This is a genomic window from Pusillimonas caeni (assembly GCF_003545815.1).
In the GTDB taxonomy this organism is placed as follows: Bacteria; Pseudomonadota; Gammaproteobacteria; order Burkholderiales; family Burkholderiaceae_B; genus Pusillimonas; species Pusillimonas caeni.
Genome location: NZ_PDUW01000004.1, coordinates 335,064 through 422,339 on the forward strand (window position 1 = coordinate 335,064; position 87,276 = coordinate 422,339).

Here is an 87,276-nt window from a genome sequence, read left to right on the forward strand (position 1 = left end):
AAAAACCTTGCCCACGCTCGGACGCGGGCGTATGGGACAGGCCCGGGCACGTTACCTGCTGCTTGTCTGCTGCTGCCTTGAATCGCCACCCGGCGCTACGTCGGCACAGCATCTCAGGAGAGCACCATGAAACATTTCATCGCCCTTTCGCTGTGTACGCTGGCACTGGCCTGGGCGTTGCCGGGCCATGCACAGACCAGCCCCGCTCCCGAGGCCGGCAAGGCTGGACAGGGCAGCGCCGCCGACACCGGGGTCACGGGCAATGACGGCACAGCGCCCCAATCCACAGGTGCGGACAGCCGCTCGGACCGGACCAAGACCTCTGAAAGCGAAGAGACCAAGCCCAAGAGCGGAGAAGTCGGAGACAAGACCGACTACAGCGGAAACGAAGGCACGGACATCGAAAGCACCGGCACGGGAACCGGCCACGGCACGGCCACCAAGGACGCCGACTCCGCCAAGCAGACGCAGGACTCCAGCAACTCGGGCTCCTCGGGCGGCTGATACGGCAAACAGCCTTTGATAGGCGCATGAAAAAAGCGCCCGCGAATTCAATTCGCGGGCGCTTTGAATGCGATCCGTAAAACGCGGAATCGCAGGCGCGGCGGCCATGGAGGCCGGCGCGCCGGGCAGCGAAGCTTACTCGGCTGCGGTCTCGGACGCAGCGACAGGCCCCTGGGGTCCGCCTTGCGCCTCGATGCCGCCGATGGCTTTCATGGACAGGCGCAGACGGCCCTTGTCGTCGGCTTCGATGACCTTGATGCGCACGACCTGCCCCACCTTCAACACATCGTTGATGTTGTTGATGCGATAGTTGGCGATCTCGGAAATGTGCAGCAGGCCGTCGCGTCCGGGCAGTACCTGGACGATGGCGCCGAAATCCAGCAGGCGCAGCACGGGACCTTCGTACTCTTGGCCGACTTCGACGTCCGCCGTGAGTTCCTTGATGCGGCGCTCGGCTTCGCGGGCCTTGTCCAGGTCGGCGCTGGCGATGGTGATAACGCCGTCGTCGCCGATGTCGATCTGGGTGCCGGTCTCTTCGGTGAGGGCACGGATGGTGGCGCCGCCCTTGCCGATGACGTCGCGGATCTTCTCGGGGTTGATCTTGACGGTGAGCATGCGCGGAGCGAACTCGGACAGTTCGGTGCGCGAGCTTTCAAGGGCTTCGCGCATCTTGCCCAGGATATGCATGCGGCCTTCGCGGGCCTGGGCCAGCGCAACCTGCATGATTTCCTTGGTGATGCCCTGGATCTTGATGTCCATCTGCAGCGCGGTGACGCCCTGCTCGGTGCCGGCCACCTTGAAGTCCATGTCGCCCAGGTGGTCTTCGTCACCCAGGATGTCGGTGAGAACGGCGAATTTGCCGCCGTCTTTGATGAGGCCCATGGCCACGCCGGCGACGTGATTCTTGATGGGCACGCCGGCGTCCATCATGGCCAGCGAACCGCCGCACACGGAAGCCATCGACGAGGAGCCGTTGGACTCGGTGATTTCGGACACTACGCGGATGGTGTACTGGAAGTCTTGCGGCTCGGGCAGCAAGGCGATCAGTGCGCGCTTGGCCAGGCGGCCATGGCCGATCTCGCGGCGTTTGGGCACGCCGAAGCGCCCTGTCTCGCCGGTGGAGAACGGAGGAAAGTTATAGTGCAGCATGAAGCGGTCGCGCGACTCGCCCATGATGGAGTCGATGATCTGCTCGTCTTGCTTGGTGCCCAGGGTGGCGACCACCAGAGCCTGGGTTTCGCCACGGGTGAACAGCACGCTGCCGTGCGCGCGCGGCAGCACGCCCAGGCGGATGCTGATGGGACGCACCGTGCGGGTGTCGCGGCCGTCGATGCGGGGCTCGCCGCTGAGGATCTGGTTGCGCACCAGTTGCGACTCGAGATCAAACAGGATGTTTTCGACCTCGACGTTGTCAGGGGCCTCTTCGCCGCGCGCCGCGGCATGTTCGAGCATCTTGGCCTTGACGTCGGCATAGACCTGGCGCAGTTGAGCCGTGCGCTGCTGTTTCTGGCGCACGCTGTAGGCGGCCTGCAGGCCTTCCAGCGCGGCGGCTTTTACAGCGGTGATCAGGGCTTCGTTCTTGGGCGCGGGCTGCCAATCCCATTCCGGCTTGCCGGCTTCGGCAACCAGCTCGTGGATGGCGTTGATGGCGGCCTGCATTTGCTCGTGGCCGAACACCACGGCGCCCAGCATCACGTCTTCGGAAAGCTCATGCGCTTCGGATTCGACCATCAGCACGGCGGCTTCGGTACCGGCCACCACCAGGTTGAGCTGGGACTCGGCAAGCTGGCCGGCGGTGGGGTTCAGTACATAGCCACCGTTCAGGTAGCCGACCCGGGCGGCGCCGATGGGGCCGTTGAAAGGAATGCCCGAAATAGCCAGCGCGGCCGATGCGCCGATCATGGCGGCGATGTCGGGATCGATTTCCGGGTCGACCGATACAGTATGGACGATGACCTGCACGTCGTTGTAGAAGCCCTCGGGAAACAAGGGGCGCAGCGGACGGTCGATCAGGCGGGAGGTGAGGATTTCTTTCTCGGACGGCCTGCCTTCACGCTTGAAGAAGCCGCCGGGGATGCGGCCGGCCGCATAGGTTTTTTCAACGTAGTCGACGGTGAGGGGGAAGAAATCCTGGCCCTGCTTGGCCTGCTTTGCCGCAACCACAGTCGCCAGAACTACAGTGTCTCCGATCGAAGCCAGCACGGCGCCGGACGCCTGGCGCGCGATTTCGCCGGTTTCGAGAACCACCGTATGCTGACCATACTGAAACGTTTTGGTCACTTTATTAAACATTACGGAATATCCTTACAATAAAAAAACCGTGCACACGGCGACGAAGGTCGCAATGTGCACGGTCGTACATAGTGGGGAGCTCGCCCCGGGTATCACTTACGCAGACCGAGCTTTTCGATCAGAGCGCGATATGCGTCGGGGTTGCGGCCCTTGAGGTAATCGAGCAGTTTGCGGCGACGGCTGACCATGCGCAGCAGCCCGCGGCGCGAATGGTGATCTTTCATGTGGGCTTTGAAGTGATCGGTCAGTTCGTTGATGCGTGCCGTAAGCAGAGCCACTTGCACTTCGGGGGAACCGGTATCGCCTTGCGCGCGTTGAAATTGCGCGACGATGTCGGATTTTTTGATGTCAGCAACAGACATTTTTAGCCTCGTTAACATGCGTCAGGGCCGAGGTGCCCGGACGTGATGGATTGACAATATACATTTGCATCGAAAGAGTCACACCATGCTCTTTGGGCATGAGGTAATCTTAAGACTCTGGCATTATAACGGATTTGGTGCACGTCATGATTTCCTTCCGCTTGCGCCGCGCCTGCCTGGCCGCACTCCTTCCTCTTGTCCTGCTCGGCGGCTGCGCCACCTTCAAAAGCGTGCCGCCCGGTACGCCTCTTGCGCAGGTCGAAAGCGAGTTCGGGAGTCCCAACTATTCCTGCCCCTTGCCCGACGGCGGCCAACGCGTCATCTGGAGCGGCCAGCCCTTCGGCCAGTTCGCCTGGGGAACCAATGTGGATCCCACAGGGCGGGTCGGCGAAATCGCCCAGCTTCTCACCGACCAGCATTTCCAGGTGTTGCGCGAAGGCACATGGACGCCGGAACAAGTGCTTTGCGAGTTCGGCCCCCCGGCCGAAAAAAGCGGGGTCGGCCTGCCCTCTTCCATCCAGATCGTCTGGAGCTACCGCTACCAGCAAAGCGGCGTGTGGAATTCGCTGATGCACGTGTATTTCGGTACGGACGGCGAGCGGGTCACCCGCTTCCACCCCGGCCCCGATCCCATGTACGACCGCGACCGCTTCATGCCCTTCTTCTAGTTCGTTTTGCTTCGCGCGCTCGATTTTCAAAGCGGGGGTGGTTGCGGTCCGCACACCGCCCCCGCTAAAAACTCAAAGAGCGCTTTGCTTCAAAACGTTCTAGGTTCCGGGCCGCCGCGGTTCGTCCTCGTCGCGGGGCGTGGCGATGGTGTGCGGAGCCGGCGGCTCGGGAAACGGCGTCGCCTCGGGAGCGCCCTCCTGGCGCATGCGGCTAAGCTGCCGGGCACGGCGCCAGCGCCACAGCATGATGCCCCAGCCCGACAGCCCATAGATGACGAACAGGCCGAACAGCATCAAGGGCGGATCGCTGGAAACGAATACGAACACCGCCACCAGCACCAGCATCACCCAGAACGGCACGCTGTGCCCCAGCGCGAACGACTTGCCGCTGTAAAAAGGCGTGTTGGACACCATGGCGATGCCCGCGTACACCGTGATGATGAAGGCGCACCACGCGATCGTGGCCGAGCCCAGCTGCAGGCGGTTGTCGATGGCGACCCAGATGAAGCCCGCCAGCAGCGCCGCCGCGGCCGGACTGGGCAGCCCCTGGAAAAAGCGCTTGTCGACCACGGCGATGTTGGTGTTGAAGCGGGCCAGCCGCAGCGCGGCGCCCACCACGTAGATGAAAGCGGCCAGCCAGCCCCAGCGCCCCAGGCCCTGCAAGCTCCACTGATACATGACCAGGGCCGGCGCAATGCCGAAAGACGTCATGTCGGACAGCGAATCGTACTGTTCGCCGAATGCCGACTGGGTGTTGGTAAGGCGGGCCACCCGGCCGTCCATGCCGTCGAAGATCATGGCCACGAAGATGGCGATGGCCGCGATCTCGAACCGGCCGTTGATGGCCTGGACGACCGCGTAGAAGCCCGCGAAGAGATTGGCTGTGGTAAAGACATTGGGCAGCAGGTAGATGCTGCGCCGCCGCCTGTTTTCATCCGAAAAATTGGGCATATTGTCTTTCCTTCGGGCTGGATGACGAAGGACCCGCATCCTTCGTACATGGCCATTTAGAGGGCAACGCGGCTCAAGCGTCCGTGGCGCTCACAGCCGCCGCTGCCGGCAACTCAGCAAGAACCGTGCTGGTGGCGCTGACCTTGTCGCCGATCGCCACGCGCGGCCGCGAGCCGATGGGCAGATACACGTCCACGCGCGAGCCGAAACGGATGAAGCCGTAGCGCTGGCCATGGTGAAGCGAGTCTCCCGCCTTGGCATAGCAAAGAATGCGCTTGGCCACCAGGCCGGCCACCTGCACGGCGGTCACGATGTGGCCCTGTGTGGTGCGCAGCACCATGGCATTGCGCTCGTTCTCGAGCGACGCCTTGTCCAGGGCGGCGTTGAAGAACTTGCCCGCGAAATAATCGGTGGACAGCACTTCGCCATCGACCGGCGAGCGGTTCGAATGCACGTTGAAGACGTTCATGAACACACTGATCTTGAGCGCGTCGCGGTTGCCGTGGTAAGGGTCCTGGGTTTCTTGCACGACCACGATGCGGCCGTCGGCCGGGCTGAGCACATTGAGTTCGCCGTCGGGCGCCACGCGCGGCGGATCGCGGAAGAACTGCAGCACGAACACCGACAGCAGCCAGAACGGCACGCTGGCCCAGCCGGACCAGATCGTGACGGCGATCGATATGACGACGATGCCGGCCAGAAACGGCCAGCCTTCGCGGGCAATGATGGGATGAGGATAGGAAGGTTTATTCATCGTATTAAAGGATAACTGAAAACGCCCGGCAGATGGTTGTCCGCCGCCATACTGCAACCGCGGCCCGGCGGCTCGGCGCCCCCGGCAAAAAATGCCCCCACGCCGCGCAGGCTACGCCTGCTTGCTGCCCCCCATGGGGGCTTTTTTGCCTTGGGGCGGCCCGGCGGCAAAAAAACACCCCGCTGGGGCCGGAGCGCTGCTCCGGCGTGCGGGGTGTTTATAGAACGACCGGCAAGAGCCAATCAGTTCTTGGTCTGGTCAACCAGCTTGTTGGCGGCGATCCAGGGCATCATGGCGCGCAGCTTGCCGCCGACCTGCTCGATCTGCGATTCGGCATTGAGACGGCGACGCGAGGTGATGCTGGGCGCGCCGGCGGCGTTTTCCAGAATGAAGCTCTTGGCGTACTCGCCGGTCTGGATGTCGGTGAGCACCTGGCGCATGGCCTTCTTGGTTTCGTCCGTGACGATGCGCGGGCCCGTGACGTACTCGCCATACTCGGCATTGTTCGAGATGGAGTAGTTCATGTTGGCGATGCCGCCCTCGTAGATGAGGTCGACGATCAGCTTGAGCTCGTGCAGGCACTCGAAGTAGGCCATCTCGGGGGCGTAGCCCGCCTCGACCAGCGTTTCGAAGCCGGCCTTGATCAGCTCGACCGTGCCGCCGCACAGAACGGCCTGCTCGCCGAACAGGTCGGTTTCGGTTTCTTCGCGGAAGTTGGTTTCGATAATGCCGGCGCGGCCGCCGCCGTTGGCCATGGCGTACGACAGGGCCAGGTCGCGCGCCTTGCCGCTGACGTCCTGGTGAACGGCGACCAGGTGCGGCACGCCGCCGCCCTGGCGGTAAGTGCCGCGCACCGTGTGGCCGGGGGCCTTGGGAGCGATCATGATGACATCGACGTCGTTGCGCGGCTGAACCTGGCCATAGTGCACATTGAAGCCATGGGCGAAGGCGAGCGCAGCATCGGCCTTGAGGTTGGCATGGACGTGGTTGCGATAGACCTCGGCGATGTTCTCGTCGGGCAGCAGCATCATGACCAGGTCGGCGGCCTTGACGGCCTCTGCCACTTCCAGCACTTTCAGGCCGGCATTTTCGGCCTTGCTCCACGAAGCGCCGCCCTTGCGCAGGCCGACGACGACGTTCACGCCCGACTCATGCAGGTTGAGCGCATGCGCATGACCCTGCGAACCGTAGCCGATGATGGCAACCGTCTTGCCCTTGATCAGGGACAGGTCGCAGTCTTTGTCATAGAAAACTTTCATTGATAATGCTCCAAACTAAGCGTATTTTTAGCGGGCCGTGCAAGACGGCCCGGATTGATAGTGTTCGGGCTGTATACCGCTGCCAGACCCGTGATTTTAATTACAATTTCAAAACGCGTTCGCCGCGGCCGATGCCGGAGACCCCCGTGCGGACGGTTTCCAGGATGGCGCTGCGGTCCAGGGCGCCGATAAATGCTTCGATCTTGTCCTGGTCGCCGGTCAGCTCGATGGTGTAGGCCTTGTCGCTCACGTCGATGATGCGGCCGCGAAAAATATCGGCCATGCGCTTCATTTCGTCGCGCTCTTTGCCCACCGCCCTTACCTTGATCATCATCAGTTCACGCTCGATGTGCGGGCCTTCCGACAGATCGACCACCTTGACCACGTCGATCAGGCGGTTCAGGTGCTTGGTGATCTGTTCGATCACGTCCTCGGACCCTTCGGTGACGATGGTCATGCGGGACAAGGTCGCGTCTTCGGTCGGCGCGACGGTAAGGGTTTCGATATTGTAGGCGCGCGCCGAGAACAGCCCCACCACGCGCGACAGGGCGCCCGGCTCGTTCTCCAGAAGAATGGAAATCACGTGTTTCATTGTTCTGTCCTTATAGATCTTCGGCGCCAAGCAGCATTTCGGTCAGGCCGCGGCCGGCCTTGACCATGGGCCACACGTTCTCGGTCTGGTCGGTGATGAAATCGAGGAAGACCAGGCGATCCTTGTGCTTGCCGAAGGCCTCGCGCAGGGCGGGCTCGACGTCGCCGGGGCTTTCGATGCGAACCCCCACGTGGCCGTAGCTTTCGGCCAGCTTGACGAAGTCGGGCAATGCGTCCACGTACGATTCGGAATAGCGCGAACCATAGTCGATCTGCTGCCACTGGCGCACCATGCCCAGATAGCGGTTGTTGAGGCACAGAACCTTGGGCGACAGATGATACTGCTTGCAGGTGGACAATTCCTGGATGTTCATCTGTATGGAGCCCTCGCCGGTGATGACGGCGACGTCGGCATCGGGATTGGCCATCTGCACGCCCATGGCGTAGGGCAGGCCCACGCCCATGGTGCCCAGGCCGCCGGAATTGATCCAGCGGCGCGGCTGGTTGAAGCGGTAGTACTGGGCCGCCCACATCTGGTGCTGCCCCACGTCGGAGGTGACGAAGGCATTGCCTCCGGTCACTTCGCACAGCGTCTCGATGACGTATTGAGGCTTGATCAGGGTATCGGAGCCCGCATAATCCAGGCACCGCTTGCCGCGCCAGGTCTCGACCTGCTGCCACCATTTTTCGAGCGCGGCCCTGTTGGGTTCGGTTTCGACGGCGGTCTGCATGTACAGAGCGTTGAGGTCCTGCAGCACGTCCTTGACGTTGCCCACGATGGGCACGTCCACGCGCACGCGCTTGGATATCGACGAAGGGTCGATGTCGATATGGATGATCTTGCGCTGGTTCTGCGCGAAGTGGCGCGGGTTGCCGATGACGCGGTCGTCGAAGCGCGCGCCCACGGCCACCAGCACGTCGCAGTTCTGCATGGCCATATTGGCTTCGTAGGTGCCGTGCATGCCGGGCATGCCGACGAAGCGCTTGTCATCGGCGGGAAAGGCGCCCAGGCCCATCAGGGTGTTGGTGCAGGGCGCGCCGACCAGCTCCACGAGCTGGCGCAGCTCTTCGGCCGCATCCGACAGCACCACGCCGCCGCCCGAATAGATCATGGGGCGTTCGGCCGCCAGCAGCATCTGCACGGCTTTCTTGATCTGGCCGTGGTGCCCTTTGACGACAGGCGTGTACGAGCGCATGGACACCTCGCCCTTCTTGGCGGTGAACTTGCACTTGGCGACGGTGATGTCCTTGGGGATGTCGACCAGCACGGGGCCGGGCCGGCCGGTCTGCGCGATATAGAAGGCCCGGCGCATGGTTTCGGCCAGGTCCTTGACGTCGCGCACGAGGAAGTTGTGCTTGACGCAGGGGCGGGTGATGCCGACCGTGTCGCATTCCTGGAATGCATCGGAGCCGATGGCGGTCGTAGGCACCTGGCCGCTGAGTATGACCATCGGGATGGAGTCCATGTAGGCCGTCGCAATGCCCGTGACGGCATTGGTCAGCCCGGGTCCGCTGGTGACGAGCGCCACCCCGACCTTGTTCGACGAGCGCGAATACGCGTCGGCCGCATGCACGGCCGCCTGCTCGTGGCGAACCAGAATATGCTTGAAAGAGTCTTGCTGATAGATGGCATCGTAGATGTACAGCACTGCGCCGCCAGGGTAGCCAAAAACGTGCTCCACGCCCTGCTCGGCCAGGCATCGTACGACGATGTCGGCGCCATTGAGTTCCATGTTGTAGTCCTTTCGTAACCGGTACGGACATCTCGATTGGCCAATGAAGGCCGAAGCTGCACCAAACGCGGCATGATGTGCTGAGGCTTGATGGCTCACGGAGCCACTCCACCCAGACACCGTGCCGTACCGATGCCCACTCGTCGAAACACCGTACGAGCGCTCTTGTGAACGCGGGAGGTAGAAACGGATGCCATGGCAACACACGCTTGTGACGCGGCCCTTGGCTAAGTGATACAGGCGCAAAAAACGGGCGGATGGCCCGAACGATAGTGCCCACAAGGCCGGGTTGGGGATGTTGCACCCGGCCAAGTACACTACTTTACTGCATTGCACAAGACAAGGCAATCAAGCACGGGAATAGCGGGGGAAAGTGTCGCGGGCAGCCGACGGTCGCGGGTTGGTATATTTCGCGGCGCCTCGGCTCTCGTCGGGCCGGGAAAAAGCAATGTGCTGCGGGGCCGGAACGTATAATGCTGGTGCTTCACCGAATCGGCGCAGCTTCCAAACGCGTCTTCCGCCCTCTTGGCCGATCGGCCACAACCGCCTTCCGCAACCCAGCCATGGCTTCGCGATGAAACTCACCTCGATGTCTATCCGCCCGCTGCGCCGCCTGGGATACTCGTGGCTTCTCAGCGCTTTGCTGCTCCTTGTGCAGGCGGGTGCGGGCCACACGCAAACCATTGCTCTTACTTTCGACGACGGCTTCGATGTGGCCAGCAGCGGCCCTCGAGCGGTGGCTGACAATACAGCAATGCTTGCCGCCCTGAAGCGGCATCGGGCGCGCGCCATGCTCTTTCCGTCGGGGATGGCATTGGCCAATCCGGAAAACCTGGCTTTGGTGCGGGCCTGGGGCGAAGCCGGCCATGCTGTCGGCAACCACACATACAGCCACGGCTATCTGAGCAAGTCGGATACGGCGCACTATTTTGCCGACGTGGAGCGTGCGCAGGCCCTATTGCAAGCCTTGCCGGGCTGGTGCCCGCGGCTTCGTTTTCCCTATCTGGATGAAGGGGGCAGTCCGGCACAGCACGATCAGGCCATGCGATGGCTTGCGCAGCACGGCTACGGCGTGGCTTCCGCCACCATTTCAATGCCCGACTGGGAATTTGCGCAGCGCTATCTCGACATACTGCGAACAGGCTCACAAGCCGAAGCGGCCGCCTTCCGGCAGGACTATGTCGAGCGGATATTGGCCGAGGCCCAGGCGCAAGAGACACACTGGGTTCAAGAACTGAAACGGAGTCCGGCGCACGTGCTGCTTCTGCACGCCAATCACTTGAACGCGGCCATACTGCCCGAACTGCTGCACGGCCTCGAGAGCCGGGGCTGGACCATCATCGATCCGGCAAGCGCATTTCAGGATCCGATCTATCAACGCGGCTATACCGGCGAAAGCAAGGACGAGAAAAAACTCCTTGCCTTGCCGGTTCCGTCCTGTCACTGAGCCTTGGCTTTTCTCAGCTGCTCGATCATGGGCATTTGCGTGACCTCGCCCACGATGGCTTTGCTCCATGCGGCATAGCCGTCCGCTGCAAAGTGCTGCCCGTCGAAGGTACGCCATTGCCCCGGCTTGGCGAACTTGAGCGAATTGATATAAACGCAGGGGCTGACATTAGCCGCCAGGAAGCGGTCGGCGCGTTCGACACGATCGTCTTTCTTGTTGTACTTTCCGCCGGCCTTGCCGTAAGGCGGCCCGACCCAGACGCAGCGCGTGCCCGTAGCGGCGATCTCTTTGGTCAGGGCCGAGACGCCTTGCCACGCCCAAGCCTTGGGAAAGGTTTCATTGTCGTAGGACCCCATCGTATCGCCGATGACCAAAAGCACGACATCGGGTTTGTCCGACGCAATCAGTTGCTTGATGGCCTGGGTCTCTGAACCCGCGGTATTGAGTTTGGCGGGCGCGTCGTTCTTCTTTTCGGCGCCGCAATCCACTTTTCTGGGCTTGACCCAGTCGATGGCGCTCGCCCCGCAGGCGCCCACCGAATGCACATAAGCCGCGCCCTGGGCATCCAGATCCGCATGGAGGGCATCGCGCAGTTCATACATCATGTGACTTTCGCCGATGACGAGAAAACTCAGTCCCGCCAATGCCGCCGCTGCCATAGCCATATCAATCACTCCTGTCTTTCTTATGGTTCAAGTATTTCGTTCGCGCGCCCTGGTGCGTCAGGGAGCCGCCTTCTTTTCCACCGCCGCCTCCAGGCTATCCATCCATGCCCGCTCTTCCGCAACAATGGGCATCTGCAGCACGCGTTCGGGTATTTCCCAGATCACCACCCGCGGAGGCGTATCGCGGAATTCGGCCGACGCCAGATAGGTTTTTGCCGCTCCCCAGAAGTCGCCGCCGTCCTGAGCAAAGCTGGGTACGGGAGTATGCAGCGCGGTCTCGAGGAAAGGCACAAAGGACGAGGTCCGTGAATACGAGGTGCCAATGAGCGCCGCCGAAGGCAGGCTGGCGTCTCCGAACAGGTCGTCGGCCGTATCGCCGCTGCCCGGGGCCGCGTCCTTGGCAGCCGGCGCTTCTATGCTGAAGCGCGTGGGCGCCACCATATCGGGAGCGGGTTGAAGCGCCATGGGAAGCCAATCTATTCCCGCCAGGCGCACCAGGTCGCCTTCCCGGACCCCAGGTTCACCGCTTTTCAATCCATAGCGCAGAGGGGGCGTCAATTCCACTCCGGTCCGGTCCATCGCATGCGCAATGGCCTCTGCCGCGGCGCGCGCTCCCGTCTCTGTCCAGTGGGTATCGGTCCTTAGAAACGGCTGATCGCCACCGCCGCGCGTCGCCTCGAGCGCCGGCAGCAAGGCGGCGCGCGCAACACCGCGCTGCGCCAGCCCCTCTTCCCAACCATGCAAGCGATCGGAGAACGATGCGGGACGATATATGCCGCATAGCTGTTCATGCTGCACGCGGCTCTTGTCGGGCACGGTCGCGATCAGCAGCTCGACTCCGCGGCCATGCAGCAGCGTGCGCATGTGCGCAGCCGCATCCAAGCGTGTTTCGAGATTCCGTCGCGCATCCGGATGAACCGTCAACTCGTCGACCAGAAACAGCCATTGGCCGCAGCCTTGGCGCACGCGCGGTCCGAGGGAGCCGGCGAGCAGCCATGAGGCCCCCCTCTCGGCGTCGGCCATGGCGGCGGGCAGTGGCGCCTGCGCCAGCTCGGAGGCCAGGCGCCGGGTCGTCTCCCCCTGCATGAGCCCGGCGCGGGTCCATGCCTCGGGCGCCAGGGCGGCCTGGCCGGAGGCCAGGCTCCAGGCCGCCGACGCGGCTCCGGCGACTATGGCGATAAGAAAGACCGCGCCCGCCGCATACCTGGCCGTACGGGAGGGCAGATTGAACGACTGCACGGGATCAGCCAGCGCCATGTCGTCTCCTAGAATTGGAAATACAGGAACGGCACCGCCTTGCGGCTTGCCACCAGCGACATCGCGAAAACGAAGCCGAGTACCGGCCACAGATCGGCCACCGCCAACAGGCCCGCAGGGGTGCGCCGACGCACAGGCTCGCGCAGCAGCGGCGCCACGATGCATGCCAGCCCCAGCAATATCGCGGCCAGATGCGAGGGTTGCAGCACTACCTTCAGGGCATCGCCCAGCGCCCAGCCCCGCAAGCCCAGCTGTCCCATGTACAACGACCAGGCCGTATCGAAATCGGCCGCGCGGAAAACCACCCACGCCATGCAGACGAACAGCAGGGTCGCCGCCCTGGACGCCAGGACAGGCACCGGCGGCAGCCCGGACCGGCTCCACGCGCGGGCCGCCGCCAGGGCCGCGCCGTGCATCAAGCCCCACAACAGAAAGTTCCAGTTGTCACTGCCATGCCACATGCCGGCGATGGCCATGGTGAGGATGAGATTGACGTAGGTGCGGACGGCCCCCTTGCGATTGCCGCCGAACGGGATGTAAAGATAATCGCGTATCCACGTCGACAGCGAGATGTGCCACCGCCGCCAGAAGTCCTGGATGCTGCGCGCCAGATAGGGATGGTTGAAGTTCTCGGGAAAATGAAAGCCCAGCATTTGCCCCAGGCCGATCGCCATGGCGCTGTATCCGGCAAAGTCGAAGAACAGCTGCAGCGAATACGCCAGGCAAGCCAGCCACGCGTCGAGAAAGCCGGGCTCGGGAACGGCAAAGCCGGCGTCGACCAGCGGCGACAGCGTATCGGCGACCAGAACCTTCATGCACATGCCCACCATGAAGCGCCGTGCGCCGGCGGAAAAATCCACCCAGGTGAAGTGCCGATTGGCCAGTTCGCGTTCGACCCATTCGTAACGCAGGATGGGCCCCGCGATCAACTGGCCGAACATCGCCAGATATGCGGCGAACCATACGAAACGGCGCTGAGGCCGGAATTCGCCGCGGTACACGTCCACCAGATATGAAATCGCCTGCAGAATGATGAACGACAGCCCTATTGGCAAGGCGACACGCTGCCATTGCAGCGGCATGGCGCCCGCGAAGACCATGAGTTCGCTGACGGTTTCGACCAGGATATTGATGTACTTGAACCAGAAAAGCGTGCCCGCGTTGGCGGCGATCAGCAGCGCCAGCAGCCATGCGCGCAGGCGGCCGCCGGGCAAGGCGCCCAGCACCAGCCCGCCTATCCAGGCCAATGCCGTCAGGCCGATAAACAGCAGCAGGAAGGTCGGGCTCCACCAACCATAGAATATCCAGCTTCCCACCAACAGGACGGCGTTGCGCCAGGCCACCGGCGCCGCCGCATACACCAGCAGAAACGCCGGTAGAAACAGCGTCAGGAACTCGATCGAGGTGAAGATCATCGAAGGCTCAGGGCGCGACCGTGTCTTTTATGTGAAAAAAGCCGCTGGCCGGATCGCCGGGCGCCAGAAACAGGCTGTGGCGCTCGCCCGCCTGCAGCGTGCCCAGATCGAGCGGCTGCCCCACCGGCTGTCCGGCGCACATCAGCTGGACGCTCAAAGGCACCGGATTCACCTGGCGGCGCACCCATTTGCCGACCTCTACATGCTCGAACAAAAATACCTGCCGCCCGGCGACCTGCACCCCGGCGTCCTCGCACGCGGGATTCAAGTCATAAAAAGCGATGGAAGCCCTGACCGCGGTGAAATCGTCCGCCTCTTCATGGATGGTGTGGACCTGCAGCCCTTGCTGGGTCTTGACCCCGAGCACCGTGACGAATTCGCTGGGCAGTATCTCGACCGAGACGGTCTGTTCGTCTTTGCCCTGCGTCAGCTCGCCCTTGATCGTGGTTTTCCCGGCAACGGGCATGTAGGCGCTGGCGCGGGACTCGGCATCCAGTTCAAGCGCCGCCGCCGAACCGGCGGCGGTGACGCGCAGCCCGGCCGCGCTGCCGTCGACAAAACGCACGAAGGCGGAGTCTTCGGCCGGCCCCGTGGGATAGAGCTTGATTTCGGCGCCCTGGGCCGGAAGACTGACTAGCCCGGCCATCACACTGCATAAAGCGACAAGGGAGGGTTTCATTTTTTCTTGATTTCCTGGACGATGGGGGACTCCGCCAACTGCTGGGTCAGGGCCTTGCCCCAGGCTTCGTATCCCGACTTGGTGAAGTGCTGGCCGTCGGTCGTGGCCCACTCGCCCGGCTTCGACAGCGTCAGGGAGTCGATGTACTGGCAAGGCGCCACGTTGGATGACAGAAATGCCGACACCTGCTTCGCGCGCGCGAAGGTCTTTTGATACTTGCCGCCCTCGGTGCCCCAGGCCGGGCCGATCCACACACATGCCGTATTGGCCTTGGCCACCGTCTGGGTCAACGCGGTGACCTGCTGCCAGGCCCATGTTTTTGGAAAAGTGGCTTGCTGATAGCCGGCCATGGTGTCGCCCATCACGATCACCACCAGATCGGGCTTGTCCCGCGCCAGCAATTGATCGATGGGCGTCGCCGGCGTGTTTACGTCCAGGACCTGTACGGCGGCGTCGCCGCGGCGCTCCGCCGCGCCGCAGGTGCCCTTGACGGGCTTGAGCCAATCGCCGGGGTTGGCGCCGCAGACGCCGATCGTATGCACCTGGGCGCCCTGGCGCTCCAGACCCATGTGCAAGGAATCGATCAGGTAATACGGAACGGTCAGGTGGCTGTCGCCGATGATAAGAATCGACAGACCGGCCAATACCGAAGTCAACATGCTTGTTTTCTCCTAATGTTGCAGGCCTATCGGCCGTAGGTAATGCCATAAGGCGAACGGTAGGGCTCGACAGGCAGGTCGAGCAGGCCGCGTTGCGGATGAAAGTAGTAGCGCAGATAGAGGCCGCCCATCCATTGCCGGTAGTTGTCGGCGTTGTCCGCGCCAAGCGTCGCGCCAAGCACCAGATTGGGATCGAGGCGATATTCGGCCGATGCCTTCAGGTTGTAGCTGATGCCGGTCTTGCTCTCGCCGCGGTAATACCCATCGCCGAACAGATTGTTCGCGCCGGCCATTTGTTCGGCATAAGCCTGCAGGTCGGGGTTGTTCGGAAACACTGCCGCATCGTCCTGCTTGAAGTGCTGCAGACCCACGGAACCGTCCAGACGATAGCTGAAGCGGCCGGAGCGCTGCGCCCAGGTTACGGGCAAGCCCAGAGCGTAATAATGCTTGGGGCTGAAGTAGCCGCCATGGCCGTACGTGAAGTAGCTCAGGTTCTTGTTGTAGAACGTGGCATTGAGGTTGACGCCCGCCATCAGCTGGGTGTCGAGCTCGTCGATGACGCGGAAATAGGCGCCGGCATTGAGTTCCGTACGGTGGTTGGACGCCACATTGTGCCCGCGCAGGCTGTGCCAGGCGGCCGAGCCGTACAAGCCGGCCGCGCCGAAGTCCTTGGAGAGCGTGAGACGGGCGCCTGTGGCGGTCACCCCGCCCCATTCGAGCCCCTGATCCTCATACCTGCGGCCGGCAAAAGACAGCACACTGTCGGTGACGGGCCGGCGCGAGACGTCGAACCGATAACTGACGGTAGCGGCATCGTCCAGCGTTCCATCGAACAAGGCGCCGCCCGTGAAGTTCGTCTCCTGGAAACCCAGCGGGGTGACGCCGGCATCGAATTCCATGCCTCGAGTCTGATACCCCACCGACAGGCCGACGCCGCGCTGTCGTTCATCGCTCACCAGGTATGGGCTGTATTGCAGGAGATCGGCGGGGCCGGTCGACGCCGGCATGTCTCCAATGGAGCCGGCGCTCAGCACGATGGGCGTGGCCCGCACGCTCATCCGGTCGTTCCCGACCGGGAAATTCACTTCGATCGGTAGCTGGGTTTCCGTGAGCTTGCTGGTGCCGTCCTCGCCGTTGCGGCTGCGCACCTCTGTTCCCACCCGCAACTGAGGGCTGCGCTCTTGGTAGATCTCGTCCAGCTCTCGCGCCAGCTTCGATTGCGGAGCGGTTGCCGCCGCCGTTTCCGCGAAGGGATTGGACTGGGCGCCTGCTGGCGCGGGCCGTGCCGGAACGGACGCGGAGGCCGCAAACACGGGCGCAGAGCCCGGCCCGCTCTGTGGATACGGAGGCACGGAAGAAGCGGGCGGCTGCGTCCGGACCGGAGCCGGCAGCGCGGTCTGCGGCGACGCAACGACGGCTTCCGGGCGCGATGAGGCGGCGGGCGCCGGCGTGGCAAGGGCCGCCTCCGTCCGTGACGGCGAGAATGACGGCGGCGGCGCCACCGCCATGGCTTGCGAAGGGGCGTCAAGAGTCGATGTTGTGCGCTGCCCGGGCAGCCCTACGAAGGGGTTGGCGGACGTCTCCGGCGCGGGTGCAGGCACCGCAGCGGCGGCGGCAAGCTGCGTCGCTGGCTCTGCGGAACGCTTTTCCAACGCCACTGCTCTTTCGAGCAGCTTGGCGGCATCGCCCGTCTTGCCCGAGGCTCGATAGATGCGCGCAGCGGAAGTCAGCACCTGGATGTTTTCCGGCGCCAGCGAAACTGCGATGTCGGCCTCGCGCTGGGCCTGGCGATAGTCTCTGGACTGCTGGGCCACCTGAGCCAGTCCCAGGTGCAGATCGGGGTTGTCGGGATCCGTCCGCAACAGCGTCTCATAAATTCCGAATGCTTTTTCTCCCTGCCCCGACGCGGCATACATGCGGGCCAGGGCGCCCTGCGCCGCCGGATCATTGGGGCGCTCGGCAAGCACCGGGGCCAGCACGTCGTAGGCGGCGACGAGGTCGCCCCGTTCCGTAAGCAGGTCCGCCTGCCTGATCCGATAGGCGCTGGACAACTCAGCCACCAGCTTTCGCTGGGATACCGTCAGACTTTCAGCTTGCAACTGGCGCAGCACGACGGAGGCCTCGACATCCTGCTCGGAAGCCAGCAGCAGGCCGGCATAGGCGATGGAGGCGTCCACGCTGCGCGCCTGGCCTTGTTCCCGCAAAGGCTTGAGAAGCGCCAGGCCGCGGGCCGGCTCGCCGATATCGACGTAGGCGGCGGCCACCGCGCTGAGCACGTCGAAATCATTTGCCGCGCCCGCTTCGATCTGTCCGAGCCAGACCAGCGCATCCGCTTTCCGGCCCGCATGAGCCATGCCGACCGCCTCGGCGATCTGCACCCTGCGATTGGCCGTTGCGTAAAGCTGGTTCATCGGCGCCGTGCGGCGGGCGGCGGGAATCCGTTCAAGCGTATCGCGCGCCTGAGCCCACTGCTGGTTGTTCGAGGCCAGCAAGGCGCTGGTATACAGCACCTCGGGATCATCGGGGTGCGTCATGAGCAGCCCCTCGATCAAGCCGCGCGCTTCGCGTGTCTGTCCCGCCTCTTGATAAAGCTGGGCCAACTCGTAGCGCAGCCAAGGACTGTCAGGATCTTTGGCCAGGGCGTCCTCGAGCATTCTGCGGGCCGCTGCATCATCTCCCGAGAGCTTTGCCGCGCGGCTCAGCCCCAGCAAGGCCTGGGAATCGCCCGGACGGCGCTGAAGCACGGCTCGATAAGCCTGCACGGCTTCGGCCGTTTTGCCCTGGTCCAGCATGATGTCGGCCAGCTGGACATTGGCCGCGACTTCTTTCGGCGCCCGCTTCACGGCCTGGTTCAAGAGGCGGACGGCTTCATCCGTCTTGCCGGCTCGATGCAGCGCCTGCGCCTTCTCGACATCGACCCAGTACTGGGCGGTGGAAAGCGACGGCTGCCAAGCGGCATTGCCCCGCCGTGCTCGAGTCAGGTAATCGAGGGCCTGCTGCCAATTTCCCTCGCGCATGGCCAAGACCCCCATGCCGCCCAAGGCTTCCGAATCATTGGGACGCTGTGCCAGCACCGACTGGAATTCGTTCCGCGCACGGGCCGCATCGCCCGCCTCGATCAGCTTCATGGCTGCGGCGGTGCGTTGGCGCAAGGGATCGGGGCGCGACACCGGCTGTGCGCGGGCCGCCTGGCTCGGCGCCGCCACGCGCTGTTCCGCTTGCTGGCGGATCTCGGCGTCGTCGGGATGCTTGCTCAGATACTCGGCGAACAAAGGCCTGGCTTCCGGCCGGGGCGGCCCTAGCCACACCAGCGCATCGCGCCAGCTTTCGGTCGCCTCGCTGCCGACCTCCGGGTGCTCGGACAAGCGCGCGAGGCGCCGTATGCCTTCCAAGCGGGTCGGTTCATTGCGGGCCAAATGCCGTGCCAACGCGAGCTGAAGCGCGGGATCGCCGGGAGACTGGGCCAGCAGGCGCTGCAGCCCTTCGATGGCTTCGGGCAGCCCGGCCGGCGTATAACCCAGCAAGCTGTAATAATTGCCGCCGACCGTTCCCACCGGAGCGCGCCCATCGAGCGCCTGCCGATATTTTTCCAGCGCCTGGTCGACATCCGCCGAAGCCACGGCCTGGCGAGCTTCTTCGAGAAGAGCCTTGTTCCGGTCGGAGCTGAGTTGGATGTCCTGTTCCAGCTGAAGCACGAGGTGATGGTCCGGCTGCGATTGCTTCAGGCGCTGCAGGAAGGCGCGCGCTCCCTCGATGCGCCCCGCGTCCAGTTCGACCGTGGCCAAGCCGTACAAAGCCTGTGGATTGCCGGGGCTGACCAGCAGGAGCTTGTTCCATGCCTCGGCGGCCCTTTTGGTGTCCTGCCGCGCCTGCCAAAACTTGCCCTGCTCGATCAAGGCCTGATCGGCGTCGCTCTGCGCCCAGCCCGCATGATGCAGCAATGCCACCAGAAGGCCGCAGGCTATTCGGTTGTAGCGAAGCATTCGTTCTCCCACGATAAAGATAAGGTGCCATCAGGCCGGAAGCGGTACATGCCGTCCAGCCAGCCCGTTCCGAATAAACTCAGCACATGGTCGTAATAAGGCGGCTGGCCAAGTGCGACCGCCCCGGGTTCGAGCGAACGAGGCAGAGCATCGCGCACTCTCTGTATTTGCTGTTCGAGCAGCAGCGCCTGCCCCTTGGCCTTGAAATACGGAATCAATGCGGCCGAAAATCCGAAAGGCCCTTGACCCGAGGCCCCGCCTGTCTGGGTGTCGACCGATTCCGGCGGGATGCCCTCGCCATGCTGCCGGGTCGCACTCACCATGCCGTCGAGTGCGCGCAGCATGCGGGAGAACAAAGGATCGTCGGAAGAGGTCAGGCCCGCCCACAAGTAATTGCGTATGGCGTCATAGCTTCCGACCGGTCCTTTGATCGGGTCGACCACAAAGGAAGGCGGCGTTTCTTTGGCCTGATAGGTCGTCCAGTCAGGCGCGAGGCCGTGGGGCGCCGTGGCTTCGACCATGGCCGCGGTATTGTCGGCGATGGCGCGCCACGGGCCTTGCGGCCGCGCCAGGGCCAGGCGCCGCAGAAGGGGAATGGGCAGGTAGCTGGCATTGAGTTGCCATGTCTGCTCTTGGGGCTTGGCGAACCACTCTCTGCCGGGCAGCAGCATGGGGCCCAACCCCGGCAAGTCGGCGACTTCCTGGCTTTCGATCAGGTCGAGCAGAGCGTTGGCCTGACGCGTGTAAGCGGGTTCCTGCCAAAGCCTGCCCGCCTCGAGCAGCGCGTAGGCGAACCAGAGGTTTGCATCGGATGCGGAATTGTCATCGATCACTCGCCACGATCCATCGTCCGCACGGCCCCATATCCAGGCGGGCAGCCGCCGGCCGGCGTCTCCGCCGCTGAGATTGTCGATCGTCCAGCCCCATAGCCGGTCGAACATGCGCTTGTCGCCCGCGACCAGGGCGAAAAACATGCCGTAAGACTGCCCTTCGGACGAGCTGTGCTGCATGGCGGTGCTGGCGTCCAGGACCCGGCCGCTATCCTGGATGAAATGCACGCCGAAATCATGCCACAGAGGCCACTCTGCCGTGCCGCATGACGCGGCCGCCGCCCCTCCTCCGTGCAAGGAAAGGGCGGCAAGGCAGCCGACGAAGAAACGCTTCACGCCTGTTCGCACCGTAGCTCCTTACGTCTTTCGCCGTCCGCGCCGCCAAAGCGCTATTGCCAAAGCCAGCACCAGGACCGCCAGCAACAGCCATCCCAGCCACTGCAACGGCGACACAGTCGGCCAATGGCCGGCGAGCGTCCATTCGATGCTGCGCCAAAGACCCAGCTTGCCGATCGAATAACTGTACTCGGAGGCCAGGGGAGTGATTCCGCCGTCATGGACCACGGCGAGGCTGCCTTTCAGGCCTTCCTCGGGATCGCCGCCGGCCAGCAGCGCCTTGACCGCCAGAGCCTGTCCCTGCGGCTCGCTGCTGGCTATCAGGACCACGCTGCGTCCCTTTGCCGCCGGAGATTCGAAACCCGCGAAGATGGCGCTGTCTCCGGAGCTGGAGTAGCTCAGGTCGGTGCGGACGCGGCTTTGCGATTCGCGCGGATCGGGCGTCTTCCAGCCGACCGGCTTGAAGATGAGGTCGGACGTGCCGAAACGCTTGCTCTGGCCCGCAAGCACGGCCGGCATGTATTCGGCCCAGGACTTCAACCAAGCCTGATCTCCGGACGCAATGACGACGAGGTCCTTGTCGTCCAGCCCAAGGCCCGGCTCGCCCAGCGCCACCGTCACGTGGGTTGCGGGATAACCCGTCGATTCTCCGAACCGCCCCATCAGGGCCAGATAGGTCGACACGTCCTGGGCGGCCGGGCTGCCCGCAAGCACCACCGCGGTTTGCGACAGATCGGCCAGCCGCGTGAAGGGGAAACCGCTTTCGCCGAAGGCGGCCAGGTCGGGAAGCGGCATGAAGTGCGGATAACGGGAGAAATCCAGCGTGGAGTCCGGATCGATGCGGCCGCGCACATTGTCGATGATGATGTCGCGGCACTGCCCTTCCTTGATGTAGTCGTACATAAAGCGCAGCTCCAGCTCGGAGCGAGCCAGCAGCCGGTCCAGCGGGATCTGCATCTGGGCGCGGACCGGAAGCATCTCGTTGTCGTTCAGCATCTTGAGCCACGACTCATTCTTGATCTGGTCGACCGACGGCAAGGGAAAGGACTTCAGGAACTGCTGGTCGACGCTGATCAGCAGCGACGAGTTGGCCTGGCCCGGCTGGGGGGTGTAGCGATAGCGCAGATCGACAGGCACGGGTTTTTCGCGCCATCCGAACAGGTCGGGAGGCAGGCGCAGGTCAAGGCGGACTGGCGCCCCGTTGTAGCCGGTGACGTCGAGCGCCTGCTGGGAAACGATTTCGCCGAACTTGACCGGACGGTCCGTGCGCAGCCAGTTCGGCGCATCATAGGGTCGGCGCGGCGCCAATTGCGCCAGTTGCTGGATGGCGGCCACCTCGCCGGTCAGCGTGACGCCGCCGGTGACCAAAGCCTGGGCTGCCAGCCTGACCTCTTGGGCATCGCGGCCCATCACCCATAAAAGCTTGCCGCGCGGATCATTCGGATTGGTGGTGATGGCCAGCGCAGGCCCGGACACGGCGGGCAAGGACGCCGCGGCGCCCGCATCCCCACCTTGGCTCAGCACCACGGCATTGCCTTTTTCGGGATAAGCGCCGTCCCAGTGCGCCGGGAACTGGGCCCCGCGATACCCGGCCATCGCGCCGAACCACGATGCGACCATGCCGGCCGACTCGAGAACGGCCTCACTCTTGTCGTTCGCGAACACGATCGGCAAAGTCAGGCGGCGGCTGTCCCGATGATCGAAGAAGGGCAGCGGCAGTATGGACAGGTCGTCCGGCAGAGCCATGTGCCGCACGTCCAGCGCCAGCGTGCTCTTGTTGCTGATGTTGGCCCAGAGGCTGGAATGGAGAGGGTCCTCGCATTCGAGCGTGTAATGGCCGATCAGCTGGAAGCGCAGCCGGTTGAATTCGGTGACAAGGTGGGCGGGCAGCTCGATGGTCCGCCGCAGGCTTTTTCCCGCCTCTTCGCGGGGCACCGGTATGGTCGCGGCCACCTCGTCATTGACCAGAACATTGATGTGCGACAGATCGCTGAGCAGGGCCGGCGAGTAGCTGTAGGTCATGTCGACCTCGGCGCGGGTCACCACTTCGTCGGCGCGCACATTGAACAACACACTGTCGCTGCCGTCGATGCCCCGCAGATTGAAGGGATAGCGTGCCCCCAGTTGTTCGAGGGTGTAGCGATACTCGGGCCGGACAGAGGCGATTTCGTGCGCTTCGCTCACTTGGGAAAGCGGCGCATCGACCGAAGACGTGTTGTCGAGCAGCGATGGGCGAGGCAGCAACAGCCCCGCCTTCTCTTCGGCGCTCAGGTCTTGGGCAAGAGCCGGGCAGGCGCAGGCCAGCGACAGCGCGGCGGCTGTGAGCAAGGAGGAAATCGAATGGGCGGACAAGAAGGGATTTTTCATCGGCTATGCTCTTTCACAATTACCGCGGACCGGGAGAGCCGGCACGCAGGCGCCTCTGGGCTCGCGCACGCAGTGATAAATACAGGACGATTGCAATCAGCACCGCACCCAATAGATAAACCACGAACAACAATAGGGGATGTCTGGACATGAACCAGGCAATGGTCTGGTAGAAGCTCAGATTTCCCACGTAATAACTTTTCGATGACGATAGAGATTCGATTCGGCCCTCGCGCACCAGGGCCAGGCTTCCCTGCAGCCGCTTGCTCTGCACATCGTCGGCGATCATCGATTCAACCGCGGCCTGAAGGCCCGCGCCATCGGCGCCGGCCACCACGACGACGCTGCGGCCGCGGCGCATCGGCGACTGGAATCCCGCTACATAAGCGCCGTCGGCGGGAGCCGCGATGGGACGCGCGAACGACGACCGCAAGGGGCTGCGGGCGAGGCGCTCGGACAGGGCGCCGAGCCACCCGCCTATGCCCGTGTCTGCCGACGGCCGCGACGTCGCGGCGCGCTCGGGCAGAGGAAGGTGCCGGGCCCAGCCGGATAATGTGTCGGAGCGCGTTCCGGCTTCGATCAGCAGCAGGTCCTTGTCCGCCACGCCGGCGGCATCGCGCTGTACGGTCACTCCTGTCGCCGGATGGCCGGTGGCCTGGCCCATCCTGCCGAGCAAAGTCAGAAAGGCGGCGAATTCGGATTCGTGCGCATCGGTCCGCATCACAACCGCTGTTTCGGACAGATCGGCCATGCGCGAGAACGGAAAGCCCGACGTGCTGAAGGCCGCCAGGTCGGGCATGGCCTTGTGATGGGGCAGGCCCGACAGATCGATGGTGGAGCGAGGGTCGATGGCGCTGCGCCGCGCGTCGATCAGGCTTCCGCGGCATTCGCTATGGAAGGGTGGACGGTAATGGAAGCGAAACTGCAGCTCCGCCTGCGATTCGAGCATCGACAGCGGCAGGAACACCTTCTGCTTCAAGGCCGACCCGTCCCTCGCCAGCAAACGGCGGGCATTCTCTTCGTTGTCCGCCAGTTCGATATGCTGTACACGCTGCTGATTGACCAGCACGTCGAGCGTCGCCCCATCGTCGGCGTCTATGGCCGAATGCCGGTACAGCAGATTCATGGGCACCGCTTTGGTACGCCAGTCGGACAGGTCGGGCGGAAGCCGCAGACCGACGCTGATGGGGCCCGGCTCGTATCCGGAAACAGTGAACTCGCGCAGCGGCAATAGCTCGCCCAAGGCGACGGGCCGGTCGGCGGGCAGCCAATTGGGCGCATCATAGGGTTTGCGCGGAACGCCCTGCACTTCGGCGACCGTCGCGGTGAGCCCAGACAATGCCTGGGCCCCCAATGCCAGAGACACCGCGGCGCTGCGGATTTCGTCGTCATTGCGGCCCGTGATGACAAGCAGCTTTCCGGCGGGGTCGTGAGGATTTGCCCGCATGGCCAGGGTCGGCCCCTCGGCCTTCGGCAGCGTGAGTCCGGGCAATGATTCATTTGCGCCCAGCACGATGACCGCGTGTCCTTGCTGCGGGATCTCGTCGGACAAGGCCGTGAATCGCGCCCCGCGATATCCGGACAAAGCTCCAAGCCACGACGCCACAATGCCCGCCGCCTCGAGCCGCTTGTCCGAAGGCCGTCCCAATACGAACGGCACGTCCAGGCCCCGCACGTCGCGCGGATCGAAGAAGGGCGATGGCAAAAGGCCGAGGTCGTCAGGCAAGACCAGCCGCTCCACGTCGAATAGCAAGCGGCTCGATGCGTCGATATTCGCCCACAGGTCGGGATGCAGCGGATCCTCACAGCCCATGGTGTAGTGGCCGATCAACTGAAGCTCGAGGAAGTTGTATGGCTGCAAATGCGCCAGCGGCAGAACGACCTGCGCGCGATTGGCCTCGTCCGACGGCTGGCCGGGCAAAGGCAGCGAGGCGATGACCTCGCCGTTGAGCACCACGTTCAGATGGGACAGTTCCTGCAGCAGGGCCGGCGAGTAACGGTAGGCCAGGTCCAGCTGCAGGTCGTCGATCCGCTCATCGTCCCTGAGGCCGAATACGACTCCCCTGCTGCCATCGACGCCACGAAGATTCCATTGAGCATAACGATTGTATTGCTCGAGGCTGACAGCATAGTTTCTGTGCAAGGCATCGGCGGCAGCCCCGGTTTGAGCCGATTGCGCCCATGCCATGCAGGCCGCTCCCGCCAGTAAACCGGCGAGGCAGGCTCTGACCGCTACGAAAAAGCGCCCCGCCCCGCTCATGTCTCCTGGGCCCTCCGTCCCATCGCCCGCCCGGCGCGTCGTCCGATCGCTTTGCCGGCCTCGCGGAACAACACGAGAAAGCCGCGCGCGCCGATCCGCCCGATCTGCTTTACCGCCGTCAACGGCGCATCGGGAACCGAAGCATTCCATATCGTCGCCCAGATGTCGGCTCTGCCGAAGGTGACCTGAGCCAGTTCGATCTGCTGCTCGATGGAGAGGCCGAGGAAGTGCAGGCCGACGCGCTTGTCTTGGACGAAGCGCACTTCGGCGGGAAAGACGCGTTCGTCGTCGCCCCGAAACAGGGACACCTGCACCGCGTCGCCAACCTTGAGGGCGGCGGGCGCATTCAGCTCCAAGCCCAAGCCTTCGGCCGAGAAGTCGCTGGTCTGGCAGGCGATGCGGTGCCCGGAGGCCAGCCCCAGGCTGGCGGGCAGCACGGCCTCGACCCGCGGCGAGGAGCGGACCTGGCGCTGCTCGCCGGCCACGGCCACGCTGGCGCTGCAGATGACGATGTTGTGCACCGTCCAGGCCATGTTGAACGCCACCGTATACATCAGGCTGCGGTCGCCGCCGCTGTGCGCCAGCATCCAGATGCCCACGATCAGGCCGGCCAGGTTCAGGCCCAGCAGCACGATGTAGGGCCGGGCCAGCGTCCAGTCGAAATAGGATTCGGTCGTGGTGCCGCCCTTGGCCGTGACGTTGAACGTGGCGCTGTTGGGATTGATCAGCGTGGCCAGCGTGGGCCGCATCAGATACCAGGCCAGCACCGATTCGTACACCTCGTTCCAGAAAGAATGCCGGAACTTGCCCTGCACCCGGAAGTTCGTCAGTTGGGCGTGCAGAATGTGGGGCAGCACGTAGGCCAGAATCATCAGCGCCGATGCCTGGAACACGCGCGCGTCGAAGAACAGATAGGCCAGCGGCGCGGTCAGGAACACCAGGCGCGGCAGCCCGTAGAAAAAGTGCAGCGAGGCGCTGATGTAGCAAATGCGCTGGCCCAGGTTCAGGCCCTTGCCCAGCAAGGGATTGTGGCTGCGCATGATCTGGGCCATGCCGCGCGCCCAGCGGATGCGCTGGCCGATGTGGCGCGACAGGCTTTCGGTGGCCAGCCCGGCCGCCTGCGGCAGGGCCAGGTACGCGGTATTGAGCCCTACGCGGTTCATCTTCAGGGCGGTGAGCGCGTCTTCGGTAACGCTTTCGGTGGCCACTCCGCCTATCTGCATCAGGTGTTCGCGGCGCAGCACGGCGCACGATCCGCAGAAGAACGTGGCGTTCCAGAGATCGTTGCCGTCCTGAGTCAGGCCGTAGAAAAGCTGCCCCTCGTTGGGTACGCGGTGAAAGACGCCCAGGTTCTGCTCCATGGGGTCGGGCGAGAAAAAGACGTGCGGCGTCTGCAGCATGGCCAGCTTGGGGTCTTTCATGAACCAGCCCATGCATATCTGCAGAAACGACCTGGTGGGTATGTGGTCGCAGTCGAAGATGGCGATGAATTCGCCATGGGTGCGCGCGAGCGCGGCGTTGATGTTGCCTGCCTTGGCATGCTTGTTGTCGGGCCGGGTCAGGTAGCCGACGCCGGCCTGCTCGCAGAAAGCGCGGAACTCTTCGCGGCGGCCGTCGTCGAGCACGTAGATATTCAGGCGGTCGGCGGGCCAGTCCTGGGCCATGGCCGTGAGTACGGTCTGGCGCACGACGTTTAGCGGCTCGTTATAGGTGGGTATGTAGATGTCGACGCTGGGCCAGGAGGAAATGTCCTCGGGCATCAGGACGGGCTTGCGGCGCAGCGGCCATGCCGACTGGAAATAGCTCAGGAACAAGGTCAGCAGCGCATAGAGCTCGGCCATCAGGAGGCCATAGCCGAACACGGCATCGAGCAGGTGCTCGAAACCCAGGGTCTCGGTCAGCCGCCAGTACATGTAGCGCAGCGTGGCCACCGACGAGATGGCCATCAGCACCAGCACCGTCAGGCGCGCCCGTGAAACGCGATTGAGCACATAGGCGGTGGCAAAGGTGATCAGGCCGAAAAGCGCCTGATGGCCCAGGGTCAGCGGAGTGACGATCACGCTGGCGAAAAACGCCAGCGCCACGATCAGCGCCAGCACTCGGAAGGCTCGGCTGTCCCAGATCGAAAGTCCCACCAGCCAATCGCCGGCCCGGCCAAGTGCTTTGCCCAAGCGCTCGTACATCAGCCTTCCTCCTGATTGGATGCGGCCAGACGGCCGCTGATCCAGTTGGCGCACGCCATGATGTCGCGCGCGCCTTCGCTGTGCGGCGCATATTGGAAAACGCTCTGCCCGAATGCCAGGGCCTCGCTGACGGCCTGGTCCTGGTGTATGCGTCCGATGATGCGGTCGCCGAACGAAGCCCGCAGCATGGTCGCCACGTCGCGGCTGAGCTGCCGGCTCTGATCGACCTGGTTCACGATGAAGCCGTAGCCGCGAAAGTCGGGCCGGCCCAGGCAATACGATTCGAACAGGGCGCGCAACTGTGGCAAGGTGACGTACGACCCGGCGTCCGGCAGCGTTACCGCGATGGCCAGCGAGGCGGCGGTCAAGGCCTGTGTCATGTACACGGACGGGCCGGGCGGGGTGTCCAGCACGACGATGGCGTCGTCGGCCAGATTCATGCCACGCAACGCATCGGCCAGCCAGGAAGGACGATGGACCAGCCCCGCCTCGAAACCCAGCCGCTGCGCTTCGTCGCATTGGCCGTAGGGAATCAGCGCCACGCCCGAGGGCGTCATTTCGGCCAGCCGGGCCAGGGCCGCCGCGTCGCCGCCCGAACTCGACAGCCCGTCTCCGGAACCTGCCTCGAAAGAGAAATGGAACCTGAGCCCGTTCTGCGGGTCGAGGTCGATGGCCAGCACAGGATGTCCCAAGCCGTGCAGCGCGACGGCGAGATTCGCCGCCACCGTGCTTTTTCCCACGCCGCCCTTGGCCGAGACAACTGACAATACATTCATGGGCGGCGCAGGCGATCGAAGAGCGAGCGTATGGAACCGGCAGGCTGCTCGGGCCGATCCACGGCCGGCGGCTCGGCGGAAGCAGGCGGTGCCGCGGGATCTTCGAGCCGCCTGAACAGGGACTTCAGGTCGCCCGAGGCGCTGCCCGCCGGCGCCGGCACGGAATCAGGCGCCGCACCGCTCGGCGTACCCACCGAAGGCGAAGGCTGCGCGTCCCGCCCGGCATCGGCTGCCGGCGAAGAGAAGGGCCTGCCCTGGCCCGCTGCCGTGGAGCGCGCGGGCGAGGACAGCGGCGCTGTCGCAGAAGGACGTGCCGCGGGTTCGGACGAAGGCGCCGCGGCATGGGCCTGGGCCCCGACCTGAACACGCTTGAACAAAGGCCAGCGCTCGACGGTTTCGCGCTGCTGATCCGTCTCGTGCACTTCGCGATACTGCTTTGCTTTGCTGCCGTCGAAAAGCGCGAAAAGCTTGCCTATGTCGTCCGATTCTTTCATCGTCATCCCACTTTCAAAAGAAGTCTACGCCATGGATATGGCCGCTGGCAGCTGGACCTCATGCCGCCAGCCGGTATAAGAACATGTTGCTGTCGGTGCTTTCGCATTGCCGTACCTGCAGCCGCTCTCCCGCTCCAAGAGACACGAACCATTGCTGGTACACGCCCGCGAGGAAGTCCGCCAGGCCCTCTTGCGCAAGCGGATCGGCGGGAACGCCTTCGTGAACGATTTCGAGGCAATCATTGCGTTCGAGAAAGCTTACGACCCCCAAACCCAGGCGCGCCCAGTACCGATTGGCCGCATCCTCCATCTGTTCGATGGACTCGCATTCGGGCAGCTCGATCTCCCGCCCCGCCCCCATGCCCGCCTTGACCATCAAACCGCGTGCCTGCTCCGGCCCCAAGGCCGTCGAAGCCTCGTGGACAAATGACTTGAGAAGAAAACCCCATTGCGCGTCGCGGCGCTGGTTTTGGAGATAGGAGATCAGCTTGCTTTGCACGTTAGATATCCAAATCGAGGGTTGAGGGACGCCGTCCGCCCGCATGCGGGCGACTGCATTTACTGGAGTCACGGAATGAAAGACGGCCCGCGGAAGCGGGCCGACGTGCGTCGGCCGCGAGCGACGCCGACGAAAGCGTACCCGCCGCGGAACGAGGCAAGAAACGGAGGAAACTGCCAATGTCACGAGACCGGGCATGCTGTACACCATGGGCGCACAATGCCGCCAAATTCGGACCAAGGCAACTACAAGTCATAACTGGGACTAGCAGCTTCGGCAAGGCGGAGCTACGGGCTTCTGGCCCATATTCTTGAAGCATAACCTTGCGTCTGGATGAGGCGCCGCTGACACGTCGGCGTAAATGCTGCGGCCAAATGTATCAAAAATGTAACACATGACGCTCATCTGCATAGAATTTTAACCAAATATTTAATCTCGTCCAATCTATTGGAGCGATACAACTGTAAATGGCGGCCTCGTTTCCGGCGTGCAAAACCCGATAATCGGGCACAAGGAGCTGTTCATCCCCTGCCGATAACGCTGCCCCGGCGCGTTTCGCAACAAGGTAAGATAGGACCAAACGACTATCTCCCACGCTTACCGCCCCATGGCTACGCGCATTACGCAACTGCAACGCTTCTTCCACAGCCATTATTTCTTCGGGGGCCTGCGCCAGGCAATCGGCGTCATGCTGCCGGCGCTGCTGACAGGCGTTCTGTGGCAAACATACGACATCGGCATGATCGCCGCCATCGGCGCCGCCTGTGTGGCGGTCATCGACCAACCCGGCAGCCCTCGGCGCTATAGCGTCAACACTATGCTGGGCGCGGTGTTGCTGGGCACCCTCACCGTCGCACTTACCGGCCTGGTTTCCAGCCACCCATTGGCGCTGTGGGCGGCCATACCGTTGATGAGCTTCGCTTTTTCGATGTTGACGGTGTATGGCCCGCAAGGCGGGCTCATGGCTTTCGCCTGCCTGCTGATCATGACGCTGACCATGCGCGCGCCGCTCAGCGGACAGCAATTGCTGCTGCATGTGCTGTATTCGCTTGCCGGAGGCCTGTTCTACTTCGCCTATAGCGCCCTGGTGCGCCGTGTTTTCTGGTTGCGGGAAGAACAGCAGGCCTTGTCCGCGGCGCTGTTCGCAACCGCCGACTATATCGACGCGCGCTCGCGCTTCTACGACGTGCACACCGACCTGGACGCTACCTACCGCGAACTCATTCGCGCCCAGGCCGACATGATCGACAAGCAGCAGGCCGCGCGCAACACGGTGCTGCGCGAACTGCCCAAGGGCGGGCGGCGCGGCGACCGGCATCGCATGAGGGCCTTGAACCTGTTCATCGACATGGTTTCACTGCTGGACACCCTGATCGCCACCCATACCGATTATGCGACCTTGCGCCGCGAACTGGGCGACAGCGACGTGCTGGTCTTTGCGCGCGATACCCTGATCAAGCTGTCCGACAATCTGCAGCGGATCGCCCTGTGTACGGCACGCAACCAGGCCGTGCTCAGCCGCCACAGCGCCAAGGCGGAACTGCGCGCCATCGAGTACGAGCTCGAGCAATACCGGCAAAGCGGCTTCGCCGAGGCCAACCCCGAGGTCTACGCCCTACTGGTGCAGGTGCTCAGGCGCCTGCGCAACGGCTCGCGCATCGTCGAGCGCATGGCCGCCCATACCCAGCCGGGCGCCGACACCCAGTTGGTGGATCAACGGCTGGACAAAGCGCTGGGCCGATTCATTTCGCGCGGCAGCGAACTGCGCTTCGGCATGATCACGTCGAATCTGCGCCTGGATTCGCCGCACTTCCGCTATGCCTTGCGGGTTGCCATCGCGGTGCTGATGGTGCTGGCGGTGGTGGCGCTGCTGAACTACGGCCTGGCCCGCCAGCAATGGGGTCCGGCCATCGAGCTGCATGGCTACTGGGTCATCCTGACGGTCATCGTCATCATGAAGCCGGGCTTTGCCCTGACGAGACAACGCAACGGCCTGCGCCTGGTGGGCACCCTGATCGGCTGCATCCTGACGCTGGGCCTCTTCATGCTGACCGATAATCCGGACATCCTGCTGGCCGCCCTGATCGTCTGCTGCATCCTGGGCTACAGCCTGATACAGGTCAGCTTCATGGGCACGGCCATCTTCAAGACCATCATGGTGCTGCTCGCCTTCCATCTGCTTGCCCCGCACTCCAACGCGCTCATCGGCGAGCGCCTGCTCGATACCGTGATAGGCTGCGCCATCGCGCTGCTGGGCAGCTACATACTGCCCTGGTGGGAGCACAACTATATGGGGTCCCTGGCCAATGCCCTGCGCACCGCCAATCATCGCTACTACAAGGCCGGCCTGCATTACGCCGAACTCATCCGGGCGCTGCGCGGCCACCCGGCGGGAACAAAGGATTCGCTCGAGGCCGATCAGCTCGAAGCGGACATGGCGTGGCGGCTGGCGCGCAAGAATGTGTACATTGCTTTCGGCAACTATGCGGCAGCCTTCTATCGCATGGCGGCCGAACCGGCGCGGCGCCAGAAGAACGTGCCCGAGTTGAACAACCTGCTGATCCAGAACCATGTGCTGACGTCGCAGATCGGCGCCGCCGTTCCGCAGCTGGCGACCCTGGCCGAGGTACCCCCGGGCATCCGCCAGGCGCTCGAAGCCGTCGACGGGCTGTTGCAGGACCAGGATGCCAAGCTGCCCGCCTCATTGGAAACCGAGGGCGAACTGGCCACGCTGGCCTACCCCCTGCGGCAGATGATGTCGGCGGCGCAGCTCATCCGCCAGGAGATGCGGGCGCTCGAAACGCCCTCGCCCGACGGTGTCCACCCCCCTTCATCGCACCAGCTGCCGGACTCGGTCGCGGCTTAGCAGGCCGGACGAATGGGCGCTGAACCCCGCCTGCGCGCTTCAGCCTCCGCCGCCAACGCGCTGAAGCGCCCCCGAAGGGGCGGCCGTCCGCCCAGGTGAGGGCCAGAAGTACCATATCGCGCATGCGAGCTGAAGGGCCAGCAGGCATGACCAGGCGGTCAGATGGGCCTCGGCGGGGTAGACGCCCGGCACGATCGGATCCCAGCGCTCGACGATCCATCCAATGACGTTCTGCACCGCGAAGATCATGAAGAACACCAGCATATTGAAAGTCGTGTTCGCCCTGCCCCACATCGCGGGCGGATAACGAGTGACGAAGATCGCGAAAATCAATACGCAGCAGGCGCCGAACAGACCGAAACAGGTCCAGAGAATACTCTTCGGGATGGACGCATCGAGCATGATCAGCGCCTGGATCGCCACGAACATCCCCAGACATGCGCCGTTGAATACCACCAGGCTCACACCCAGGCGTTCGAAGCGCCGGGCAAGCCCGCCCGACATCAGGCTTCCGCACACGGCCGCCAACCCCATCAGCGAGACCAGCGCGTCGGTCTGCGCCAGACCGGCCTGGCTGACGTCCAGCAGATAGGGCTTCATCCAGAGCGATTGCACTGCATAGAACATGCCGCCGCTCACGGACGGAAAGAGCGAGAGCTTCCAGAACGGTACGCTGCAAAGCAGTTCCCACGTGCCGCGAAACTGCGCCCATACCGAAGGGCGTTCTTTTTTCCGGGGCACGGCCTTGGCGTCGGTCGCCCCGAACCAGATCATCCCCGCCACCGCCATCGTAAAAATTGCCAGCCCTGTGCTGATGGTCCGCCACGAGGCCACGTCCAGGAGCAGGGCCAGCGGCGTTCCCACAAAGGCGCCCCCCAATCCGCCAATGGCGATCAGCGCCCCGTTCAGCAGCGGAATGCGGTGGGCCGGAAAGTGTTGGGCCAATGCCTGCAGCCCGGCGCCCATGCACACCGCCACGCCCACGCCGATCAGGACACGGCCCGCCATCATTGGAATCAGGCCGTCGGCCAGCCCGAACACCAGCGAACCGAGCGCCGCCACCATCATCAGCGCGGCAGTGACCCTTCGCGGTCCCCAGGTGTCCAGCGCGGCGCCGGCCGGAATCTGCGTCAGGGCGAATCCCAGGAAATACAAGCTGGTCAGGCTTCCCAGGTCGGCCGCCGTCAGGCCCATTTCCCGGGTCAGGAACGGGGCGAAGCCGATATTCAGCCCACGGAATATATAGGAAACAAAATAACCGGCCGAAAAGAACAAAAATACGCGTGTCGCTGCGTTCATACATCCAATTCCGAAAGGGCGGGTTCCTTGTCCGCCTGTGTGCTGTCCGCAAGGGCGGCCCGAGCCGCCCTCTTATGCTGCCTAGGACGCCTGCTTGCGCCGGAACACCAGGCGCGAGTCGGTCGACGACTTCGCATCGTGGATATAGCCTTCGGAATCGAAGCCCGCCAGGGCGGCGGGATCGCTGATTTCGTTTTCGATGACGTAGCGCGCCATCAGGCCGCGCGCTCGCTTGGCGTGGAAGCTGATGACCTTCCATTGTCCGTTTTTATAGTCCTGGAATACGCACTGCACGACCTTGGCCTTCAGCGTGCCGAGGTCGACCGCCTTGAAATACTCTTCGGATGCAAGATTGAGCACCATGGGTTCGGCCTGCCCTGCAAGGCGCTTGTTCAGGTATTGGGCGATCTGGGCGCCCCAGTAATCGTACAGCGTCTTGCCCTTGCCGGTGGCCAGCCGCGTGCCCATCTCGAGGCGATAGGGCTGCATCAGATCGAGCGGCCTCAGCACGCCGTACAGGCCGCTGAGTATGGCCACGTGCTCTTGCGCCCATTGCAGCTGATCGTCCGACAGCGAAGGCGCGTCCAGTCCTTCGTAGACGTCGCCGTTGAACGCCAGCGCGGCCTGGCGCGAATTGGTCTGGGTAAACTTGGGCTTCCAGGCGGCGTAGCGCTCTACATTGAGCTTGGCCAGGGCGTCGCTGAGCTTCATCAGGTCGGCGATTTCGCTGGCCGACTTTTCTTTCAGGACATCGATCAAGGCCGCCGCCTGCTTGACGAACTGCGGCTGGCTGTGCAGCGTGGTTCGGACCGGAGAATCGTAATCGAGCTTTTTCGCGGGGGACAATACCAACAACATTTTCTATACCTTGATCGATGAGCCGGCGAGAGGCCGCCGGAGTCCGGTCCGGGCAAAAACCCGACGCCGGGACAGCCTTGATAATGGGCAACCTTATACGGAAAGCGGGGGGCGCGTCAAAAGCGGCTGGGAACCGGCTACCGCGACCGCCCGGCGGCGCGGGGGGCCGGACGTGAAGCCCGGGTCGCGAGCAAACCGCCGCGGCAGGCGCATGCCAGCCGTCGGCGTCGCACCTTAGCGAGCCGTCCAGCCCCCGTCGATCGACATGGAAGCGCCGGTGATCTGTTCGGCCGCCTCGGAGGCCAGGAACACCGCCATGCCGCCGATCTGCTTGGGCGTCACGAACTGCAGCGAAGGCTGTTTCTCGCTCAGCAGGCGCCTGGCCGCTTCGTCGATATCGACGTTTTGCGCCTGCGCGATGGCCTCGATCTGCTTTTCGACCAAGGGCGTACGCACCCAGCCCGGGCAGATGGCGTTGGCCGTGATGCCGTTGCCTGCATTTTCAAGAGCCGTCACCTTGGTCAGCCCCACGACGCCGTGCTTGGCGGCCACATAGGCCGACTTGGCCGCGGAAGCGACCAGGCCGTGGGCCGACGCGATATTGATGATGCGGCCCCAGCCTTGCTTCTTCATATAGGGCAGCGCCGCCGCCGTGCCGTGGAATACGGCCGACAGATTGAGCGCGATGATGGCGTCCCAGCGTTCGACGGGGAAATCCTCGATCAGATCGGTATGCTGTACGCCGGCATTATTGACGAGGATGTCCACCCCGCCGAGCAGGCGTGCCGCTTCGTCGATGAGGGCGCGGGTGGCATCGGCGCGGCTAAGGTCCGCGTTGACGTAATGCGCCTTGACGGCGAACTCGAGCTCGATGTTGACCCGCTCTTTTTCGATGGCCTGCGCATCGCCGAATCCATTGATCACCACGTCCGCCCCGTTGGAGGCCAGTTCGCGAGCGATTCCCAAGCCAATTCCGCTAGTCGATCCCGTAATTACAGCGCGTTTGCCATCGAGCATGTTGTTATCCCCAATCAGTTTATGCAGGTCAGCGCGTCTCGGCCCTTGAAAGGCGGCCGGTCGCAATACGCTTAGTGTAAACGGAGAGCGTCGAACGAAGCGTCGCCGCCGCATGACAAAGCCCCGATATCCGCGATATCGGGGCTTTGTCATGCGGCGTCCTTGGGCCGCCTTCTTAGCCCGCGGCCTCCCGGCCACGAAGGCCGCAGGCGTAAAGGCCCTATACGGGAGCCTCTATAACACGACACTCACTTGGGCGCGGGACGGCCAAGCAGTCCCTGCACCGGGCTCAGCAAGCCCTCGCCGCCGCCGCGAGTCAGCGCATCGACCGCTCCGGTAGTGTGGTCCAGCACCTGGCCCACCGCATTCTGGGACGTGGGACTGGAATGCACCAAACCGCCTGATGCCGACACGGCGGACCCGACATTCGCCACCGCCCCTCCCAGGCCGGAGGAGGAGGAACCGGCTTGCCCGCCGGCAGCTTCCAGCGCCCCGCCCGCCTTGGCAAGCACGCCATTGGCGGTCGGCCCTATTCCGACACCGTCGCCGACGGCCTGCCCGAGGTGGCCCGCGGAGTCCGTAACGGGCGCGACGACGGTATCCAGCGACCGCCCTGTATCGCCCAGCGGCCCGGACAGATTGCTGCGGGCGATATTGTCCACCGCCTGCCCCGAGTTGCCCAAAGCGGGCTGTAATACAGGGTTGGGATCGGTCGACGCCACGCCCAACTCCGCCGCCGCGGTGCCGATGGGTTTCAGCAACCCTCCGTCGGAGCCCAAGGCTTCGGTCAGCGCCGAAACCGATCCCGTGGCATGGTCGAGCGTGGTGTTCAGGGGTTGAGGGTTGTCGGGGTTTTCATTGAGCAGGTCGCCCGTACTGGCCACCGTATCGCCCACTCCCTCGACCAAGGCGCCCGCGCCGGTGCCCACATTGCCGCCGATTCCGGTGTCGCCGACGTCGGTGCCCGCGGCGGAGACCGCTCCGCCCACGCGTTTCAGCAGTCCGTCGGCCGGCTCGCCCACGCCCGTGCCCTCGCCGACCGCCTGCGTGACATCCGTGATGCCCGACGCCGCCGGGTCGACCGCTTGATCCAGTATCTGGCCGGTTCCGCTCAGGGCGGTCGACGCCTCCGTGTCGACCACGTTGTCCGCGGCCTGCCCGACATTGCCCAGCGATGTCTCCAGTGCGCCGCTCTGCGTGGCGCCGCCGCCGTCTCCGCCGGAGCCGTCGCCCGGACCGTTACCGCCGCCTCCCGAGCCACCGCCGGTGCCTCCATTACCGCCCGTATCTCCGCCGCCGCCCGTGCCGCCCGTACCTCCTCCGCCCGTACCATCGCCTCCGGAGCCGCTTCCGCCGCCGTCCTGCGAGCCGCCGCCGGCGGGCGGGCCCGCATGGCTCATGTCGCCCCGCGTACTTCCGCTGGAACAAGCGCTCAGAACAGCGGCCCCCGCCAGCAATCCGGCCAGCAGCGTAAGCCGAAAGCCCAATGACGCATCGAATTTCGTTGTTTTACCATTGTGTCGCATAAGGTTCTCCTTGAATGCGTGCTGTGGATCGAAACAAAGCGCCAGGCGGCGGCAATTAATGTGCCGGCGCCCAATGCGCCGTGCCCGTCAGAAGGCGTCGTAAGCCAGCGAGAAATTGAAATTCACGCGGACCTCCCCGCGTCCGGCGCCATAGGGACTGTCCCGCAACGGGCGAGCGACGTTCAAATCGGCCACAAAATAACGCTCGTCGCTGAGACGGATTCCCACGGCGACGGATGCGAGGGACGCCCGCTGCCAGTCATACAATCCGTCCTCGTTGTACCAGGCTTGCGCGTGATCGGCGACCACGTAGGGTTGAACAGTCGTCAGCCGGTTCCAACCCGTGGCGAAGCGGCGATTGACCTCCAAAGAAACGCCGTATCCCTTGTCGCCCGCCAATTCGCCCGGCGGATAGCCCAACCCATAGCGCCAGCCGCCAAATGAAATCTGCTCGCTCGAAGGCAGTACATTGCGGCTGTACTGTCCGATGGCCGACAGGACGAGGCCGACCCCCGAATCGAGCTTGACCGTTTGCTTCAGCCCCAGGACATAGCGCGTGAAATCGAGATCGTAGGAAGGCGGTTCGAAGACGGCATAGTTGCTGCGCCGGCTTTTCTTGGCGCCCAGGGCATCGAATCCCTTGTGAACATCGAGCAAGACTTCCCGGCTCTGGGACTGCCCCGTCTCCCGGTAGCTGAACGATGCACGGGCCGCCCTTACGTGCGTCCGGTGCTGCAGCCAGGCATTGTCCGCATCGCGCTGGTATTCGTCGATGCTCTGGCCCGCATAGACGCCCAGGCCGCCGGTAAGGCTGCGCTGATTCTCCAGCACGAAGGGATATTTCAACGACAGGCGTAGTTGCTCGTTGACCACGCGCCGGCTCCAGCCGGCCGCCTCCAGCAGATCGTCCTCGGGATGGGAGTTGTAGTGATAGCCGTCCAGTTCCGCGCTCAGTCCGTCCGTACCGATCGGCACCGCGACGGAGCCGGACACATACCTCACGCTGCTTCCCGTTCGCGGAATGGCGGCTGTGAGCTTGACCTGTTCGCCCAAGGGACTGATGCTGTTCGCCGTCATATCCACCAGCATCTGATAGCCGGTGCCCAAATCGGCTACGCTGGCCGCGACGCCCAAGCGCTTGTGGCTTACGTGCAGGGCGAGCGCGGTGGAGCCGTCCGCGCGGCGCGGCATCTCGAGCTTGGGATCCAGCCGCAGGCCGGGCACCCGGCGCATCAGGTTCAAGGTGCGCTCGAGCGTCGCACGGGTCAGCGGCTTTTCGGCAAGCAGCGGCCGGGCCAGCGCATCGAGCCGCCGGCGCACGCTGCGCGGCGCATCGCCCGACACATCGACGCTTGCGATGTGGCCTTCCACCACTGTCACCACAACCAGCCCTTCATGGAAGTCCTGTTCCTGCAGCAGCGCGAAAGAAAGCACATAGCCCCGCTCGCGATACAACGCCGTGATTTTGTCCATCTCCCGGACCAGTTCACGCACCGTGATCGCCCGTCCGACCAAGCGCGCCAGGATGGGCCGCAGCTCGTCCAGCGGCATGGCGCGGTTGCCCGCAACGCTGAAATGCCGCGGAACAATGGTTTCGTCAAGCTGGGATCGGACCGCGTCGGCAGGCTCTTCTTTGGATAGCGGCGGCTCTTTGGGTCGCTCTGCATCGTGTTCGGGCGGCGCCGGCAGGCTATCGACCGGATTTCCGCGCAAGGGCCCGGCGCCCCAGGCATTTCCCGCTGTCATTCCCCAGGCAAGTGCAGACGCCGTCAATAAATGGGCGGCAAGACGCATGTCCTCTTCCTTTATTGTTTATCTTTTTGGCGGTAGCCGGACGGCCCATCAGCGAAAAACGTGCCTGGCCATAAGGACGAGGTTTTGCATAACCGTTCTGGACCGTCGCTCCTTTGCCTGGGATGCCACCGGAGTGCTGACCATACTGCGATCCGCCGCCCCGTCTTCTGCGGCGTGGTCAGTGATCCATAGATCTAAGATGTGACACTTACAACGATGGGATAGACTGCGAGACTGCGACATCGACATGCACCAATCACCCACTCACAGCTAAGCCATGGTCAGACTGAACGAAATCCGCGAGAACGAATTGGCCGTGAATGCCCCGGCGCCTACGGATGCGGGGCTGGTTTTTATCGGGCGCATACATACTCCTTGGACCTCGCGGCTTGAATGTCCGCGTCAAGGCCGGCCGGATGGGCCGATATGCGAGATCGAAATCTTCGAACCCTGGGTGGCCGCGCTTGATGGGATTGAAAACTTTGAACGGATCGAAGTGTTGTATTGGCTGCACGAATCCAGGCGCGATCTTGTGCGGCAAAGCCCCGCCAACGACGGGGCAACCCGGGGCACCTTTTCCTTGCGATCGCCCGTTCGGCCCAACCCCATCGGCACGTCCATAGCAACCATGGTTTCGCGTACAGGCGGCAAGCTGCTGGTACGAGGGCTGGACTGCCTCGACGACACCCCTCTTATCGACCTGAAGCCGGACCGCGCCCTGTTCACTCCCATTGCGCCACCGCAACCCGGCGATTTTCAGACGGGAGACTGACGACGCCGATCACTCGGCTGCGTACCGACCGTAGCGGAGAACCATATACATCCGGCCGGGTACGCGGTTGAAAGTTTGGGCTCACTGTTATCTTCACTACCCACCATCCGCACCATGCTCTAGCAGTCGCAGACAAAGTTCTATTGATGATCGACCTTCACCAACGGACGCTAGACGGCATTGCCTCAAAACCCATCTTTTGATAATATAAAAACTATCAATTGACGAACTTACGAGGCCATCATGTCCACCCACGCCAACCAAAGCAAGCCATCACATAAGCAGCCCGGCCGGCCGCCGGCCCACGCCTTTTGGAAGATGGCGCACAAGCTGGGGACGATGAGCGAGTCAGACCGCATCCAAAGCATCAAGACGGGCTTTACCTTCGAGATGGCCGATGCGGCTAAGCAGACATTCCGGCTGACCTCCCAAAACATTGGGGCGTTGTTGAACCTGTCTGTGGCCACATTCGAGCGGCGACGCAAGGATGCCAAGCCGCTGGACGCGGTCGCCTCGGAGCGGCTGGACCGGATCGCCGCCATCGCCCTCATGGCCGAAGAAGTCTTCGAAGATGCCGCTGCAGCCTCGGAATGGATGGCGACGCCTAATCCGGCGCTGAATGGAAACTCGCCTGTCATGCACTGCGAGACGTCGATCGGCGCCCGCCAAGTGCGTCGAATCCTGAATGCTTTGGAATGGGGCGGCGTAGCTTAATGATCGCCTGGAGAATCACCAAGGCCAAAAGAGCGCGGGACTTGACAGGGAAAGGGGCGGCGCTCGATGGCGGCCGCTGGAACGAAGTGGACGTGCCCGCCGTCTACATGGGGCTCTCGCCGGCCATCTGCAGCCTGGAAACATTCGTGCATACGAACCGCTACCCGCTGCTGCCTCTGAAGATCACACGATTTATATTGCCCGACGATGCGAACTTGTATCTCGAGCCGAATCCGCGCACGCTGCCCGAAGGTTGGGCAGTGATTCCGCCCGATCGCGCCAGCATGGCCTATGGAACGAAGTGGCTGCGCAACACGCAGCACCTCGGGCTTATTGTGCCGTCGGCCGTATTGCCGCTCGAGCGCAACATTGTCATCAATCCCGCCCATCCAGCCATTGCGAAGGTGACCATCGACGCACAATTCGACTTCATGTACGACCAACGGATGTTTCTGAAGCGCTGATAGCGGTTTAGCCGCTAAACAGGTCGCACCATCCGGCCCGCACTAGAAGCTGACGCCCCACTACGGACCGATCCCGACTTATCGGCGTTTTATTCCAACGGAGGTAAGTTGCTCATCTGGTACGGAGCCGGAGATACCTGCGTGGCAAGTTACTTTGGCAAACGTCGCACACTGGGTAGCAATGCTAGGTAGAGCCGCAAAAGAAAAACCCTCGCAACTCGTTGAATTGCAAGGGTCTTCAAATACTGGCGGAGAGGGTGGGATTCGAACCCACGGTACGGTATTACCGTACGCCTGATTTCGAGTCAGGTACATTCGACCACTCTGCCACCTCTCCAGGTCTATTTCTAGACTTGTCTATTGCTAGACATTGACTGCGGTCAAGCCCGTGATTCTAGCATAGAAGACGAGCGGCGTGGAACCAGCAGCACCAAAATCAAGGTCAGTGCCGCCACCCACGCCATGCCGGCATAGACATAATGCGTGGCGGCGTCGAAAGCCGACTGCAGATAACGCGTGCCGGCCGGCCCCAGGCTGCCGGACTGCAAGGCGCCCACCACGGCATTGACTTCGGGAAGCGTGCCGGCCAAGGACGCGGGAGCATCCTGCAGCTGGCCGCGCATGGCGCCGTTGAAGATCGCGCCCGCAATGGCGGCGCCCAGGCTTTGTCCGAGATAGCGCGACCACATATTGGTGCTTGTCGCCACGCCGCGCTGGTTCCAGGGCACGATGGACTGTACGCCGACCAGCAAGGGCGTGGACAGCATGCCGAAGCCGGCGCCCAGCAAAATCTGGTCGGCGATGACCATCCAGTACGAGGGGTTGTCGGGCAGCAGCCTGAAGCCCGCGACCGCCGCGAACATCATTCCGGCTCCCAACAGGGCCGTGTCGCGGAAACCGATGCGCAGATACAGCCTGCCCGACCAAGAGGCCGCCGTCACCCAGCCCACACTCATGCTGGCCAGCACCAGGCCGGCGGCGATGGGGCCCAGGCCCAGCACCGCCTGGGCGAAGACAGGCAGATAGGCGCCCGGCGCCATCATGACCAGCCCCATGCCGACCATGGCCAGGTTGGAACCCAGCATTACGCGATGGCGCCACACCCAGCCGGGCATGATGGGCTCGGCGGCGGTGCGCTCGCGCACGACGGTGGCGGCGACCAATATCACTACTACGGCGAAGGTCAGCAGACTGGGCGCGGATGACCAGTCCCAGGCATTGCCTCCCTGAAGCAGGCCGAAAACGCCGGCCGATCCGGCCATCATCATCAGGATGGCGCCCGGGTAGTCGATGGCATGGTGGCGGGCGGGCGCCCGCTCGTGCAGGAAACGGGCGATGAGGCCCATGGCCGCCAGGCCGATGGGCAGATTGATGAGAAACACCCAGCGCCAGGTCGCGTACTCGGCAAAGGCCCCGCCCAGCGTGGGCCCGAGGATGGCGGCGATGCCCCAGACGCTGGACAGCCAGCCCTGGATTCTGGCCCTTTCACGCGTGGAGTAGAGGTCGCCCGCCAAGGTATTGACCGTGGCCATGATGGAGCCCGCACCCAACCCCTGCAAACCGCGAAACACGATCAGCGGAATCATGCCCCAGGCGGCCGCACAGGCCGCCGATCCGATCAGGAACAGCGCGGTGCCTCCGATCAGCACGGGTTTGCGTCCGTATAGATCGGCAAGCTTCCCATAGATGGGGATGGTGACGGTCTGCGCCAGCAGATAGATGGAGAACAGCCAGCTGAATCGTTCGAAGCCGCCCAGGTCGCCCACGATCTGGGGCACGGCGGTGGCCACGATGGTGATGTCCATGGCGGCCAGGGCCATGGTCAGCATCAGGGCGGCCAGTATCCACCGGCGATGAGCGATGGTGGGAGCTTGCACCGGTGCGTCAGGCTGGGTTTCGGGGGCGGCGTTCTCGTTCATGATGTCATCGCGCTGGAGTTGCCACATCTTAACGCGGCGGCGCCCGCGCCGCGAAGCGCTGAACCGTTACGCTGACGCCCCGGCCCGGCGAACGAGGCCGAACACACTTCTCCATGCGCTCGTGCTCAGCGCTTGAATGCTCTGCCCCAAAGGCCTATAGTGATTACAGAAACAAATTTGTGACACACGGCGGCACAAAGGGAAATGCCTTGGCATCTTCCCGTGTGGTCCGGCTTCAGGCCGGACAACTCTTCAAAGGAGGTTGTCATGTGGATCGAATCTTTCAATCTCGTGCTCGACGCCAACCAGGACGGCGCCATCAGTCTGGCCGAAGCCTGGCATATTTTCGGGTGGCTCTATCAGTTGCCCGGCAATCTGGTCATCGAGCTGTTGGGGGCCCTTCCCCCAATCGCCAATCTGCTGCAGATTCGCGCCTCGGCCGAAACCGGCTATGGCAGCCTCAACGGCGGGCTCGCCACCGCGGTTTCATTGCTGATCTGGCTGCTGGTCGTCATACAGCTGGCGGGCCTGCGCGAAAAATGGGCGGCTCACCGCCAAGGCAAGCCGGCCCATCGATCGAACCACTTCAGGCACTCTTAGCCGGCTCCAAGCGCTCGACGCCGCCCATGTAGGGGCGCAGCGCCTCGGGCACGACCACGCTGCCGTCCTGCTGCTGGTAGTTTTCCAGCACGGCCACCAAGGCTCGGCCCACGGCAAGGCCCGAACCGTTCAAAGTATGCAGATACTCGGGCTTGCCTTTTTCAGGACGATAGCGCGCCTGCATGCGGCGCGCCTGGAAGGCCTCGCAGTTGGACACCGAAGAGATCTCGCGCCATGTGTCTTGCGCCGGCAGCCATACTTCGAGGTCGTAGGTCTTGGCGGCGCCAAAGCCCATGTCCCCGCCGCACAAGAGCACCACCCGATACGGCAGCCCAAGGCGCTGGAGCACGGTTTCGGCATGCCCCACCATCTCTTCGTGAGCGCGATACGATTCATCCGGATGCACGATCTGCACCATTTCGACCTTGTCGAACTGGTGCTGGCGGATCATTCCGCGCATGTCGCGCCCGCCGCTGCCGGCCTCGGAGCGGAAGCACGGCGTATGAGCCGTGAGGCGTATGGGCAGGTCGGCCAGCGGCACGATGGAATCCCGCACCGAGGCCGTCAAGGTGATTTCCGAGGTGGAGATCAGGTACAGGTCTTCGCGCGCGATGGGCTTGCCCTGCTCGTCGAGCTGTTCTTCGTCGTCGCCGCCCTTGGTCACCCAGAACATGTCGTCCTTGAACTTGGGCAGCTGGCCCGTTCCGAACAGGGTCGAGCTGTTGACGATATAAGGCGTATAGCACTCTTGATAGCCATGCTCTGCAGTCTGCAGGTCGAGCATGAACTGCGCCAGGGCGCGATGCAGGCGGGCTATGGGGCCGCGCAACATCATGAAGCGGGCGCCCGACAGCTTGCGCGCGGCATCGAAATCCAGACCCAAGGGCTCGCCCAGGCTGACGTGATCACGCGGTTCGAATCCCAGCGGGGGCGGATTGCCGTCGCTGCCCGCCTCGCCCGGCAGCCAGCGCCTGACCTCGACATTGTCGGCCTCGGACTCGCCCGCCGGCACGCTTTCATGCGGCAGATTGGGCAGCGTCATCAGCCAGCCGCTGAGTTCTTCCTGCACCTGGGCCAGGTCGGATTCGAGTTCTTTGAGGCGGGCGGGAATGGCTTGGGATTCGGCCATGGCGGCCGTGGCGTCCTCGCCCTTGGACTTGAGTTGTCCAATCAGCTTGGATACGGCATTGCGGCGCGCCTGCAGGGTTTCGGTTTCGACCTGGACGGCCTTGCGGCGAGCCTCGAGCGCATTGAACCGCTCCACGTCGAAAGAGAGGCCGCGGCGTTCGAGCGCGCTGACGACGGTGGGAAGATCTTTGCGTAGCTGATTGGGGTCTAGCATCTTGATTGGAAGAGAAGAAAATTAAATATAAAGAAAACGGGCGCCTTCGGCCCGCTTAAACAGCACATACGAAAGAAGCGCCGGCGCTGCTCGACGCATCTATTACCTTTTTAACAACCAACCATTTAAATGGTTGGTTGTTAAGATTTTACCCTTGCGACACGATGCCCGCGGAAACGCCGCGGCCTTTCCGAACCGCTCAGGCGCCGCCCTTCCCGCCCGCCTCGTCGTCGAGGCTTTTGAGAAAAGCCAGCTTATCGGCGATTTTCGACTCCAGGCCGCGCGCCACCGGCCGATACCAGCCCGGCGCCGGCATGCCGTCGGGCAAATAGGTTTCGCCCGCCGCATAGCCATGCGGCTCGTCGTGCGCATAGCGGTATTCGCGCCCATGGCCCAGCTCTTTCATCAGCTTGGTGGGCGCATTGCGCAAATGCACGGGCACTTCGCGGCTCTTGTCCTTCTTGATGAAGGCGCGCGCCTGGTTATAGGCCATGTAGCCGGCGTTGCTCTTGGCCGCCACCGCAAGATAGATCACCGCCTGCGCCAGGGCCAGCTCGCCTTCGGGCGAACCCAGGCGCTCGTAGGTCTGCGCCGCGTCGTTGGCGATCTGAAGGGCGCGCGGGTCGGCCAGCCCGATATCCTCCCACGCCATGCGGATGATGCGCCGGGACAGATAGCGCGGATCCGCGCCGCCGTCCAACATGCGGCACAGCCAGTACAGGGACGCGTCCGGGTCCGAGCCCCTGACAGACTTGTGCAGCGCGGAGATCTGGTCGTAGAAGCTGTCGCCGCCCTTGTCGAAGCGCCGGGCATTGAGCGTCAGGGCGTTCTCGATGAAAGCGGCATCGATGCGGGTGGCGCCGCTGGCCTGGGCTGCCGTGCCGGATTGTTCGAGCAGGTTCAGGAAACGCCGGGCGTCGCCGTCGGCATAGCCGATGAGGGTGTCGATGGCCAGCTCGTCAAAACTGAGATGCCTCAGCGACTCGGTTTGCGCCGCCTTGTCGAAAAGCTGCCGCAGCTCTTCGTCGCTGAGCGATTTGAGCACGTATACCTGCGCCCGCGACAACAGGGCCGAATTGACTTCGAAGGACGGGTTCTCGGTGGTCGCGCCGATGAAGGTGACCAGCCCCGACTCGGCATAGGGCAGCAGGGCGTCCTGCTGCGACTTGTTGAAGCGGTGGATCTCATCGACGAAGAGAATGGTCTGCTTGCCCAGCGCCAGGTTGTGCTGGGCCTGCTCCATGGCCATGCGGATGTCCTTGACACCCGAGAAGACGGCCGACAGGGCGATGAATTCGCAATCGAAGGCCTTGGCCGTGAGCCGCGCCAGCGTGGTCTTGCCCACGCCCGGCGGGCCCCACAATATCATCGAATGCGGCTTGCCCGACTGGAAGGCCAGCCGAAGGGGCTTGCCCTCGCCCAGCAGATGCGACTGCCCGATGACCTCGTCCAGAGTCTGGGGCCGCAATGCCTCGGCAAGCGGCGCCACCGGCTCTTGTGAAAAAAGATCGGCCATGCAACTGCCCTTTTAGTGTTAACAGGCCCTACTGCATCTTGACGACGTCGACGTCGGCCGGCGGCTTGAACTGGAACAGGGACGCGGGCAGCTCGGGATTGGCCTTGATATCGGAGAGATCGATGCGCGTGGTCTGGCCGAAAGCGTCCAGCAGCAGCAGGCGGGCCGGCAGGTCGTTGCGGAAGCCGATGTCGACGTGGCTGAATCCGGCGTCCGCTCCGCGCGGCGTGGCGCGCAGCCACTGCAGGCCGTCGTCGTCGGGCAGGGACTGGACGACGAAGGAATCTTCGAGCGAACCCGAGCCGAACAGGATGGCGGCGGGCGAAGTGCCAATGGACTGATCCACCGAGCGCTGCGTGACCTGCGCCAGATCGGGGTCGTACTGCAGCACTTTCTCGCCGTCGGAGACGATGAGCTGCTCGTAGGGTTTTTTGACGTGCCAGCGGAACTTGCCCGGCCGCTGGAAGGAAAACTCGCCCGACTGCTCGGGCCGGCCCTGGGCCTGGCCGCTGGTCTGCTGGCTGAAACTGCCCGTGGCCGAGGCCACCTTGGCGACGAACTGGTTCAGTTGCGCGGGCGCGGCGGCCGCCATGGACACGAGCGGGGCCAGCGCAAGGGCCGCCGCCGCCCAGAACTGTTTAATCTGCATTGGAAGCGTCTCCGGCGGGTACGAGAATGTCGCGATTGCCATTGGCCTGCATGGCCGATACCAGACCCGCCTGCTCCATTTGCTCGAGCAGGCGCGCGGCCCGGTTGTACCCGATGCGCAAATGCCGCTGCACCGACGAAATGGATGCACGGCGGTTCTTCAGAATAACTTCGACGGCCTGGTCGTACAACGGATCGGACTCGGCGTCCGCAAAGCCCGTGACGCTGCTCACACCGTCGCCGGTTTCGCCCTCTAGCGCACCCTCGAGCAGGCCCTCGACGTAATTGGGCTCGCCCTGCTCTTTCAGGTATTCGACCACGCGGTGTACTTCGTCGTCGTGCACGAAAGCGCCATGGACGCGGGTGGGCAGCCCCGTGCCCGGCGGCATGTACAGCATGTCGCCCTGGCCCAGCAGGGCTTCAGCCCCCATCTGGTCGAGAATGGTGCGCGAATCGACCTTGGACGACACCTGGAAGGCGATGCGGGTGGGAATATTGGCCTTGATCAGGCCCGTGATGACGTCGACGCTGGGCCGCTGGGTGGCCAGAATGAGGTGGATGCCGGCGGCCCGCGCCTTTTGCGCCAGCCTGGCGATGAGCTCTTCGATCTTCTTGCCGACCACCATCATCAGGTCGGCCAGCTCGTCGATCACGACCACGATGGTGGGCAGGGTATCGAGCGGCTCGGGCGCATCGGGGGTAAGCGAGAAGGGATTGGGAATGGGCTCTTCGCGCTTGATGGCCTCGCGGATCTTGGCGTTGTAGCCGGCCAGATTGCGCACCCCCATCTTGCTCATGAGGCGGTAGCGTTTTTCCATCTCGCCCACGCACCAGTTCAGGGCGTTGGCGGCGTGGCGCATGTCGGTGACGACCGGCGCCAGCAGGTGGGGGATGCCCTCGTAGATGCTCATTTCGAGCATCTTGGGGTCGATGAGGATGAGGCGGGTCTGGGTGGCGTCGGCCTTGTACAGCAAGGACAGGATCATGGCGTTGATGCCCACCGACTTGCCCGAGCCCGTGGTGCCGGCCACCAGCAGGTGGGGCATCTTGGCCAGGTCGGCCACCACCGGGTTGCCGGCGATGTCTTTGCCCAGCGCCATGGTCAACAGGGACGGCGCGGCGTAATAGGTTTGCGACCCCACGATTTCGGAAAGCTTGACCATCTGGCGGCGCGGGTTGGGCAGTTCGAGCCCCATCAGGTTCTTGCCCGGTATGGTCTCGACCACCCGGATGCTGACCAGGCTGAGCGCACGGGCCAGATCTTTGGCCAGATTGACGACCTGGCTGCCCTTGACCCCGGTGGCCGGTTCGATCTCGTAGCGCGTGATGACGGGCCCCGCCTGGGCAGAGACCACCACCACCTTGACGCCGAAGTCGGACAGCTTCTTCTCGATGAGGCGCGAAGTGAACTCGATGGTTTCGGGAGATACCGTTTCGACCTGCTCGGTGACCGGATCGAGCAGGCTGATGGCGGGCAGATCGCCTCCGCCCCCGCCGGGCGCGGCCGGAGCGGTGAACAGCGTTTTTTGCTTTTCTTTCTCGACCCGCACCGATTTGGGCACGGAGACGATGGCGGGCTCGATGCGAACGGGCTGCTCGTGCACCAGTTGTTCCTGCTTGGCCACGACGCTTTCGTCGCGCTCGGCCTTTTTGGCGACGCCGACCCGGCGGTCTTCGCGGGCGGCCTTGAATTCGAGCAGGCGGCGCAAGCCTTTCTCGATGGCGCTTCCGACGCGCTCGGCCACGTGCAGCCAGGAGAAGCCGAAGAACAGGCTGGCGCCCACGGCCATGAATACCAGCAGTATCAGGGTGCAGCCCGTGGAGCCAAAGGCCTGGACCATGCCGGCGGCCAGCAGCTTGCCCAGTTCGCCTCCCGCCCCGCCGGGCAGATGGGCGCCGACATGGGTAAGCTGCATGGCCTCGACGCCCATGGCGCCGATGAGGAGCAGCGCAAAGCCCAGGGCGACCTCCCAGCGCACGCGCGGCAGGGTTTCAGCCTTGAGTTCGGGCAGCAGGACGCTGGTCAGGCGGTAGAAGCCCACCACCACCCGATGCACCAGCAGCACCACCCACAGCCAGGCCGAATAACCGAACAGGAACAGCAGAAGATCGGACACGTAGGCGCCCAGCATGCCCCCGCCGTTGGCGATGGACGATGCATGGACTGAATGAGACCAGGCGGGATCGCCTGGGGACCAGGTTGCCAGCACCAGGCCCAGCCAGGCCGCCAGTGCGGCGAAGAGAATCCAGCGGGCTTCGCGCGCGAGCCCCGAGAGGCGGGTTTGCAGCGGCGAAGGGCCGTTGCGTACATTGCGCGAGGAGCGGGAAGGAGCAGCGGGTAATCTAGCCATGGACTCATTATAATTGGCTGGATGTCTTTTTACGGATTTTCTGCAATGACCACACCCAAGCACGTCAAAGTACTCATTCTCGGCTCGGGGCCGGCAGGGTACAGCGCGGCCGTGTACGCGGCGCGCGCCAACCTGAAGCCCGCCCTGATCACCGGTCTGGAACAAGGTGGCCAGCTCATGACCACCACCGACGTGGACAACTGGCCCGCCGACGCCCAAGGCGTGCAGGGCCCCGACCTGATGCAGCGCTTCCAGGCGCACGCCGAGCGCTTCGACACCGAACTCATCCACGACCACATCGCCAACGTGGATCTCTCCAAACGCCCCTTCACCCTCACCGGCGACACGGGCGCCGTCTATACCTGCGACGCCCTCATCATCGCCACCGGCGCCTCGGCCCAGTATCTCGGGCTGCCCTCCGAACAGGCGTTCATGGGCCGCGGCGTGTCGGGCTGCGCCACCTGCGACGGGTTCTTCTATAAAAAGCAGGACGTCATTGTCGTCGGCGGCGGCAATACGGCCGTCGAAGAAGCTCTTTATCTTTCCAACATCTGCTCCACCGTCACCCTGGTGCACCGCCGCGACAAGTTCCGCGCCGAACCCATCCTGGTCGACAAGCTCATGGACAAGGTCGCCAACGGCAACATGAAGCTCAAGCTGTTCTACGAGCTCGAAGAAGTCCTGGGCGACGATTCCGGCGTCACGGGCGCCAGGCTGCGCAACAACCAGAACGGCGAGACCGTCGATCTGGCGGTCACCGGCGTGTTCATCGCCATCGGACACAAACCCAATACGGGCATCTTCGAAGGCCAGCTCGACATGGAAAATGGCTACATCGTCACCCGCAGCGGCCTGCAGGGCATGGCCACCATGACGTCCGTGCCGGGCGTGTTCGCGGCCGGCGACGTACAAGACCATGTCTACCGCCAGGCCATCACCAGCGCCGGAACGGGCTGCATGGCGGCGCTGGACGCACAGCGCTGGCTGGAGAATGCAGACAAATAGCAAGCCCGGCCTGGCCGACCTGAAGCGCCTGCGCCAGAAGGCTCAGGCGGCCGACACGCCGGTTCCGGCGCGGCCGCGGAAAAAACGCCGCAACGCCTCGGACAAGAAGAGCGGCGAGGGCGCGCCGCCTCCCGAGTCGGGCGATGCCGGCGCCGGACCTGAAACCGCCACCGAGCCTTTGACAGCGGAAGACAAAGCCCTGTTCCGGCAGGCGGTCAAGTCCGCCCGCCCCCTGGCCCCCACGAATCGGGCAATATTGCCCCCCGTGCCGGCCGCGTCCGCACCCATCCTGAAGCAAAGACGCCAGGCGGCCGCGGGCGCCGAGGCCGCCGTACCCGCGCCGATCTCCGACCTCTATGCCTCGCCGCGCCTGGCTCCGGACGCCTCCCATTTCGTTCAGGCCGGCTACGGACCGGACCTGCTGAAGAAACTGGCAAAGGGAAAATGGCCCATCGGCGCAAGCCTGGACCTGCATGGCGCCACCCTGGACGAAGCGCGCCTGCGCATGGACGGTTTTCTGCGCTCTTGCCTGCAACACGGAATCAGATGCGTGCGCATCGTGCACGGCAAGGGCCATGGGTCTAGAAACAATGCCCCCGTGCTGAAGGAAACCGTCAGGCGCTGGCTGACCCAGCTCGAAGATGTGATGGCCTATGCCGAATGCGACGAGCGCGACGGCGGCGCCGGCGCCGTGCAGGTCTTGCTGCGAGCCGACGAAGAGCCGGGCTCATAACGGCGGCCGCAAAGCCCCGCGTTACGCGGGCTCACGCCCACTTGCCGCCCCAATGAATTGCTTTTTTGCCCGGGTTGCCGGTTGTGGGGCGGCCTGGCTACAAAAAGACTAGCGTCAAAACATCAAGGCCGGCGAAGAATCGCCGGCCTTGATGTGGTTTCTATTTTTTATGGGTGCTGCTTTATGTGCATTGTTATGCGCCGTAACCCGGCATGCCCATGCAGGGCCTGTCTCCTCACCTGCATGAACCGCATTTTGCACCATTCTCTTACATGACACACTTAGGGAATGCACCTATATTGGGCAAAAAGCTTCGATTGAAAAATCCTATTACGGCGACTGCAGCCCGATCAGCTTATAGTCGCACAAACTCATACCAACACGAGGAGAACACTCATGGCCTTGCCTTTCGACCCCAATGTGAACCACGGACGCCGCCATCTCATCGGCACGGGCCTGGCCACCACGGCCCTGGCCGTGGCCGGCTCGGTCTCGGCCGCCGACGCCAAAGTGTGGCTCGACTACGACCAGGCGACATTGGACAAAGTCTATGATCAGGTCAACTATGCGCCCAACATCAAGACCGTACTGGGCCGCTATGCCAGCAACAGCGACATCACGCGGTCACGGCTGGGCGAACCCAAGCGCCTGGCCTATGGCAAGTCGAAAGTCGAGGCCATGGACCTCTACCCTGCCGCCCAAGACAACGCCCCCATCCACATCTTCATACACGGCGGGGCCTGGCGCTCCGGCGCCGCCAAGGCCTACGGCTTCCTGGCCGAGCCCTTCGTGGCGCGGGGCGCCCACATGCTGATTCCCGACTTCACCAATGTCCTCGAAAACGACGGCAATCTCATGCCGATGACCGAGCATGTGCTTCGCTCCGTCGCGTGGGCGTACCAGAACGCCGAGTCTTTCGGCGGCGACAAGAACCGCATTTATTTGTCGGGCCACTCTTCAGGCGGGCATCTTGGCGGCGTGGCGGTGACCACCGATTGGGAAAAAGAATACGGCGTGCCGGCCGACGTCATCAAGGGCGCCGTGCTGATCAGCGGCATGTTCGACCTGAAGCCCGTGCGCTTGTCCTCGCGCAGCAATTACGTGGCCTTCACCGATGAAGTGGAGCAGGCGCTGAGCCCGCAGCGCCACCTGGACAAGCTCAATACGCCTTTGGTGCTGATTTACGGCGACCAAGAAACGCCGGAATTCATGCGCCAGTCCAAGGATTTTGCCGCGGCGGTCGAAAAGGCCGGCAAGCCGGTGCAATTGATCGAAGGAAAGGGCTACAACCACTTCGAGATCGCCGAAACCCTGGCCAACCCGTTTGGAATCGCCGGCGCCCCGGCTCTGGAGCAGATGAAGCTGTAACCGTCCCCGCCGGCGACATAGACTTATATCTGCTGAAAATTGTCGAAGTGCCGCTCGGTGTGGTTTTGACTGTGCGTCACTTCGGCCACCCGCGCCGACGGCGGGCCCTGATGCAGCCACGACAGCATCCGGTCGACCTGCTCGGCGTCGCCCTGGATCAGCGCCTCGACCGAACCGTCGGGCGCATTACGCACCCAGCCCGTAATGCCCAGAAGATGCGCCTGCCGCACGGTGGCGGCGCGAAAGCCCACACCCTGCACGCGCCCGGTAACACGCACGTCGAGGGTCTCTATTCCGTGATTCGAACCTAAAGTCTTCATACCGGCAGTTTAACGAATCCTGTTTGCGGGATGGAGCGCGTCCGACGCGGGCGAAAATGCCTTTTTCTTGACGGAACGCAAGAAACCGTCGTTTTCATCCCGCTATAGTAAAGGCGTCCGGTCGGCAAAACGGCGGCCGGGCAAGCCCTTTCATATGCTCTGGTAGTACCTTCGCGGGCCGCAAGGCCCGTTTTTTTTGCCGCAGGACCAGCAGGCGCATCGCCCCGAGTAGGATAAAATCGCCCTACCCTCCGTGCTTGCGACGGCCGGCACGCCGCGCCAGGAATCCTGCCCCATGAAAAACCTGTCCAAGTACTTCATCCGCGGCCTGATCGCCATTCTTCCCGTGGCGTTGACCTTATACCTGCTGTACATCTTTCTCGCCTGGAGCGAGACCCTGGCCTATACGCTGCTGGGGCCGATCATCGGCGACATCTATGTGCCGGGCATGGGCCTGGCGGTTGCCGTATTGCTCATCATCGCCCTGGGCTATCTGCTGTCGCTGCGGCGGATTCGGCGCATGGTCATCATCTTCGAACTGCCCTTCAACAATATTCCGGTCGTAAAAAGCATTTACTCCTCGGTCAAGAGTTTTGCGGACTATTTTTCGCCCGGCGGGGGTTCCCAGGGCACTCAGCAAGTCGTTTTGCTGCGTCTGCCGGACCAGCCGGTGGAACTGGTGGGGCTCGTCACCCGTCACGGCGTGGAAGACCTGCCCGAGGGTTTCATCACGGGCGAGCGGGTGGCGGTGTATTTGCCCATGGGCTACATGATAGGGGGCTATACCCTGTTCGTTCCCAAAGACTGGGTGCATCCCATCGACATGTCGGTAGAGGAAGCGATGCGCTCGTCGCTCATTGCATGGATGGCCCGCTCGGGCCCCGCGAGCCGGCCGTAACACCCTCTTTCAAGCACAGGCTCCACGCGGACGGCCGAAGGCACTACCATGGGTGGTGTGTCAACCGTCATGCAAGGAGGCTGCAATGGGTGAATTCGCCAAAATGACCGGCGCCAAGTACCAGGACGGCTACGTCCGGTTCTCGTGGGGCGAAGGCGTCAACAAGCGCCAGTACGAAATCTCGGGAGACGCGCTGCTGCAGGCCTTCGATGCCGAAGACGGCAGCGGCAACAAGCTGCTGGACGCTTTCGAGCGCGGCCGGGAACACATCATCAGCGCGGCGGAGGAAGCCCGCAATACGCCTACCGATGGAATCATCGAATTGGGCAGCGGCGATTTCGAACCCAAGAACGATCGGGGCGGCATTTCGCCCGGCGAGTCGGGCGGGCCCGGTTGACGACCCGCCGCACAATGCACGGCTTACCCCGGACAGCCGACGGTGCGGGCTCAGCGCGGCCGTGGAGCCTGTAGATGGAAATCAGGGCATAATTTCCCGGTCGCAACCGTTAGAGTGCCCATGAAACCCATCATTGCCGCATACGGCGCCCTGGGCGTAGCCATCGTTCTCGAAGTGATAGGCACGACCATGCTGCAGAAGTCGGAGCAGTTCACGCGCCTGTTTCCTACGCTGGCCATGGCGCTGTGCTACCTGAGCGCTTTTTATTTTCTGTCCGTGGTGCTCAAGACCATGCCCGTCGGCCTGGCCTATGCCATCTGGAGCGGCCTTGGCATCGTGCTGATTTCCATCATCGGCTATGTGGTGTTCGGCCAGAAGCTCGATCTGGCCGCGCTTATCGGCCTGGCCTTCATCATCGTCGGCGTGATGATCGTCAATTTATTCTCGAAATCAATCGGCCATTGACGGCGCCGGGTCGCGCCGCAGCCTCCTATTCGAAGTTGACGTGGGTCGCGGGAGCTTCCCTGCGCCAATAGCTTGCCGCGCGGATTCGGCCTTTGTCGAGGCCGCGCTCATTGACCAGGTGCTCGCGCACTTTCTGGATGGGGGTGTATTCGCCCGCGGCCCAGACATAGCCCTCGCCCTCGGGCAGGACCAGTTCGCGCGTAGCGCGCTCCAGGGCGTCCATGCCATCATCCGATGCGTCCAGCCATTGGATGCGCAGATCGCAACGGGATTGGAAATCCATGCGCGACGCTTCGTCTCGTATCTTGACGATCACCAGCGCCTGCGCGCCCTGCGGCAACTCTTCGAGCCGCCGCCCGATGGCGGGCATGGCGGTCTCGTCGCCGATCAGCGCATGCCAGTCGAAGCCTGTCGGAATGACGAAGGAACCGCGCGGGCCGCCAACGCCCAGGGTATCGCCCACAGACGCCCCCATGGCCCAGTCGGTGGCTGGGCCGCTGTGATGCAGGACGAAATCGATGTCCAGTTCTTGTGCCGCCGGATCGTAGCGGCGCGGCGTGTAGTCGCGCGCGATGGGTCGCGGCGCGTCGTCCGGAAACTGCAGGCCGTTGGGCCCGGCGACGGGCATGGCCAGCTCGGCGCCCGGCTCGGCGGGAAAGAACAGCTTGACGTGGTCGTCGAAGGAAGCGGAATGAAAGCCTTCGAGATCGGCGCCCACCAGTGTGATGCGGCGCATGGAAGGCGTCAGCTCGGTGATGCGGCCCACCCGCAGCATGCGCAGCTTCAGGGGATGCCTCAGTTTTTGTACGGTCAGGTCTGCTTGGGTCATGTGGTGTTCGCTTGTTTGTTTGGGAAGAGATGGGGTCAACAGGCGCCGCGGCTTTTATTTGCCGGCGGTGTGCCGGAAGGAGCGGCGCCCTGCTCGATTTCGGCCACGGCCTTGTTCAGGATGGCGACCAGGCGCCGCTGCTCGTTATGGTCGGCATCGCTGCGTGCAAACAGGGCCGAACGCATGGCCCGCCGCGCCTCGACGAACTCGGGCAGCCAGCCCGTGGCCTGCGCCGCGGCCTCGGGGTCCATGTTCTGGGAAATCCAGAGCATCTTCTTTGCCGCATGGCGCAACCGGGTAAAGAGCATCTGCACGGCATGGGCTTGGCTTTCCAGATACCGCCGGCCCGAATCGGACAGCATGTAGCACTTGCGCTTGCCTTCGGCTTCGACCCGGGCATGGCCCTGTTGCACCATCTGGCCCAACACCGGGTACAGCGCGCCCGGACTGGGACTGTAGAAACCCAGGGACGTCGCCTTGAGCTCCTTGATGACTTCATAACCATGGCGCGGCCCCTGCTCCAGCAGGGCAAGCGTCATCAGATACAGCTCCTGCGCCGTGAATTTGCGTCCGCGCGTAAGGGACCCGTGCCCTTGCGACGGCATGTCGCCGGTTATGTCATTGTCCATAGATTATATCTTACGATATATCTTATGACCCATGCAAGTAATAAACGCCGTGCTGACATGAGCGCCCCGATCACGCGCGGGTCAGGCCTGCAATGATGGGCGTGCCCGTATGGGGGTCGGGCACCAGCGTGCACCGTACGCCGTAAAGCCGCTCCACGAGTTCCGGCGTCACGATCCGGAGGGGCCGGCCCTCGGCCACGATGGCGCCGTCGCGCATGGCAATGAGATGATCCGCGTAACGGCAGGCGCTGGACAAGTCATGCACCACCATCACCACCGTCTTGCCCGCCTCGGCCAAGCCGCGTATCAGCTCGAAGACTTCGATCTGGTGCCCCAGATCGAGCGCCGACGTGGGTTCGTCGAGCAGCAGCAAGGGAGTCGCCTGGGCAATGGCCATGGCGATCCATGCGCGCTGGCGCTGGCCGCCGGACATGGCCTCCAGCGGGCGGTCGGCCAGGTCGAGCAGATCCGTGGCGCGCAGCGAAGCCTGGACGACTTCCTCGTCTTCTTGCGACCACTGCCGCAACAGACCCTGATGCGGCTGACGCCCGAAACGGATGAGTTCGGCCACCGTCATGCCGTCCGGCGCAATGGCGTCCTGCGGCAGCAAAGCGAGCTTGCGCGCCACTTCACGCGAGGGACAGCTCGAAATGACGCGGCCATCCAGCAGCACCGCCCCGCTGCTGGGCTTGCGCAGCCGCGACAGCCCGGCAAGAAGCGTCGATTTGCCGCAACCGTTGGGACCCACAATGGCCGTCACCAGCCCATCGGGAATGGTCACGGACAAGTCCTCGATGATGCGGGTCTTGTCATAGCCCAGCGTCACGCGGCTGGCCCGCAGGCGAGCGCTTGCGCCGTTCCGCTCGCGCGCGGCGTCGAAAATAGGGTGCAAGGAAGACTCCTCTTTCATGTCATGCCCCTGCCGGGTTTGCGCAGCAATATCCATAACAGGTACGGGCCGCCGACGACCGCCGTGACGACGCCGACCGGAATTTCGATGGGAGCGAACAAGGTACGGCCGACCCAGTCGGCGGCTATCATCATCAGCGCGCCGACCAGGCCCGAGAGCAGCACGGGCACGCCTTTGTCGTCCGCAAGATGGCGCGCGGCCTCGGGAGCGGCCAACGCGATCAGTCCCACCGGCCCCGCCACGGCCACGGCCAGGCCGGTCAGCCCCACCGTCAACACCAGCACCATTGCGCGGGTGCGGGCCAGACTGACTCCCAAGCCGATGGCCACCGCATCCGACAGGCGCAACGGGTCCAGAGATCGCGCCGCATACTTGGCGGCCGGCACGCACACGGCCAGGCCCGCCGCGAGCAGCCATATCGACAAGGCCGGCCTCGCGTTGAGACTGCCCACGGTCCAGGGATAGGCCTGGTTGGCGCTGTCTATCCCCGTGCGAGCCAGCATCAGATTGGTGATCGCGCCAAACATCACACCCACCGCAATGCCCACGATGATGAAGCGGTACCCCCGCGCGCCGGCGCCTGCGGACAGCGCAAAAACCAGTATCGCCGCAACGGCCGCGCCCCACAGCGCCAGAACCGAAGGCGCGAGAGAAGTGGGCACGGCCACGATGGAAGCCACGGCGAAGGCGCTGGCGCCGTCGTCGATGCCTATGATGCTGGGCGTGGCCAGCCGGTTGCGGGCCAGGGTCTGCAGCAGGCAGCCTCCGACCCCGAAGGCAAAGCCGCTCAGCACGCCCGCCGTCAAGCGCGGCAGGCGCAAGTGCTGGATGAGAAAGACCTGCATGTCGGGTCCCGCTCCGAACGCGGCCAGGACCGCATCCAACGGCGACATGCCGGCCGCGCCGGTCGACAGGCTGAGCGCCGACAGCGCCAGCAGGACGCAGGACATAAGCAGCGCCGCCCCGGCACTGCGGCGATGGACCAGCACATGCAGGCCCCGCGTACGGAGCAAAGCGTAGCCATGGGGCGCGTAACGGGCGGCGGAAGATGGAATGCGAGAACTCATGCGCTGTTGACACTACAGGACGGGAAGGCGCTGGCTGCGCACGATGGCGACCAGGCAGGGCGCGCCCACGAAGGCGGTGACCACTCCTATGGGCAGCTCGTAGGGCCGAACGACCAGGCGGGAGACGATGTCGGTAAACAGCACCAGGGCCGGGCCGGCCAGCAGCGACAGGGCCAGCGCGCGGCGGATGTCCGTGCCCACCAGGCGCCGGGCGACGAAGGGCACGACCAGGCCGACGAAGGCGATGGGCCCGGCGGCCGCCGTGGCGGTGCCCACCAGAATGGCCACCACCACCAGCGCCCAGATGCGGGTCGCACGCGGGCGATGGCCCAATCCCGTCGCCAGATGTTCTCCCAGCGCCAGGGCGGCCAAGGGCCGCAGCACAGGCAGCAGCACCAGCAGTCCGGCCACGGCGCCTGCTATGCTCCAGCTCAGTGCCTCGGCCGGACGGCCTCCCAATGCGCCGATGATCCAGAAGCGGATTTCGTCCGCCGTGCGCTGGTCGTAAAGCAGGATGAGCGTGCTGAGCGACATCAGAATGCCGCTGAAAGCGGCGCCGGCCAGGACGAGGCGGACCGGGTCGTCGCCCACGTTCCGCATCTGCGTCACCAGCAGCACCAGAAAACAGCCCGCCATCGCCCCCAGAATGGCCACGCCCAGATTCAATGTGGCGGCTCCGGCGCCCAGGCCGATCGCCAGCACCACGGCGAACGAAGCTCCCGCACTGACGCCCAGAAGCCCCGGTTCGGCCAGCGGGTTGCGCGTGGCGGCCTGCAGCACGGCGCCTGATGCGCCCAGGCATGCGCCGACCACCAGGCCCAGAAGCGTTCGCGGCCAGCGCAGCTGACTCACCACGAACTGCGCATCGGGATCCTGGGACAGGCCGGCCAGCACGCGCATGGCCTCGCGCGGCGAAACGCTGCCGGCCCCCCAGGCTAGGCTGGCCAGGACCAGCAAGGCCAGTACGATGGTTGCGGCCAGGGCTGCACGGCCCGGTGAAAGGGCCGCGGACGGGCTTGCTGCACGCATCAGTTCAGGAAGGTCTGTTCGATGTTGTCGAGGATGAGATCGGCGGCGAGCACGCCGGTGGCGCTGCTCCATATCTGGCCGTCCACCGTAGAGACATGATCGTTCTGCACGGCGGCGAGCCGGGTGAACGCGGGCTGGCGCTTGGTGGCCGCCAGCGTGTCGGCGCCTTCTTTGTTCAGCGTGGCCAGGAACAGCCAGTCGGCATCGATGCCGCCCAGGTTCTCCAGGCTGAGCACGTCGCTATGGGGCCGGTCGCCCTGCTTGCCCGCCAGTTCGGGAGTCTTGAAACCCAGGGAATGCAGCAGCTGGCCGGTGAACACTTTGTCCGACATGATCATCGGCCCTTGCGGCATCCAGCGCACGACCGAGACGGTGCGGGGTTCTCCCAGACGCTTGCGCAGATCGTCGATGCGGGCGTCCAGCTTCCGATAAGCCTCGTCGATCTGCGCCTCGCGGCCCAGAGCCTGGGCGTAGGTGGACACCATCAAACGCCAATCGTCGGTGAATTCCGCGTCTGGAATGATGGTGGGAGCCATCAGGCTGAGCTTGGCGTAGACGTCGCTCGATAGCGTTTGCGGCGCCAGGATGAGATCGGGCTGCAGGGCCAGGATGGCTTCCAGGTTGTATTCGCGCGCCGTGCCCACGATGCCGAGCTTGCCCGCGCGCTGCTGAAGATATTCCGATACCGTGTTGCTGCCGCGCGTAGCGACCGTGCCCACCGGCTGGATGCCGACCGCAAGCGCCGTATCGAGCGCGCTTTCACTGAGGGTGACCACGCGCTGCGGCGTGCCTTCGACCTGGACGACGCCCTTTGCGGTCTGGACGTCCCACGCAAACGCTGCGGAAGACGCGCCGGCGGCCAAGGCTAGAGTGACTCCGATTGCCCGCGCAAAACGAGAGAACCGGCTTGTGGAGGTGCTGCTGTGGGGGAAATTCATATCGACCTAAGAAAAACGTGACAGGCGGCCCCCTCCCGTAATGCAAATCGTTATTGTTACCAAAAAATTATAGCCCATTCGGCCAAGCGTCAGCGCCGGCGGCGGTCCAAAAAAACAAAACCCGCGGAATCAGATGTTTCCGCGGGTTTCAAAAGCAGTGTGAACGGCGCAAGCTTACATGTTGTCGATCATGACTTGGCCAAAGCCCGAGCAGGAAACCTGGGTGGCGCCTTCCATCAGACGGGCGAAGTCGTAGGTGACTTTCTTGGACAGAATGGATTTTTCCATGCTGCTGATGATGAGGTCGGCGGCTTCGGTCCAGCCCATGTGGCGCAGCATCATTTCGGCGGACAGGATCTCGGAACCGGGATTGACGTAGTCTTTGCCGGCATACTTGGGCGCGGTGCCGTGGGTGGCTTCGAACATGGCCACGGAGTCGGACAGGTTGGCGCCCGGAGCGATGCCGATGCCGCCGACCTGCGCGGCCAGCGCGTCGGAGACGTAGTCGCCGTTGAGGTTGAGCGTGGCGATGACGTCGTACTCGGCCGGACGAAGCAGGATCTGCTGCAGGAAGGCGTCGGCGATCGAATCCTTGACCGTGATCTCGCGACCGGTCTTGGGATTCTTGAACTTGCACCACGGGCCGCCGTCTATCAGCTGCGCGCCGAACTCCTTCTGGGCCAACTCGTAGCCCCAATCACGGAAGCCGCCTTCGGTGAACTTCATGATGTTGCCCTTGTGCACCAGGGTGACCGACGACTTGTCGTTGTCGATGGCGTACTGGATGGCCTTGCGCACCAGGCGCTGCGTGCCTTCGCGCGACACGGGCTTGACGCCGATGCCCGAGGTTTCGGGGAAGCGGATCTTGTCGACGCCCATTTCTTTCTGCAGGAAGCTGATGAGCTTCTTGGCGTCGGCGCTTTCGGCCGAGAACTCGATGCCGGCGTAGATGTCTTCCGAGTTTTCACGGAAGATGACCATATTGGTTTTTTCGGGTTCTTTGACCGGCGAGGGAACGCCCTTGAAGTACTGCACGGGACGCAGGCAGACGTACAGGTCGAGCTGCTGGCGCAGGGCCACGTTCAGCGAGCGGATGCCGCCGCCCACGGGCGTGGTCAGGGGGCCCTTGATCGAGACGACATAGTCTTTGACGGCCTCGAGGGTTTCTTCGGGCAGCCAGACGTCGGGACCGTAGATTTTGGTGGACTTTTCGCCGGCGTAGACTTCCATCCAGTGGATCTTGCGCTTGCCGCCATAGGCCTTTTCAACCGCGGCGTCGACCACCTTGAGCATGACCGGAGTGATATCGGCACCAGTACCATCGCCTTCGATGTAGGGGATGACGGGCTCATCCGGAACGTTGAGCGAAAAATCGGCGTTTACGGTAATTTTTTGGCCCGCATCGGGGACCTTGATGTGCTGATAGGACATGGACGCTCCAGTTGCTCCATAAAAAATGGAAGATTCAGTGAAACCGCAACATTATAAACCAAGTCTTATATAAGACTAAGACAAAGGAAATAGCGCCGGCTTCGAGGGTGTTGGGCTCATTTTAACGACTATCCCGCCGCACATGGAGACCCGCAGAGGCGATACGGGCAAGGATTGGATCGGCGGCCCGTCCAGACATCGGGTATATCCGGCCGGAGACGGCATAGGCAGGCGAGCCGGAAGCGGCGGTTAAAATGGCTTGTGTCCCACCTTCTCATGCCTCTGCTTCCATGTTCAACCCCTCTCGCGAGCAAGTACGCCGATTTTTCACCGAAGCCTGGCTCAAGCACAGGCGGGCGGGCGTGCTGACGCCGCTGGAAAGCATGGCGGTCGATTGGATGCTTCAACATCCCGAATACCATGCCGCGCTCGAAGACCCCGATGCGGTCGAGGCCGACTTTCCCGTCGAGGCGGGCCAGACCAACCCCTTTCTTCATCTGTCCATGCACCTGGCCATCAGCGAGCAGCTTTCCATCGACCAGCCGCCCGGCATCAAGGCGGCCTACGAACAGTTGCTGGCCACCCGCGACCCGCACGCCGCCGCACACGAAATCATGGAATGCCTGGGCGAAGTGGTGTGGGAAGCGCAGCGCCTCGGCACCGCCTTCAGCAGCGAAGGCTATCTAGACCTGATCCGGCGCCGCATCACACGCAATTAGTATTGACACGAAGCGGACCGCGCCAGCCCCGGACCCGCCTCGTGGTGCGCCTGCTGCCCGGTCGAACAAGAAAAACTCGGAAGCCCGAAGCACCGCATGACGCGGAAGGTAAACCGCATACCGCCTCTCGCCAGGGCAAAGCGCTCGATGAATGCGTGCTTTGCAGAAAGTACGTCGCCGTTTCTTGCACCATGAAAAAACCGCCTGCAGGAGGCGGTTTCTTCATTGGGGCAGCTCGAAGGCAGGCTTGCCGGCTCGAGCGGCGGCGGCCGCCTACTTGCTGACGGACAGCGGCGAAGGCAGCGAGGCCAGCCAGGCGGAGATGTTTTCGATGTCGGCGTCGCTGAGCTGCTGAACCATGGCGCCCATGACCGCGTTCTTGCGCACGTTGGCCGAAGCGGGCGCGCCGGCCTGGCCGCGCTTGTAGGACTTGAGCGAGTGGGCCAGATAGTCGGCATGCTGGCCGGCCAGAATGGGGTAGGTGGGCAGCGTGGACGTCTTGGCATCGGCGCCGTGACAGGTGGCGCAGGTGTACTTCTGGAAGGCTTCTTGGCCTGCGGCCAGGTCGGCGGCTTGGGCGGATGCGCCCATAGCAGCGAACAGGGAAGCCGCTACGGCGAGAGTCAGTTTGTTCATGTCGGCTCCCGGATTACTTGAGACTGGAATAATAGGCGGCGAGATCGGCCATGTCCTGAGGGCTCAGGCTTTTGGCGATGGCTTCCATGGTGGGAAAGGTGCGGTCGCCGCTGGCGTATTCCTGCAGGGCGGTGACGATGTACTCGGCATTCTGCCCGGCTATCATGGGAACGTGGTAAACCTCGGGGAAGCTGGCCTTGTATCCTTTGATGCCGTGGCAGCCGATGCACATGGACACTTTACCGACTGCCGCTTGCGCGTCGCCCACGGGCGCATCGGCGGCCAAAGCCGGGCCCGCGATTCCACAGAAAGCCGTCACGGCCAGCGCAAATGCTGTGCGCTTCAGATTTGTTCGCAACTTCATATTAGCTCTTTTAGCAGTAGATAAAAGCCGGCCTTGCTTGCTCGCGACCGACGAACCCGTTGGATTGTACGATAATTGAAGCCAAGCCTGCCATGCACCCTACTCAACCAGGCGGTGCGGCACTGACCGCCGCGCCGCAAAAAACGGAAGCAACATGACATTCAAACCCTCTGCCACCGAACGTTTCGAAGGAACCGAACGCTATGTCGCCACCGACGACCTGAAGCTGGCGGTGAACGCCGCCCTGTCGCTGCAGCGGCCGCTGCTGGTCAAGGGCGAGCCCGGCACGGGCAAGACCATGCTGGCCGAAGAAGTGGCCGCGGCCCTGGGCCGCCCACTGCTGCAATGGCATGTCAAGTCGACCACCAAGGCCAACCAGGGCCTGTACGAATACGATGCCGTCTCGCGGCTGCGCGACTCGCAACTGGGCGACGAAAAAGTGCGCGACATCGGCAACTACATCGTCAAGGGAGTGCTGTGGCATGCCTTCGAATCGCCCGACCCGGTCGTGGTGCTGATCGATGAAATCGACAAGGCCGACATCGAGTTTCCCAATGACCTGCTGCGCGAACTGGACCGCATGGAGTTCCATGTGTATGAAACCCGCCAGACCATCCAGGCGCGGCACCGGCCGCTGATCATCATTACCTCGAACAACGAGAAGGACCTGCCCGACGCCTTTCTGCGACGCTGCTTTTTTCACTATATCAGCTTCCCCGACCCGGACACCATGCGCAACATCGTGTCGGTGCACTTTCCGGACATCAAGCAGGACGTCCTTTCCGCCGCGCTGGACACCTTCTTCGCCCTGCGCGATGCGCCGGGCCTGAAGAAAAAGCCCTCCACCTCCGAATTCCTCGACTGGCTTCGCCTGCTGATGAGCGAATCGATTCCGGCGGCGCAGGTCGCCAGCCCGCAAGACCTTCCCGTCATGGCCGGCGCGCTGCTCAAGAACGAGCAGGACCTGACCCTGCTGCAGCGCCTGGCGGCCGTCAGCCGCGCCAGCCGCCGCTGACCGGATGCCTTTCATGCCTGCCAAGGTTCACACACGGGTATCGGCGCCATGCTGACGGACTTCTTCTATCATTTGCGGGCCCACAAGCTGCCCGTGTCGGTGCAAGAGTATCTGACCCTGCTCGAAACGCTTCGGGCGGGTGTCATGCCTCCCACCCTGGACGACTTCTACCATGTGGCGCGCATGGCGCTGGTCAAGGACGAAACCCTGTTCGACCGCTACGACCAGGCTTTCGGCGCCTTCTACCGGCAACTCGAAGCCGCCTTGCCCGCCGACAAGGAAATCCCGCTGGACTGGTTCCTGAAGGATTTCCAGCGCCAGCTCACGCCCGAAGAAAAAGCGGCCATCCAGAAGCACGGCTGGGACAAACTCATGGAACTCTTCAAGAAGAGGCTCGAAGAGCAGCAAGAGCGCCATGCCGGCGGCAACAAGTGGATAGGCACGGGCGGCACCTCGGCCTTCGGCCATGGCGGCTACCACCCCGAAGGCATACGCGTGGGCGGGCCCTCGGCTGGCCACCGCACCGCGGTCAAGGTCTGGGAAAAACGCGAATTCCGCGACTACGACGACCAGCAGGAACTGGGCACGCGCAACTTCAAGATGGCCTTGCGGCGCCTGCGGCGCTTTGCGCGCGAAGGCGCCGAGCTCGAGCTGGATCTGGACGACACCATACGCAGCACGGCGCGCAACGCGGGCTTTCTCGACTTGCAGATGGTTCCCGAGCGCCACAACACTGTCAAGGTGCTGATGCTGCTGGACGTGGGCGGCAGCATGGACGACCACATCAGCCGCGTCGAAGAGCTTTTCTCGGCGGCGCGCAGCGAGTTCCGCCACCTCGAAGTGTTCTACTTCCACAATTGCCCTTACGAATCGCTGTGGCGCAACAACCAAAGGCGCCGCGCCGAGCGCTTCGACACCTGGGACATCCTGCGCACCTACAACGACGACTGGCGCCTGATTATCGTGGGCGACGCCACCATGAGCCCGTACGAGATCCTTCATCCGAACGGATCGGTCGAGCACCACAATACCGAGACGGGCGCCGCCTGGCTGCAGCGCCTGCTCGACAATTGGCCGCGCGCGGCATGGCTCAACCCCGAGCCGGAGGGTTACTGGCCGTATCGGCAGTCGATCGCCATCATCAAGAACATCATGCAGGATCGCATGTACAGTGTCACCGTAAGCGGCCTGGAGCAGGCCATGCGCCAGCTGTCCAAATGAACTTGCCCGCCCCGAAGGGCTCAAAGACATGATCCGGACCGGCGCGGAGCCTGCCGACGACAGGGCGGTTGCCCCAGTCGACAAGCCCCCGGCGCCGCGGCAATAACAGACAATACTTCGTTTCACGGAGCGCGAAAAACATATGGGCCACTATTTTTCCCGGTTCTTTTTCTTCTGCCTGCTGCTGATCGGCGGCTTCGTCCCGGCGGTTGCGGCACAGGCGCCCGACACATTGCCGGCCGGCATCACCCAGGGGCCGTCCATCGAGGGCACCACCCAGTACACGCTGCCGAACGGGCTGCGCGTGGTGCTCACACCCGATCCGTCCAAGCCCAACGTCACGGTCAACATGACCTATCTGGTCGGCTCCCGCCACGAGAACTACGGCCAGACCGGCATGGCTCACCTGCTCGAGCACATGCTGTTTCGCGGCACGCCGACGCTGCCCAACGCCCTGGCCGAGTTCTCGCGCCGCGGGTTGCGCGCCAACGGCTCGACCAGCACCGACCGCACCAACTACTACGCCAGCTTCGCCGCCGACCCTGAAACCCTGGAGTGGTACATACGGTGGCAGGCCGATGCGATGATCAACTCCACCATCTCGCGTGAAGACCTCGACGCCGAGATGACGGTGGTGCGCAACGAAATGGAAAGCGGCGAGAACAACCCTTTTCAGATCCTGATGCAGAAAATGCAGGCGGCCGCCTTCCAGTGGCACAGCTACGGCAAAAGCACCATCGGCGCGCGCTCCGACGTCGAACAAGTCGACATCGAGCAGCTGCGTCAGTTCTACAAGCTGCACTACCAGCCCGACAACGCCGTGCTCATCATCTCGGGGCAGTTCGAAACCGACGCGGTGCTGAACGTCATCGCCGACGCATTCAAGGACATCCCCCGGCCCAAGCGCACGCTGCCGCGCGAATACACAGTGGAGCCCGTCCAGGACGGCGAGCGCCTGGTCACCCTGCGCCGCCAGGGCGGCAGTCCTTTCGTGGCCTCGATGTTCCATATCCCGGCGCTGGGCGACCCCGATTTCACCCTGCTTGATCTGGGCGTCGACATGCTCAGCGACACGCCTTCCGGGCGTCTGTACCAGACTCTGGTCACCCAGAAGCTGGGCGCCAGCGTCTTCGGCTTTGCCCGCCCCATGGCCCAGCCCGGATACGCCCTGTTCGGCGTCCAGCTCGAACCGGGCATGGACGCCCGCAAGGCGCTGGACGCGCTGGACGAGTCGCTTGGCAGCTTGAAGGACAAGCCTTTCGTCGAAGAACAGCTGAAGCGCATCAAGAACAAATGGATGACCGGCTGGAACCAGATCTACGCCGACCCGGTCAGCCTGACCGATGCCTTGTCCGACGCCGCGGGCGCCGGCGACTGGCGGCTGTTCTTCCTGCGGCGCGATCAGGTCGAGAATGCGACGCTCGATTCCGTACAGACCGCCACCGAGAAATACCTCGTTCCCAGCAACCGCACCGACGGCATGTATCTGCCCACGGCCAAGCCCGTCAGAGCCCCGCTGCCCAAGCCGGTCGACCTGAGCGCCCTGCTGCAGGACTACGCCGGCAAGGACGCCCCCGAATCGGTCGAGGCCTTCGACCCCTCTCCCGCGTCGATAGACGCCGCCACCTTGCGCGAGCCGCTGGATCTGCCCAACGGCACGGTCCAGCTGGCGCTGCTGCCCAAGGCCACGCGCGGCGATCGCGTCCAGGCCACGCTGCTCGTGCAGTTCGCCGACGCAGAGAAACTGAAGGGCAAGCGCTCGGTCGCCCAGATCACCGCCGACATGCTCGAGCGCGGCACCGACGAACTATCGCGCCAGCAGATCCAGGACCGTTTCGACGCCTTGCAGGCCGAGGTCGGCTTCAATGGCAGCGCCGGAAATCTCTCGGTCCACATGACCACCATCGGCGAGAACCTGCCCGCGCTGATCGAGGCGGTGCTCGATGTCGTGCGCCACGCCAGCTTTCCGGCCGAACAGCTGGCCGAGTATCAGCGCCAGGCTTCGGCCTCCATACAAAGCAGCATGGACGACCCCATGTCGCTGGCTTCCCAGGCCATCTCGCGGCACGGCAACCCCTGGCCGCGCGACGACGTGCGCTACGTGCCCACCTTCGAAGAAAGCCTTCAGGACATCGCTTCCATCAGCCGGCCCGATCTGGTGCGCTTCCACGAAGAGTTCTATGGCGCCGGCACCATCCGCTTCTCGGCGGTAGGCTCCTTCGAGCCGGACGCAGTGCGCGACGCGTTGGCCAAGGGACTGAGCGGCTGGCGCAAGGCGCCCGCCTACGCACGCGTCGACAACCCCTTCCAACCGGTTCCTCCGGAAGATTTCGACATCGACACGCCGGACAAGGCCAACGCCTTCTATCTTGCATCTCAGCCCATCAAGATCCAGGACACCGACGCACGCTTTCCGGCGCTGTATCTGGCCAACTACCTGCTGGGCGCTTCCGAGACATCGCGCCTGTGGAACCGCGTCCGCGTGCAGGACGGCCTGTCGTACAACGTGCGCAGCCAATTCGACGCCTCGTCGTACGAGCCCTCGGGCAGCTGGGACATCTACGCCATCTTCGCGCCCGAAAACAGCGACCGCCTGCGCACCGCCGTTCAGGACGAAGTGGAAAAAGTGCTGAAAGAAGGCTTTACCGAGCAAGAGGTCAAGGACGGCGTCGACGCCCTGCTGAAGCTGCGCCGCCTGGCCCGCACCCGGGACGGCGTCCTGGCGTCGGCCTGGATCAATTATCTGCAGCTGGACCGCTCTTTCGAATGGTCCCAAGATATGGATGACGCCCTTGCGGCCCTGACTGCGGACCAGGTCAATGAAGCGATGCGGTCGGTGCTGAAGCCCGAGAACTTCAGCGCTGCTCTCGCCGCCGACGCCGATAAACGGCACAAGAACGATAACGGCGGTTCTTGAGCCCATCGGTCCGCAGACCGACTCCCTCCCTCAGCCCGACCACGTCCCGGCCCCGCGCCGGGACGTTGGTTATATACATTCGAATACAGCGCGCTCATTTTCTGTTACGATACCGCGCATCGGCCTATGGGGATATCAGCCTGACCATCCCTTGAACACAGCACTTCGGGGCGGGTTTTGCTCGGCCCGATTTTTTACCTTTCGCTATATACAATTAAACATAACGGTTGAGGGAGAACCATGAATCAGAAGAAGAACGCGGGCTATCCAGCGTCGATGCTTGCCGCGGTGCTGCTGGGCGCATATTCCGCCCTGCCGGCTGCGCAGCCCGCGCTGGCGGCGGACAATGTCTTCCGGCTGGGCAGCATCGTCGTCAAAGGGCCGCAGTCGGCCACGCTGGATGACGAACAGGTGATGACCAGCACTCAAATCGAGCGCTACGATCTGAATACGGTGGGCGAGGCGGTCAAGACCCTTCCCGGGGTCAGCGTCTCGCGCAACAGCCGCAATGAAGAGATGGTGTATCTGCGCGGCTTCGACGCACGCCAGGTTCCGGTCTTCCTGGACGGCATTCCCCTGTACGTTCCGTACGACGGCTATGTGGATTTCGGCCGCTTCACCACCTTCGACCTGTCGCAGATCCGCGTCGCCAAGGGCGCGGCCTCTTTGCTGTACGGGCCCAACATCATGGGCGGCGCCATCAATCTGGTCACGCGCAAACCTTCGAAGGAATTCGAAGGCGACGTGCGCATCGGCTACGCCACGGGCAGCGAACGCAAGGCGGCGCTGAACGTCGGCACCAACCAGGGCCTGTGGTATCTGCAGGCCGGCGCCTCGTGGCTGGACGCCGACAGCTTTCCGCTGGGCCGCGGCTTCCATGACTACCGCCAGCCCGCACCCACCGACACCGGCAAGTATCGCGAAAACGCCTACCGCAGCGACAAGAAGTATTCCGTCAAGCTGGGCCTGACGCCCAACGCCACCGACGAATACGCCATCGGCTACGTCAACCAGCAAGGCGAAAAGGGCAATCCGGCCTATACCGGCGAACTGAACAACAGCCGCTTCTGGCAATGGCCTTACTGGGACAAGGAAAGCCTGTATTTCATCAGCAGCACGGACATCGACCGGGAGCACACGGTCAAGTTCCGCATCTACCATGACAAATACAAGAACCGCCTGGAGTTCTTCAGCGACAGCACCTACACCAGGCCTCATGCGCGCAACCTGCCCAGCCTGTACGACGATGAAACCTACGGCGCCTCGATGGAGCTGGTCAGCCGGGCCTTCCGCAATCACGAGCTGCACCTGGCCCTGCACTACAAGGACGATCGCCACAACGAAAGCGAGGAAGGCAGCGACAACCCCACGCAGAAGTACCGCGACGTCACCAAATCTGCGGCCTTCGAAGACCTGATCGACCTGTCCGATTCCTGGCACATGCGCGTGGGCGCCAGCTACGAGCAGCGCGAGGCGCGCGAGGTGTACTTCTGGCCCACGGGCAAGACGCACGCCACCAACGGCCTGGCCGAAATCATGTACGACCTGACGCCCGGCTCGCAGCTGTTTGCCAGCCTGGCTTACAAGACCCGCTTCCCGACCATCAAGGACCGCTACTCGGCGCGCTTCGGCAGCGCCCAGCCCAACCCCGACCTGCAGCCCGAAAAGGCCCAGCACATGGAAGTGGGCTATCGCGGCGCACCGTGGTCGGGCGGAAGCTTCGAGGTGACGCTGTTCCAGAGCAATATCCGCAACCTGATCCAGAATGCAGTGCTGCCGCTGTCGGAAGCACAATGCGGCGACAACAACGACGAGCTCTGCAACCAGGCGCAGAACATCGGCAAAGCCAGGCATCGCGGCCTGGAAATCGGCTTGCAGCAAGAAATTACGCGCCAGTGGCGCGCGGGCCTGGCCTATACCTACCTGGACCGCAAGAACCTCAGCGACGAATCCGTGCGCCTCACCGATACGCCGCGCCATCGCCTCTTTGCCCACGTCAGCTGGAAACCCAATGCACAGTGGGAAGTCCTGGGTACGCTCGAGGCCGAATCGGGCCGCTACGTGAGCTACAGTAATGCCGAACCCTACAAGAAGCTGGCCGGTTTCGGCATCTGGGGGCTCACGGGCATCTGGACGCCGCGCAGCGATATCTCTCTGGAGGCCGGCGTACGCAATCTGACCGATCGCAGCTATGAGCTGGCCGACGGCTATCCCATGCCCGGACGCGTCTGGTTCGCCAACGCCATGTATCGTTTCTAACCTGGACTTGGAGTAAATCATGGACGACACCGACGAGACCATCGCCGTCGCGGCCATCGTGCACGAAGGCAAGGGCAGCGCCGACGGACCCTTGCTCGAGTTCGTGCAGCGCGTGCAATCGCAGGGCCGCGTAGTGCGCGGGCTGGTCCCGGGCCCGCAAAGCGATCCGCACGATTGCGCCACGCGCACCGTGCGCGACCTGGAAGCAGGCACCGTCTATCCCATCGGCCAGAGCCTGGGCAAAGAATCGAAGGCCTGCTGCCTTGATCCCGGAGCCTTGCTCAAGGCGGGCGTCGTCCTGCGGCGCGCGATCGAGACCGGAGCCGACCTAGTGGTCGTGAACCGCTTCGGCATCCTGGAGGCCGACGGCGACGGGTTCAGCGCCGAAATGCTCGAACTGATGACCCGGGGCTATGCAGTGCTGACGGTGGTGTCGCCGCCTTATCTGGAAGCCTGGCGGGAATTCACCGGCGGCATGGCGACTGAACTTCCACCCGACCCCGACGAGATCCTGACATGGTTCAATGCCACGCGCCGCAACGCGTCTGCGGCAGAAGACGGCCGTCGATGAACCGCAGGCGGCTGCTCCAGTCGTTCGCGCTGGCGCCCCTCGCCTGGTCGACTAGGGCGCTGGCCTCGACCGGCGAACTGTTCAGTGCATTCGGCCCCGGCCCCGGCCGCGAGCCGACTCAACGGGTTTATGCGGCCGGACCGCCCGCCTCGATTCTGGTCTATTGCCTGGCGCCGGAAAAGATGCTGGGCTGGCCGTATCAGTTGAGCCCGGCCGCCCTGGCCATGCTGCCTGCCGCACAGCGCAATCTTCCCATGGTCGGCCGGCTGTCCGGACGCGGCAGCACCATGGGCCGGGAGCGCCTCATCGCCATGCGCCCCGACCTGATTCTGGATGTGGGCACGGTCAACGACAATTACCTCGGCGCCGCCGAGCAGGTCGCCGCCCAGACCGGCATACGCTACATATTGATGGCCGGCGATCTGAAAGATTCGCCGGAGCAGCTGCGCGCCGCCGGCGAAATGCTGGGCGTCCAGGCGCGCGCCGAGCTTCTTGCGATCCGGGCGCAGTCTATCCTGGACAAGGCCGCACAGGCACGCGGGCGATCAGGACGCGGCACGCCTCCCTCGGTATACCTGGCCCGCTCGGCCGATGGGCTCGAGACCGGACTGGCGGGCTCCATACACGATCAGGCCTTTACCATGGCGGGCGCGCGGAATGTGGCCTACACGCCGGCGTCTACCGGCGTGGGCCGCGTCTCGATGGAACAGCTTCTGGCCTGGGACCCCGACTACATCTTCACGCAGACCCCCGCCTTCGTTCAGCATGCGCGCCGATCGCCGCTGTGGAGACAGTTGCGCGCCGTCAAAGAGCAGCGTCTCGTGCTGACGCCGATGCTGCCCTTTGGCTGGGTCGATGTCCCGCCCGGCATCAACCGCCTGCTGGGGTTAAACTGGCTGATCGACATTTTCGACACCGGCCGGCCTTCAGCGCAAACCGACGACTTCATCGTGGATTTCTTTCGCGTGTTCTACCGTATCGACGCCCCCGCCGACCTGCTGGCCAGCGCGCGCAACGCGCAGCACGGCCCATGATGCTGCAATCGCTGCGTCTACGCATCGTATGGACGCCCCTGATCCTGCTGCTGCTGGCCGCCGCGGCGACCGGCATCGTGGCGGGCCAGTATCCCATGACGCTGTCCGACATCATGTGGACACTGCTGCGCGGCATGGGGCTGTCGGACCGGGCGGCCGACAATGCCGCCACCCTGGACGCCGTGATCTGGAACCTGCGCATTCCGCGCGCCGTGGCGGGCGCCCTGGTGGGCGCATCGCTGGCCGCGGCCGGCGCCACCTACCAGGGCATGTTCCGCAATCCCCTGGTGTCGCCGGATATTCTGGGGGTATCTGCCGGAGCCGGCCTGGGCGCCACGGCGGGCATCTTCATGGGGCTGTCCATGATTCTGGTCCAGGCCATGGCATTCCTGGGCGGGCTGGCGGCGGTGGCCTGCGTCTACTTCATCTCCCTGTCGGTGCGGCGGCACGATGCCATTCTGGTCCTGGTGCTGGCGGGCGTTGCGGTGGGCACTTTGCTGGGCGCGGGCATATCGCTGCTGAAGATACTGGCCGACCCCTACACGCAGCTACCCTCCATCACCTTCTGGCTGCTGGGCGGACTGAACACCATCACGCGCGCGGACATTCCCTACATTCTGCCCTGCCTCGCCATCGGACTGGTCCCCATGGTGCTGATGCGCTGGCGGGTGAACCTGCTCAGCCTCAGCGATGACGAAGCGCAATCGCTGGGCATCAATACCTTGCGCACGCGCGTCGTGTTCATTGCGGCGGCCACGCTCATGACGTCGGGATCGGTCGCCTTCACCGGCATCATCGGCTGGGTCGGGCTGGTCATTCCCCACGTGGCGCGCCTGTTGGTGGGGCCTGATTTCTCGCGCCTGCTGCCCGCCTCGGCCCTGCTGGGCGCCGTGTTCCTGATCTTCACCGATACCTTGGCGCGCACCGTGATCAGCATCGAACTGCCGCTGGGCGTATTGACCGCCCTGGTCGGCGCGCCTTTCTTCCTGATGCTGCTGGCGCGCGGAAGCCGCTCGTAGCAAAACGCGGGCGCCGGGTCGAAACCCGGCGCCCGCGCCTGGCCTTGCCAGGCCATGTCGGCCCGGCCGTCCATCGTTCAACTGAAGAAGTTCTTGACCCTATCGGTCCAGGATTCGCTCTTGGGCGAATGCTTTTCGCCGCCCTGGGACAGCGAGGCCTCGAACTGGCGCAGCAGCTTCTTCTGGTCGTCGGTAAGCCGAACCGGCGTCTCGACCGCGATATGGCAGTACAAGTCGCCGGGATAGCTGGAGCGCACGCCGCGCACTCCCTTGCCGCGCAGGCGGAAGGTCTTGCCGGTCTGCGTGCCTTCGGGAATGGTGATCTCGCCCTTGCCGTTCAGCGTCGGCACTTCGATATCGCCGCCCAGGGCCGCTTTGGTAAACGGGATGGTGAGCTCGCAGTGCAGGTCTTCGCCGTCGCGCTGGAAGATCGCATGGGGCTTGATGTGGATCTCGACGTACAGGTCGCCCGGAGGCCCGCCGTTGACGCCCGGCTCGCCGTTGCCCGACGAGCGGATGCGCATGCCGTCGTCGATCCCGGCGGGAATCTTGACCTGCAGGGTCTTGTTCTTGCGGATGCGGCCCACGCCGTCGCAGGCCGTGCAGGGGTCGGTGATTTCCTTGCCCGTGCCATGGCAGGTGGGGCAGGTCTGCTGCACGCTGAAAAAGCCCTGCTGCATGCGCACCGCGCCGCTGCCGCCGCAAGTGTGGCAGGTCTGGGGCTGCGTGCCCGGCTTGGCGCCCGAGCCATGGCAGGTTTCACAGTTTTCCCAGCTGGGCACCCGAATCTCGGTATCGAAGCCGGCCGCAGCCTGCTCCAGGGTGATGTCGAGCGCATATTTCAGGTCGGCGCCGCGATACACTTGCGGCCCGCCGCCGCGCCGGCCCGCGCCGAAGATCTCGCCGAAAATGTCGCCGAAGGCGTCGGCGAAGCCCGCGCCGCCCATGCCGCCGGCCGCGTTCGGATCCACGCCCGCATGGCCGAAGCGATCATAGGCCGCGCGCTTTTCCTGGTCGCCAAGTATCTCGTAGGCCTCCTTGGCTTCCTTGAAGCGCTCTTCCGCCTCTTTGTTGCCGGGATTGCGGTCGGGATGATATTTCATCGCCAGCTTGCGGTAGGCTTTCTTGAGTTCGTCGTCGGACGCGTTTTTTCCAACGCCCAGCACTTCGTAATAATCGCGTTTTGACATAATCCGTGGCGTTCGCGACGCCTATCATCGAAAAACAACAATGCCCGGCCTCCGGCCGGAGCCCGCATCGACGGGCCCCGGCGCCAGAGGGCCGGGCCTTGAACGGCTAGGACCGATTACTGATCGCGCTTGACTTCTTTGAAGTCGGCATCGACCACGTCCTCGTCGGCGGGCTTGGCCTCGGCGCCTTCGGCGCCCGGCTGGGCCTGAGCCTGAGCCTGCATGTCGGCGTACATCTTCTCGCCCAGTTTCTGGGAGGCCGCGGCAAGCGCCTCGACCTTGGCGTCGATGGTCGCCTTGTCGCCCTCTTTGAGCGTCTCTTCGAGCTCTTTGACGGCGTTTTCGATGGCTTCCTTCTCGGCCGCTTCGAGCTTGTCGCCGTACTCTTCAAGCGACTTGCGCGTGGAGTGGACCAGCGCATCGCCCTGGTTGCGGGCCTGGGCCAGCTCGGCGACGCGGTGGTCGTCCTCGGCGTTGGCCTCGGCATCCTTCACCATGCGCTCGATTTCGTCCTCGGTGAGGCCGGAGTTCGCCTTGATGGTGATCTTGTTTTCCTTGCCCGTGCCCTTGTCCTTGGCGGACACGTGCAGGATGCCGTTGGCGTCGATGTCGAACGTGACTTCGATCTGCGGCGTGCCGCGCGCGGCGGGCGGGATGCCCTCGAGGTTGAACTCGCCCAGCGCCTTGTTGCCGGCGGCGATTTCGCGCTCGCCCTGGAACACCTTGATGGTGACCGCGGGCTGGTTGTCGTCGGCCGTGGAGAACACTTGCGAGAAACGCGTCGGGATGGTGGTGTTCTTCTGGATCATCTTGGTCATGACGCCGCCCAGGGTTTCGATACCCAGCGACAGCGGAGTCACGTCGAGCAGAAGCACGTCCTTGCGGTCGCCGGACAGCACCGAACCCTGGATCGCGGCGCCGGCGGCAACCGCCTCGTCGGGGTTGACGTCCTTGCGCGGCTCTTTGCCGAAGAACTCCTTGACCTTTTCCTGCACCTTGGGCATGCGGGTCATGCCGCCCACCAGGATGACGTCGTCGATTTCGCCCGCCTTGATGCCGGCGTCCTTGATGGCCGTGCGGCAGGGCTCGATCGTGCGGCCGATGAGCTCTTCGACCAGGGCCTCGAGCTTGGCGCGCGTGATCTTCAGGTTGAGGTGCTTGGGACCGGAGGCGTCGGCCGTGATGTAGGGCAGGTTGATCTCGGTCTGCTGCGCGGACGACAGCTCGATCTTGGCCTTCTCGGCGGATTCCTTCAGGCGCTGCAACGCCAGGACGTCCTTGGACAGGTCGACGCCGCTTTCCTTCTGGAATTCGCTGATGATGTAGTCGATGATGCGCTGGTCGAAGTCCTCGCCGCCCAAGAAAGTGTCGCCGTTGGTCGAGAGCACTTCGAACTGCTTCTCGCCGTCGACGTCGGCGATTTCGATGATGGAGATGTCGAACGTGCCGCCGCCCAGGTCATACACCGCGATCTTGCGGTCGCCTTTCTCGGCCTTGTCCATGCCGAAAGCCAGCGCCGCGGCGGTGGGCTCGTTGATGATGCGCTTGACGTCCAGGCCCGCGATGCGGCCGGCGTCCTTGGTGGCCTGGCGCTGGCTGTCGTTGAAGTAGGCGGGCACGGTGATGACGGCCTCGGTCACTTCTTCGCCCAGATAGTCTTCGGCGGTCTTCTTCATCTTGCGGAGCACGTCGGCCGACACCTGGGGCGGCGCGAGCTTCTTGCCCTGGGCCTCGACCCAGGCGTCGCCGTTCTCGGCCTTGATGATCTTGTAAGGCATGAGATCGATGTCTTTCTGCACGGCCTTTTCATCGAACTTGCGGCCGATGAGGCGCTTGACGGCATACAAGGTGTTGGTCGGATTGGTGACGGCCTGACGCTTGGCCGCGGCGCCGACGAGGACTTCTCCGTCTTGCAGGTAGGCCACGATGGAGGGGGTAGTGCGCGTGCCCTCGGCGTTCTCGATGATGCGGACCTTGCCGCCGTCGAGCACGGCGACACAACTATTGGTTGTGCCAAGGTCGATGCCAATGATTTTGCTCATAATCTATAACCCTGAAAATGGAATCTGGAATGTTGAAACTCGGGATGATTTCAATATTGGGGCGGTTCGCCCGGTTTTCAAGCCGCGCAAGCGGCGCCGTCCGGAACGCGCCCCGCCGTCTCAGGCCGCCTGGCCCGAAGATACGGTAACGAGCGCTGGGCGCAGCACCCGCTCGGCAATGGTGTAGCCCTTCTGCAGGCGCTGCACCACGCAGCCCTCGGGAAACTCGGAGGGCACGGTGGAAATGGCCTGGTGCACGTTGGGATCGAATTTTTCGCCCGGCTCGGGCGATACTTCCTTGAGCTGGTTGCGCTCGAATGCGGCGGTCAACTGGCGCAGCGTCACTTCCACCCCTTCACGCCACGACTCCGGCGTCTGGTCGGTGGCCGCGAGGGCGGCTTCCAGGCTGTCGCGTACCGGCACCAGGCTTTCGGCGAACGATTCGGTGCCGAACTTGCGCGCCTTGGCCACGTCATCCTGGGCGCGGCGGCGCACATTCTCGGCTTCCGCCTTGGCCCTCAGCAGTTCGTCGTAGTACTGCGCGACCTGGGCCTGGGCCTGCTCGAGCAGCTCGGCCAGGTTTTCTTCAGGCGCGGGCTGCTGCTCGCCGGTGTTTTCTTCGGGCTGACCGGACGCATCAACGGATTGATTTTCTTCATTGGGATCAAGGGGTTGATTCGTTGCCGACATAAACGGTTCTCCAATTGCTGTATGGGCGATCCCATCAACATGGGGTCGCCGGCCTGCATTTCAAGGCCCTGGAGCGGTTTTACCCTAAGGCAGGTCGCCCCAGCCCTGCAGGTGACGGCCGATGATGGCGGCGAAGCCCCGGGCCCATTGCGGGTCGTCGTTCAGGCAGGGGATGAAGCCGAAGCGCTCGCCGCCCTCGGACAGAAAGGCGTCGCGGCACTGCATCTGGATTTCTTCCAGGGTTTCGATGCAGTCGGCCAGGAAACCGGGGCACATGACGTCCACCTGCCTGACGCCCTCGCGCGCCCAGGCGCGCAAAGTAGGCTCGGTATAGGGCTCCAGCCATTTTTGCGCCCCGAAACGGCTTTGAAACGCCACGCTGACGAGCGCGCCGCGCTCGCCCAGCCGCTTGGCCAGCAGACCGGCGGTTTCCATGCAGTCGCGGCGATATGGGTCGCCCTTTTCTATCACCGCACGCGGCAGGCCGTGAAAGCTGAGCAGCAGTTTTTGCGGCAGCCCGTGCGCCTCCCAGTGGCGCTCGACCTGGGCCGCCAGCGCATCGATGTATTCGGGCTGGTCATGAAAACGCTTGATGAAGCGCAGTTCGGGCTGGTTGCGCAGCCGGGCCGCATGCTGCGCGACGGCATCGACGGCCGTCGCCGTGGTGGAGGCGGCGTATTGCGGGTACATCGGCACGGCCAGGATGCGTTCACAGCCCTGGCTGCGCAGCTTTTCGATCGCCTCGGGCAGCGCCGGACGGCCATAGCGCATGGCCACCTCGACACACACGCGTGCGCCCCGGGCCTTCAGCGCCTCGCCGACGGCTTCGCCCTGCGCCAGGCTCCAGACCAGCAAAGGCGAGCCCCGCTCATGCCAGATCTCGCGATAGCGAGGCGCCAGCTTGCGGGGCCGCAGCGGCAGGATCGCCCCCCTGAGTATGGGTTGCCACAGCACCTGGGGCAGTTCGATGACCCGCGGATCGGAGAGAAATTCGGCCAGATACAGCCTGATGGCGCCCGCATCGGGAGCGTCCGGCGTACCGAGATTGATCAGCAGAACGCCGGTCGGCCCCGGCGCGCGGGGCGCCGGATGGTCGGAAAACGCCTGGTCGTCGGCAGGCTCGGGCAGATAGCGGGGCGGAAGGACGGCGGACATATACAGCCATGAAAAAGAAACGGAAGCGTCGGAATCGGCCAACGCCGAAAGAATAGCCTTTTTTCAGCGACCGGCCCTTTCCAAAAGGACGCCCTTTCGCTGCAGAAGGACCCTAGGACTGATTGTGGCTGAGCGCGTTGGACAGCAGGCGGGACGTGATGTCCACGATGGGGATGACGCGCTCGTAGGCCATGCGGGTGGGCCCGATGACGCCCAGCGTGCCCACCACCTTGCCGTCGACGCCGTAGGGCGCGGTAATGACCGACACGTCTTCCATGGGCACAAGCTGCGAATCGCCGCCGATGTAGATCTGGACCCCCTGCGCGCGGCTGGAGACGTCGAGCAGCTGCAGCAGGTCGGTCTTTTTCTCGAACAAGGCGAACATGCGGCGCAGGCGGTCCATGTCGGAGGCCAGTTCGGAGACTTCGAGCAGCTTGCTCTCGCCCGAGATGACGACCGCCTCGTCGGTGTCGTCCTTGGCGGTGCCGGCCTCGACCGCCGCCTGCATCAGGCGGGAGATGTCGGCCTGCAAAGTGGACAATTCGTCGGCGATGGCGACCCGCACTTGGTCGAAGGACATGCCCGCGAAATGCTGGTTGAAGAAATTGCTGGCTTCCTGGAGCTCTTGCTCGAGATAGTCGCGCTGCACGAACAGGATGCGGTTCTGCACGTCGCCGTCGGGCGTGACGATGATGAGCAGCACCCTTCTTTCGGACAGCCGGATGAATTCGATCTGGCGGAACACTTGCGCGCGCTTGGGCGCCAGCACCACGCCGGCGAACTGGCTGAGATTGGACAGCAGGGCCGCCGCCGCATTGACCGCGCGGCTGGGTTCGGCGGCGGGCAGCATCTCGAGGATCTGGCTGGGCTGCAGCACTTCGAAGCGCTGCACGGCCAACAGCCGGTCGACGAACATGCGGTAGCCGCGCGGAGTGGGCACCCTTCCGGCCGATGTGTGCGGGCTATGTATCAGGCCCAGCTCTTCGAGGTCGGCCATGACGTTTCGGATGGTGGCCGGCGACAGGTCGAACATCTTCGACAAGGTGCGCGAACCCACCGGCTGCCCGTCGGCTATATAACGTTCAATCAACGCCTTCAACAGCGCTTTGGCTCGATCATCCATAGACATATAGTATGCGCTTGGGTTCGTACGTGTTTTCCACACGCAGCCACCGCCACATCGGGAACTTATAATCGATCTATCTCAGTGGTTCAATAGATAGACTCTATCTTAAACCTAACAGTTGCCCAACCACTTTCGGCATAATTCCAATATTGCACATAACAAGGCTTCGCCCATGCATTTTAAAACCGTTGCGCTCATCGGCAGGTACCAGGACAGCGGGCTGGACGGGCCTTTGCGCGAACTCAGCGGCACCCTGCGCGCCGCCGGCTGCAACGTCCTGATCGAAGCCGAAACCGCACACAATACCGGCGTCACCGACCAGCCCATCGCCACCTACGATCAAATCGGCGAAACGGCCGACCTGGCTGTCATCATGGGCGGCGACGGCACCATGCTGGGCGCGGGCCGCCTGCTGGCCCCCTACAAAGTTCCCCTCATCGGTATCAACCACGGCCGGCTGGGCTTCATCACCGACATTCCCCTGCAGGACGCCACCAGCGCGCTCACCAGCGTCATCCGGGGCAACTTCGACATCGAAGAACGCATACTCCTCGAAGGCCGGGTCGTGCGAGGCGACGAAATCATGTTTTCGGGCCTGGCTCTGAACGACGTGGTCATCAACCGCGCCGGCCGAGGCGGCATGATCGAACTGCGCATCGAGCTCGACGGCAGCTTCATGTACAGCCAGCGGGCCGACGGCCTCATCATTTCCACGCCCACCGGCTCCACCGCCTACGCCCTGTCGGCCAACGGGCCCATCCTGCACCCCCAGCTCAAGTCCATCGTGCTGGTGCCCGTCGCCCCGCAGACATTGTCCAACCGCCCCATCGTCATACCCGACAGCGGGCTGCTCAGCATGACCATCACCGCCCTGGGCCGGGTCGAGTCGGGCGCCAGCGTGCACTTCGACATGCAAAGCTGGTCCGACTGCCAGCCCGGCGACCGCATCGACGTGCGCCGCGCCAGCCACACCCTGCAGTTCGTCCACCCCGCGGGCTACAATTTTTTCTCCACGCTGCGGCGCAAGCTGCACTGGAACCGCATGCCCCAGCTCACCGACGAAATCGAGTAACCCATGCTGCGCAGCCTCCATATCCACGACTTCGTCATCGTCGATCAGGCCGAGATCCAATTCGAGTCGGGCTTCACGGTGTTTTCGGGCGAAACCGGGGCGGGCAAATCCATTCTCATCGACGCCCTCTCCCTCGCCCTGGGCGCGCGCGGCGACGCCGCGGCCATCCGCGAAGGGGCCAGCCGCACCGACATCAGCGCCGTCTTCGATGTGCCGCCCGAGCTGCGCCAGTCCCTGGCGGACCAGGACTTCGACCCCGACGACGCCCTGGTGCTGCGCCGGGTCATCGACAAACAGGCGCGCAGCCGCGCCTATATCAACGGCGTTCCCGCCACGCTGGCGCAACTGCGGCAGCTGGGCGAAGCCCTGGTCGACATTCACGGTCAGCACGCCCATCAAAGCCTGGCCCGGCCCGCCAGCCAGCGCGACATGCTCGACGCCCAGGGCGGCCATCAACAGCTGGCGCGCGACACCCAACAGGCGTGGCAACAATGGCAGCAGGCCGAAAAAATCCTGCTCAAGGCCCGCGGCAATCAAGAAGCGCTGCAACAAGAGCGCGACCGCCTCGAGTGGCAGATCGGCGAGCTCCAGCGCCTGGATATGGGCAAGGACGAATGGGAAACGCTCAGCGCCAGCCACAACAGGCTGGCGCATGCCCAGGCGCTGCTCGAAGGCGCCACCCAGGCCCTGGCGGCGCTCGACAACGACGAGGCCTCGGTGCAGCACTTTATAAGCGCCGCCCTGCACCAGCTACAGCCCCTGCTGCGTCACGACACCCATCTGCAGGGCATCTGCGATGCGCTCGAGTCGGCACGCATCGCCGCCGGCGAGGCCGCCTCCGACCTCAACAGCTATCTCGACCGCCTCGAACTCGACCCTGACGCGCTCGCCCAGGCCGAACGCAGGCTCTCGGCGCTATTCGAGGCCGCGCGCCAGTTCAAGGTCGAGCCCGAAGCCCTGCCCCAGCTGCTGCAAGACCTGAAGGCCCAGCTGGCCGAGACCAACGTCGCCGGCGACCTCGACGCCCTGACCGAGCAGGCGCGTCAAGCCCAGGCCCGCTACCACGAGTTCGCCAAGCAACTCAGCGCCGCCCGGAAGAAAGCCGCCAAAAAACTGTCGACCCAAGTCACGGAAGCCATGCAGACCCTGGCCATGCAGGGCGGGCGCTTCGACGTCGCGCTCCAGCCCTCCGCGCCATCGGCCCAGGGCAACGAAACCATCGAGTTCCTGGTCGCCGGGCATGGCGGCGTCACCCCCCGTCCCTTGGCCAAAGTGGCGTCGGGCGGCGAACTGGCCCGCCTTTCGCTGGCGCTATCGGTCATCGCCAGCCAGGCGGCGCGCGTGCCCACCCTCATCTTCGACGAGGTGGATACCGGCGTGGGGGGCGCCGTCGCCGAGGTCGTGGGCCGGCTGCTGCGCGAACTGGGCGCACGCCATCAGGTGCTGTGCGTCACCCACCTGCCGCAGGTGGCGGCCTGCGGCGACCACCACTACGAAGTCAGCAAAGCCACCCAGAAAGGGGCCACCCTGTCGCAGATACAGCTGCTGGGCGCCGACGGTCGCATAGACGAAATAGCCCGCATGCTGGGCGGGCTCAAAATCACCGACACCACCCGCAAGCACGCCCGCGAAATGCTCGCCTCGTAGCAGGCGCCAGGCCGCCGCAGCCCTGCCGCGAAGATCGTACATACGCCGGTGCGCAAATAGCACGCTCGCGCTGGGCCATGCAAAAGCCCCCGAAGGCCGGACTCACGTCCGGCTTTCGGGGGCCAGCACTATTTTGGGTGGATACCCGGGGACGACGCGGGCCGCCCAACGGCCCTTGCCGCCCGTATATGGTTTTACGCGGCCTTGCCTTTGGGGCTGCAGTCGGGGCAGATGCCGTACAGCAGCATGGTGTGGCTTTCGAGCACAAAACCTTGGTCCTTGGCGATTTTGTGCTGGCGCTTCTCGATGTCGTGGTCGGAGAACTCGACCACCTTGCCGCAATTGGTGCAGATGAGGTGATCGTGGTGATCGCCGTCGTTCAGCTCGAATACGGCCTTGCCGCCGTCGAACTGGCTGCGCACCAGTATGCCGGCCTGCTCGAACTGCGTCAGCACCCGGTAGACGGTCGCCAGGCCGATGTCCACGTCTTCGTTGATGAGGGCACGATAAACGTCTTCTGCGCTTTGGTGCCGGTGATCGGCTTTACGAAAAATATCCAGGATCTTCAGGCGCGGGAAGGTCGCCTTCAAACCCATATTCTTCAATTCATTCTGGTCGTTCATAGATAAAATAGCTCTGGCAGAAAATGAAGGATGACCAGGCCTTGGCCCGCGAGGGCGCCTGGCTCGGACGGACGCTGTGACGCGTTTGTTGTTATGCCTTTATGATAACGGTTTTATTCGACTTGGAATAACAGGGGCGCTTTGTGCTGACGACTGCAAAACCATTGGCTTCAATCTTGCGCAACAGCGTGGCTGTATGCGTTCTTGCCGTAGCCTTGTCTGCCTGCGGCAGCACCAAGTGGGGCTTCCCCTACCGCGCGGATGTCCAGCAGGGCAACTGGGTTACGGCTGAACAGGTGGCTCGCCTCGAACAAGGCATGACGCGCGAACAAGTGCGTTACGTCCTGGGTACGCCTACGCTGCAAGACATCTTCCATGCCAACCGCTGGGACTATCCCTACTATAACAAACCCGGCTACGGAAACGCCCAAGAACGCCGCTTCACCGTCTGGTTCGAAAACGACCAGCTCGTGCGCTGGGAAGGCGACGATCAACCCAACTACCAGCCCTTCCAGACGCCCGATCCCGACGCGCCCGTCCGGCACGGGGTCGACCCCCGGCCCGGCGCGGCGCCGTCCGTCGAGGGCGGCCAGGACGGCCAGGCGCCCCAGCAGGAAGAGCGCGCGGTGCCCATAGGGCTGGATGCGCCTGCCGCCCCCCAGCCGGGCGCCACACCCAATCAGCCCGCCCCTCAACCGTTACGCTAAGGACCGACCATGCGCATAGCCATAGCAGGCGCCGACGGCCGCATGGGCCGCATACTGATCGAAGCCGTTCTCGGCACCGACGACTTGACGCTTACCGTGGCGCTGGATCGCGCCGGTTCCCCCTGCCTCGGTCAGGACGCCGGTGCGTTCCTGGGCCGTGAAACCGGGGTCCTGATCACCGACGACCTGGAAGCGCTCAAGAACGCCGACTGCCTCATCGACTTCACCCGTCCCGAAGGCACGCTGAACCACTTGCAGGTCTGCGCCGGCCTGGGCGTCAAATGCGTCATCGGCACCACCGGCTTCGACGAATCGGGCAAACAGGCCATCCACGCCGCCAGCCAGAAGATCGCCATCGTTTTCGCGCCCAACATGAGCGTCGGCGTCAATGCCACCCTCAAGCTGCTCGACGTGGCGGCCAAGCTGCTCAACAGCGGCTACGACGTCGAAGTGTTCGAGGCCCACCACCGCAACAAGGTCGACGCCCCTTCCGGCACCGCCCTGGCCATGGGCGAAACCGTGGCCAACGCCTGGGGCCGCAAGCTGGACGACATCGCCGACTGGGCCCGCCACGGCCACACCGGCGCGCGCCAGAACGGACGCATCGGCTTCTCGGTGGTGCGCGGCGGCGACATCGTGGGCGACCATACGGTGTATTTCTGCGGCGACGGCGAGCGCATCGAGATCACCCACCGCTCCAGCAGCCGGGCCACCTACGCGCAAGGCAGCCTGCGAGCCGCCCGCTACCTGGCCCGCAAGGAATTCGGCCTGTTCGACATGCAGGATGTATTGTCCACCTGAGTAGCATGCGCGTGGCGGCCGGCAGCAGCGCCTCGCGCAATCATCAGTGTCCGCCCACATCGATACGGCGACATTCAGCCTTGCCGCTCGCCGTGATGCGCCCTCGCTGCCGCGACATCACTCTTGCTCTCATGTCCTGACAAACAAGCATTGTGCAGGCTGCCGCCACCGCGGCGACAAAGGTGCGCGCCGTGTCAGGATACCTGGACGGGCTCCTGCTCCAGCACCACCCCAAACCGCCTTTCCACATCCGCCTTCACCGCCTCGGCCAGGCGCTGGATGTCGTCGGCCGTGGCGCCGCCATGGTTGACCAGCACCAGCGCCTGCCGGTCATGCACGCCGGCGGGGCCCAGGCGCCGGCCCTTCCATCCGGCGCGGTCGATCAGCCACCCCGCCGCAAGCTTGTAGCTTCCATTCCCCTGCGGATAGGCGACCGCGTCCGGATAGGCCGAGTGGATGCGTTCATAGACCGGTGCATCGACGATGGGATTCTTGAAAAAGCTGCCCGCATTGCCCAGCACTGCCGGATCGGGCAGCTTGCTGCGGCGGATGTTGCATACCGCCTCGAACACCTGCCTTGCAGTGGGCATGGCCGACTGTTTGAGCGACTCGTGTCCCGCCAGTGCCGGGTAATCGAGCACCGGCCGCCACTGCCGAGACAACCGCAACCTCAGCGCCACGATGATCCATGTGCCGGCTTCCGAACGCTTGAACACGCTGTCGCGATAGGCAAAGCCGCAATCCGCCGCCCCCATCTCCACCATGCGCCCGCGACGCAGATCCCAGGCCAGCAAGCTGTGAAAGCGCTGATCCAGCTCCACGCCGTAGGCGCCGATATTCTGCACCGGCGCCGCCCCCACCGTGCCCGGGATCAGGGCCAGGTTCTCCAGCCCGTGCCAGCCCTGGTCGACGCAGTGCGAGACGAAGCCATGCCAGTTCTCGCCCGCCTGCGCCTCGACCACCACCTCTTCACCCTCTTCCGACAACAACCGCGTGCCCCTGGCCTCAACCTTGATCACGAGGCCTGAAAGCCGCGGCTCGAGAATGACATTGCTGCCCCCGCCCAGGACAAAGACCCTGCCATGGCCATGCGCCGTCTCGGTCAGTTCCTGCAATTGCGCCGCATCGCTGTACCGCACAAGCGCCGCCGCCCGGCTGGGCAAGCCCATGGTGTTGAAAGAGGCCAGATCTTCGTCGGAGGTAAGAGACAGCACGTCGATTTCGAATGCGGAATGAGTGGAAAGCACGATGATAAACGACGAGCGTTCATGCCGATGCCGGGCCAAGCGAGGCGCACGGACATCGATCAAACGGCGCTGAAGCAATGCGGCCATAAAAAACATGTCGCCCGATGCAGCCATGAAAAAACTATGCTAATATTTCGTTCCTTCTCGGAGACGGGAAAGAAAAGACGGCAGCAGATTCAACAAACAGTTGATTTGCAGCAGTCGAAAAAGCAGGATATAATCTTTTGCTTACCAAGTGCACAACAATGCACCAAACGCGGGAATAGCTCAGTTGGTAGAGCGCAACCTTGCCAAGGTTGAGGTCGCGAGTTCGAGACTCGTTTCCCGCTCCAGTTTATGATCTACAGACTTCCACTGACGTCTGTAAGTCATTGAAAAGAGGAGCTTCGGCTCCTTTTTTCATTCCAGCGAAAGCCATGGGAATCCACTGACAGCCACCATTTTTGAGGCCAAAAACAAGGCCAAAGAATGCGGGTCGTGCCGGTTCCGGGTTGTTGCTGGGGTTGGATCGGGATGACAAGCAGCATCGGGCCTAAGTCCAAGACTTAGGAGCTTGATGATGACACTCTCTGATCTGACCGTGCGGCAAGCCAAGGCCGCCGAGAAAACCTACAGCATCCCCGACACCGATGGCCTCGGCCTGGTGGTCGCCCGCACCGGCGGCAAGTCGTGGCATTTGCGCTATTACTGGCTCGGCAAGCAAAAGCGCATCTCCCTGGGGAACTACCCCGAGATCGGTTTGCGCGAAGCGCGCACCTTGCGCGACGAAGCCCGGGCGCTTCTGGCAAAGGGCGTCAACCCCCATACCGATCGGAAACAGAAGCGACACGCGGTCAAGCTTGCGGCCGACTACACCTTCAAGGCCGTCTTCGATGCGTGGGTCGAGCATCGCCGCAAGGAAATCAAGGAGGGCAGGAACAGCACGCTGTCGCAGATCCTGCGGATCTTCAACAAGGACGTGCTGCCTAGCCTCAAGCAGATGTCGATCTACGACATTCGCCGGCCCCAACTCCTGGGCGTCCTGGCGAGGATCGAGGAGCGCAAGGCGTTCACCACTGCCGAGAAGGTCCGCACCTGGCTGGGGCAGTTGTTCCGCTATGCCCTCGTCATCGTGGAGGGGCTGGAAGCCAATCCGGCCTCCGACCTGGACGTGGTGGCCGAGCCCAAGCCCCCGGTGAACCACAACCCCTACCTGCATCTTCCGGAGCTCCCCGAGTTCCTGCACAAGCTCAGGCTCTACAACCCTCGTGGTTGGCAGACCCAACTCGGCATCCGGCTGCTGTTCCTGACCGGCGTGCGTACCGGCGAGCTGCGGCTGGCGACCCCGGACCAGTTCGATCTCGACCGTGGCCTGTGGATCATCCCGCCGCAGATCGTCAAGCAACTCCAGGACGAGATGCGCAAGGCCGGCAAGCGCCCGCAGGACGTTCCGCCCTACATCGTGCCGTTGTCCGTGCAGGCCATCGAGATCGTGCGCTACCTGTTGGGTGTGATGAGGCCGGCCCAGGTCCATCTGCTCACGCACCGCAGCGAACTCAAGAAGCGCATCAGCGAGAACACCCTCAACGCGGCCTTGAAACGAATGGGCTACGAGGATCAACTGACCGGTCACGGCATCCGCGGAACCATCTCGACGGCGCTCAACGAGATCGGCTATCCCAAGATTTGGGTGGACGCGCAGCTTTCGCACTCGGACCCGAACAAGGTGAGTTCGGCCTACAACCACGCCAAGTATGTTGAGCCGCGCCGCCGGATGATGCAGGACTGGGCGGATCGTCTCGATCTGCTCGAACAGGGCCAAGTGGAAGCGGCCAGCGCGCACCTCACGATCCATATCGAGGGCGTGCCGGCCATGGCAGAGGAGGACAAGCCCAACACCATCGTCGCTGCTGCTTCTGCGGCATCCCTTCCGCCTGTGGTGGCCGAACCCATCGTCGTGACGCCAAACGACGGGGGAATCACATTCCAGCGACTGTCGCAGGTACCACCGCCCCCGACGCATGCGCCAGAGCCGGAGGTGTCAGTCATCCAGCGCGAGCGCGAGGAAATGCTGGCCATCTACGAATCGCCGAGCAGTCTGCCGGTCCCGCTGTTCGGCAAGTTGGCCGGGAAGTCCAAGGACCAGATCAACCGCGAGCTGAAGGCGGGCAAGCTGCTGTCTATCAGCTTGGGCAACCGCGGGCAACGCGTGCCCGACTGGCAGCTGGTACCCCTCAAGCACAAGCTGGCACAGGTGCTCATGAACCAGTGCCCGCATGCGGATCCGTGGGACCTGTACCGGATGCTGACCCGCCCACATCCGGACCTGGGTGATCGCGCAGCCATCGACATCGTGACACCAGGAAATTTGGGCATGGTCGTGCGGGTCATCGCGGGCACCCAGCAGCAGCCAAACAGGCCCGGACCTGACTCGTCTGTGCAAGGTTGATATTGCCCCCGTTTCTCGTAGTCCTTAGCCTCGGGTTCAGGCAGCGACCTTATATTGGCTCGCATGCCAGCGTTCTTCATATTCCATCGGACTCGTATAGCCCAATGCCGAATGCAGTCGTCGG

At 63.8% G+C, this 87,276-nt stretch carries 74 protein-coding genes and 2 tRNA genes; 28 read left to right on the plus strand and 48 right to left on the minus strand.

Going from position 1 to position 87,276, the window contains the following annotated elements; all coding sequences use genetic code 11:
* The first annotated feature begins 126 nt into the window (after positions 1 to 126).
* Positions 127 to 504: a hypothetical protein gene (locus tag CSC67_RS11475; RefSeq protein ID WP_118994648.1), complete on the plus strand. Its 378-nt coding sequence runs from the start codon at positions 127 to 129 to the stop codon at positions 502 to 504.
* A gap of 135 nt (positions 505 to 639) precedes the next feature.
* Here CSC67_RS11475 and pnp read toward each other — a convergent pair whose 3' ends face one another.
* The gene (pnp, locus tag CSC67_RS11480) at positions 640 to 2,796 is read right to left on the minus strand and encodes a polyribonucleotide nucleotidyltransferase (RefSeq protein WP_118994649.1); all 2,157 of its coding nucleotides are present in this window, start codon (positions 2,794 to 2,796) and stop codon (positions 640 to 642) included.
* Positions 2,797 to 2,888: 92 nt separating this feature from the next.
* Positions 2,889 to 3,158 (minus strand): 30S ribosomal protein S15, encoded by a 270-nt coding sequence (gene rpsO, locus CSC67_RS11485; RefSeq protein WP_118994650.1) that lies wholly within the window; start codon positions 3,156 to 3,158, stop codon positions 2,889 to 2,891.
* A gap of 146 nt (positions 3,159 to 3,304) precedes the next feature.
* Here rpsO and CSC67_RS11490 point away from each other — a divergent pair, with 146 nt between their 5' ends.
* A complete protein-coding gene (locus tag CSC67_RS11490; RefSeq protein WP_245220203.1) occupies positions 3,305 to 3,826 on the plus strand; it encodes a hypothetical protein in 522 nt (173 codons plus the stop codon).
* A 99-nt stretch (positions 3,827 to 3,925) separates the two neighbouring features.
* Here CSC67_RS11490 and pssA read toward each other — a convergent pair whose 3' ends face one another.
* From pssA to CSC67_RS11515, 5 genes are all read right to left on the minus strand, one after another.
* On the minus strand, positions 3,926 to 4,777 hold the full coding sequence (gene pssA / locus CSC67_RS11495; protein WP_118994652.1) for a CDP-diacylglycerol--serine O-phosphatidyltransferase: 852 nt from the start codon (positions 4,775 to 4,777) through the stop codon (positions 3,926 to 3,928).
* Positions 4,778 to 4,850: 73 nt separating this feature from the next.
* Complete coding sequence (locus CSC67_RS11500; RefSeq protein ID WP_118994653.1) at positions 4,851 to 5,531, minus strand: phosphatidylserine decarboxylase; 681 nt, start codon at positions 5,529 to 5,531, stop codon at positions 4,851 to 4,853.
* A 242-nt stretch (positions 5,532 to 5,773) separates the two neighbouring features.
* Positions 5,774 to 6,790, minus strand: coding sequence for a ketol-acid reductoisomerase (gene ilvC, locus CSC67_RS11505; RefSeq protein WP_118994654.1), 1,017 nt, complete (start codon positions 6,788 to 6,790; stop codon positions 5,774 to 5,776).
* Between the two features lie 100 nt (positions 6,791 to 6,890).
* Positions 6,891 to 7,382 (minus strand): acetolactate synthase small subunit, encoded by a 492-nt coding sequence (gene ilvN, locus CSC67_RS11510; protein ID WP_017522656.1) that lies wholly within the window; start codon positions 7,380 to 7,382, stop codon positions 6,891 to 6,893.
* Between the two features lie 10 nt (positions 7,383 to 7,392).
* The gene (locus CSC67_RS11515; protein ID WP_118994655.1) at positions 7,393 to 9,114 is read right to left on the minus strand and encodes an acetolactate synthase 3 catalytic subunit; all 1,722 of its coding nucleotides are present in this window, start codon (positions 9,112 to 9,114) and stop codon (positions 7,393 to 7,395) included.
* Positions 9,115 to 9,688: 574 nt separating this feature from the next.
* Here CSC67_RS11515 and CSC67_RS11520 point away from each other — a divergent pair.
* Complete coding sequence (locus CSC67_RS11520) at positions 9,689 to 10,561, plus strand: polysaccharide deacetylase family protein (protein WP_167752862.1); 873 nt, start codon at positions 9,689 to 9,691, stop codon at positions 10,559 to 10,561.
* Here the strand turns inward: CSC67_RS11520 and CSC67_RS11525 are convergent.
* The 13 genes from CSC67_RS11525 to bcsD form a co-directional block, all read right to left on the minus strand.
* Complete coding sequence (locus CSC67_RS11525) at positions 10,555 to 11,226, minus strand: SGNH/GDSL hydrolase family protein (protein ID WP_245220204.1); 672 nt, start codon at positions 11,224 to 11,226, stop codon at positions 10,555 to 10,557. The two genes, CSC67_RS11520 and CSC67_RS11525, sit on opposite strands and share 7 nt — an antisense overlap.
* Positions 11,227 to 11,283: 57 nt before the next feature.
* Positions 11,284 to 12,483: an alginate O-acetyltransferase AlgX-related protein gene (locus CSC67_RS11530; RefSeq protein WP_118994657.1), complete on the minus strand. Its 1,200-nt coding sequence runs from the start codon at positions 12,481 to 12,483 to the stop codon at positions 11,284 to 11,286.
* A gap of 8 nt (positions 12,484 to 12,491) precedes the next feature.
* Positions 12,492 to 13,898, minus strand: a complete 1,407-nt coding sequence (locus tag CSC67_RS11535) for an MBOAT family O-acyltransferase (RefSeq protein ID WP_118994658.1) — start codon at positions 13,896 to 13,898, stop codon at positions 12,492 to 12,494.
* A 7-nt stretch (positions 13,899 to 13,905) separates the two neighbouring features.
* The gene (locus CSC67_RS11540) at positions 13,906 to 14,577 is read right to left on the minus strand and encodes a cell division protein FtsQ (RefSeq protein ID WP_135227461.1); all 672 of its coding nucleotides are present in this window, start codon (positions 14,575 to 14,577) and stop codon (positions 13,906 to 13,908) included.
* The gene (locus CSC67_RS11545; RefSeq protein WP_118994660.1) at positions 14,574 to 15,236 is read right to left on the minus strand and encodes an SGNH/GDSL hydrolase family protein; all 663 of its coding nucleotides are present in this window, start codon (positions 15,234 to 15,236) and stop codon (positions 14,574 to 14,576) included. The genes CSC67_RS11540 and CSC67_RS11545 overlap by 4 nt, the downstream gene beginning before the upstream one ends.
* A 26-nt stretch (positions 15,237 to 15,262) precedes the next feature.
* Positions 15,263 to 19,219, minus strand: coding sequence for a cellulose biosynthesis protein BcsC (locus CSC67_RS11550; RefSeq protein WP_118994661.1), 3,957 nt, complete (start codon positions 19,217 to 19,219; stop codon positions 15,263 to 15,265).
* Entirely contained in the window at positions 19,198 to 20,397 is a 1,200-nt protein-coding gene (gene bcsZ, locus CSC67_RS11555) for a cellulose synthase complex periplasmic endoglucanase BcsZ (protein WP_245220205.1), read from the minus strand. Before bcsZ ends, CSC67_RS11550 begins: the two co-directional genes overlap by 22 nt.
* Before the next feature lie 9 nt (positions 20,398 to 20,406).
* A complete protein-coding gene (gene bcsB, locus CSC67_RS11560; RefSeq protein ID WP_118994662.1) occupies positions 20,407 to 22,752 on the minus strand; it encodes a cellulose biosynthesis cyclic di-GMP-binding regulatory protein BcsB in 2,346 nt (781 codons plus the stop codon).
* Between the two features lie 19 nt (positions 22,753 to 22,771).
* Positions 22,772 to 24,940, minus strand: coding sequence for a cellulose biosynthesis cyclic di-GMP-binding regulatory protein BcsB (bcsB, locus tag CSC67_RS11565; protein WP_167752863.1), 2,169 nt, complete (start codon positions 24,938 to 24,940; stop codon positions 22,772 to 22,774).
* A gap of 68 nt (positions 24,941 to 25,008) precedes the next feature.
* The gene (gene bcsA / locus CSC67_RS11570) at positions 25,009 to 27,195 is read right to left on the minus strand and encodes a UDP-forming cellulose synthase catalytic subunit (protein WP_118994664.1); all 2,187 of its coding nucleotides are present in this window, start codon (positions 27,193 to 27,195) and stop codon (positions 25,009 to 25,011) included.
* On the minus strand, positions 27,195 to 27,971 hold the full coding sequence (gene bcsQ, locus CSC67_RS11575; protein WP_118994665.1) for a cellulose biosynthesis protein BcsQ: 777 nt from the start codon (positions 27,969 to 27,971) through the stop codon (positions 27,195 to 27,197). The genes bcsA and bcsQ overlap by 1 nt, the downstream gene beginning before the upstream one ends.
* The gene (gene bcsR, locus CSC67_RS11580; protein ID WP_118994666.1) at positions 27,968 to 28,471 is read right to left on the minus strand and encodes a BcsR/BcsP family cellulose biosynthesis protein; all 504 of its coding nucleotides are present in this window, start codon (positions 28,469 to 28,471) and stop codon (positions 27,968 to 27,970) included. Before bcsR ends, bcsQ begins: the two co-directional genes overlap by 4 nt.
* Before the next feature lie 52 nt (positions 28,472 to 28,523).
* Positions 28,524 to 28,964, minus strand: a complete 441-nt coding sequence (gene bcsD, locus CSC67_RS21370) for a cellulose biosynthesis protein BcsD (RefSeq protein ID WP_167752864.1) — start codon at positions 28,962 to 28,964, stop codon at positions 28,524 to 28,526.
* 607 nt (positions 28,965 to 29,571) lie between these two features.
* Between bcsD and CSC67_RS11590 the strand changes: the two genes are divergently transcribed.
* Positions 29,572 to 31,830: an FUSC family protein gene (locus CSC67_RS11590; protein WP_118994668.1), complete on the plus strand. Its 2,259-nt coding sequence runs from the start codon at positions 29,572 to 29,574 to the stop codon at positions 31,828 to 31,830.
* Positions 31,831 to 31,869: 39 nt separating this feature from the next.
* Here the strand turns inward: CSC67_RS11590 and CSC67_RS11595 are convergent, their stop codons facing one another.
* The 5 genes from CSC67_RS11595 to CSC67_RS11615 all read right to left on the minus strand — a co-directional run bounded on the left by CSC67_RS11595 (position 31,870) and on the right by CSC67_RS11615 (position 38,324).
* Positions 31,870 to 33,129: an MFS transporter gene (locus tag CSC67_RS11595; protein WP_118994669.1), complete on the minus strand. Its 1,260-nt coding sequence runs from the start codon at positions 33,127 to 33,129 to the stop codon at positions 31,870 to 31,872.
* 81 nt (positions 33,130 to 33,210) lie between these two features.
* On the minus strand, positions 33,211 to 33,987 hold the full coding sequence (gene yaaA, locus CSC67_RS11600) for a peroxide stress protein YaaA (RefSeq protein WP_118994670.1): 777 nt from the start codon (positions 33,985 to 33,987) through the stop codon (positions 33,211 to 33,213).
* 234 nt (positions 33,988 to 34,221) lie between these two features.
* Entirely contained in the window at positions 34,222 to 35,004 is a 783-nt protein-coding gene (locus CSC67_RS11605) for a 3-hydroxybutyrate dehydrogenase (RefSeq protein ID WP_118994671.1), read from the minus strand.
* Positions 35,005 to 35,252: 248 nt separating this feature from the next.
* Entirely contained in the window at positions 35,253 to 36,530 is a 1,278-nt protein-coding gene (locus CSC67_RS11610) for a collagen-like triple helix repeat-containing protein (protein WP_118994672.1), read from the minus strand.
* A gap of 87 nt (positions 36,531 to 36,617) precedes the next feature.
* Positions 36,618 to 38,324: a ShlB/FhaC/HecB family hemolysin secretion/activation protein gene (locus CSC67_RS11615; protein WP_245220206.1), complete on the minus strand. Its 1,707-nt coding sequence runs from the start codon at positions 38,322 to 38,324 to the stop codon at positions 36,618 to 36,620.
* Between the two features lie 277 nt (positions 38,325 to 38,601).
* Between CSC67_RS11615 and tsaA the strand changes: the two genes are divergently transcribed.
* From tsaA to CSC67_RS11630, 3 genes are all read left to right on the plus strand, one after another.
* Positions 38,602 to 39,096: a tRNA (N6-threonylcarbamoyladenosine(37)-N6)-methyltransferase TrmO gene (tsaA, locus tag CSC67_RS11620; protein WP_118994674.1), complete on the plus strand. Its 495-nt coding sequence runs from the start codon at positions 38,602 to 38,604 to the stop codon at positions 39,094 to 39,096.
* 243 nt (positions 39,097 to 39,339) lie between these two features.
* Entirely contained in the window at positions 39,340 to 39,810 is a 471-nt protein-coding gene (gene parS / locus CSC67_RS11625; RefSeq protein ID WP_245220207.1) for a type II RES/Xre toxin-antitoxin system antitoxin, read from the plus strand.
* Positions 39,810 to 40,274: an RES family NAD+ phosphorylase gene (locus CSC67_RS11630; protein WP_118994675.1), complete on the plus strand. Its 465-nt coding sequence runs from the start codon at positions 39,810 to 39,812 to the stop codon at positions 40,272 to 40,274. Before parS ends, CSC67_RS11630 begins: the two co-directional genes overlap by 1 nt.
* Before the next feature lie 246 nt (positions 40,275 to 40,520).
* On the opposite strand, the gene CSC67_RS11635 is transcribed toward CSC67_RS11630, so the two are convergent.
* Both CSC67_RS11635 and CSC67_RS11640 read right to left on the minus strand, forming a co-directional pair.
* A tRNA-Ser gene (locus tag CSC67_RS11635) sits at positions 40,521 to 40,611 on the minus strand.
* 43 nt (positions 40,612 to 40,654) lie between these two features.
* Positions 40,655 to 42,193, minus strand: a complete 1,539-nt coding sequence (locus tag CSC67_RS11640; RefSeq protein WP_245220208.1) for an MDR family MFS transporter — start codon at positions 42,191 to 42,193, stop codon at positions 40,655 to 40,657.
* A gap of 267 nt (positions 42,194 to 42,460) precedes the next feature.
* Here CSC67_RS11640 and CSC67_RS11645 point away from each other — a divergent pair, with 267 nt between their 5' ends.
* Complete coding sequence (locus CSC67_RS11645) at positions 42,461 to 42,793, plus strand: hypothetical protein (RefSeq protein ID WP_118994677.1); 333 nt, start codon at positions 42,461 to 42,463, stop codon at positions 42,791 to 42,793.
* On the opposite strand, the gene serS is transcribed toward CSC67_RS11645, so the two are convergent.
* The 4 genes from serS to CSC67_RS11665 form a co-directional block, all read right to left on the minus strand.
* Positions 42,780 to 44,135: a serine--tRNA ligase gene (gene serS, locus CSC67_RS11650; protein WP_118994678.1), complete on the minus strand. Its 1,356-nt coding sequence runs from the start codon at positions 44,133 to 44,135 to the stop codon at positions 42,780 to 42,782. The two genes, CSC67_RS11645 and serS, sit on opposite strands and share 14 nt — an antisense overlap.
* Positions 44,136 to 44,334: 199 nt before the next feature.
* Positions 44,335 to 45,651 (minus strand): replication-associated recombination protein A, encoded by a 1,317-nt coding sequence (locus CSC67_RS11655; protein ID WP_118994679.1) that lies wholly within the window; start codon positions 45,649 to 45,651, stop codon positions 44,335 to 44,337.
* Between the two features lie 28 nt (positions 45,652 to 45,679).
* Positions 45,680 to 46,300: an outer membrane lipoprotein chaperone LolA gene (gene lolA / locus CSC67_RS11660; RefSeq protein ID WP_118994680.1), complete on the minus strand. Its 621-nt coding sequence runs from the start codon at positions 46,298 to 46,300 to the stop codon at positions 45,680 to 45,682.
* Positions 46,290 to 48,650 (minus strand): DNA translocase FtsK, encoded by a 2,361-nt coding sequence (locus CSC67_RS11665; RefSeq protein ID WP_118994681.1) that lies wholly within the window; start codon positions 48,648 to 48,650, stop codon positions 46,290 to 46,292. The genes lolA and CSC67_RS11665 overlap by 11 nt, the downstream gene beginning before the upstream one ends.
* A gap of 45 nt (positions 48,651 to 48,695) precedes the next feature.
* Between CSC67_RS11665 and trxB the strand changes: the two genes are divergently transcribed.
* From trxB to CSC67_RS11680, 3 genes are all read left to right on the plus strand, one after another.
* Entirely contained in the window at positions 48,696 to 49,655 is a 960-nt protein-coding gene (gene trxB / locus CSC67_RS11670) for a thioredoxin-disulfide reductase (protein WP_118994682.1), read from the plus strand.
* A complete protein-coding gene (locus CSC67_RS11675; protein ID WP_167752865.1) occupies positions 49,642 to 50,388 on the plus strand; it encodes a Smr/MutS family protein in 747 nt (248 codons plus the stop codon). The genes trxB and CSC67_RS11675 overlap by 14 nt, the downstream gene beginning before the upstream one ends.
* Before the next feature lie 396 nt (positions 50,389 to 50,784).
* Positions 50,785 to 51,756 carry an alpha/beta hydrolase gene (locus CSC67_RS11680; protein WP_118994684.1) on the plus strand — a complete coding sequence of 324 codons (972 nt, stop codon included), beginning with the start codon at positions 50,785 to 50,787 and terminating at the stop codon, positions 51,754 to 51,756.
* 23 nt (positions 51,757 to 51,779) lie between these two features.
* Here the strand turns inward: CSC67_RS11680 and CSC67_RS11685 are convergent, their stop codons facing one another.
* On the minus strand, positions 51,780 to 52,076 hold the full coding sequence (locus tag CSC67_RS11685; protein ID WP_118994685.1) for an acylphosphatase: 297 nt from the start codon (positions 52,074 to 52,076) through the stop codon (positions 51,780 to 51,782).
* A 295-nt stretch (positions 52,077 to 52,371) separates the two neighbouring features.
* Between CSC67_RS11685 and CSC67_RS11690 the strand changes: the two genes are divergently transcribed.
* From CSC67_RS11690 to CSC67_RS11700, 3 genes are all read left to right on the plus strand, one after another.
* Positions 52,372 to 52,974: a DUF502 domain-containing protein gene (locus CSC67_RS11690; RefSeq protein WP_118994686.1), complete on the plus strand. Its 603-nt coding sequence runs from the start codon at positions 52,372 to 52,374 to the stop codon at positions 52,972 to 52,974.
* An 85-nt stretch (positions 52,975 to 53,059) separates the two neighbouring features.
* Positions 53,060 to 53,371, plus strand: a complete 312-nt coding sequence (locus CSC67_RS11695) for a DUF1488 family protein (RefSeq protein WP_118994687.1) — start codon at positions 53,060 to 53,062, stop codon at positions 53,369 to 53,371.
* A 120-nt stretch (positions 53,372 to 53,491) separates the two neighbouring features.
* Positions 53,492 to 53,836, plus strand: a complete 345-nt coding sequence (locus tag CSC67_RS11700; RefSeq protein WP_118994688.1) for an SMR family transporter — start codon at positions 53,492 to 53,494, stop codon at positions 53,834 to 53,836.
* Positions 53,837 to 53,861: 25 nt separating this feature from the next.
* On the opposite strand, the gene CSC67_RS11705 is transcribed toward CSC67_RS11700, so the two are convergent.
* The 7 genes from CSC67_RS11705 to icd form a co-directional block, all read right to left on the minus strand.
* Positions 53,862 to 54,665, minus strand: a complete 804-nt coding sequence (locus CSC67_RS11705; RefSeq protein WP_118994689.1) for a siderophore-interacting protein — start codon at positions 54,663 to 54,665, stop codon at positions 53,862 to 53,864.
* Between the two features lie 35 nt (positions 54,666 to 54,700).
* Entirely contained in the window at positions 54,701 to 55,294 is a 594-nt protein-coding gene (locus CSC67_RS11710) for a PadR family transcriptional regulator (RefSeq protein WP_118994690.1), read from the minus strand.
* A gap of 70 nt (positions 55,295 to 55,364) precedes the next feature.
* Positions 55,365 to 56,204: an ABC transporter ATP-binding protein gene (locus CSC67_RS11715; protein WP_118994691.1), complete on the minus strand. Its 840-nt coding sequence runs from the start codon at positions 56,202 to 56,204 to the stop codon at positions 55,365 to 55,367.
* On the minus strand, positions 56,201 to 57,271 hold the full coding sequence (locus CSC67_RS11720; RefSeq protein WP_118994692.1) for a FecCD family ABC transporter permease: 1,071 nt from the start codon (positions 57,269 to 57,271) through the stop codon (positions 56,201 to 56,203). The genes CSC67_RS11715 and CSC67_RS11720 overlap by 4 nt, the downstream gene beginning before the upstream one ends.
* Positions 57,272 to 57,283: 12 nt before the next feature.
* Positions 57,284 to 58,300, minus strand: a complete 1,017-nt coding sequence (locus CSC67_RS11725) for a FecCD family ABC transporter permease (RefSeq protein ID WP_118994693.1) — start codon at positions 58,298 to 58,300, stop codon at positions 57,284 to 57,286.
* Complete coding sequence (locus CSC67_RS11730; protein WP_209304313.1) at positions 58,300 to 59,163, minus strand: ABC transporter substrate-binding protein; 864 nt, start codon at positions 59,161 to 59,163, stop codon at positions 58,300 to 58,302. Before CSC67_RS11730 ends, CSC67_RS11725 begins: the two co-directional genes overlap by 1 nt.
* 249 nt (positions 59,164 to 59,412) lie before the next feature.
* Positions 59,413 to 60,669 (minus strand): NADP-dependent isocitrate dehydrogenase, encoded by a 1,257-nt coding sequence (gene icd / locus CSC67_RS11735; RefSeq protein WP_118994695.1) that lies wholly within the window; start codon positions 60,667 to 60,669, stop codon positions 59,413 to 59,415.
* Positions 60,670 to 60,959: 290 nt separating this feature from the next.
* Between icd and CSC67_RS11740 the strand changes: the two genes are divergently transcribed.
* Positions 60,960 to 61,388, plus strand: coding sequence for a DUF1841 family protein (locus CSC67_RS11740; protein WP_118994696.1), 429 nt, complete (start codon positions 60,960 to 60,962; stop codon positions 61,386 to 61,388).
* A gap of 273 nt (positions 61,389 to 61,661) precedes the next feature.
* Here CSC67_RS11740 and CSC67_RS11745 read toward each other — a convergent pair whose 3' ends face one another.
* On the minus strand, positions 61,662 to 62,024 hold the full coding sequence (locus CSC67_RS11745; protein WP_118994697.1) for a c-type cytochrome: 363 nt from the start codon (positions 62,022 to 62,024) through the stop codon (positions 61,662 to 61,664).
* Positions 62,025 to 62,037: 13 nt separating this feature from the next.
* Positions 62,038 to 62,388: a c-type cytochrome gene (locus tag CSC67_RS11750; RefSeq protein ID WP_118994698.1), complete on the minus strand. Its 351-nt coding sequence runs from the start codon at positions 62,386 to 62,388 to the stop codon at positions 62,038 to 62,040.
* A gap of 154 nt (positions 62,389 to 62,542) precedes the next feature.
* Here CSC67_RS11750 and CSC67_RS11755 point away from each other — a divergent pair, with 154 nt between their 5' ends.
* The 7 genes from CSC67_RS11755 to CSC67_RS11785 all read left to right on the plus strand — a co-directional run bounded on the left by CSC67_RS11755 (position 62,543) and on the right by CSC67_RS11785 (position 72,424).
* Positions 62,543 to 63,403 (plus strand): AAA family ATPase, encoded by an 861-nt coding sequence (locus CSC67_RS11755; protein WP_118994699.1) that lies wholly within the window; start codon positions 62,543 to 62,545, stop codon positions 63,401 to 63,403.
* Between the two features lie 48 nt (positions 63,404 to 63,451).
* Positions 63,452 to 64,624, plus strand: a complete 1,173-nt coding sequence (locus CSC67_RS11760) for a vWA domain-containing protein (protein ID WP_118994700.1) — start codon at positions 63,452 to 63,454, stop codon at positions 64,622 to 64,624.
* A gap of 142 nt (positions 64,625 to 64,766) precedes the next feature.
* The gene (locus CSC67_RS11765) at positions 64,767 to 67,541 is read left to right on the plus strand and encodes a M16 family metallopeptidase (RefSeq protein ID WP_118994701.1); all 2,775 of its coding nucleotides are present in this window, start codon (positions 64,767 to 64,769) and stop codon (positions 67,539 to 67,541) included.
* Positions 67,542 to 67,781: 240 nt separating this feature from the next.
* Complete coding sequence (locus tag CSC67_RS11770) at positions 67,782 to 69,800, plus strand: TonB-dependent receptor plug domain-containing protein (protein WP_118994702.1); 2,019 nt, start codon at positions 67,782 to 67,784, stop codon at positions 69,798 to 69,800.
* Between the two features lie 19 nt (positions 69,801 to 69,819).
* Positions 69,820 to 70,371: a DUF2478 domain-containing protein gene (locus CSC67_RS11775; protein ID WP_118994703.1), complete on the plus strand. Its 552-nt coding sequence runs from the start codon at positions 69,820 to 69,822 to the stop codon at positions 70,369 to 70,371.
* Positions 70,368 to 71,405 (plus strand): ABC transporter substrate-binding protein, encoded by a 1,038-nt coding sequence (locus CSC67_RS11780; protein WP_167752866.1) that lies wholly within the window; start codon positions 70,368 to 70,370, stop codon positions 71,403 to 71,405. Before CSC67_RS11775 ends, CSC67_RS11780 begins: the two co-directional genes overlap by 4 nt.
* Positions 71,402 to 72,424, plus strand: coding sequence for a FecCD family ABC transporter permease (locus CSC67_RS11785; RefSeq protein ID WP_118994705.1), 1,023 nt, complete (start codon positions 71,402 to 71,404; stop codon positions 72,422 to 72,424). Before CSC67_RS11780 ends, CSC67_RS11785 begins: the two co-directional genes overlap by 4 nt.
* A 77-nt stretch (positions 72,425 to 72,501) precedes the next feature.
* Here CSC67_RS11785 and dnaJ read toward each other — a convergent pair whose 3' ends face one another.
* The 5 genes from dnaJ to hrcA form a co-directional block, all read right to left on the minus strand.
* Positions 72,502 to 73,614: a molecular chaperone DnaJ gene (gene dnaJ, locus CSC67_RS11790; protein ID WP_118994706.1), complete on the minus strand. Its 1,113-nt coding sequence runs from the start codon at positions 73,612 to 73,614 to the stop codon at positions 72,502 to 72,504.
* Between the two features lie 116 nt (positions 73,615 to 73,730).
* A complete protein-coding gene (dnaK, locus tag CSC67_RS11795) occupies positions 73,731 to 75,656 on the minus strand; it encodes a molecular chaperone DnaK (RefSeq protein WP_118994707.1) in 1,926 nt (641 codons plus the stop codon).
* A 120-nt stretch (positions 75,657 to 75,776) separates the two neighbouring features.
* Positions 75,777 to 76,346, minus strand: a complete 570-nt coding sequence (gene grpE, locus CSC67_RS11800) for a nucleotide exchange factor GrpE (protein ID WP_118994708.1) — start codon at positions 76,344 to 76,346, stop codon at positions 75,777 to 75,779.
* Positions 76,347 to 76,430: 84 nt separating this feature from the next.
* Positions 76,431 to 77,501 carry a ferrochelatase gene (gene hemH / locus CSC67_RS11805; RefSeq protein ID WP_118994746.1) on the minus strand — a complete coding sequence of 357 codons (1,071 nt, stop codon included), beginning with the start codon at positions 77,499 to 77,501 and terminating at the stop codon, positions 76,431 to 76,433.
* Between the two features lie 112 nt (positions 77,502 to 77,613).
* Positions 77,614 to 78,624: a heat-inducible transcriptional repressor HrcA gene (gene hrcA / locus CSC67_RS11810; protein ID WP_118994709.1), complete on the minus strand. Its 1,011-nt coding sequence runs from the start codon at positions 78,622 to 78,624 to the stop codon at positions 77,614 to 77,616.
* A gap of 175 nt (positions 78,625 to 78,799) precedes the next feature.
* On the opposite strand from hrcA, the gene CSC67_RS11815 reads away from it, so the two are divergent.
* Both CSC67_RS11815 and recN read left to right on the plus strand, forming a co-directional pair.
* Positions 78,800 to 79,699 carry an NAD kinase gene (locus CSC67_RS11815; protein WP_118994710.1) on the plus strand — a complete coding sequence of 300 codons (900 nt, stop codon included), beginning with the start codon at positions 78,800 to 78,802 and terminating at the stop codon, positions 79,697 to 79,699.
* A gap of 3 nt (positions 79,700 to 79,702) precedes the next feature.
* Entirely contained in the window at positions 79,703 to 81,346 is a 1,644-nt protein-coding gene (recN, locus tag CSC67_RS11820; RefSeq protein WP_118994711.1) for a DNA repair protein RecN, read from the plus strand.
* A 194-nt stretch (positions 81,347 to 81,540) separates the two neighbouring features.
* On the opposite strand, the gene fur is transcribed toward recN, so the two are convergent.
* A complete protein-coding gene (gene fur / locus CSC67_RS11825) occupies positions 81,541 to 81,969 on the minus strand; it encodes a ferric iron uptake transcriptional regulator (RefSeq protein WP_017525914.1) in 429 nt (142 codons plus the stop codon).
* 164 nt (positions 81,970 to 82,133) lie between these two features.
* Between fur and CSC67_RS11830 the strand changes: the two genes are divergently transcribed.
* Together CSC67_RS11830 and dapB are read left to right on the plus strand one after the other, a co-directional pair.
* Positions 82,134 to 82,676, plus strand: coding sequence for an outer membrane protein assembly factor BamE (locus CSC67_RS11830; protein WP_118994712.1), 543 nt, complete (start codon positions 82,134 to 82,136; stop codon positions 82,674 to 82,676).
* 9 nt (positions 82,677 to 82,685) lie between these two features.
* Positions 82,686 to 83,477 carry a 4-hydroxy-tetrahydrodipicolinate reductase gene (dapB, locus tag CSC67_RS11835; RefSeq protein ID WP_118994713.1) on the plus strand — a complete coding sequence of 264 codons (792 nt, stop codon included), beginning with the start codon at positions 82,686 to 82,688 and terminating at the stop codon, positions 83,475 to 83,477.
* A 194-nt stretch (positions 83,478 to 83,671) separates the two neighbouring features.
* On the opposite strand, the gene murB is transcribed toward dapB, so the two are convergent.
* Complete coding sequence (murB, locus tag CSC67_RS11840) at positions 83,672 to 84,838, minus strand: UDP-N-acetylmuramate dehydrogenase (RefSeq protein WP_280813348.1); 1,167 nt, start codon at positions 84,836 to 84,838, stop codon at positions 83,672 to 83,674.
* Positions 84,839 to 84,980: 142 nt separating this feature from the next.
* Here murB and CSC67_RS11845 point away from each other — a divergent pair.
* Positions 84,981 to 85,056: transfer RNA gene (locus CSC67_RS11845), tRNA-Gly, on the plus strand.
* Positions 85,057 to 85,283: 227 nt separating this feature from the next.
* The gene (locus CSC67_RS11850) at positions 85,284 to 87,152 is read left to right on the plus strand and encodes a tyrosine-type recombinase/integrase (RefSeq protein ID WP_197488163.1); all 1,869 of its coding nucleotides are present in this window, start codon (positions 85,284 to 85,286) and stop codon (positions 87,150 to 87,152) included.
* Positions 87,153 to 87,276: the final 124 nt, after the last annotated feature.

Bases quoted from the DNA above. Each gene is read 5' to 3' on its own strand.
- CSC67_RS11475 (WP_118994648.1), top strand. From the start codon at position 127: ATGAAACATTTCATCGCCCTTTCGCTGTGTACGCTGGCACTGGCCTGG.
- pnp (WP_118994649.1), bottom strand. From the start codon at position 2,796: ATGTTTAATAAAGTGACCAAAACGTTTCAGTATGGTCAGCATACGGTG.
- rpsO (WP_118994650.1), bottom strand. From the start codon at position 3,158: ATGTCTGTTGCTGACATCAAAAAATCCGACATCGTCGCGCAATTTCAA.
- CSC67_RS11490 (WP_245220203.1), top strand. From the start codon at position 3,305: ATGATTTCCTTCCGCTTGCGCCGCGCCTGCCTGGCCGCACTCCTTCCT.
- pssA (WP_118994652.1), bottom strand. From the start codon at position 4,777: ATGCCCAATTTTTCGGATGAAAACAGGCGGCGGCGCAGCATCTACCTG.
- CSC67_RS11500 (WP_118994653.1), bottom strand. From the start codon at position 5,531: ATGAATAAACCTTCCTATCCTCATCCCATCATTGCCCGCGAAGGCTGG.
- ilvC (WP_118994654.1), bottom strand. From the start codon at position 6,790: ATGAAAGTTTTCTATGACAAAGACTGCGACCTGTCCCTGATCAAGGGC.
- ilvN (WP_017522656.1), bottom strand. From the start codon at position 7,382: ATGAAACACGTGATTTCCATTCTTCTGGAGAACGAGCCGGGCGCCCTG.
- CSC67_RS11515 (WP_118994655.1), bottom strand. From the start codon at position 9,114: ATGGAACTCAATGGCGCCGACATCGTCGTACGATGCCTGGCCGAGCAG.
- CSC67_RS11520 (WP_167752862.1), top strand. From the start codon at position 9,689: ATGAAACTCACCTCGATGTCTATCCGCCCGCTGCGCCGCCTGGGATAC.
- CSC67_RS11525 (WP_245220204.1), bottom strand. From the start codon at position 11,226: ATGGCTATGGCAGCGGCGGCATTGGCGGGACTGAGTTTTCTCGTCATC.
- CSC67_RS11530 (WP_118994657.1), bottom strand. From the start codon at position 12,483: ATGGCGCTGGCTGATCCCGTGCAGTCGTTCAATCTGCCCTCCCGTACG.
- CSC67_RS11535 (WP_118994658.1), bottom strand. From the start codon at position 13,898: ATGATCTTCACCTCGATCGAGTTCCTGACGCTGTTTCTACCGGCGTTT.
- CSC67_RS11540 (WP_135227461.1), bottom strand. From the start codon at position 14,577: ATGAAACCCTCCCTTGTCGCTTTATGCAGTGTGATGGCCGGGCTAGTC.
- CSC67_RS11545 (WP_118994660.1), bottom strand. From the start codon at position 15,236: ATGTTGACTTCGGTATTGGCCGGTCTGTCGATTCTTATCATCGGCGAC.
- CSC67_RS11550 (WP_118994661.1), bottom strand. From the start codon at position 19,219: ATGCTTCGCTACAACCGAATAGCCTGCGGCCTTCTGGTGGCATTGCTG.
- bcsB (WP_118994662.1), bottom strand. From the start codon at position 22,752: ATGAAAAATCCCTTCTTGTCCGCCCATTCGATTTCCTCCTTGCTCACA.
- bcsB (WP_167752863.1), bottom strand. From the start codon at position 24,940: ATGGCATGGGCGCAATCGGCTCAAACCGGGGCTGCCGCCGATGCCTTG.
- bcsA (WP_118994664.1), bottom strand. From the start codon at position 27,195: ATGTACGAGCGCTTGGGCAAAGCACTTGGCCGGGCCGGCGATTGGCTG.
- bcsQ (WP_118994665.1), bottom strand. From the start codon at position 27,971: ATGAATGTATTGTCAGTTGTCTCGGCCAAGGGCGGCGTGGGAAAAAGC.
- bcsR (WP_118994666.1), bottom strand. From the start codon at position 28,471: ATGACGATGAAAGAATCGGACGACATAGGCAAGCTTTTCGCGCTTTTC.
- CSC67_RS11590 (WP_118994668.1), top strand. From the start codon at position 29,572: ATGGCTACGCGCATTACGCAACTGCAACGCTTCTTCCACAGCCATTAT.
- CSC67_RS11595 (WP_118994669.1), bottom strand. From the start codon at position 33,129: ATGAACGCAGCGACACGCGTATTTTTGTTCTTTTCGGCCGGTTATTTT.
- yaaA (WP_118994670.1), bottom strand. From the start codon at position 33,987: ATGTTGTTGGTATTGTCCCCCGCGAAAAAGCTCGATTACGATTCTCCG.
- CSC67_RS11605 (WP_118994671.1), bottom strand. From the start codon at position 35,004: ATGCTCGATGGCAAACGCGCTGTAATTACGGGATCGACTAGCGGAATT.
- CSC67_RS11610 (WP_118994672.1), bottom strand. From the start codon at position 36,530: ATGCGACACAATGGTAAAACAACGAAATTCGATGCGTCATTGGGCTTT.
- CSC67_RS11615 (WP_245220206.1), bottom strand. From the start codon at position 38,324: ATGCGTCTTGCCGCCCATTTATTGACGGCGTCTGCACTTGCCTGGGGA.
- tsaA (WP_118994674.1), top strand. From the start codon at position 38,602: ATGGTCAGACTGAACGAAATCCGCGAGAACGAATTGGCCGTGAATGCC.
- parS (WP_245220207.1), top strand. From the start codon at position 39,340: ATGTCCACCCACGCCAACCAAAGCAAGCCATCACATAAGCAGCCCGGC.
- CSC67_RS11630 (WP_118994675.1), top strand. From the start codon at position 39,810: ATGATCGCCTGGAGAATCACCAAGGCCAAAAGAGCGCGGGACTTGACA.
- CSC67_RS11640 (WP_245220208.1), bottom strand. From the start codon at position 42,193: ATGAACGAGAACGCCGCCCCCGAAACCCAGCCTGACGCACCGGTGCAA.
- CSC67_RS11645 (WP_118994677.1), top strand. From the start codon at position 42,461: ATGTGGATCGAATCTTTCAATCTCGTGCTCGACGCCAACCAGGACGGC.
- serS (WP_118994678.1), bottom strand. From the start codon at position 44,135: ATGCTAGACCCCAATCAGCTACGCAAAGATCTTCCCACCGTCGTCAGC.
- CSC67_RS11655 (WP_118994679.1), bottom strand. From the start codon at position 45,651: ATGGCCGATCTTTTTTCACAAGAGCCGGTGGCGCCGCTTGCCGAGGCA.
- lolA (WP_118994680.1), bottom strand. From the start codon at position 46,300: ATGCAGATTAAACAGTTCTGGGCGGCGGCGGCCCTTGCGCTGGCCCCG.
- CSC67_RS11665 (WP_118994681.1), bottom strand. From the start codon at position 48,650: ATGGCTAGATTACCCGCTGCTCCTTCCCGCTCCTCGCGCAATGTACGC.
- trxB (WP_118994682.1), top strand. From the start codon at position 48,696: ATGACCACACCCAAGCACGTCAAAGTACTCATTCTCGGCTCGGGGCCG.
- CSC67_RS11675 (WP_167752865.1), top strand. From the start codon at position 49,642: ATGCAGACAAATAGCAAGCCCGGCCTGGCCGACCTGAAGCGCCTGCGC.
- CSC67_RS11680 (WP_118994684.1), top strand. From the start codon at position 50,785: ATGGCCTTGCCTTTCGACCCCAATGTGAACCACGGACGCCGCCATCTC.
- CSC67_RS11685 (WP_118994685.1), bottom strand. From the start codon at position 52,076: ATGAAGACTTTAGGTTCGAATCACGGAATAGAGACCCTCGACGTGCGT.
- CSC67_RS11690 (WP_118994686.1), top strand. From the start codon at position 52,372: ATGAAAAACCTGTCCAAGTACTTCATCCGCGGCCTGATCGCCATTCTT.
- CSC67_RS11695 (WP_118994687.1), top strand. From the start codon at position 53,060: ATGGGTGAATTCGCCAAAATGACCGGCGCCAAGTACCAGGACGGCTAC.
- CSC67_RS11700 (WP_118994688.1), top strand. From the start codon at position 53,492: ATGAAACCCATCATTGCCGCATACGGCGCCCTGGGCGTAGCCATCGTT.
- CSC67_RS11705 (WP_118994689.1), bottom strand. From the start codon at position 54,665: ATGACCCAAGCAGACCTGACCGTACAAAAACTGAGGCATCCCCTGAAG.
- CSC67_RS11710 (WP_118994690.1), bottom strand. From the start codon at position 55,294: ATGGACAATGACATAACCGGCGACATGCCGTCGCAAGGGCACGGGTCC.
- CSC67_RS11715 (WP_118994691.1), bottom strand. From the start codon at position 56,204: ATGAAAGAGGAGTCTTCCTTGCACCCTATTTTCGACGCCGCGCGCGAG.
- CSC67_RS11720 (WP_118994692.1), bottom strand. From the start codon at position 57,271: ATGAGTTCTCGCATTCCATCTTCCGCCGCCCGTTACGCGCCCCATGGC.
- CSC67_RS11725 (WP_118994693.1), bottom strand. From the start codon at position 58,300: ATGCGTGCAGCAAGCCCGTCCGCGGCCCTTTCACCGGGCCGTGCAGCC.
- icd (WP_118994695.1), bottom strand. From the start codon at position 60,669: ATGTCCTATCAGCACATCAAGGTCCCCGATGCGGGCCAAAAAATTACC.
- CSC67_RS11740 (WP_118994696.1), top strand. From the start codon at position 60,960: ATGTTCAACCCCTCTCGCGAGCAAGTACGCCGATTTTTCACCGAAGCC.
- CSC67_RS11745 (WP_118994697.1), bottom strand. From the start codon at position 62,024: ATGAACAAACTGACTCTCGCCGTAGCGGCTTCCCTGTTCGCTGCTATG.
- CSC67_RS11750 (WP_118994698.1), bottom strand. From the start codon at position 62,388: ATGAAGTTGCGAACAAATCTGAAGCGCACAGCATTTGCGCTGGCCGTG.
- CSC67_RS11755 (WP_118994699.1), top strand. From the start codon at position 62,543: ATGACATTCAAACCCTCTGCCACCGAACGTTTCGAAGGAACCGAACGC.
- CSC67_RS11760 (WP_118994700.1), top strand. From the start codon at position 63,452: ATGCTGACGGACTTCTTCTATCATTTGCGGGCCCACAAGCTGCCCGTG.
- CSC67_RS11765 (WP_118994701.1), top strand. From the start codon at position 64,767: ATGGGCCACTATTTTTCCCGGTTCTTTTTCTTCTGCCTGCTGCTGATC.
- CSC67_RS11770 (WP_118994702.1), top strand. From the start codon at position 67,782: ATGAATCAGAAGAAGAACGCGGGCTATCCAGCGTCGATGCTTGCCGCG.
- CSC67_RS11775 (WP_118994703.1), top strand. From the start codon at position 69,820: ATGGACGACACCGACGAGACCATCGCCGTCGCGGCCATCGTGCACGAA.
- CSC67_RS11780 (WP_167752866.1), top strand. From the start codon at position 70,368: ATGAACCGCAGGCGGCTGCTCCAGTCGTTCGCGCTGGCGCCCCTCGCC.
- CSC67_RS11785 (WP_118994705.1), top strand. From the start codon at position 71,402: ATGATGCTGCAATCGCTGCGTCTACGCATCGTATGGACGCCCCTGATC.
- dnaJ (WP_118994706.1), bottom strand. From the start codon at position 73,614: ATGTCAAAACGCGATTATTACGAAGTGCTGGGCGTTGGAAAAAACGCG.
- dnaK (WP_118994707.1), bottom strand. From the start codon at position 75,656: ATGAGCAAAATCATTGGCATCGACCTTGGCACAACCAATAGTTGTGTC.
- grpE (WP_118994708.1), bottom strand. From the start codon at position 76,346: ATGTCGGCAACGAATCAACCCCTTGATCCCAATGAAGAAAATCAATCC.
- hemH (WP_118994746.1), bottom strand. From the start codon at position 77,501: ATGTCCGCCGTCCTTCCGCCCCGCTATCTGCCCGAGCCTGCCGACGAC.
- hrcA (WP_118994709.1), bottom strand. From the start codon at position 78,624: ATGGATGATCGAGCCAAAGCGCTGTTGAAGGCGTTGATTGAACGTTAT.
- CSC67_RS11815 (WP_118994710.1), top strand. From the start codon at position 78,800: ATGCATTTTAAAACCGTTGCGCTCATCGGCAGGTACCAGGACAGCGGG.
- recN (WP_118994711.1), top strand. From the start codon at position 79,703: ATGCTGCGCAGCCTCCATATCCACGACTTCGTCATCGTCGATCAGGCC.
- fur (WP_017525914.1), bottom strand. From the start codon at position 81,969: ATGAACGACCAGAATGAATTGAAGAATATGGGTTTGAAGGCGACCTTC.
- dapB (WP_118994713.1), top strand. From the start codon at position 82,686: ATGCGCATAGCCATAGCAGGCGCCGACGGCCGCATGGGCCGCATACTG.
- murB (WP_280813348.1), bottom strand. From the start codon at position 84,838: ATGGCTGCATCGGGCGACATGTTTTTTATGGCCGCATTGCTTCAGCGC.
- CSC67_RS11850 (WP_197488163.1), top strand. From the start codon at position 85,284: ATGACACTCTCTGATCTGACCGTGCGGCAAGCCAAGGCCGCCGAGAAA.